The 109,917-nt window shown below is 67.9% G+C and carries 109 protein-coding genes (2 of these 109 only partly in view); 43 read left to right on the forward strand and 66 right to left on the reverse strand.

All coding sequences use genetic code 11. The features are described 5' to 3' along the window. The 6 genes from pcaF to ACSQ9I_RS16785 form a co-directional block, all read left to right on the forward strand. Positions 1–807, forward strand: partial view of a 3-oxoadipyl-CoA thiolase gene (pcaF, locus tag ACSQ9I_RS16760; protein ID WP_436315764.1) — the 3' portion only. It extends 399 nt beyond the left edge of the window; the window shows 807 of its 1,206 coding nt (coding positions 400–1,206); the start codon falls outside the window, past its left edge; its stop codon occupies positions 805–807. Between the two features lie 62 nt (positions 808–869). After that, entirely contained in the window at positions 870–2,000 is a 1,131-nt protein-coding gene (locus ACSQ9I_RS16765; RefSeq protein WP_436313819.1) for a Re/Si-specific NAD(P)(+) transhydrogenase subunit alpha, read from the forward strand. 19 nt (positions 2,001–2,019) lie between these two features. Further along, a complete protein-coding gene (locus ACSQ9I_RS16770; RefSeq protein WP_436290139.1) occupies positions 2,020–2,349 on the forward strand; it encodes an NAD(P) transhydrogenase subunit alpha in 330 nt (109 codons plus the stop codon). Continuing rightward, positions 2,346–3,833 (forward strand): NAD(P)(+) transhydrogenase (Re/Si-specific) subunit beta, encoded by a 1,488-nt coding sequence (locus ACSQ9I_RS16775; RefSeq protein ID WP_436313820.1) that lies wholly within the window; start codon positions 2,346–2,348, stop codon positions 3,831–3,833. Before ACSQ9I_RS16770 ends, ACSQ9I_RS16775 begins: the two co-directional genes overlap by 4 nt. 59 nt (positions 3,834–3,892) lie before the next feature. Beyond that, positions 3,893–4,447 (forward strand): carboxymuconolactone decarboxylase family protein, encoded by a 555-nt coding sequence (locus tag ACSQ9I_RS16780; RefSeq protein ID WP_436313821.1) that lies wholly within the window; start codon positions 3,893–3,895, stop codon positions 4,445–4,447. A gap of 410 nt (positions 4,448–4,857) precedes the next feature. Further along, a complete protein-coding gene (locus ACSQ9I_RS16785) occupies positions 4,858–6,132 on the forward strand; it encodes a porin (RefSeq protein ID WP_436315765.1) in 1,275 nt (424 codons plus the stop codon). Positions 6,133–6,364: 232 nt separating this feature from the next. Here the strand turns inward: ACSQ9I_RS16785 and ACSQ9I_RS16790 are convergent, their stop codons facing one another. Beyond that, the gene (locus ACSQ9I_RS16790; RefSeq protein WP_436313822.1) at positions 6,365–7,342 is read right to left on the reverse strand and encodes a Bug family tripartite tricarboxylate transporter substrate binding protein; all 978 of its coding nucleotides are present in this window, start codon (positions 7,340–7,342) and stop codon (positions 6,365–6,367) included. A gap of 342 nt (positions 7,343–7,684) precedes the next feature. Between ACSQ9I_RS16790 and ACSQ9I_RS16795 the strand changes: the two genes are divergently transcribed. From ACSQ9I_RS16795 to ACSQ9I_RS16820, 6 genes are all read left to right on the forward strand, one after another. Then, positions 7,685–8,668 carry a Bug family tripartite tricarboxylate transporter substrate binding protein gene (locus ACSQ9I_RS16795; RefSeq protein WP_436313823.1) on the forward strand — a complete coding sequence of 328 codons (984 nt, stop codon included), beginning with the start codon at positions 7,685–7,687 and terminating at the stop codon, positions 8,666–8,668. A 66-nt stretch (positions 8,669–8,734) separates the two neighbouring features. Continuing rightward, positions 8,735–9,064, forward strand: a complete 330-nt coding sequence (locus ACSQ9I_RS16800) for a carboxymuconolactone decarboxylase family protein (protein ID WP_436290133.1) — start codon at positions 8,735–8,737, stop codon at positions 9,062–9,064. Positions 9,065–9,153: 89 nt separating this feature from the next. Further along, positions 9,154–10,182, forward strand: coding sequence for a Bug family tripartite tricarboxylate transporter substrate binding protein (locus ACSQ9I_RS16805; protein ID WP_436313824.1), 1,029 nt, complete (start codon positions 9,154–9,156; stop codon positions 10,180–10,182). Between the two features lie 30 nt (positions 10,183–10,212). Beyond that, positions 10,213–11,184 carry a Bug family tripartite tricarboxylate transporter substrate binding protein gene (locus tag ACSQ9I_RS16810; RefSeq protein ID WP_436313825.1) on the forward strand — a complete coding sequence of 324 codons (972 nt, stop codon included), beginning with the start codon at positions 10,213–10,215 and terminating at the stop codon, positions 11,182–11,184. Between the two features lie 6 nt (positions 11,185–11,190). Beyond that, positions 11,191–11,955 (forward strand): SDR family NAD(P)-dependent oxidoreductase, encoded by a 765-nt coding sequence (locus tag ACSQ9I_RS16815; RefSeq protein ID WP_436290130.1) that lies wholly within the window; start codon positions 11,191–11,193, stop codon positions 11,953–11,955. A gap of 86 nt (positions 11,956–12,041) precedes the next feature. Then, complete coding sequence (locus ACSQ9I_RS16820; RefSeq protein ID WP_436313826.1) at positions 12,042–13,166, forward strand: alpha/beta hydrolase; 1,125 nt, start codon at positions 12,042–12,044, stop codon at positions 13,164–13,166. A gap of 43 nt (positions 13,167–13,209) precedes the next feature. On the opposite strand, the gene ACSQ9I_RS16825 is transcribed toward ACSQ9I_RS16820, so the two are convergent. Continuing rightward, the gene (locus tag ACSQ9I_RS16825; RefSeq protein ID WP_436313827.1) at positions 13,210–14,643 is read right to left on the reverse strand and encodes an aldehyde dehydrogenase family protein; all 1,434 of its coding nucleotides are present in this window, start codon (positions 14,641–14,643) and stop codon (positions 13,210–13,212) included. 144 nt (positions 14,644–14,787) lie between these two features. On the opposite strand from ACSQ9I_RS16825, the gene ACSQ9I_RS16830 reads away from it, so the two are divergent. Together ACSQ9I_RS16830 and ACSQ9I_RS16835 are read left to right on the forward strand one after the other, a co-directional pair. Beyond that, positions 14,788–16,737, forward strand: coding sequence for an NAD(P)-dependent oxidoreductase (locus ACSQ9I_RS16830; protein ID WP_436313828.1), 1,950 nt, complete (start codon positions 14,788–14,790; stop codon positions 16,735–16,737). 23 nt (positions 16,738–16,760) lie between these two features. After that, the gene (locus ACSQ9I_RS16835) at positions 16,761–17,786 is read left to right on the forward strand and encodes an amidohydrolase family protein (RefSeq protein WP_436313829.1); all 1,026 of its coding nucleotides are present in this window, start codon (positions 16,761–16,763) and stop codon (positions 17,784–17,786) included. 24 nt (positions 17,787–17,810) lie between these two features. On the opposite strand, the gene ACSQ9I_RS16840 is transcribed toward ACSQ9I_RS16835, so the two are convergent. Both ACSQ9I_RS16840 and ACSQ9I_RS16845 read right to left on the reverse strand, forming a co-directional pair. Beyond that, positions 17,811–18,203, reverse strand: coding sequence for a DUF1330 domain-containing protein (locus ACSQ9I_RS16840; protein ID WP_436290124.1), 393 nt, complete (start codon positions 18,201–18,203; stop codon positions 17,811–17,813). Between the two features lie 29 nt (positions 18,204–18,232). After that, on the reverse strand, positions 18,233–18,940 hold the full coding sequence (locus ACSQ9I_RS16845; protein ID WP_436313830.1) for a putative quinol monooxygenase: 708 nt from the start codon (positions 18,938–18,940) through the stop codon (positions 18,233–18,235). Between the two features lie 148 nt (positions 18,941–19,088). On the opposite strand from ACSQ9I_RS16845, the gene ACSQ9I_RS16850 reads away from it, so the two are divergent. Then, the gene (locus tag ACSQ9I_RS16850) at positions 19,089–20,045 is read left to right on the forward strand and encodes an AraC family transcriptional regulator N-terminal domain-containing protein (RefSeq protein WP_436313831.1); all 957 of its coding nucleotides are present in this window, start codon (positions 19,089–19,091) and stop codon (positions 20,043–20,045) included. Positions 20,046–20,096: 51 nt separating this feature from the next. Here the strand turns inward: ACSQ9I_RS16850 and ACSQ9I_RS16855 are convergent, their stop codons facing one another. Next, positions 20,097–20,834: an SDR family oxidoreductase gene (locus ACSQ9I_RS16855; RefSeq protein ID WP_436313832.1), complete on the reverse strand. Its 738-nt coding sequence runs from the start codon at positions 20,832–20,834 to the stop codon at positions 20,097–20,099. Positions 20,835–21,005: 171 nt separating this feature from the next. On the opposite strand from ACSQ9I_RS16855, the gene ACSQ9I_RS16860 reads away from it, so the two are divergent. Further along, entirely contained in the window at positions 21,006–21,434 is a 429-nt protein-coding gene (locus tag ACSQ9I_RS16860) for a MarR family winged helix-turn-helix transcriptional regulator (protein WP_436315766.1), read from the forward strand. Positions 21,435–21,465: 31 nt separating this feature from the next. On the opposite strand, the gene paoC is transcribed toward ACSQ9I_RS16860, so the two are convergent. From paoC to ACSQ9I_RS16885, 5 genes are all read right to left on the reverse strand, one after another. After that, positions 21,466–23,676 carry an aldehyde oxidoreductase molybdenum-binding subunit PaoC gene (paoC, locus tag ACSQ9I_RS16865; RefSeq protein ID WP_436313833.1) on the reverse strand — a complete coding sequence of 737 codons (2,211 nt, stop codon included), beginning with the start codon at positions 23,674–23,676 and terminating at the stop codon, positions 21,466–21,468. Positions 23,677–23,681: 5 nt separating this feature from the next. Next, entirely contained in the window at positions 23,682–24,632 is a 951-nt protein-coding gene (locus ACSQ9I_RS16870; protein ID WP_436313834.1) for an FAD binding domain-containing protein, read from the reverse strand. Beyond that, positions 24,629–25,267 carry an aldehyde dehydrogenase iron-sulfur subunit PaoA gene (paoA, locus tag ACSQ9I_RS16875; protein ID WP_436313835.1) on the reverse strand — a complete coding sequence of 213 codons (639 nt, stop codon included), beginning with the start codon at positions 25,265–25,267 and terminating at the stop codon, positions 24,629–24,631. Before paoA ends, ACSQ9I_RS16870 begins: the two co-directional genes overlap by 4 nt. 160 nt (positions 25,268–25,427) lie before the next feature. After that, positions 25,428–26,090, reverse strand: a complete 663-nt coding sequence (locus tag ACSQ9I_RS16880; RefSeq protein ID WP_436313836.1) for a carboxymuconolactone decarboxylase family protein — start codon at positions 26,088–26,090, stop codon at positions 25,428–25,430. Between the two features lie 88 nt (positions 26,091–26,178). Next, entirely contained in the window at positions 26,179–26,631 is a 453-nt protein-coding gene (locus tag ACSQ9I_RS16885) for a (R)-mandelonitrile lyase (RefSeq protein ID WP_436315767.1), read from the reverse strand. A 315-nt stretch (positions 26,632–26,946) separates the two neighbouring features. Here ACSQ9I_RS16885 and ACSQ9I_RS16890 point away from each other — a divergent pair, with 315 nt between their 5' ends. Together ACSQ9I_RS16890 and ACSQ9I_RS16895 are read left to right on the forward strand one after the other, a co-directional pair. Beyond that, entirely contained in the window at positions 26,947–27,996 is a 1,050-nt protein-coding gene (locus ACSQ9I_RS16890) for a PQQ-dependent sugar dehydrogenase (protein ID WP_436313837.1), read from the forward strand. Positions 27,997–28,003: 7 nt separating this feature from the next. Beyond that, complete coding sequence (locus tag ACSQ9I_RS16895; RefSeq protein WP_436313838.1) at positions 28,004–28,906, forward strand: LysR family transcriptional regulator; 903 nt, start codon at positions 28,004–28,006, stop codon at positions 28,904–28,906. A gap of 54 nt (positions 28,907–28,960) precedes the next feature. Here the strand turns inward: ACSQ9I_RS16895 and ACSQ9I_RS16900 are convergent, their stop codons facing one another. Beyond that, positions 28,961–29,854 (reverse strand): LysR family transcriptional regulator, encoded by an 894-nt coding sequence (locus tag ACSQ9I_RS16900; protein WP_436313839.1) that lies wholly within the window; start codon positions 29,852–29,854, stop codon positions 28,961–28,963. Between the two features lie 50 nt (positions 29,855–29,904). On the opposite strand from ACSQ9I_RS16900, the gene ACSQ9I_RS16905 reads away from it, so the two are divergent. Beyond that, positions 29,905–30,756 (forward strand): amidohydrolase family protein, encoded by an 852-nt coding sequence (locus ACSQ9I_RS16905; RefSeq protein WP_436315768.1) that lies wholly within the window; start codon positions 29,905–29,907, stop codon positions 30,754–30,756. A gap of 552 nt (positions 30,757–31,308) precedes the next feature. Then, the gene (locus ACSQ9I_RS16910) at positions 31,309–32,394 is read left to right on the forward strand and encodes an IS630 family transposase (RefSeq protein WP_436313840.1); all 1,086 of its coding nucleotides are present in this window, start codon (positions 31,309–31,311) and stop codon (positions 32,392–32,394) included. A gap of 465 nt (positions 32,395–32,859) precedes the next feature. Here ACSQ9I_RS16910 and ACSQ9I_RS16915 read toward each other — a convergent pair whose 3' ends face one another. The 6 genes from ACSQ9I_RS16915 to ACSQ9I_RS16940 all read right to left on the reverse strand — a co-directional run bounded on the left by ACSQ9I_RS16915 (position 32,860) and on the right by ACSQ9I_RS16940 (position 37,051). Next, complete coding sequence (locus ACSQ9I_RS16915) at positions 32,860–33,180, reverse strand: hypothetical protein (protein ID WP_436313841.1); 321 nt, start codon at positions 33,178–33,180, stop codon at positions 32,860–32,862. Between the two features lie 165 nt (positions 33,181–33,345). Then, positions 33,346–33,594: a hypothetical protein gene (locus tag ACSQ9I_RS16920; RefSeq protein WP_436313842.1), complete on the reverse strand. Its 249-nt coding sequence runs from the start codon at positions 33,592–33,594 to the stop codon at positions 33,346–33,348. Between the two features lie 356 nt (positions 33,595–33,950). Next, positions 33,951–34,940, reverse strand: a complete 990-nt coding sequence (locus tag ACSQ9I_RS16925) for a Bug family tripartite tricarboxylate transporter substrate binding protein (RefSeq protein ID WP_436313843.1) — start codon at positions 34,938–34,940, stop codon at positions 33,951–33,953. A gap of 58 nt (positions 34,941–34,998) precedes the next feature. Next, positions 34,999–35,169 (reverse strand): rubredoxin, encoded by a 171-nt coding sequence (locus ACSQ9I_RS16930; protein ID WP_244503761.1) that lies wholly within the window; start codon positions 35,167–35,169, stop codon positions 34,999–35,001. Next, complete coding sequence (locus ACSQ9I_RS16935) at positions 35,166–36,383, reverse strand: cytochrome P450 (RefSeq protein WP_436295460.1); 1,218 nt, start codon at positions 36,381–36,383, stop codon at positions 35,166–35,168. Before ACSQ9I_RS16935 ends, ACSQ9I_RS16930 begins: the two co-directional genes overlap by 4 nt. Beyond that, positions 36,380–37,051: a TetR/AcrR family transcriptional regulator gene (locus tag ACSQ9I_RS16940; RefSeq protein ID WP_436295461.1), complete on the reverse strand. Its 672-nt coding sequence runs from the start codon at positions 37,049–37,051 to the stop codon at positions 36,380–36,382. Before ACSQ9I_RS16940 ends, ACSQ9I_RS16935 begins: the two co-directional genes overlap by 4 nt. A gap of 157 nt (positions 37,052–37,208) precedes the next feature. On the opposite strand from ACSQ9I_RS16940, the gene ACSQ9I_RS16945 reads away from it, so the two are divergent. From ACSQ9I_RS16945 to ACSQ9I_RS16960, 4 genes are read left to right on the forward strand one after another with little or no spacing between them, the layout of a single operon-like run. Continuing rightward, complete coding sequence (locus tag ACSQ9I_RS16945; RefSeq protein WP_436295462.1) at positions 37,209–38,378, forward strand: acyl-CoA dehydrogenase family protein; 1,170 nt, start codon at positions 37,209–37,211, stop codon at positions 38,376–38,378. After that, a complete protein-coding gene (locus tag ACSQ9I_RS16950) occupies positions 38,375–39,520 on the forward strand; it encodes a CaiB/BaiF CoA transferase family protein (RefSeq protein ID WP_436313844.1) in 1,146 nt (381 codons plus the stop codon). Before ACSQ9I_RS16945 ends, ACSQ9I_RS16950 begins: the two co-directional genes overlap by 4 nt. Before the next feature lie 22 nt (positions 39,521–39,542). Then, entirely contained in the window at positions 39,543–40,745 is a 1,203-nt protein-coding gene (locus ACSQ9I_RS16955; protein ID WP_436295464.1) for an acyl-CoA dehydrogenase family protein, read from the forward strand. Between the two features lie 6 nt (positions 40,746–40,751). Beyond that, on the forward strand, positions 40,752–41,894 hold the full coding sequence (locus ACSQ9I_RS16960) for an acyl-CoA dehydrogenase family protein (RefSeq protein ID WP_093103478.1): 1,143 nt from the start codon (positions 40,752–40,754) through the stop codon (positions 41,892–41,894). Here ACSQ9I_RS16960 and ACSQ9I_RS16965 read toward each other — a convergent pair. The 8 genes from ACSQ9I_RS16965 to ACSQ9I_RS17000 form a co-directional block, all read right to left on the reverse strand. Continuing rightward, positions 41,891–42,712: an IclR family transcriptional regulator gene (locus tag ACSQ9I_RS16965; RefSeq protein WP_436295465.1), complete on the reverse strand. Its 822-nt coding sequence runs from the start codon at positions 42,710–42,712 to the stop codon at positions 41,891–41,893. The two genes, ACSQ9I_RS16960 and ACSQ9I_RS16965, sit on opposite strands and share 4 nt — an antisense overlap. A gap of 89 nt (positions 42,713–42,801) precedes the next feature. Then, positions 42,802–43,728 (reverse strand): electron transfer flavoprotein subunit alpha/FixB family protein, encoded by a 927-nt coding sequence (locus ACSQ9I_RS16970; protein WP_436313845.1) that lies wholly within the window; start codon positions 43,726–43,728, stop codon positions 42,802–42,804. Between the two features lies 1 nt (position 43,729). Beyond that, positions 43,730–44,479, reverse strand: coding sequence for an electron transfer flavoprotein subunit beta/FixA family protein (locus ACSQ9I_RS16975; RefSeq protein ID WP_436295467.1), 750 nt, complete (start codon positions 44,477–44,479; stop codon positions 43,730–43,732). A gap of 13 nt (positions 44,480–44,492) precedes the next feature. Further along, the gene (locus ACSQ9I_RS16980; RefSeq protein WP_436295468.1) at positions 44,493–45,395 is read right to left on the reverse strand and encodes an SDR family NAD(P)-dependent oxidoreductase; all 903 of its coding nucleotides are present in this window, start codon (positions 45,393–45,395) and stop codon (positions 44,493–44,495) included. A gap of 24 nt (positions 45,396–45,419) precedes the next feature. After that, positions 45,420–46,214: an enoyl-CoA hydratase/isomerase family protein gene (locus ACSQ9I_RS16985; protein WP_436295469.1), complete on the reverse strand. Its 795-nt coding sequence runs from the start codon at positions 46,212–46,214 to the stop codon at positions 45,420–45,422. After that, complete coding sequence (locus ACSQ9I_RS16990) at positions 46,211–47,344, reverse strand: acyl-CoA dehydrogenase family protein (protein ID WP_436295470.1); 1,134 nt, start codon at positions 47,342–47,344, stop codon at positions 46,211–46,213. The genes ACSQ9I_RS16985 and ACSQ9I_RS16990 overlap by 4 nt, the downstream gene beginning before the upstream one ends. Before the next feature lie 25 nt (positions 47,345–47,369). Continuing rightward, positions 47,370–48,575, reverse strand: a complete 1,206-nt coding sequence (locus tag ACSQ9I_RS16995; protein WP_436304261.1) for an acyl-CoA dehydrogenase family protein — start codon at positions 48,573–48,575, stop codon at positions 47,370–47,372. Between the two features lie 45 nt (positions 48,576–48,620). Next, complete coding sequence (locus ACSQ9I_RS17000; RefSeq protein ID WP_436313846.1) at positions 48,621–50,522, reverse strand: feruloyl-CoA synthase; 1,902 nt, start codon at positions 50,520–50,522, stop codon at positions 48,621–48,623. A gap of 99 nt (positions 50,523–50,621) precedes the next feature. Here ACSQ9I_RS17000 and ACSQ9I_RS17005 point away from each other — a divergent pair, with 99 nt between their 5' ends. Beyond that, entirely contained in the window at positions 50,622–51,425 is an 804-nt protein-coding gene (locus ACSQ9I_RS17005; RefSeq protein ID WP_436313847.1) for an enoyl-CoA hydratase/isomerase family protein, read from the forward strand. Next, positions 51,422–51,850 carry a PaaI family thioesterase gene (locus tag ACSQ9I_RS17010; protein ID WP_436313848.1) on the forward strand — a complete coding sequence of 143 codons (429 nt, stop codon included), beginning with the start codon at positions 51,422–51,424 and terminating at the stop codon, positions 51,848–51,850. The genes ACSQ9I_RS17005 and ACSQ9I_RS17010 overlap by 4 nt, the downstream gene beginning before the upstream one ends. A 45-nt stretch (positions 51,851–51,895) precedes the next feature. On the opposite strand, the gene ACSQ9I_RS17015 is transcribed toward ACSQ9I_RS17010, so the two are convergent. Further along, positions 51,896–52,336, reverse strand: coding sequence for a carboxymuconolactone decarboxylase family protein (locus ACSQ9I_RS17015; protein ID WP_436313849.1), 441 nt, complete (start codon positions 52,334–52,336; stop codon positions 51,896–51,898). A 125-nt stretch (positions 52,337–52,461) separates the two neighbouring features. On the opposite strand from ACSQ9I_RS17015, the gene ACSQ9I_RS17020 reads away from it, so the two are divergent. Genes ACSQ9I_RS17020 through ACSQ9I_RS17030 form a run of 3 tightly spaced genes read left to right on the forward strand, consistent with a single transcriptional unit; the run spans position 52,462 to position 55,213 of the window. Next, positions 52,462–53,442 (forward strand): phytanoyl-CoA dioxygenase family protein, encoded by a 981-nt coding sequence (locus tag ACSQ9I_RS17020; RefSeq protein WP_436313850.1) that lies wholly within the window; start codon positions 52,462–52,464, stop codon positions 53,440–53,442. Positions 53,443–53,456: 14 nt separating this feature from the next. Then, positions 53,457–54,311 (forward strand): SDR family NAD(P)-dependent oxidoreductase, encoded by an 855-nt coding sequence (locus tag ACSQ9I_RS17025; protein WP_436313851.1) that lies wholly within the window; start codon positions 53,457–53,459, stop codon positions 54,309–54,311. Next, positions 54,308–55,213 carry a crotonase/enoyl-CoA hydratase family protein gene (locus ACSQ9I_RS17030; RefSeq protein ID WP_436313852.1) on the forward strand — a complete coding sequence of 302 codons (906 nt, stop codon included), beginning with the start codon at positions 54,308–54,310 and terminating at the stop codon, positions 55,211–55,213. The genes ACSQ9I_RS17025 and ACSQ9I_RS17030 overlap by 4 nt, the downstream gene beginning before the upstream one ends. On the opposite strand, the gene ACSQ9I_RS17035 is transcribed toward ACSQ9I_RS17030, so the two are convergent. From ACSQ9I_RS17035 to ACSQ9I_RS17070, 8 genes are read right to left on the reverse strand one after another with little or no spacing between them, the layout of a single operon-like run. Continuing rightward, on the reverse strand, positions 55,210–55,914 hold the full coding sequence (locus ACSQ9I_RS17035; RefSeq protein WP_436313853.1) for an SDR family NAD(P)-dependent oxidoreductase: 705 nt from the start codon (positions 55,912–55,914) through the stop codon (positions 55,210–55,212). The genes ACSQ9I_RS17030 and ACSQ9I_RS17035 overlap by 4 nt on opposite strands. A gap of 10 nt (positions 55,915–55,924) precedes the next feature. Continuing rightward, positions 55,925–56,794 carry a MaoC/PaaZ C-terminal domain-containing protein gene (locus ACSQ9I_RS17040; RefSeq protein ID WP_436309109.1) on the reverse strand — a complete coding sequence of 290 codons (870 nt, stop codon included), beginning with the start codon at positions 56,792–56,794 and terminating at the stop codon, positions 55,925–55,927. A gap of 15 nt (positions 56,795–56,809) precedes the next feature. Beyond that, positions 56,810–57,964, reverse strand: a complete 1,155-nt coding sequence (locus ACSQ9I_RS17045) for a thiolase (RefSeq protein ID WP_436304269.1) — start codon at positions 57,962–57,964, stop codon at positions 56,810–56,812. 3 nt (positions 57,965–57,967) lie between these two features. Continuing rightward, on the reverse strand, positions 57,968–58,330 hold the full coding sequence (locus ACSQ9I_RS17050; protein ID WP_436295483.1) for a Zn-ribbon domain-containing OB-fold protein: 363 nt from the start codon (positions 58,328–58,330) through the stop codon (positions 57,968–57,970). A gap of 15 nt (positions 58,331–58,345) precedes the next feature. Next, on the reverse strand, positions 58,346–59,137 hold the full coding sequence (locus ACSQ9I_RS17055) for an SDR family NAD(P)-dependent oxidoreductase (RefSeq protein ID WP_436295484.1): 792 nt from the start codon (positions 59,135–59,137) through the stop codon (positions 58,346–58,348). A 17-nt stretch (positions 59,138–59,154) separates the two neighbouring features. Further along, positions 59,155–59,952: an enoyl-CoA hydratase/isomerase family protein gene (locus ACSQ9I_RS17060; protein WP_436313854.1), complete on the reverse strand. Its 798-nt coding sequence runs from the start codon at positions 59,950–59,952 to the stop codon at positions 59,155–59,157. Continuing rightward, positions 59,949–61,493, reverse strand: coding sequence for an AMP-binding protein (locus tag ACSQ9I_RS17065; protein WP_436313855.1), 1,545 nt, complete (start codon positions 61,491–61,493; stop codon positions 59,949–59,951). Before ACSQ9I_RS17065 ends, ACSQ9I_RS17060 begins: the two co-directional genes overlap by 4 nt. Before the next feature lie 8 nt (positions 61,494–61,501). Next, a complete protein-coding gene (locus ACSQ9I_RS17070) occupies positions 61,502–62,317 on the reverse strand; it encodes an enoyl-CoA hydratase/isomerase family protein (RefSeq protein WP_436313856.1) in 816 nt (271 codons plus the stop codon). A 142-nt stretch (positions 62,318–62,459) separates the two neighbouring features. On the opposite strand from ACSQ9I_RS17070, the gene ACSQ9I_RS17075 reads away from it, so the two are divergent. From ACSQ9I_RS17075 to ACSQ9I_RS17115, 9 genes are read left to right on the forward strand one after another with little or no spacing between them, the layout of a single operon-like run. Then, the gene (locus tag ACSQ9I_RS17075) at positions 62,460–62,930 is read left to right on the forward strand and encodes a MaoC family dehydratase (protein WP_093103506.1); all 471 of its coding nucleotides are present in this window, start codon (positions 62,460–62,462) and stop codon (positions 62,928–62,930) included. After that, positions 62,927–64,195, forward strand: coding sequence for a CaiB/BaiF CoA transferase family protein (locus ACSQ9I_RS17080; RefSeq protein WP_436295488.1), 1,269 nt, complete (start codon positions 62,927–62,929; stop codon positions 64,193–64,195). The genes ACSQ9I_RS17075 and ACSQ9I_RS17080 overlap by 4 nt, the downstream gene beginning before the upstream one ends. A 4-nt stretch (positions 64,196–64,199) precedes the next feature. Continuing rightward, a complete protein-coding gene (locus ACSQ9I_RS17085; RefSeq protein WP_436309110.1) occupies positions 64,200–65,024 on the forward strand; it encodes an enoyl-CoA hydratase in 825 nt (274 codons plus the stop codon). Beyond that, complete coding sequence (locus ACSQ9I_RS17090; RefSeq protein ID WP_436313857.1) at positions 65,021–66,217, forward strand: acyl-CoA dehydrogenase family protein; 1,197 nt, start codon at positions 65,021–65,023, stop codon at positions 66,215–66,217. Before ACSQ9I_RS17085 ends, ACSQ9I_RS17090 begins: the two co-directional genes overlap by 4 nt. Before the next feature lie 16 nt (positions 66,218–66,233). Next, positions 66,234–67,343, forward strand: a complete 1,110-nt coding sequence (locus ACSQ9I_RS17095) for an acyl-CoA dehydrogenase family protein (protein ID WP_436313859.1) — start codon at positions 66,234–66,236, stop codon at positions 67,341–67,343. Further along, complete coding sequence (locus ACSQ9I_RS17100; protein ID WP_436295492.1) at positions 67,340–68,146, forward strand: crotonase/enoyl-CoA hydratase family protein; 807 nt, start codon at positions 67,340–67,342, stop codon at positions 68,144–68,146. Before ACSQ9I_RS17095 ends, ACSQ9I_RS17100 begins: the two co-directional genes overlap by 4 nt. 5 nt (positions 68,147–68,151) lie before the next feature. Then, positions 68,152–68,994, forward strand: coding sequence for an SDR family oxidoreductase (locus tag ACSQ9I_RS17105; protein ID WP_436313860.1), 843 nt, complete (start codon positions 68,152–68,154; stop codon positions 68,992–68,994). Positions 68,995–69,026: 32 nt separating this feature from the next. Next, the gene (locus ACSQ9I_RS17110; protein WP_093103513.1) at positions 69,027–69,821 is read left to right on the forward strand and encodes an SDR family NAD(P)-dependent oxidoreductase; all 795 of its coding nucleotides are present in this window, start codon (positions 69,027–69,029) and stop codon (positions 69,819–69,821) included. Then, the gene (locus ACSQ9I_RS17115) at positions 69,821–71,407 is read left to right on the forward strand and encodes an AMP-binding protein (RefSeq protein ID WP_436313861.1); all 1,587 of its coding nucleotides are present in this window, start codon (positions 69,821–69,823) and stop codon (positions 71,405–71,407) included. Before ACSQ9I_RS17110 ends, ACSQ9I_RS17115 begins: the two co-directional genes overlap by 1 nt. Positions 71,408–71,426: 19 nt before the next feature. Here the strand turns inward: ACSQ9I_RS17115 and ACSQ9I_RS17120 are convergent, their stop codons facing one another. From ACSQ9I_RS17120 to ACSQ9I_RS17165, 10 genes are all read right to left on the reverse strand, one after another. Further along, positions 71,427–72,905, reverse strand: coding sequence for an MFS transporter (locus tag ACSQ9I_RS17120; protein ID WP_436304279.1), 1,479 nt, complete (start codon positions 72,903–72,905; stop codon positions 71,427–71,429). Further along, positions 72,902–75,337, reverse strand: a complete 2,436-nt coding sequence (locus tag ACSQ9I_RS17125; RefSeq protein ID WP_436313862.1) for an efflux RND transporter permease subunit — start codon at positions 75,335–75,337, stop codon at positions 72,902–72,904. The genes ACSQ9I_RS17120 and ACSQ9I_RS17125 overlap by 4 nt, the downstream gene beginning before the upstream one ends. A 19-nt stretch (positions 75,338–75,356) precedes the next feature. Next, positions 75,357–76,454 carry a YCF48-related protein gene (locus ACSQ9I_RS17130; protein WP_436309113.1) on the reverse strand — a complete coding sequence of 366 codons (1,098 nt, stop codon included), beginning with the start codon at positions 76,452–76,454 and terminating at the stop codon, positions 75,357–75,359. Between the two features lie 45 nt (positions 76,455–76,499). Further along, positions 76,500–77,861, reverse strand: a complete 1,362-nt coding sequence (locus tag ACSQ9I_RS17135) for a DUF1329 domain-containing protein (RefSeq protein ID WP_436313863.1) — start codon at positions 77,859–77,861, stop codon at positions 76,500–76,502. Between the two features lie 20 nt (positions 77,862–77,881). Beyond that, positions 77,882–79,588, reverse strand: coding sequence for a DUF1302 domain-containing protein (locus ACSQ9I_RS17140; protein WP_436295500.1), 1,707 nt, complete (start codon positions 79,586–79,588; stop codon positions 77,882–77,884). Positions 79,589–79,727: 139 nt separating this feature from the next. Beyond that, positions 79,728–81,203 (reverse strand): MFS transporter, encoded by a 1,476-nt coding sequence (locus tag ACSQ9I_RS17145; RefSeq protein WP_436295501.1) that lies wholly within the window; start codon positions 81,201–81,203, stop codon positions 79,728–79,730. 81 nt (positions 81,204–81,284) lie between these two features. Beyond that, a complete protein-coding gene (locus ACSQ9I_RS17150; protein WP_436295502.1) occupies positions 81,285–82,028 on the reverse strand; it encodes a MarR family transcriptional regulator in 744 nt (247 codons plus the stop codon). Positions 82,029–82,085: 57 nt separating this feature from the next. Then, positions 82,086–83,486: an acyl-CoA reductase gene (locus ACSQ9I_RS17155; RefSeq protein WP_436313864.1), complete on the reverse strand. Its 1,401-nt coding sequence runs from the start codon at positions 83,484–83,486 to the stop codon at positions 82,086–82,088. Continuing rightward, on the reverse strand, positions 83,483–84,838 hold the full coding sequence (locus ACSQ9I_RS17160) for a hypothetical protein (protein ID WP_436313865.1): 1,356 nt from the start codon (positions 84,836–84,838) through the stop codon (positions 83,483–83,485). The genes ACSQ9I_RS17155 and ACSQ9I_RS17160 overlap by 4 nt, the downstream gene beginning before the upstream one ends. Positions 84,839–84,848: 10 nt before the next feature. Next, a complete protein-coding gene (locus tag ACSQ9I_RS17165; protein ID WP_436296288.1) occupies positions 84,849–85,688 on the reverse strand; it encodes an oxidoreductase in 840 nt (279 codons plus the stop codon). Between ACSQ9I_RS17165 and ACSQ9I_RS17170 the strand changes: the two genes are divergently transcribed. Next, entirely contained in the window at positions 85,672–85,869 is a 198-nt protein-coding gene (locus ACSQ9I_RS17170; RefSeq protein WP_436296290.1) for a hypothetical protein, read from the forward strand. The two genes, ACSQ9I_RS17165 and ACSQ9I_RS17170, sit on opposite strands and share 17 nt — an antisense overlap. A gap of 24 nt (positions 85,870–85,893) precedes the next feature. On the opposite strand, the gene ACSQ9I_RS17175 is transcribed toward ACSQ9I_RS17170, so the two are convergent. The 11 genes from ACSQ9I_RS17175 to ACSQ9I_RS17225 all read right to left on the reverse strand — a co-directional run bounded on the left by ACSQ9I_RS17175 (position 85,894) and on the right by ACSQ9I_RS17225 (position 95,404). Next, the gene (locus tag ACSQ9I_RS17175) at positions 85,894–86,715 is read right to left on the reverse strand and encodes an enoyl-CoA hydratase/isomerase family protein (protein ID WP_436313866.1); all 822 of its coding nucleotides are present in this window, start codon (positions 86,713–86,715) and stop codon (positions 85,894–85,896) included. A 35-nt stretch (positions 86,716–86,750) separates the two neighbouring features. Further along, complete coding sequence (locus ACSQ9I_RS17180) at positions 86,751–87,545, reverse strand: enoyl-CoA hydratase/isomerase family protein (protein WP_436313867.1); 795 nt, start codon at positions 87,543–87,545, stop codon at positions 86,751–86,753. Between the two features lie 4 nt (positions 87,546–87,549). Next, a complete protein-coding gene (locus tag ACSQ9I_RS17185; RefSeq protein WP_436295652.1) occupies positions 87,550–88,380 on the reverse strand; it encodes an enoyl-CoA hydratase in 831 nt (276 codons plus the stop codon). Further along, entirely contained in the window at positions 88,380–89,561 is a 1,182-nt protein-coding gene (locus ACSQ9I_RS17190) for an NADH:flavin oxidoreductase (protein WP_436313868.1), read from the reverse strand. The genes ACSQ9I_RS17185 and ACSQ9I_RS17190 overlap by 1 nt, the downstream gene beginning before the upstream one ends. A 9-nt stretch (positions 89,562–89,570) precedes the next feature. Next, the gene (locus ACSQ9I_RS17195) at positions 89,571–90,548 is read right to left on the reverse strand and encodes an NAD(P)H-dependent flavin oxidoreductase (RefSeq protein ID WP_436313869.1); all 978 of its coding nucleotides are present in this window, start codon (positions 90,546–90,548) and stop codon (positions 89,571–89,573) included. A gap of 3 nt (positions 90,549–90,551) precedes the next feature. After that, positions 90,552–91,772, reverse strand: coding sequence for an amidohydrolase family protein (locus ACSQ9I_RS17200; RefSeq protein ID WP_093103536.1), 1,221 nt, complete (start codon positions 91,770–91,772; stop codon positions 90,552–90,554). Positions 91,773–91,834: 62 nt separating this feature from the next. Continuing rightward, positions 91,835–92,155, reverse strand: a complete 321-nt coding sequence (locus ACSQ9I_RS17205) for a 2Fe-2S iron-sulfur cluster-binding protein (RefSeq protein ID WP_436295649.1) — start codon at positions 92,153–92,155, stop codon at positions 91,835–91,837. 13 nt (positions 92,156–92,168) lie between these two features. Further along, positions 92,169–93,431, reverse strand: a complete 1,263-nt coding sequence (locus ACSQ9I_RS17210; protein ID WP_436309118.1) for an NAD(P)/FAD-dependent oxidoreductase — start codon at positions 93,429–93,431, stop codon at positions 92,169–92,171. After that, positions 93,428–94,666, reverse strand: a complete 1,239-nt coding sequence (locus ACSQ9I_RS17215; protein WP_436295647.1) for a CaiB/BaiF CoA transferase family protein — start codon at positions 94,664–94,666, stop codon at positions 93,428–93,430. Before ACSQ9I_RS17215 ends, ACSQ9I_RS17210 begins: the two co-directional genes overlap by 4 nt. A gap of 16 nt (positions 94,667–94,682) precedes the next feature. After that, entirely contained in the window at positions 94,683–94,910 is a 228-nt protein-coding gene (locus ACSQ9I_RS17220) for a hypothetical protein (RefSeq protein ID WP_093103542.1), read from the reverse strand. A gap of 248 nt (positions 94,911–95,158) precedes the next feature. Then, positions 95,159–95,404: a hypothetical protein gene (locus tag ACSQ9I_RS17225; RefSeq protein ID WP_436313870.1), complete on the reverse strand. Its 246-nt coding sequence runs from the start codon at positions 95,402–95,404 to the stop codon at positions 95,159–95,161. Positions 95,405–95,619: 215 nt separating this feature from the next. Between ACSQ9I_RS17225 and ACSQ9I_RS17230 the strand changes: the two genes are divergently transcribed. Genes ACSQ9I_RS17230 through ACSQ9I_RS17240 form a run of 3 tightly spaced genes read left to right on the forward strand, consistent with a single transcriptional unit; the run spans position 95,620 to position 98,373 of the window. Next, positions 95,620–96,195 (forward strand): hypothetical protein, encoded by a 576-nt coding sequence (locus ACSQ9I_RS17230; protein WP_436313871.1) that lies wholly within the window; start codon positions 95,620–95,622, stop codon positions 96,193–96,195. Further along, positions 96,146–96,772 (forward strand): cytochrome P450, encoded by a 627-nt coding sequence (locus ACSQ9I_RS17235; RefSeq protein WP_436313872.1) that lies wholly within the window; start codon positions 96,146–96,148, stop codon positions 96,770–96,772. Before ACSQ9I_RS17230 ends, ACSQ9I_RS17235 begins: the two co-directional genes overlap by 50 nt. 8 nt (positions 96,773–96,780) lie before the next feature. After that, complete coding sequence (locus ACSQ9I_RS17240) at positions 96,781–98,373, forward strand: GMC family oxidoreductase (protein WP_436313873.1); 1,593 nt, start codon at positions 96,781–96,783, stop codon at positions 98,371–98,373. A gap of 21 nt (positions 98,374–98,394) precedes the next feature. Here the strand turns inward: ACSQ9I_RS17240 and ACSQ9I_RS17245 are convergent, their stop codons facing one another. From ACSQ9I_RS17245 to ACSQ9I_RS17295, 11 genes are all read right to left on the reverse strand, one after another. Further along, complete coding sequence (locus tag ACSQ9I_RS17245) at positions 98,395–99,123, reverse strand: 2-oxo acid dehydrogenase subunit E2 (protein ID WP_093103549.1); 729 nt, start codon at positions 99,121–99,123, stop codon at positions 98,395–98,397. Continuing rightward, positions 99,120–99,350, reverse strand: coding sequence for a biotin/lipoyl-containing protein (locus tag ACSQ9I_RS17250; RefSeq protein ID WP_093103551.1), 231 nt, complete (start codon positions 99,348–99,350; stop codon positions 99,120–99,122). The genes ACSQ9I_RS17245 and ACSQ9I_RS17250 overlap by 4 nt, the downstream gene beginning before the upstream one ends. 34 nt (positions 99,351–99,384) lie before the next feature. Then, entirely contained in the window at positions 99,385–100,395 is a 1,011-nt protein-coding gene (locus ACSQ9I_RS17255) for an alpha-ketoacid dehydrogenase subunit beta (protein ID WP_436295642.1), read from the reverse strand. Beyond that, on the reverse strand, positions 100,392–101,375 hold the full coding sequence (locus tag ACSQ9I_RS17260; RefSeq protein WP_093103554.1) for a thiamine pyrophosphate-dependent dehydrogenase E1 component subunit alpha: 984 nt from the start codon (positions 101,373–101,375) through the stop codon (positions 100,392–100,394). The genes ACSQ9I_RS17255 and ACSQ9I_RS17260 overlap by 4 nt, the downstream gene beginning before the upstream one ends. A 19-nt stretch (positions 101,376–101,394) precedes the next feature. Beyond that, positions 101,395–103,110 (reverse strand): FAD-binding protein, encoded by a 1,716-nt coding sequence (locus ACSQ9I_RS17265; RefSeq protein WP_436313874.1) that lies wholly within the window; start codon positions 103,108–103,110, stop codon positions 101,395–101,397. A 7-nt stretch (positions 103,111–103,117) separates the two neighbouring features. Further along, on the reverse strand, positions 103,118–104,473 hold the full coding sequence (locus ACSQ9I_RS17270) for an aromatic ring-hydroxylating oxygenase subunit alpha (RefSeq protein ID WP_436304298.1): 1,356 nt from the start codon (positions 104,471–104,473) through the stop codon (positions 103,118–103,120). Between the two features lie 135 nt (positions 104,474–104,608). Continuing rightward, on the reverse strand, positions 104,609–105,811 hold the full coding sequence (locus ACSQ9I_RS17275; RefSeq protein ID WP_436295639.1) for an acetyl-CoA C-acetyltransferase: 1,203 nt from the start codon (positions 105,809–105,811) through the stop codon (positions 104,609–104,611). 25 nt (positions 105,812–105,836) lie between these two features. Then, on the reverse strand, positions 105,837–106,415 hold the full coding sequence (locus ACSQ9I_RS17280; RefSeq protein ID WP_436313875.1) for a nuclear transport factor 2 family protein: 579 nt from the start codon (positions 106,413–106,415) through the stop codon (positions 105,837–105,839). Further along, entirely contained in the window at positions 106,412–107,224 is an 813-nt protein-coding gene (locus ACSQ9I_RS17285; RefSeq protein ID WP_436313876.1) for an SDR family NAD(P)-dependent oxidoreductase, read from the reverse strand. The genes ACSQ9I_RS17280 and ACSQ9I_RS17285 overlap by 4 nt, the downstream gene beginning before the upstream one ends. A gap of 8 nt (positions 107,225–107,232) precedes the next feature. Continuing rightward, a complete protein-coding gene (locus tag ACSQ9I_RS17290) occupies positions 107,233–108,039 on the reverse strand; it encodes an SDR family NAD(P)-dependent oxidoreductase (RefSeq protein ID WP_436313877.1) in 807 nt (268 codons plus the stop codon). A 56-nt stretch (positions 108,040–108,095) separates the two neighbouring features. Then, positions 108,096–108,818, reverse strand: coding sequence for an SDR family oxidoreductase (locus ACSQ9I_RS17295; protein WP_436313878.1), 723 nt, complete (start codon positions 108,816–108,818; stop codon positions 108,096–108,098). Positions 108,819–109,025: 207 nt separating this feature from the next. On the opposite strand from ACSQ9I_RS17295, the gene ACSQ9I_RS17300 reads away from it, so the two are divergent. Further along, a protein-coding gene (locus ACSQ9I_RS17300; protein WP_436295634.1) for a serine hydrolase domain-containing protein crosses the window boundary here: on the forward strand, positions 109,026–109,917 show its 5' portion. The gene runs 263 nt beyond the window's last position; 892 of the gene's 1,155 nt are visible here — the first part of the coding sequence; its start codon is at positions 109,026–109,028; its stop codon lies off the right edge, out of view.

The following is a 109,917-nucleotide window of genomic DNA, read 5'->3' on the forward strand; positions in this document are numbered from 1 at the left end:
GCCTTCAGCCGCGCCAATGCGGTCTACGACACCACCATCGGCTGGCGCTTCGTCAACAAGCTCATGAAGGCGCAGTACGGCGTCGACTCGATGCCCGAGACGGCCGAGAACGTGGCGACCGACTACAAGATCGAGCGCGAAGCGCAGGACCGCATGGCGCTGGCCTCGCAGCAGCGCGCGGTGGCGGCGCAGAAGTCGGGCTTCTTCGATGCCGAGATCGTGCCGGTCAGCGTGCCGCAGAAGAAGGGCGACGCGATCGTGGTCGACAAGGACGAGCATCCGCGCGACACCAGCCTGGAGGCGCTGGCCAAGCTCAAGGGCGTGGTGCGGCCCGACGGCACGGTGACCGCCGGCAATGCCAGCGGCGTGAACGACGGCGCGGCGGCCCTGCTGCTGGCTGACGAGGCGCATACGGCCAAGTACGGCCTCACGCCGCGCGCCCGCGTGGTCGGCATGGCCACGGCCGGCGTGCCGCCGCGCGTGATGGGCATCGGGCCGGCGCCGGCCACCGAGAAGGTGCTGAAGCTCACCGGTCTCACGCTCGACCAGATCGACGTCATCGAGCTCAACGAGGCCTTCGCCGCGCAGGGCCTGGCGGTGCTGCGCCTGCTGGGCCTGAAGGACGACGACGCGCGCGTCAACATCAACGGCGGCGCGATCGCGCTCGGCCATCCGCTGGGCGCCAGCGGTGCGCGGCTTGCCACCACCGCGGTGAACCAGCTGCACAAGCAGGGCGGCCGCTACGCACTGTGCACGATGTGCATCGGCGTGGGACAGGGCATCGCTGTCATCCTGGAACGTGTGTAGTCGCGCAGAGCGCGCGCAACTCCCGACAACAACCACAACGCTCCTCGAGGGGGCTGAACATCATGCAAATTGGCGTACCCGCCGAAACGATCGCGGGTGAAACCCGAGTGGCCGTCACCGCGGAGACGGCCAAGAAGCTTGTTGCACAGGGTCACACCGTGCGCATCCAGAGCGGCGCCGGCGTTGCAGCCAGCCTCACCGATGCGGCCTTCCAGGCTGCCGGCGCCGAGATCACCGATCGCAACGGCGCCTTCGGCACCGACATCGTGCTTAAGGTGCGCGCGCCCGATGATGCCGAGGCGGCGCTCATGAAGCCCGCCACCGTCGTCGTGGGCATGCTCAACCCCTTCGATGCCGCTGGCCTGCAAAGGCTTGCGACGGCGGGCCTCACCGGCTTCGCACTCGAAGCCGCCCCGCGCACCACCCGGGCCCAGAGCATGGACGTGCTCTCCAGCCAGGCCAACATCGCCGGCTACAAGGCCATCATGATCGCGGCCGACAAGTACCAGCGCTTCTTTCCGATGCTGATGACGGCCGCCGGCACCGTGAAGGCGGCGCGCGTCGTGATCCTCGGCGTCGGCGTGGCCGGCCTGCAGGCCATCGCCACCGCCAAGCGTTTGGGTGCCGTCATCGAGGCGAGCGACGTGCGCCCCTCGGTGAAGGAGCAAGTCGAATCGCTGGGCGCCAAGTTCATCGACGTCTCCTACGACACCGAGGAAGAGAAGGAAGCGGCGCAGGGTGTGGGCGGCTACGCCAAGCCCATGCCCCAGAGCTGGCTCGATCGGCAGAAGGTCGAAGTCGCCAAGCGCGTGGCCGCGGCCGACGTCGTGATCAGTACCGCGCTGATCCCGGGACGCGCGGCGCCGACGCTGATCACCGAAGACATGGTCAAGTCGATGAAGCCGGGCTCGGTCATCGTCGACATCGCTGCCGGCAAGGGCCCCGACGGCGTGGGCGGCAACTGCCCGCTGTCCGAGGCCGACAAGACGGTGGTCAAGCACGGCGTAACCATCGTCGGCGAGACCAACCTCGCGGCGTTGGTCGCGGCCGACGCCTCCTCCCTCTACGCGCGCAACGTGCTCGACTTCCTCAAGCTCATCCTGAACAAGGAAGGCGCGCTCCACATCGACCTCGAAGACGACATCGTGGCCGCCTGCCTGATGAGCAAAGACGGCCAAGTGACCCGGAAGTGAGAGAGAAGGAAAAAAGACCATGGATCCCGTTTCGCACACCGTCATCAATCTGATCATCTTCGTGCTGGCCATCTACGTTGGCTACCACGTGGTCTGGACCGTCACGCCCGCGCTGCACACGCCGCTGATGGCCGTCACCAATGCCATCTCTGCGATCGTCATCGTCGGCGCCATGCTGGCGGCGGCGCTCACCGAAAGCGGCCTGGGCAAGACCATGGGCGTGCTGGCCGTGGCGCTGGCCGCGGTCAACGTCTTCGGCGGCTTCCTCGTCACCCGGAGAATGCTCGAGATGTTCAAGAAGAAAGAGAAGAAGCAAGCGCCCGCGGCCGACAAGGGGAATGCAGCATGAGCATGAACGTCGTCACGCTGCTGTACCTGATCGCCTCGGTCTGCTTCATCCAGTCCTTGAAGGGCCTGAGCCACCCCACCACCTCCATCCGCGGCAACATCTTCGGCATGGCCGGCATGGCCATCGCCATCCTGACCACCGCCGCGCTCATCGTGCAGCTCTCCGGCGGCAAGGCGCTCGGCATGGCCTGGGTGCTCCTGGGCCTGGTGGTCGGCGGCGGCTACGGCGCCTGGCGCGCCAAGACCGTCGAGATGACCCAGATGCCTGAGCTGGTGGCCTTCTTCCACAGCATGATCGGTATGGCAGCGGTCTTCATCGCGGTGGCCGCGGTGGTCGAGCCCTGGGCCTTCGGCATCACGCCGCCGCCGGTGCCGGCGGTGGTCGGCAGCAGCACGCCCGCGGGCACGGTGCTCATCGACGGCTTCGCGCGCTTCGCCATCCCGGCGGGCAACCGGCTGGAGCTCTTCCTCGGCGCGGCCATCGGCGCCATCACGTTCAGCGGCTCCGTCATCGCCTTCGGCAAACTCTCGGGCAAGTACAAGTTCCGCCTGTTCCAGGGTGCGCCCGTGCAATTCAAGGGCCAGCACATGCTGAACCTGGCGCTCGGCTTGCTGACCATCGGCCTCGGCCTGGTGTACATGGCCACCGAGAGCTGGACCGCCTTCTTCCTGATGCTGCTCCTGTCCTTCGTGATGGGCGTGCTGATCATCATCCCGATCGGCGGCGCCGACATGCCGGTGGTGGTCTCGATGCTCAACAGCTACTCGGGCTGGGCCGCGGCCGGCATCGGCTTCAGCTTGAACAACGCGATGCTGATCGTCGCCGGCTCGCTGGTGGGCTCCTCGGGTGCGATCCTGAGCTACATCATGTGCAAGGCGATGAACCGCTCGTTCTTCAACGTGATCCTGGGCGGCTTCGGCGGCGAGGCGGCGGCCGCGATAGGCGGCGCCAAGGAGCAGCGCCCGGTCAAGAGCGGCAGCGCCGACGACGCGGCCTACATGCTCTCGAATGCCGAGACCGTGATCATCGTGCCGGGCTACGGCCTGGCGGTGGCCCGGGCCCAGCATGCGGTCAACGAACTGGCCGAGAAGCTCACCCACAAGGGCGTGACGGTGAAGTACGCGATCCACCCGGTGGCCGGCCGCATGCCCGGCCACATGAACGTGCTCCTGGCCGAGGCCGAAGTGCCCTACGACCAGGTGTTCGAGATGGAAGACATCAACGGCGAGTTCGCGCAGGCCGACGTGGCGATCATCCTGGGGGCCAACGACGTGGTGAACCCTGCTGCGCTCACCAAGGGCACGCCGATCTACGGCATGCCGATCCTGGAGGCCTACAAGGCCAAGACGGTGATCGTGAACAAGCGCTCGATGGCCGCGGGTTATGCCGGTCTGGACAACGAGCTGTTCTACATGGATAAGACCATGATGGTCTTCGGCGATGCCAAGAAGGTGGTCGAGGACATGGGCAAGGCGATCGAGTAGGGCGATCAGTCCGCTCATCCTGCTGCGCCACGGCACCTACCTTCCTGCGGAGGTTTCCCATGCCCTTTCTCCCCTCGCTCCCCGCCGACGCTGGCCCGCCGAACGTCTTCATGCAATACCCGGAGATCTACGGTCCCTGGTCCACCATGAGCCAGGCCATGATGAACGGCCCTTCACCCCTGAGCCAGGGCGAGCGCGAACTGGTGCTCGCCTATGCGGCAGCGGTGGCGGGCTGCGACTTCGTGGGCGTGGCGCACGCTGAAGTGGCCTACGCATGGGGCATCCAGAACGGATTGGTGGAGCAGTTGGTCGCCGACTTTGACGCGGCGCCGGTGGAGCCTCGCTTGAGGACGCTTCTCGGCTTCGTGCGCAAGCTGGCCGTGACACCCGCTCAGGTCTCCCAAGCCGATGCCGATGAAGTGTTCCAGGCGGGCTGGGATGAACATGCGCTGCACGACGCCATCGCCGTCACCGCGCGTGCCGCCTTCATGCAACGGCTGGTGCAAGGCTGCGGCTTCGTGCCGCTGTCACGCGAGCTCGCCGCCAAGCACGCGAAAAAGCGCGTGGAACGCGGCTATGTCAACCTCTATCCAGCATTCCGGGATCAGAAGTAGGCGATCGAGCGCGCACCAGCACCGCCACCTGCGGCTCCCTGGCACTTGCGAAGCGTGATCGCACCGTTCAGTGTGTCCATCAGCGGCACCTGTACGCAAGCGGGACACACGCGCCTTCATTGAAGACACGACAACGGAATTGCGAGGGCATTCACAGGCGAATTGCGCGCCGGACGGCTGGCATCGCCCTTGCTCCTTCTGCCGCTGTCGCTTCATTCAGTAGAAGCAGGACGGCCAACAGCCGGAGCGAGGGAAAAACGCACATGCGCTGCCGAGACAAGCGCCGCATGCGCAACAGCGACAGCTTCCCATAAGGAGGTTGACCCAGGGGTCCGATGGAGCAACGAATGCCCGTCGCGGTGAGCTCATTCCGTCGGAGCCCGATGTTTAACCTTTGGAGAAAACTTGCAATGAAGAAAACTCTCGTGGCCCTGGCCACCCTGGCCGTGGCCGGCGCTGCCTCGGCCCAGTCGTCCGTCGTGATGTTCGGCGTGGTCGATACTTCCATCAGCGGATTTTCGAACCGTGCCGAAGACCTCAATGGCCCCACGCTTCTGAATCCGACCTACCTGAACCGTGGCAGCGTCAAGACAAGCCGCACGGAACTGCGCAACTCGGCGTACAACTCCAGCCGTTTTGGCTTTCGAGGCACTGAAGACCTTGGTGGCGGGCTGGCAGCGAGCTTTTGGCTCGAAGCGCCGATCACGAACGACGATGGCCAGCAAGGCCTTTCGACCTTCGCGCGTCGTTCAACCGTCAGTCTTTCGGGCGGTTTCGGTGAGCTTCGCCTGGGTCGCGACTACACCCCTTCGTTCTGGAACGAAACCGTGTTCGATCCATTCGGGACCAATGGCGCCGGTACCAACCTGATCCACACCGTGATCAACGGCTCTTTTGCAGCATTCGGCCCGACCATCACGCCCGTTCCCGGAATCACGAACGTCACAGGAAACAGCTCAGTTCGCAACAGCAACAGCATTGGGTATTTTCTGCCTCGCAATCTTGGCGGCTTCTATGGCCAGGCGATGTACGCGCTGCACGAGAACACAAAGTACGACCCTGGCACCGCTACACCGCCCGGTATTTCCGCAGCCGGCCTCTTGAATCCAGGCACCGTGGCCACGACGCGCGCCGGCCGCTACTTCGGCGGCCGCTTCGGCTACCAGAATGGACCGTTGGATGTCGCGGTTGCCTACGGCAACACCACGACTGGCGACAGCTTCTACGCGGGGACCACCAGCTACTTGAAGGTCGCAACCCTGGGCGCCTCGTACGACTTCGGGCCCGTCAAGCTTTTCGGCGAAGTCGCCCGCGCCAAGCGCGAGACCGAATACGACATTACGCCGCTTCCCGGGGGAACGCCCGATGTCGACCTGGACGGCTACCTGGTCGGCGCCACAGTTCCCGTGGGGCCTGGCTTGATCCGCGTGGCCTACTCGCACGTCAAGTACGACTTCAATCTGCCGCTGTCGTTCGCTGGCGATCCGAAGGCCAACAAGTTTGCCCTCGGCTACGTGCACAACCTGTCGAAGCGCACGGCCCTGTATGCCACGGTTGCACGCGTGCGCAACAAGAACGGTGCAAGCCTGACCGCGGGTGGCCCGGCCTTCTTCAACACGCCGGCCGGCGTCTTCACTCCGAAGACCTCGACGGGATACGACTTGGGTATCCGTCACGCGTTCTGATCTGGAGCTGGCGTCGCCGGCTTGGGTGCAGACACAAGCCTTCTGACGTGAATGGAATCGCGGACGCGGTCCGCCTGCGAGGCAGGCGGCTCGATGTCCGCGAAAGTACAAGCGTGTCAGGCATTCGCGAGCAACGATCGAACAGCCAGGTTCGAAAGTCAGGTCGCCCCCTTGGAGAACTTTTCCAAGGCCGCCGACACATTGCGCGGGCACATGCCCTGCACGGACAAGCTCAGTCCGCCTTGATCCCGGCAGCCTTGATCACCCGCCCCCATTTTTCCCGTTCCACACGTTGCAGGACCGCCAGGCGCTCGGGCGGCCCGCCGACCGGCATGGCGCCCAGTTCCTTGAGGCGCTTCGCGACCGAGGGGCGCTTGAGCGCAGCGTCCACCTCTGCCGAGAGGCGAGCGACGATCTCCGGTGACGTGGCCGCAGGCGCGTACAAGGCCGCCCACGACGAAGCCTCGAAGTCTTTGAGGTTCAGGGCCTCGGCGACGGTCGGCACTTCGGGGTACTCCGGCAGCCGCTCGCGCGTCGTGGTCGCAAGCATGCGCACCTTGCCGGACTTCAGGTGCGGCAGCGTGCTTACCAGGGTGTTGAACATCAGGTGCACCTGCCCCGCCACCACGTCCGCCGTCGCAGGAGCCTCCCCCTTGTAGGGAATATGTGTCATCACGGTGCCGGTGCGATGCTTGAAGTACTCCGCCACCAGGTGCGAGGAGCCCCCATTGCCAGCCGAGGCGAAGTTGACCTGTCCCGGGTGCGCCTTCACATGCGCGACCAGTTCCTGCACGCTTCGCAGGGGGAGCAACTGCGTGTTTGCCATGATGACGATGGGCACCGTCATCAGCAGCGAGACGGGCGTGAAGTCGCGGTTCGGGTCGTATGGCATCCGGTCGTGCAGCAGCGGGTTGATAGCAATGGCTCCGGTGCTCGCCATCAGCAAGGTGTATCCATCCGCAGGCGCCTTGGCCACCTCCGCGCCACCGATGAATCCGTGCGCCCCGGCCTTGTTTTCGATGATGACCGCTGTCTGCAGCGATTCGCCCAGCGCCTGACCGATCACCCGGGCAGCTACGTCAGTCTGCCCGCCAGCCGGAAACGGAACGACGATGCGGATGGTCTTGGCAGGCCAGTTGGTCTGCGCCGTGGCCAGGCCGCCGATAAGCGCGAAGACGCAGGCGAGGATCGTGCGTTGCACAGCGTTCATGGGATGTCGATACCTCTTGACTGGTTGCTCATTGCACCTCCGCATGCTCAGGGCTGTCTCATTCGAAGTTCATCACTTGCATCGAATGCGACATCCGTTGCAAGTGCGATGCCAGAGAGGCTCCTGTGCAGTCCCCTCGGTGCACGCAAGCCCACCTCTTCTCCCGCGCGCGCTGCCCGCGATGTGCGCCCACCGACCACTCTGTCCTTGGCAAAAGCAGGCGATGTGCATGGCCCGTACACCAGGGTGTGCCTACGTGCTTCCATGGCCTCGACGGCGCGGGCACAGGCTTTGCAGAGGCTCCATATCGCGAAGCACCCATCCAGAAGAGCGGAGACCTTGATGATCGAATTGAAGCGCATTGCGCGTACCTTGGCGGCTGTCGTCGCAGCCACCTGCCTTGTGGGCAGCGTCACAGCGCAGACGGCCACCTATCCGTCGCGCCCCATCAAGCTGATCGTTCCCTTCGCTGCGGGCGGCTCCAGCGACATCCTTGGACGCGTATTTGCAGAAAAGGTCGGGGCGGAATTGGGTCAGTCCATGGTCGTCGACAACCGAGCCGGAGGGAACACCGTAATAGGCACTCAGGCCGCGGCCAGCGCGCGGGCGGACGGATACACCATCCTGCAGGTGACTCCCAACGCCGTCATCGTGGGCAGTCTGCAGCGAAGCGTCCCGTACGACCTGGGGCGCGATTTCGCACCCGTTATTGGTGTCGGATCAGTGCCGTTGCTTTTGGCAGTGCCGGCCAGCTCAACCATCCGGTCCATTCCCGATCTCGTGACGTTCGCAAAGGCCATGTCCGGTGGGCTCAGCTATGCGTCGGGCGGGATGGGGTCGCTCGGGCACCTCGCCCCCGTGCGTCTGCTGCGTGACCTGAAGATCCAAGGCACCCACGTCCCCTACCGAGGTGTAGCGCCGGCCATTCAGGATGTGGCCGCCAACCGGGTTCATCTGATGTTCGTGTCCAGCCTCGAGGGGATGCAGATGGTGAAGACTGGCGGCATTCGGGTCCTTGCCGTGACATCGGAGCAGCGGCTGCCGGGCCTTCCCGACGTACCGACGATGGCGGAACTTGGTTTCGCGGACTTCTACCCGGCCGTGTGGTACGGATTCATGGTGCCCGCCAAGACGCCGGCGGATGTTCGGGACCGCCTGCATCAGGCGTTCACCAAGGGCGCAGCCGATCCTGGCGTCCGCGAGCAACTCGTCAAGCTTGGGCTAACCGTGAAGCTCCGCAACGGACCTGAGTTCGCTCAGTTCATCCGCGAAGAAGACGCGCGGTGGAGCCGCGTCGTCAAGGAGAACGGCATCACCATGGAATGAGGCAAGCGCCCGCCCGTTTGTTTACACAGCACAGCCGACCAGATCCCTACCCTTTCGAGACATCAAATGACATTGAAACCCACCACCGCCGATGCCGCCCTCGTGTATGAACATGTGCCGCAGCTCGCACGCATCCGCCAACAGGTCCTTCTGGGCGACGTTTGGAAGCAGCCGGAGCTGGCGTACCGCGACCGCATTCTGGTCACCCTGGGCGTGCTGGCCGCTGGCGGCAAGGTCGACGAGATGAAGGTATGGATGGGACGCGGCCTCGAGAACGGCATCACGCTCGACGAACTGCGCGGCCTGATCGTGCAAGTGACCTTCTACGCCGGTTGGCCCGCCGGGCTCGCGGCCGGCAAGGCAGCGCTCGACCTGTTCGAGGCCGCGGCCAAGTAAGCGCTGCGGAAGTTTCCACCGGTCCTACCTACGTGCAGACCAGACCGACACCTTTTCGTAGACCAAACCTTTGCATCCGGAGACAGACAATGAAGATCCAATGCCATGCGATAGTTCCTCGGCTCTTTCGACTCACGGGGGCGATTGTCCGCACCCTTGCCATGGCTTGCGCTGCCGCCCTTGTGGCAGGTGGTGCGCATGCTCAACAGTTCCCGTCACGACCGATCAAGATTCTGATCGGCTATGGCGCCGGCGGCGGGACCGACAGTCTCGCTCGCCTCTACGCGGCCAAGCTTCAGGAAGTCCTCAACACGCCCGTTGTCATCGACAACAAACCAGGTGCCTCCGAACTTCTTGCGGCGCAGCCCGTGATGAATGCCGCGCCGGATGGATACACGTTGTGGATCGGGACCGGCGGAGCGCTTGCGCAGAATCCTGGCGTTCGTCGGGATCTGCCCTACGACGTGCTCAAGAACTTCACGCCGATTGCGCTGCTTGCCGAAGCGGAAGCCGTGCTGATCCTGAAGCCTGGCGTCCCGGTGAGCTCGTTGCCTGAGCTGGTCGACTATGGAAAGGCCAACCCTGGAAAGCTCAATTACGGCTCCGGCGGCATCGGCTCAGGCAACCACCTCCAGATGGAATATCTGATCAGTGTGACGGGCGCGTCCTTTACCCATATTCCCTATAAGAGTGAAGCGGAGATCACGCGCGACGCCATGGCCGGCAATGTGGACTTGTCGATGATCACGGCGCAGTTCGCCGTCCCGCTCGTCACTGAGGGGAAGGTCAAGGCCATCGCGGTCACCGGAGCGCAGCGACTCAAGTCGCTGCCGAACGTTCCCAGCGTTGCCGAAGCAGGCGGCTCGGCACTCAAGTCGATGGGTTCCTACACGTTCTTCGGGTTGATGGGACCGGCACGCATGCCCGCACCGGTCGTGCAGCGACTCAACGAGGCTTTCAACAAGGTCTCGGCCATGCCGGAAGTCGATCAGCGGATGCGCGAGGTGATGTTCCTGCGACCCAAGGTCGCCCCGCCCGAGGAGTATCGACAGTACCTCGAGCGCGAACTCGCCAAATGGCGTGAACTGAGCAAGACCGTGAAGATCGGTACGTCTTGAAACAGCAGCGGCATACCTGGAGTACTAAGCATGAATGATTGGCTTCGAGCCGCGGCTGCAGCTGCATTCGCCATGGTCGCGACGGCACCTGCCCTTGCAGCAGACCCGTTCCCGACCCGTCCTGTCCGCATCGTCGTCGCAACCGCGGCGGGCGGTTGGGGCGACAACACCACGCGCCTCGTGGCACAGAGAATGTCCGAGAAGCTTGGACAGCCGGTCGTCATCGACAACCGCCCAGGCGCCGACAGTCTGGTGGGCATCCGACACGTCAAGTCCGCACCCGCGGATGGCTACACCCTGCTTTCGACCGGCGCCACCATCATGCTTCAGCCGGTGGTAAAGAAGGATCCCGGCTATGACTTGCTGAAGGACTTCACCGGCGTAGGGTCCATGGCACGCTCTCCGGCGATCATGGTGGTTGCGACGGACCGCCGCGAGAAGTCGCTGACGGAATTCGTGACGCAAGCGAAATCCCAACCGGGCAAGCTGAGCTACGGTTCCGCCGGCGTCGGCTCCGCGACCCACATCCCGGTGGAGATGTTCGTCCGGCAGGCGGGAGTACAACTGCTGCATGTGCCGTACAAGGGCAACGGAGCGGCAATGCCGGACTTGATTGCCGGGCGCGTCAGCATGCTGTTCGACGCCTACAGCAGCAGTGTCGGCAACCTCAAGGGCGGTCGGCTGAAAGCTCTTGGCGTGACATCGGGGACTCGCCTGCGGGCGCTGCCGGACGTAGCGACATTCGCCGAGCAGGGCTTGCCGGGCTTCAGCTACTACTACTGGCTCGGCCTCTTCGCTCCCGCCGGCACGCCGCCGGATGTGGTGAATCGCCTTTCGACCGCATTGCGCGACGCGCTCGCGACCGTCGAGTTGAACGAGCGGATGCAGTCGGAAGCGACTGAGCCGATGGTGATGCCGCCGACGGAATTCAATGCCTACATACGGACTGAAGCCACCCGGCTGCACAAATTCGCCACCGATCTGGGCTGGACCAAGGAGTAGTCGAAGATGAGCCGCTTTGATGAAAAGACCATTGTGGTGACTGGTGCCGGCAGCGGCATCGGCGCAGCCTGCGTTCGCCGCCTTCTTGCGGAAGGCGCTTCGGTCGTTGCGGCCGACGTGCGCATGGAGGACGTGGAACAGCTCGCCGCCGAGTTCAACGATGGCGGCCGCATTCTTGCCGCGCGCGTCGACGTGACCGACCGTGACCAGGTCGCCGGGCTGATCGCCAGCGCGGCCGCGCGTTTCGGACAGCTCTACGGCCTCGTCAACAGTGCCGGAATCCGAAGCGTGGGCAACGTACTCGATCTCGAGCCGGACGCCTGGCGCCGGGTGCTGTCGATCAACCTGGATGGCACGTTCAATGTCTGCCAGGCCTTCGCGCGCGCGCTGCGCGACGCAAAGTCGCCAGGCGCAATAGTCAACATCACGTCCGGCGCCGGGATCGTGGGAATCCCCAATCGCCTCGGGTACTCGGCGTCGAAGTTCGGCGTCTCGGGCATCACGAAGTCGATGTCCTTGGAGCTGGCCTCGCTGGGCATTCGCGTAAATGCCGTAGCACCGGGGATGATTCGCACCGCGATGACCTCGTCCATGTTCGAGGATCCGGAGAACGTCAGAAAAATTCGTGCCGCCCACCCGCTCGGCCGTGCGGGCGAACCGGAAGACATCGCCGCAGCGATTTGCTTTCTGCTCTCCGCCGACGCGGCCTTCATCACAGGGGTGGTCCTCCCTGTCGACGGAGGCAACACGGTGGGCATCCCGTCGTTCTAGTGCGGTGCGCCATGCGCGTCGCTCCAAAGATCGAACTGGAGGCAAGAACCGCGAAGGAGACAAGCCCAATGAGGCTCCAGAGAAGCATGCTGCTGTTCGCCGCGGCCACGGCAATCTTGGCCGGCCAGGGTTGCGCAATCGACGTGGTGCGCAGTCCGCAGGTGCCGGTGGCGGCGGTAACCGATCAGAAGGCCGCCCAACAGATTCCCGCCCGCCTGATGCCGGTGCCCGGCACGGTGAGTCCGCAACTGCGCACGATGATCGCAGGCGGGCCTTCGCCGATCTGGAACGCGCATCCGAAGAGCACCGAAGAATGGCGGACCTGGGTGCAGCAGCGCGCCGAAGGGGCTGTCCGTGGCCTGCCGGCTCTGCGGCAGAAGCTCGAAGTGACGGTCGAGCCAAGCGTCATCGCTGGTGTCAAGGTGTTCACCGTCGCGCCGCGGGTGACCTCGCCGGAAAATCTCCGCCGCGTGCTGGTCCATGTTCACGGAGGCGGCTATGTGCTGAACCCGGGCGAGGCCGGCACCAGCGAGGCCATCTTGATGGCGGGTTTCGGCCACTTCAAGGTGGTTTCCATCGACTACCGCATGCCGCCAGACCATCCCTACCCGGCTGCGCTGGACGATGCAATGGCGGTGTACAGAGAGGTCGTGAAATCGACCGACCCGAGCCGCGTGGCGATCTTCGGCACCTCCACAGGTGGCGGCCTGGCGCTGGCGATGGTGCTGCGCGCGAAGCGCGAGGGATTGCCACTGCCCGCCGCCGTGGCCCCCGGAACGCCTTGGTCCGATATGACAAAGACCGGCGATAGCTACTTCACCAACGAGATGGTCGACAACGTGCTGGTCAGCCACGACGGTTGGCTCGGCGACGCTGCCGCGCTGTACGCCAACGGTCATGATCTCAAGGACCCCCTGCTGTCGCCTGTGTACGGCGATCTCGCGGGCTTTCCACCGACCCTCCTGACGACGGGGACGCGCGACCTCTTCCTCAGCAACACGGTGCGCGTCACCGCAAGCTGCGCGATGCCGGGGTCGTGGCAGACCTCGTGGTGTTCGAGGGCATGTCCCATGCGCAGTACATGTTCAACGCCGACGCGCAGGAGACCCGGCAACATTTCGCCGATCTGCGGACCTTCTTCGACCGCCATCTCGCACGGTGACACCGCACGCGCCAGCCGGCCTCACCAAGCCGCGGGACCCGTAGCATGACGTCGTGCGGCGCGAAGAGCCCCCACCTTCGGGGCAAGCACGATCAGGCGCCTGCTGGTTCGTCGAAGCCGATCATCGATTTGACTTCCAGGTACTCCTCCAGACCGAATACGCCCATCTCGCGCCCGTTGCCGGACTGCTTGTACCCGCCCATCGGAGCCACGTAGTTGCTGGGCGCGCCGTTAAAGAAGATGCGGCCGGCGCGCAGCTGCGCTCCCATGTCATAGGCCTTGCGGCGGTCGGACGAGAAGACGTACCCGCCAAGGCCGTACGGTGTGCCGTTGGCGATCTCGATGGCTTGGGCCTCGGTGGCATAGGGAATCACCGCGAGGACGGGGCCGAAGATTTCCTCCCTGGCAACTGTCATGCTCGGGTTCACATTTGAGAAGATGGTCGGTTTGATGAAGAAGCCGGCATCCAGTCCTTCGGGTCGCCCCGGTCCGCCGCAAACCAAATCGGCGCCCTCGGCGACGCCGATCTGAATATAGGTCTGGATGCGTTCGAACTGGGCCTTGTTGACCACCGGCCCCAGCGTCGTGGCTGGATCTTGGGGGTCACCGACGCGTATCTTGCCGGCCTCCTCCACCAGGAGCGCATTCAATTCTTCAAGCTGCTGCTCGTGCACCAGGATACGTGTCGGCGAATGGCAGGACTGCCCGCTGTTGGAAAACCCCCGTGCGATATTCCATCGTGCGGCGGCCGCGAGGTCGGCGTCGGGAAGGATGATGTTGGCGGACTTGCCACCCAGCTCCTGGCACACACGCTTCACGGTGGCTGCTGCTGCTTCCGCGACGAGAACGCCAGCTCGTGTAGATCCAGTGAAGGACACCAGGTCGATGTCGGCGTGCCGGCTGATCGCGTTGCCCACCGTCGGGCCATCGCCATTGATGAGATTGAAGACCCCAGGTGGCACCCCGGCCGCATGCATGACTTCTGCGAGACCCAAGGCGCTCAGTGGCGTGAATTCGCTGGGCTTCCACACCACGGTGCACCCCGCCGCCAGTGCGGCGGCGAGCTTCGTGCAGATCAGCTGGACCGGCCAGTTCCATGCAGTGATCAGACCGCAGACACCGATCGGCTCGCGCCGGACGAGGTTGGTACCGAGACGAGTCTCGAACTCGTACTCGCGAAGGGTGACGATGGCTTGGCGGAAGGCTTCGATCCCCGTGCGCGTGTGCGCCTTCATGCCGCGGGGAGCGCCCATCTCGAGGGAGACGGCGGCCATGATGTCGTCCTCGCGCGCCTCGAATTCCATGACCACGCGCTCCAGCAACGCGATGCGCTCGGCCTTGGTCGTGTTGCTGAACGATGCGAACGCCTTGCGCGCTGCACCGACTGCACGATCGACATCGTCAGAGCTTCCGAGGCTCACGGTCGCATGGGGAGCCTCGGTCGCGGGATTGACAAGCGTGAAGCGAGCGGCGCCTGGTGCCTCCACCCATTGCCCGTCCAAGTAGAACATTCCGTAGTGATTCATGCATTACCTCTGATGTCTGTGTGTGAGCCGATGCCAACTGGTGTGCCGGCTGCAACACTCATGCCACGCGCGCCCGGTGCCGATCAGACCCGAAGCGCCGCTACGGAGGACATCAATGTCCTTGTGCAGGACACACATGTCCGCGTGGACGAGGTGCAGCTAGGTACTGACGCCGGTACGCAATTTGCGTTTGCTCCATCGCAAGGCCCGCGGAAGACCCGGACCTGCTTCAATCATCGAAATGGAAATGCAATGACAGCCGTGCATGTGGGATACATCGGACTTGGCGCCATGGGGGGCGCGCTCGCGCGCAGGTTGATCGGTACCTGTCGATTGCATGTGTGGGACCTCAACCCTCAGACTGCGAGCAGGTTCGAAGCCGCCGGAGCTGTGGTGGCGCCGACCGCCGCAGAAGTCGCGAGGCAGTGCAAGATCGTCCTGCTGTGCCTGCCCCGGAGTTCGGACGTCCATCACCTGATGTTTGGCCCCGAGGGAATGGCAGAAGCACTTGCGCCGGGATCCATCGTGATCGATCAGACGAGTGGCGTGCCCGAGGAGACGCGCGCCATTGCACGCGAGTTGGCTTTGCGGGGTGTTGTCATGCTGGACGCTCCGGTGGCCGGCGGCGTTGCCGCTGCAGAAGAAGGCAGGATCACGATGATGGTGTCGGGTCCCGACTCGGCCTTCCAGCAGGTCGCGCACGTCCTGAACGCCATCAGCCCGACAGTCGTGCGCTGCGGCGAGCGCCTGGGCGATGGACAGGCCATCAAGATGCTCAACAATGCGATGAACGCCGCATGCCGCCTCGCAACGCTCGAGGTCGTCGCCATGGGAAGGAAGCAAGGCCTCTCGCTGGCCGCGATGACGGAGGCCATCAACCAGAGCACAGGACGCAGCCGGATCTCCCAGGTCGCGCTCCCGGCACTTCTCGCAGGCAAGCCTTCGAGCGATTTCGCGCTTCCACTCATGGTCAAGGACGTCGACCAAGCCATCCACCTGTCGATGAAAGCTGGAGCGCCAATCCCGATCGCCGGCGTCGCCCGGGCTCTGCTCCAGATCGGCGTCAACACCGTGGGGCCGAAGGCCCGCCTCGAAGACATGATCGGCCTCATCGAATCGATGGCAGCGACGCGGCTGAGAGATGACGTCGATCAAGTCGAGGTGCCTGACACCGCCGACGCGTCGGCCCAGCACCCCGTCATCGGCTATGTGGGCCTCGGTGCCATGGGCGGCGCCATTGCGCGGCGGCTCCTCGACAGCTCGTGCGAGGTTCACATCCACGACGTTCGCGCGGACGCTGTGCGGGACCTTGAAGCGGCTGGCGCCGTCGTCGCTCCCGACCTGCCTTCGCTGGCACGCGCCTGCGACGTGATCATGATCTGCGTGCCCACCTCCGCCGTCGTGCGGGAGGTGCTATTCGGCCGTGGTGGCCTCGGCGAAGGATTGTCAAAGGGCAAGATCGTGGTTGACCAGACCACCGGCGATCCGGCAGCCACCCGGGCCATGGCCGCTGAACTGGAGGCCCTGGGGGTCGCGATGATCGACGCACCCGTCTCGGGAGGACCGAAGGGCGCCGCGGAAGGAAAGATCGTCACCTTCTGCGGTGGACAGCAACAGGCCTTCGCCCGGGTGCGTGCGATCCTGCAGCGCACCGGCCCGACGGTCGTGTACTTCGGCCCCAGTGGAAGCGGCAACGTGGCAAAGCTGATCAAGAACACCCTGGGGGCGTGCAACCGCCTGATCGCCTACGAAACCGTTGCGCTCGGCGTCAAGATCGGCCTGAAGCTCGGCGACATGGAACGGGTCATCAACAAGAGCTCGGGATGGACGCAGGCCTTCGAACGCATCATGCCCGCCCTCGCCTCCGGCGGCCAGACGGCCCAGCTGCGGCTGGAGCTGATGGTGAAGGATCTGGACCTCGCCTGCCGACTCGGCATGGAGGCCGGCGCTCCGATGCTCATCGCGCACACCGTACGCAGCACGGTCGAGGCCGGCGCCAACGAGCTTGGAGGCGATGCCAACCTCGACGAACTCTCGCGGCTGTACGAAGCGAGAGCCGGCATCCGATTCGCAGATGCCGCGACCAAGAACTGAGCCGCCCGTACCGAGCCACTGTCATGACAAACCTGCACCCCTACCCTCAGCTTCACGCCGGTCGCGATGAGCCGATCCTGGACCCCGAGCTTGCGATCATCGACTCCGCGCATCATCTGTTCGACCGTCCTGCGCTACGCTATATGTTCGAGGACTACCTGGCGGACGTCCGCGCGGGCCATCGAATCGTGGCGTCCATCTTTGTCGAAACGCTCGCTTTCAGCCGACCCGACGGACCGGAGCTGCTCCGGCCGCTGGGCGAGGTTGAGTTTGCGAACGGCATCGGCGCAATGAGTGCCAGTGGTGCATACGGCGACTGCCGCATCTGTGCAGGAATCATCGGCCAAGCCGACCTCCGGTTTGGCGAGCAGGTCGGCGAACTCCTCGACCAGGCGCTCGCACGCGCACCCGAGCGCTTTCGCGGCGTGCGGCAGATCACCATCGAGGATGAGAGCGACGCGCCGTTCCGCTATGTCACGAACAGGCCGGCGCGCGGGATCATGAAGCATCCGAAGTTCCACGCGGGGTTCCGCGAAGTGGTCGCCCGCGGGCTGACCTTCGACGCCGCCGTGTTCCACCATCAGCTCGATGAAGTGGCGCAGCTCGCCGATGCATTCCCCGATGGCAGCATCGTGCTCAATCATATCGGCCAGGCCATGGCCATGGACCTGGATGCCCGAGGACGCGCGGACGTGTTCGAGAAGCTGTGCGCCTCCCTGCGAGAGCTTGGTCGCCGGCCAAACATCACCTGCAAGATCGGCGGGCTCGGGTTGCCGTTCTGGGGCTTCGGCTTCGAGAAGCGGGCCGATCCGGTCGGGTATCTCGAGCTCGCCGCCGCATGGAAGCCCTACGTCGAGGCCGCGATTGAAGCCTTTGGCCCCGAGCGATGCATGATGGAGAGCAACTATCCGCCCGATGGCCGTGCAGCCGGATTCGTCCCCTTGTGGAATGCGCTCAAGCACATAGTCCGCGACGCGTCCGCGGACGAGAAGTCAGCGCTTTTCCGTCGCACCGCAGCACGGGTGTATCGCCTGTCTGTGCAGGATTGAAGCTCCGACCGTCCGAGCGCGCCTCTAGTTGGCAAAGCCTTCCATGATGAAGACCCGTGACTTCGCCGATCTGTGCCGGATCGGCATCAGTTCCCGGTACCTGGGCGAGTCGTACCAGGCCTGAGCCTGTTCCATGCTCGGAAACGCGATCATGATGAGACGCTTGGTGGGCTCGCCTTCCAGCGAGGCGACCTTGCCGCCGCGCACGACGTAGCGTCCGCCGAACGGCGCGAAGGTCGATTCGACTGCTGCGCCGTAGGGCTTGATGCCTTCCGGATCGGTGAGCTCGAATTCGGAGATGTAGTAGGCAGGTGGCTTGGTTCCGGGAACCGGCTGAGCGTGCAGGGCCTTTGCAGGCAAGCCGCCGATGAAGGCGGCGGTCGACAGCACGAACAGCAGAGATCGTTTCGACTTCATGAAAGTTTTCCTTGGCGTGACAGCGCGCCTCACCGTGCCTTCGCGCTCGCGGCGATGGGTTCGGCCTCGAAAAGCCTGCGCGCCGTGATCATCGATTTGGTGAGGTCCACATATTTCTTGAAATGCGGCGATTCGATGTGCTGGCGGTAGGCGTTCTCGTCCGCATAGATCTCGAAGAACCGAAGATGCGACAGGTTGTCCTTCAAGGCTACCGAATAGATGGCCAGCACGCCGGGTTCGACGCGGATCGACGCTTCGATCTCCTCCGTTACGGCCGCCCTGTAAGCTTCGAGCTGTGCCGGGTCGATCTCCAGTTCGGCGATACGCACAAGTGCTGTGGCGGGCAACTGCGGCTTCGAACCGAGCAGGATGGGCACGGTGTCGTACAGCTTGCGGGCCGTCATCATCTTTTCCGTGGTGGCGCGAAACCGCTGGAAATGCGGTGTCTGCAGATGGGCTCGATATGCGCCTGCATCCTTGTACACCTCGAACACACGGATGCGCGTCCGGTTGCCTTTTTCAGCCGCCGCATGGAAGGCCAGCACACCCGGTTCCAATCGGCGGGTCGCCTCCGCATTCTCACTAGCCGCTGCCTTGAATCTTTCCAGCTGCGCCGGATCGATTTCCAGATCCGCCCAGCGCACGACGGGGGCCTGCGCTTCCTGAGCGACGGCGGATAGACAAAGGCACAGCGTTGCCGCCGATGCGACCAACATCAAGAGTTGCCTGGTGTTCATGGGCTTTCACGCCTCCGAAATCGATGCGCCCATTGTCGACGCCGCCACTCGTTTCGCACTAGACCAATTGCCTCGTGTTCTTGCCTATTCGTCCTGAAGACGCGACGGTCGGGCACTACGGCCGGGTTCCTTCGCTACCATGCGTCGAATGAACAAGCGGAAGCAAACAAGTCGCTCCGAAGAGGCCGAACGGTTCGAGGCCGTGCGGTCGTCGCTGGCTGGGCGCATCGCCCGGTGGACCGCCGGCGTCGAGCAGTTCGCCACTGGCAGCTCAGGCCTTACCCTCTACCGGCATGACGCGCCGACGGAGGCCATGAGCTGCATGCTCGAGCCGGCCATTGCACTCACCATTCAAGGCGCCAAACGTGCGCTGCTCGGCGACGATGTGTTTGCATACAACAGGCACAGGTTCCTGATTACGTCGCTCGACCTTCCGGTCGTATTGCGAACAGTCGAAGCCAGTCGCGAGGCCCCTTACCTGAGTCTGGTGCTGAGGTTGGACGAGCGTGCAATCGCAGAACTGATGTTGCAAACCGAGCTGCCTCGACAAACGCGCGAGCGACCCCTTGGCCGGGGCATCAGCCTGGGAAAGACCACGACGGCGTTGCTCGAAGTGTTCGACCGCCTGGTAAAGCTGCTCGACGAACCCGCGGCCGTCCCCGTTCTGGCACCGCTCATCCGAAAGGAAATCTTCTATCGGCTTCTGGTCAGCGATCAAGGCGCGCTGCTGCGCCAACTCGCCTCGGCCGGCAGTCAGAGCCGTAGGGTCGCACGGGCCATCGACTGGCTGAAATCAAACTTCGCAGTGCCGCTGCACATCGAGGAACTCGCTGCACTCTCGCAGATGAGCACCTCCCGCCTTCACCACCACTTCCGCCAACTCACCTCGATGAGCCCGCTGCAATTCCAGAAGTTGCTGCGCCTGAACGAAGCGCGCCGGCTCATGCTCACAGAGCAGCTGGACGCATCCGCCGCTGCCTTCCAGGTCGGCTACCTCAGTCCGTCGCAGTTCAGTCGCGAATACAGCCGGCAGTTTGGTGCGCCGCCGCGCCGCGACATGGAGCGCTTGTTGGATCTGTACCGTTCAGACGCCGAGGTTCACTGAGCCAAGTTCATAGGAGCCGAATCGCACCGACACGGAAGTGGCTGGATGAGCTCAACCCCCATTCATACGCTGGAACAGCGACTCGCCGCGCTGGCGGGTGTTGATCGACAGGCCGACCATCACTTCATCGCGATCTTCGTCGAGGAGCGCCAACGCTTCACTCGCAAAAGCGTCCGGGCTCATCATCCCGGCGTTCTTTGTACCGTCGCTGCGAGTGTCACCACCCAGGCCCGTGTCGACGATTGGAGGCACCATTTCCACGACCTTGACCGCGGTGTGGCGAAGTTGATGCCGCAAACTGAGAGTAAACGAGTGCAGCGCAGCCTTGGTTGCGCAGTACACAGGAACGTCGGCCATTGGCGCGAAGGCCAATCCCGACGTGACGTTGACGATGACAGCCCGCTGTTGTCGACGCAGCAGCGGCAGCAGCTCACCGATAAGCTGCACCGGCGCAGTGAAGTTGATCGCGACCTCCTGTTCCAGGTCGTCCAACGCATGATCCCCGGTGAAGCTGCGGCGAGATTGGACCCCGGCATTGTTGAAAACGACGCTGAGGTCCGGGTGTTCGGCAGCAATCCAGTCGACCAGCTCCCTTCGACTCCCGGCGTTCGTGACATCGCAGATTCGCGTGATCAGCGCCGGCTCGATCACTTGAGCGCGAGTCAGCGCCTCAGCCCCTCGGCCACAGACGATGACGCGATTGCCGTATTGAAGAAGTCGTCGCGCAAGCGCTAATCCGATGCCGCTGGAGCCTCCGGTAATGAGGATAGTGCTATTGCTCAATGTCATGCGCTGGTCCTTTGAAACGGGCACGCTTGGCCCCTCGCCGTTGATGGCTGCTTGCTGTCATTCTGGTAGGATCAAATGATGCCAATATGACATCATGTTGTCAACAAAGCTTTATAGAGACATATGACAAGAACAAGGCGAAGCCCTTCCGGTGAAGCGATGGGCAGCTTGATGCTCGAACTGTTCAGACTCAACAGCCGTCTGCTGACAGCCGGCGATCGGCTTGTCGCGCCGCTCGGACTGACAAGCGCCCGCTGGCAGATTCTCGGCACCATCTTCAAGGGCGAGCACCCGCAGCCCGTGGCGTGGCTCGCTCGCAATCTGGGCGCCAATCGGCAAAACGTGCAGCGGATCGTCAACGACCTCGAGAAGGAAGGACTTGTCGCATTCGAGACCAACCCTCACCACCGGCGAGCGCAACTTGTGGTTCTGACTGACGGGGGAAGACAGGCCTATGCTGCCGCCATGGCTTTGCAAGCTCCTTGGATCAACAGCCTCTCGGACGGGATTGCGCTGGATGACATCAAGACGATGCAAAAGATCATGGCGTCATTGCGGCAGAAGCTGGAGCAAGACATGGAGGATGACGAGCAAAGCTGACCGTCGCGACCATGTCACGGCGACGAGCCACTCAGGCTTGGCCCGGCAACCGGTCCAGGAACTTGTCCAGCGTGATCGGATAGTCGCGCACTCGTACCCCGGTCGCGTTGTAGACCGCGTTGGCGATGGCTGCTGCCACGCCGCACAGGCCCAGTTCGCCGACACCCTTGGCTTTCATGGGGGACATCGTGTTGTCCACCTCGTCGAGAAAGATCACCTCCTGCTGCGGAATATCCGCGTGGACGGGCACCTCGTAGCCCGCAAGGTCGTGGTTGATGAAGCAGCCCGCACGCGCGTCCACCACCAGTTCTTCCATCAACGCCGCACCCGCGCCCATCACCATCGCACCGATTACCTGGCTGCGGGCCGTTTTGGGGTTCAATATGCGGCCCGCGGCACACACGGCAAGCATGCGCCGAAGGCGGATCTCGCCGGTGAACGCGTTAACGCCCAGTTCCACGAAGTGCGCGCCGAAGGTCTGATGCGCGTATTGCTTGGACAGGTCCCCGTAAGTCATCTCGTCCTGCGCCGCGAGTTCGCCCTGCGCGGCAGCCTCCTTCAGCGGCACACGGCGTTCGCCGGACTGCACGTGCCCGTCCGTGAAATCGATGTCGGTGGCAACGAAGCCGAGTTTCTGCGCCACGGTCTCGCGCAGCTTCACGCACGCGGCGTACACACCGGAAGTCGCCGACGCAGCGCCCCACTGGCCGCCGGACCCAGGCGACTCCGGAAGGCGGCTGTCGCCAAGCCGCACGACGACCTGATCGAGGGCGACGCCCATCATCTCGGCCGCGGTCTGCGCGATGATGGTGTAGCTACCCGTACCGAGGTCCGTCATGTCGGTTTCCACGGTGATGACGCCATGGCGGTCCAGCCGCACCCGTGCAGCGGATTTGGCGATCGGCGCACCACGGATCGCGGCCGCGGTGCCCATGCCGAGCAGCCAGTGCCCGTCGCGCACCATGCCTGGCCTGGGCTGGCGCCGACTCCAACCGAAGCGCTCGGCGCCGATGCGCAGGCATTCCACCAGTTGCCGCTTGGAGAACGGCCGTTGGGGCTCCTCGGGCGCAAACTGCGTATCGTTGAGAACGCGGAACTCGACAGGGTCGATGCCCAGTTTCTCGGCCATCTCGTCCATTGCGATCTCCAGCGTCATCATGCCGGGAGCCTCGCCAGGCGCGCGCATGGCATTGCCCTCTGCGAGGTCGAGCACGGCGAGGCGCAGGCGGGTCATGCGGTTGGCGCCTGCATAGAGCCAGCGTGTCGAGGCCGTAGCGGCCTCCGTGCGGCCGCCACGCAGGTTGCCGGACCAGCTCTCGTGCCCGATCGCGGTGATCTTGCCGTCACGCGCGGCGCCGATGCGAATGCGCTGAATCGTGGCCGGCCGGTGTGTCGTGCTGTTGAACATCAGCGGTCGCGTCAATGCGACCTTTACCGGGCGTCCCACGGCGCGCGCGGCCAGGGCCGCGGCCACGGTATCGGCCAGCACGGTGCCCTTGCCGCCAAAACCACCCCCTATGTAGGGCGCGAGCAATCGGATGTTCTCCTTGGAGATTCCCAGGATCAAGCCCAGATCGCGCGCGCCCCAGTTGAGCTGCTGGATCGGACACCAAACGGTCAGCTGGTCGCCTCGCCACACGGCGATGCTGGCGTGCGGCTCCATCATCGCGTGTGACTGGCCGGGCGTGGTGTAGGTTTGGTCCAGCGTGACAGGTGCGGCAGCGAAGGCGCCCTCGAAGTCGCCGATGGCGCTTTGGGGCGGTGGCCCGAATGCAGCAGGCCCGGGAGTGACGGCGAGGTCCTTGGCCGCAGCCAGCTCGAAGGCGCCTTGCTCGCGTACGTAGCGTACGTCCAGCAGCGATGCGGCGGCACGCGCCTGCTCGAAGGTTTCGGCGACTACCACGGCGACGGCCTGCCCGTAGTGGTCGACAGCCGGGCCAGCCAGCGCACGGTCGACGTAGAACGCCCCGACGCCGAGCTTTCCCGCGTTGCGGGCGGTCACGATGGCGAGAACCCCTGGCGCTGCCCGGGCGCGCGACTCGTCGATGCTGGAGATCCGACCCTTCCCGATGGCCGCGCCCAGCACGAAGCCGTACGCAGGCTTGCCGCCGATGTCGCGATGCTCGTAGGCGTAGGTCGCGGTGCCGGTGGTCTTGAGCGAACCGTCGATACGGTTCACGGGTTGGCCCACCACCTTGAGGCGGTCGATCGGATTGCTGCCCGCAGGCGTGTCGAAATGCATGGGTCTTATCCTCTTGGCTGCGCCAGCACGGCGGCGATCGTGCGCGTGGCCAGCGGCAGTTTGAATGCGTTTTCCTCGGTCGGCCTGGCGCCGGCCAGCAACTGTTCGGCCACTGCCCGTGCACCGCGTGGCAATGCGGCATCGGCCGCTTCGGCGCGCCAGGGCCTGGGCGCTACGCCACCCAATGCCACGCGGCCCCTTCCATCCGGTTGAACGATCGCCGCCACTGCCACCAGCGCGAACGCATAGGAGGCGCGGTCGCGCACCTTGTGATAGATCTGCGTGCCGCCGACCGGCTTGGGCAACGTCACCGCCGTGATCAGCTCGGCAGGCTCCAACACGGTTTCCACATGCGGCGTGTTCTCCGGCAGGCGATGCAAGTCGGCTATCGGGATGGTGCGGGTCCGCCCATCGGGCCGCACCGTGTTCACCTCTGCATCGAGCAATCGCATCGCGACCGCCATGTCGCTCGGATGTGTGGCGATACACGCCTCGCTGACCCCGAGGAGGCCCAAGGATCGGCTGGAACCGCCGATGGCCGAACACCCGCTGCCCGGCATGCGCTTGTTGCAGGGCTGGTTGGTGTCATAGAAATACGGACAACGGGTACGCTGCAGCAGATTGCCGGCCGTCGTGGCCCGGTTGCGAAGCTGCCCGGAGGCGCCGGCCAGCAAGGCACGCGACAGCACGCCATAGTCCTTGCGTACGCGCGAGTCGGCGGCCAGGTCGGTGTTGCGAACCAAGGCGCCGATGCGCAGACCACCCTCGGGCGTAGGCTCGATCTTGTCTAGTGCGAGGCCGTTGACATCGATGAGGTGCGCGGGCGTCTCGACCTGCAGCTTCATCAGGTCCAGCAGATTGGTGCCGCCCGCGATGAATCGGCTCTCCGGATGCCGGGCGGCCAGTGTGGCTGCCTCGACCGCGGTGCTCGCGCGCTGGTAGCTGAAGAGCTTCATGCGGCTCCTCCGACTTCTGTGATGGCGTCAAGGATGTTGGCGTAGGCGCCACAGCGGCAGATGTTTCCGCTCATGCGCTCGCGCAACTCTTGCGCGCTCAGCAACGGTGCCGATGTCAGGTCGGCTGTCGCGTGACTGGGGATGCCCTGCTTGATCTCGTCCAGGACGGCAACCGCCGAACAGATCTGCCCCGGCGTACAGTAGCCGCACTGGTAGCCGTCATGCTTCACGAACGCCGCCTGCATGGGGTGCAGTCGTCGCGGCGTTCCAAGCCCCTCCACCGTCGTAACGCTCGAGCCTTGGTGCATAACGGCCAGCGTCAGGCAGGAATTTAGCCGACGGCCGTCCACGATGACCGTGCATGCGCCGCACTGACCGTGGTCGCAACCCTTCTTCGTGCCGCTTAGCGCAAGGTGCTCGCGCAGCATGTCGAGCAATGTGGTGCGCGGATCCAACTGAAGGTCGCGGAGTTCGCCGTTCACGCGCAATTGCACGCTGTGCAGAGCGGTGGACTGCATGTCGAGGGCGGGCTCCGGCGTGGTGGGCTGGGCTGCTATTTGCGTCGACACTGTGGCCCCGACGCCTACGAGGAGGAGGTCGCGGCGATTGATCGGGATTTCGTGGGGTGCGGCCATGTTGGCTCCTGTCATTTGGGAATCTCGATGCGCACCGAACTCCGCTTTCGGAGCGCAGTCCGGGGACAAGCGCATCGATATGGATGGACGGCGTGATCCTTGGCCGGAATGCCGAGAAGCCCATTCGTCAAGCGTCATCGACGCCCGATTTTTTGCTTCTTCAACCTGCCGGCTTGGTTGCCAGGTGACGCGCCAGCGCCTCGCGCGCGCGTCGCGCGCTGTCGGCATCCACGCGATCGGCCAGCAGCTGGCCGAGCTGCTGCATCTGCTGCGCTGACAGGCCCACGTTCATGCTGATGCGGATGTGCGCCTGCAGCTGCGACTCGACCCCCGTCAGCGCGGCCAGCATGCTGACCGTGGCCACCTCGCGGCTTTGCCAGTCGAGGTTGTCGCGCTCGAAGATGTCGCCGAAAAGATGGGCTCGGAGGTATTCGTTCGCCACGGGCGCAAAGTCGAACAGCGGCCCCTGAACCGGCGCACCCGACAGCTTGGTCTGATTGGCAGTACCTGCGGCCAGCAGCGCATCACCCTTTGGAATGGGGCGACTGGGCGCGCGGCCCGGGGCGTCCTGCACACCGCGCTGCTTGCGTGCCTCGACCACCTTCATCAGCTCGGTCAGAGCATTGAGGCTGCGCGGGAAGCCGGCGTAGGCGTAGAGCTGCACCAGCACCTCTTTGGCGTCGCTGACGGTCAGGCCGGCATCCAGCCCCTGGTTCAAAGCCGCGTTCAGTTTGGCAATGTCGCCAGCGGCCGCGAAGGCCGCGATGGGAACGATGGCCTGGTGTGTGGCCGACAAGGTTTCGGACTGGGGTGTGCTGGTCATGCTGGCTGGCTCCTGCTGGTTCTGAGATGCATGGCTGACGGACACCGCTAGCCCCAGGGCCAGGACCATGGCAGCCACCGTGCGGCGCTTAGCGTGCGTTGTATTGCTCATCGCTGACTTTCTCCATCCATTCGACGTTCTTGCCGTTCACTGTGCCGGTCACCGCGAGGTGAATCATCGCGGTGGTCGGCGCCGCGCCGTGCCAGTGCTTGACACCCGGAGGGCACCAGACCGTGTCGCCCGCGCGGATTTCCTGCGCGGGCTTGCCCCATTCCTGCGTCAGCCCCACACCCGACATCACCACCAGTCGTTGGCCGGCGGGATGGGTATGCCAGGCCGAGCGCGCGCCAGGCTCGAAGGTCACCATGCCGCCCGAGGCGTTGATCTGCGCATTGGCAGGCCACACCGGGTCCACTCGAACGCGGCCCGTGAAATAGTCAGCCGGGCCGACCGCCGAGGGCTGGCTCCCCGCGCGCGTGACCTGCTGGGCGGCAGCGGGCTGCGATTCGACGGCGCAGGCCTGGAGCGATACGGCGCACATTGCGGCGCAGCACAAGGATGTTTTCATGCAGAAGACCTTTCAGCTTGATGGGTGCAGCACGAGGTCGTCTACATTCGCTCGATCATCGTGACGCTGCGTTTCATTGCCGTTGACTGAGACCAAGCGTAAGCGGACATACCCGCAATGACTAGCCACCCTGAACTGCATGCACTTATCGAACTGGCACATGAATCGCGAGCGGTATTCCTACGGCACATCATCCCGGGCAGCGAACCGGATTGATGAATGCAGACGATAGGCTCATGCGGCGCAGCAGCCTGGTAGGGACGCCAGGGCACGCCTAGACTTGAGGTCATGAAAACCGGCTTCCTGCTCGGACTGCGCAACCTGACTGCACTGCTGCTCGCGTTGCCAGGCCTGCCTTGCGCGGCTGCGGGTACTGGCACCTGGGTTCAGCGAGTCATCGTGGGTGACCTCGTCTATCCCTGGAACATCGTGCGCTCCGGCGACGCGCTGCTGATCACCGAGGTGGCTGGGTCCGTCGTGACGGTGCGCGACGGCAAAAGCACCAGGCGCACCGTGCAAACCTCCTCGCCCATCGTGCACGAGGGCGGCAGCGGACTGCTGGGCATGGCGCTGGCGCCGGACTTCGAGCGCAGCGGCACGGCCTACCTGTATCACAGCTACCGCAGCGGCACGGGTCTGGCCAACAAGCTCGTACAGGTGCAACACGAGAACGATACCTTTCGCGAGACGCGCGTGCTGCTGCAGGGCATCCCGGGACACACGCTGTACAACGGGGGGCGCATCGCCATCGGCCCCGATGGCCACCTCTATGTCGCCACAGGCTGGGCCCACGAGGAGGCCTATGCGCAAGACCTGCGCAGCCTGGGCGGCAAAATCCTGCGCCTTCGGCTGGACGGCGGCGTTCCGGCCGACAACCCGTTCGCCGGTTCCTACGTTTGGTCGTACGGCCACCGCAATCCGCAGGGCCTGGCATGGAGCGCGGACGGCCGACTGTTCGTCGCGGAACACGGACCCTCGGGCCACGACGAGATCAATGTCATCGTGCCGGGCGGCAACTATGGCTGGCCGCGCGCATTGGGCGACCAGCGCTCCTCCGGCGTGACGCCGCCGTTGGTGCACTCGGGTACCCAAACCTGGGCACCAGCGGGCATCGCGTTCTTCAAAGGGCAACTGATGGTCGCGGCGCTGCAGAGTCGGGGCATGCACCAACTGGTCGTGGCCGACAAGACGATGCCACTGGTCTTCTCTTCGAACGACCGGCTCAGGGACTTGCTGCCCGTCGGCGATGCACTGTATGCCATCACCACCAACACCTCGCCACGGGCCAGCCGCTCGGCCGGACCGGACCGCCTGCTGCTACTAACACCCAAGCCCTGAGGAACGCATGCCGCGCGACGACTTCAACGATCTGCTCGCGTTCCTCTCGGTGGCGCGCGAACGCAGCTTCACACGCGCGGCCTCCAAGCTCGGCGTTTCGCAATCGTCGCTGAGCCACAAGATCCGCGGGCTGGAAAGCCGCATGGGCGTCCGCCTGCTGACCCGCACCACCCGCAGCGTGGTGCCGACCGAGGCGGGCGAGCGGCTGATGGCGACGGTGGCGCCGCAGTTCGATGCGATCGAGACCGAACTGGAGGCGTTGGGCGAGTTCCGGGACAAACCGGCCGGCACCGTGCGCATCACCGCGGTCGACACGGTAGCGGACCTGTTCATCTGGCCGCGGCTCGCACCGCTGCTGCAGCAGTACCCCGACATCAAGCTCGAGATCGACACCAGCTACCGCATGGTCGACATCGTCGAAGAGCGTTACGACATTGGCGTTCGCACCGGCGAAGCCATCGCCAGGGACATGGTGTCGGTGCGCATCACACCGGACTTCCGGCGCATGATCGTCGGTGCGCCGGCCTACTTCGAAAGCCACCCGGTGCCGCAAACGCCGCAGGACCTGCTGCAGCACAACTGCATCACGCTGCGGCTGGCGACGCGTGGCGGCCTCTTTGCCTGGCCGCTGGTGCGCCAGGGACAGGCGGAACGCGTGCAGGTGCAGGGGCAGCTCACGCTCAATGGCAGCTACCAGATTCTGCAGGCCGCACTGGATGGCTGCGGACTCGCTCTCACACCGGAGTACCTGGCGCGGCCGCACGTGCAGGCAGGTCGCCTGCGCTGCGTGATGGAGGAATGGTTTCCGACCTCGCCAGGCTTCTTCATGTACTACCCAAGCCGCCGCCAGAAGACGCAAGCAGTGGCCATGGTCATCGACGCCCTGCGCTTGCGCGACGCGCCCAGTTGAGCGGCGGCACGCGCCACGGGACCATTTCTTGGCAAAACGGGCGGGTAGGAGGCCTCAGGCGCGGTAGCGCAGCGCTTCGACCACCAGCGCCAGCGTCCGCGTCGACTGGCGCCGGCTCGGGTAATAGGCATGCAGTCCCGGGAAGACCGGACACCAGTCCTGCAACACGACCTGCAAACGGCCCGCCTGCAGGTGGGGCCAGGCCAAGTCTTGCGGCACGAAGGCAAGGCCGCAGCCGCTCAGCGCCGCGTTCAGCATCTGGTAGGCGCTGTTGAAGGTCGCCTGCCCGCCCACGCGCACCTGCAACTCGCGCGTGCCGCTCTTGAGCTCCCAGGCGTACAGGCCGCCACCGGAAGCCAGGCGCAGCGTGATGCAGTTGTGCGCGAGCAATTCCTGCGGCGTGGCCGGCACGCCGCGCTCCGCCAGGTAGCCGGGCGCGCCAACGATCAGCATCTGCTGGTCGGGCGCGAGGCGCACGGCGATCATGTCCTTGGCCACCTGGTCGCCCCAGCGCACGCCGATGTCGAAACGCTCGGCCACGATGTCGACCATGCGGTAGTCCGCGCTGATCTCGATCTTGAGGTCGGGGTACTCGGCAACCAGCGGCCTCAGCCGGGGCCAGAGCACGGTGTTCACGACATGGTCAATTGCCGTGATGTGAATGGTGCCGGACGTCTTGGCGCCTAGTTCGCTGACCGCGGCGACTTCGGATTCAATTTCTTGCAGCCGTGGCGCCACCGTCTGCAGCAGCCGCTCGCCCGCCTCGGTGGGCGCCACGCTGCGTGTCGTGCGCGTCAGCAGGCGCACGCCCAGGCGGGTCTCCAGGGCACGAATGGTGTGGCTCAGTGAAGACTGGGACACGCCGAGCTTGGAGGCCGCACGTGTGAAGCTGCGCTCACGCGCCACCGCCATGAAGGCCAGCAGGTCACTGATCGAATCACGTGTCATCTAATCCTAGGTTCGGTGACGCGGCATTCTGCCACCGCCCAACATTCCAACTGCCGAGCGATAGCGAGAGCCAGGCGGCAACCGGGCAATGGTGGGACTGCCACTTCCATGTGTTCGACAACGCCCGCTATCCTCTTGCGCCGGGCGGTGCCTACATTCCCAAGGACGCACCGCTCGATGCGATTCGAAAGGTGTGCGAGTCAAGAGGTATCCAGCGCGCAGTCCTGGTTCATCCCAGCGTTTACGGAGCGGACCACTCAAGTTTCGAGGATGCGCTGGCCGCGAATGGTGACTGGCTCCGGGGCGTTGCCGTCGTTTACCCCGACGCGGCCGTCACCTCGGATGCGCAGATTGCCCGGTGGCACAAGCTTGGCGCTTGCGGCACTCGCATCAACCGGCTGTTTCCGGGTGCACCAGACGACATCGAAAGCGTCATCGACCGGGTAAAGCCCTTCGGATGGCATATCCAGGTGTTCGTTGACTTGGTAGAGGATCTTGGCTTGATCAAGCAAATTGCTGCCAGCGGCATGCAAGTCGTGATCGACCATTTCGGCCACCACCCGTTTGACGAGCTGCTGCGCAGCTCTGCCTTCGCGGACCTGCTGTCGCTTATGCGTGAGGGGCAGGCCTGGGTCAAGCTGTCGGGCCCATACAGGCTGCAGCGGACTGAGGGGCCGTGGCGCTCGCTGCGCCCGGCGGTCGATGCGTTGGTCGCCGCCAACTCCCGGCGGCTGGTGTGGGGAAGTGACTGGCCTCATCCTCCGAACTCAAAGCATCCATTTCCTCCGCCTGAACCGTCTGAGATCCGTCTGACCATCGCGCACTGGCTGGACGGGCCTGAACTGCTGAGACGTGTCATGCACGAAAATCCGAGTGCGCTATACGACCGCAGTCGGCTGTGAGCACGGAAGGAGCGATAGCGATACCGACCACGCCGCATCGGCGATTGGGCGGAGCGTGGGAATGTCCGGTCCTGGCCGGCGATTTCGGAGGCACTGTTGAAGGTCCGGGCATGGCCCGATAGTAGCCATCCGGGCGACGACACCGAACGGTTGTAGCCGGTCTTTAGCGAGCCTCCAGGCCTGCTGAGTTCAATGTCGACAGCCTGACCCGGTCTCTGTCGCAGCGCACGGGCGAAGAGCCGCGACCAGTGTTGAGCAGACGGTATGGGCGGGACGCGAGGCCGCGATCTGAGAATGCTGCTTCCTTGCTGGACGCAGACGGTTTCGAAGCTCGCGTCGACCCAGCCCAGCCGTCGCACGCCCTGCGAGTTGCCGAATGCAAGAGGTGACAAGAAATGCCGGAAAGTCGCAAACCGGTGACAAGCGATGCCGGAATATTCGGCTCATCCCGTGCGATTCGCCTGCAAACTAGTGTAGTGTTGCGCGCTTGTGGGAACTTAATTCAAGGGCAGTTCTCCGATGCTCTACTACGAAGCAGAGTGGAGAACGCAAGTGCGAGTGGCCCCCGAGATTGTGCTGACCGATGAGGAGCGAGCCGAGTTGACGCGGCTGGCTCGTTCCAAGCTCACCAGCGTGAGGCTGGCGCTGCGCGCGCGCATCGTGTTGCTGGCTTCGCAGGGGCTGCAGAACAAGGAGATTGCCGCGCAGGTGGGTGTGGGCCGGGTGCAGGTGTCGCGCTGGCGTGAGCGCTATCTCGAGTCGAGGCTTGCGGGCATCGAGCGCGATCTGCCACGCGGGGTGCCGCCGGTGAAGGTGGACGTTGCTCGCCTGGTGGCGTTGACGACCCAGAGCACGCCCGAGGCGGCCACGCACTGGAGCACGCGCAAGATGGGCGCCGAGTTGGGCGTGAGCGCCAGCACCGTCATGCGGCATTGGCACGCCCACGGCTTGAAGCCGCACATCGTGCGCGGCTTCAAGGTCTCGCGCGACCCCAAGTTCGTCCAGAAGCTCGAAGACATCGTGGGTCTATACATGTCGCCACCCGAGCATGCGCTGGTGCTGTGCTGCGACGAGAAGAGCCAGGTGCAGGCGCTGGACCGCACGCAACCGGGGCTGCCGATGAAGAAGGGGCGCGCGGCCACCATGACGCACGATTACAAGCGCAACGGCACCACCACCTTGTTTGCCGCGCTCAACGTGCTGGACGGCCAGGTCATCGGCCAGTGCCAGCAGCACCACACCCACATCGAGTGGCTGAAGTTCCTGCGCCAGATCGATCGCGAGACGCCCAAGGACAAGACGCTGCACCTGATCGCCGACAACTACGCCACGCACAAGCATCCGGCCGTGCAGGAGTGGCTGGCCAAGCACCCGCGCTTCAACATGCACTTCACGCCCACCTCGGCGTCGTGGCTGAACATGGTCGAGCGCTTCTTTCGCGACATCACCACCGAGCGGCTGCGCCGAGGCGTGTTCACCAGCGTGCCCGAACTCGTCGCTGCCATCGATGAGTACGTCGTACATCACAACACCAACCCCAAGCCTTTCATCTGGACCAAGAGCGCTCGCGACATCCTGCAGAAGGTCATCCGTGCCAATCGCCGCTTAAGTTCCAAACAGAATGGAACACTACACTAGCGACAAGTGATGCCGGAATCGGCGCCATTCTTTGGCCAAATCCACAAATCATGTGGATTCCGGAATAACTTGGCCGGAATGACAAGATATGCCGGAAAAAGCGGCGACACGATATGCCGGAAAAATGGCAGGCAGTTGATCGAGCCCCGGCCTATTAATCCGTCGGTCCCTGGTTTGAGCCCGGGTCGAGGAGGCACTACAAGCCGCATAGGCACAAAGGGTTCCGCTACTAAATCGGTAGCAACACCCTTTTTCATTCCAGCCCGTGTCCACCTTTGGCCATTTCCAGCTTTGTCTGCAGGTGCCGACGGGTCGCGGTGCAAGCGTGCCCCGGCCACCTCCACACGCTGTTAGCCCCTTTCGGCTGTACTTGAACCGTTCGGCGGGACCTGCCTAAAGGCCACCCCGGCACGCGACGGCGACGCGGCCGGCGAAGGCCAGCGCGATGCCGAGGCAGCGCGCGGCCTAGCCCGTCAGCCAGGCAGCGAGGCCGGGGCCGTACCGGATTGCGACAGGGGGCGCGCCGAAGGCCGTCTGCGGCCCGGGGCCGCCCCGGCCCGCATCCTTGAGCAGGGCCAAGAATTCGCGATTGATGCGCATCGAGGCGTTGAAGACCGCCATGACATCGTCGATATCGATTGTGTCGAGCATTCGCACCTGATCCGCTGTGTCCTCGTCATAGTGCCCGGTCGCCTTGTTGCGTACGCCGGACCAGCCGCGCAGGGTCGTGAGCTGCGTGCGGCATTCCTTGCGAACGGCGCGGTACGCGGCCTGCGACACGGTCATGCCGCGCTGCGCGGCCAGGACGATCGCGCTGCGACAGCTTGCCGACCGCCTGCTCGTATTCGTACATCCGGTGCACGAGGCCCTTCATCGCGACGCGCTATAGCCGCTCTGCGCGGTAGTAGGCCGGCTTGAAGCCGCGCCTGTTGGGCTGAATCGGCGTTGGCACTACTTCGTCCACATTGCCTGCACGACAGGCACCGCGACTGTCAGGACCGCCGCGACGATCCCAGCGATGCCGGCGGCGCGCGCCCACCACAGCATCTTCGCGTTGTCCGCCTTGCTCGCCTGCGCATCCTGGCGGATTGCCTCAAGTGCCGCGACGGTGCGGTTCTCGGCCTCCTCGGTCGCGTTCAGCCGGCGCGTGTTCTCGCGCATCGTGTCGACGATGTGATCCGACGACGAGACGCGCAACACCCTCGGCTCATTGATGGTGCGCCTTGCCGTCGCCGTGCGAATCTGTTCCGTCCAACTCTGCGCTCGATGTCGTCAACGGTCGTGCGCGGCGACGAATCTCGGTCTCGTATTCATGTGCGTAGCCCCCTGCGTGTAGCGCACCCTGGAGGGCCTGCTCGCGCCAAGCGAGAGCGCGCTCACGCAGATCAGCGTCGGAAAGGTCGCCGGGTTCAGTCATTGGTTGATTCTGACGTGGCACGCGGTCTCGCTGGCGTGAACGGTTGCGCGCAGCAATCAACAGTTAGTTCACAAGAGTGCCCACCAGCATCGACAAGGTTCTGGCGAACGCGCCGGTCGGATTGAGGTGCGACCCAGATTCATTCCTTCAGGACGATCCGGCCGTCTTCGATGAGGCGCCCCATCTTCTCGTACTCGGCGGCCAGGAATGCGGCATACGCCTTCGACGTGCCGCCGACGCGCTCCACCGCCAGCGCCAGCATCTTCTCGCGGACTCGGTGGTCGGCCAGCACCTCATTGGTGGCCCGGTTCAGCTTGTCGATGACCGGCAGCGGCGTACCCGCCGGCACGTTCAGCCCCACGAAGGTGTACGCCTCGTAGTCCGGGTAGCCCTGCTCGGCCACCGTCGGCACATCCGCAAGCGAGGGCGAGCGCCGCTTGCCGGTCACGGCGACCGGCTTGATCCTGCCGGCCCGGATCAGCGGCTCGGCCACCGCGATCGAGCCGAACGCCAGATCGACGTGACCCGCCATGAGGTCGGTGAACGCCGGGTTCTCGCCCTTGTAGGGCACGTGATTGAAGCGGATACCCGCCAGCTTCTGGAAGTATTCGCCCGCCAGGTGCTGCGGACCGCCCTGCCCCGTGGTCCCGTAGCTGATCTGGCCCGGCTTGCTCCGCGCCAGCTGTACCAGCTCGGGCACCGTGTTCGCCGCGAGCGTGGTGCGCGCCACCAGCACGTTGGGAACGTTGTGAACATGGATCACGGGCATGAGGTCCTTGCGCGGATCGAAGCCTTGCTTCATCAGGTGCGGCTGTATCACCTGCGGGCCGGTGGTGCAGAAGCAGACGGTGTAGCCGTCGGGCGCTGACTTCGCGACATGGTCGGTCCCTATCGAGCCGGCTGCCCCGGCCTTGTTCTCGACGATCACGACCTGGTCCAGCACCCTGCCGAGTTCCTGCCCCACGAGCCGGCCGAGCACGTCCGTCGCTCCGCCTGCGGGAAAGGGCACCACCAGGTGTATCGGCCTGGCGCGGGGGTAGTCCTGCGCGCGCGACGAAACGGAGAACCCGAGCGCCAAAGCGACCATGAGCAGGGAGCCCAAAGCACGAAACAGCGTTGCAGAGACCATGGCCATCACCTGATATTCATGATTCTGGTGCCGGTACTTCGTGGGGTCACTGGGGTCTTCACTCCTCGACCGGCGCGAAATCGCTCTTCGTCGCGCCGCAATCCGGGCAGCACCAGTCATCCGGCACGTCGGCCCACGCGGTGCCGGGCGCGATGTCGTGGTCGGGATCGCCGAGAGCCTCGTCGTAGACATGCGCGCAGAAGAAGCACTGCCATTTCTTCGTGTTCACCGCGCGCGCACCTCCCAGATCAGCGGCAGCTCGAAAAGCGTGGCGTTGACGCCGGCGCGCACGCCGCATTCCCTGCCCGGCTCGATCTGGAAGTCGGGAATGCGCTTCAGCCATTCCTCGAGGAAGATCTTTATCTCGGTACGTGCCAGCAGCGAGCCCGGGCAACGATGCGCGCCGTTGCCGAAGGTCGAATGGATCGGCGTGCGGCGCTGGAAGTTCACCGCCATCGGATCGTCGAACTGGCGATCGTCCACGCCGTGCAGCGTCGTCGGCATCACGACCATGTCGCCGGCCTTCATCTCGACGCCCTTGTACTGCATGTCCTCGCGCACCATGCGGCCTTGATTGACGACCGGGAAGCGGCGCAGCAGTTCCTCCACCGCCGCCGGGATGCGATCCGGGTGTTCGATGAGCTCCCTGCGGTGCGCCGGGCTGGTGGCCAGGAAGCGCGCCGCGAAGCCCATCGCCGAGGCCACGGTGTCCAGGCCGCCGATCAACACCAGCGCCACCATGGGGATCACCTCCTCGTCGGTGATCGGCCGCCCGTCGACCTGCGCCTTGGTCAGCTGGCTGATCGCGTCCGGGCCGGGGTTCGCCCGCCGCTCCTTCACCTTCTGCGCGGCATAGCCGAAGATGTTCATGTAGCTCTGCTCGCGCTCGGCTTCACTGCTCGGGCGCACCTGCTGATCGGCCCAGGCCAGCAGTTTTTCGCGGTCTTCGACCGGCAGGTCGACCATGCGCATGAATATGCCGATGGGCAGGTGCTGGGCGAACTCGCCGACGAACTCGCAGCGACCGCGCGGATAGAAGCCCTCGATCAGCTCGATCGCCTGCTCGCGCGCGCGCCCCGCGAGGGCCGACACCGCCTTCGGCGACAGCAGCGGGGACAGCAGCGTGCGGTACTTCGTGTGCTCCGGCGGATCGAGAAAGATCGGAGGCATCCTGTGCGTGTTGCGCTCGGCGGGCACCACGAGCTTCTGCGAGGTGAAGCGCTCCGCATCCTTGAAGATCTCGTAGATATCCTCCCCGCGCGTCGCAACCCAGTGCCCGCCATTCTTCGGCGTCCAGAAGATGTCGGGGATGCCGGGATCGTGCAGGCGCTTCAGCGCGGCGTGATAGTCGCCATCGGCGACCTCGACGTTGTACAGGTCGAACTCGTGCACCAGCGCGGCGGGCACGTGCGGCGGGATTCGGTCGGCAACGGAATGACTCATGTCGGGGACCTCTTGGGCGAAGTGCGGGCCCTGCGGCTCGTGGGGCGGGATGCGCGTGCCGGGCCGGCGATCGCCAGCAGCCCGCGCAGGTAGAGCAGGAACATGTCGCCGGCGTAGGCGGGGTTGCCGCGCTGCGCGCCGTGGCCGCTCTGCAGCGCCAACGAAGCGCCGAAGGACAGGGCCGCCGCGGCGAGCGCTTCGGGCGCAGCCGGCGGCTCCTTGCCGGCCTTCTCGAACATGGCCGCGAAGACGCGTGCGACGTGCCGGTGGTGGGCGGTGATGAAGGCGTGATAGTGGACGGCGAAGTCCGGATTGCGCTCGGCATGCAAGGTCAGCTCGATCCACAGCAAACCACCGTCGCCGTCCCGTCGGGAACGTCGGAAGCGCGCCAGGAACCCTTGCAGCACGGCCTCCGCGTCCTGCGCCTCGGCGACCACCCTGCCCCACTCGGTGGCTTCGCGTTCGAGCCATTCGCTCATCAGCTCGAGCAGCATGTCTTCCTTGGTGGTGTAGTTCGAATAGAAGGCACCCCGGCTCAGGCCCGCGGCCTGACTGATGCCATCTACAGACGCCGCACCGACGCCCTGGTCGGCGAACGCCCTGGTGGCGGATCTGCGCAGGCGGGCCTTAGTGACCTCGCGCTTCTCTTCACGGCTCAACGCTTGCATGAATGTCTCCTTCAAATACAGTTATGTATTCTAATTTTCGCTCGATGTTCTGATATTGGTACACACCCTAGGCAAGGTGTTTCATTCGTCACGCTTCTTGACGTCTCTCTGTCGGACGTTCAGAATTACGCACTATGTTCATATATTAGACCGACCAGTGTCCTCCACAAGCTACGACCTGAGCGACGACCAGAAGGCCATCCAGGACCTGATCCGGCGCTTGGCGCGCGACAAGGTGGCGCCGCGCGCCGACGAGATCGATCGCACGGCCGAGTACCCGCACGACATGTTCGAGCTGCTCAAGGGGCTGGGCCTGTTCGCGCTGCCCTTCCCCGCCGAATACGGCGGCACCGGCAGCACGCTGTCGGCCTGCGTCGCGGTCGAGGAATTCGGCCGCGTGTGCTACAACACCGGCTACCTGCTCGTCGTGCAGTGGACGCCGTTCGGCGCGATCCTTGCCGGCGGCACCGAGGCGCAAAAGCAGCGCCTGCTGCCGGGCCTGGCAAGCGGCGAGCTGCGCGGCGCGCTGTCGCTGACCGAGCCACAGAGCGGTTCCGACGTCTCCGGCATCAAGACCACCGCGCGCCGCACGGCCGACGGCTATGTGTTAAACGGTGCGAAGATCTGGTGCACCAACGCCAACATCGCCGACTTCATCCTGGTCGCCGCGAAGACGCAGGACGAAGCCGGGCAGCCGCTCGGCATCAACCTGTTCATCGTCGATCGCGGCACGCCCGGTCTGACGGTGGGCCGCAAGGAAGACAAGATGGGCGCCCGCGGCGTGCCGTCGTGCCCGCTCTTCTTCGACCAGGCGCGGATTCCGGCGGAGAGCCGCCTCGGCCCCGAGGGCGGCGAAGGCTTCAAGGTCGCGATGGAGGCGCTCAACACCAGCCGCCCGATCGTCGCGGCGCGTGCCGTCGGCATCGCGCAAGGCGCGATCGACCATGCCGTCCGATACATCCAGGAGCGGCGCGCCTTCGGCCAGGCGATCAGCGACTTCCAGGGCGTGCGCTGGATGCTCGCCGACATGGTGATGCAGACCGAAGCGGCGCGCCAGCTGGTCTACCGCACCGCGGCCATGGTCGACGCCGGCGTGACGGGCCGGGCGCTGGCGCCGATGGCGGCGATGGCCAAGTGCGTGGCCTCCGACGTCGCGATGAAGGTGGCCACCGATGCGGTGCAGCTCTTCGGCGCCGCCGGCGTGTCGGCCGAGTATCCGATCAACCGCTACTTCCGCGATGCGAAGGTGGTGCAGATCATCGAGGGCACGAACCAGATCCAGCGCAACATCATCGCCAACAGCCTCCTCGGGAAGGCCGGCCGATGACGGGACCGCTGGCCGGCCTGAAGCTCGTCGAGCTGGCTGGCATCGGCCCGGGCCCGATGTGCGCAATGCTGCTTGCCGACCTCGGCGCCACCGTGATCCGCGTCGACCGCAAGCAGCCTGTGAAGCTGGGGCTCGAGCGGCCGCTCAAGTTCAACACGCTGCTGCGCAACCGCGGGTCGATCGCGCTCGACCTGAAGCAAGCGGCCGCGGTGGAGGCCGTGCTCGGGCTGGTCGAGCAGGCTGATGCGCTGATCGAAGGCTTCCGCCCCGGCGTCACCGAGCGCCTCGGCCTGGGGCCCGAGGTCTGCCTCGCGCGCAATCCGCGCCTGGCCTACGGGCGCCTGACCGGCTGGGGTCAGAGCGGGCCGCTGGCGCAGGTGGCGGGGCACGACATCAACTACCTCGCCATCACCGGCATCCTGGAGGCGATTGGCCGCGAAGGCCAGCCGCCGTCGATCCCGCTGAACCTGCTCGGCGACTATGCGGGCGGATCGCTGTACATGGCCGTCGGCCTGCTCGCCGCGATCCTGGACGCGCGCCGCACCGGCCAGGGCCAGGTCGTCGACGCAGCGGTCGTCGACGGCGCCGTGCACCTGGCGACGACCTTCCACGGCATGGTCGCCGGCGGCATCTGGCGCGAAGGCCGCGGCGGCAACCCGACCGACGGCGGCTCGCATTTCTATGACTGCTACGAGTGCGCCGACGGCCGCTGGATCGCTGTCGGGCCGATTGAGGAGAAGTTCTTCGCCGAGCTGCTCGCCCGGCTGGAGATCGACGCCTCGAAGCTCGGCCCGCAGATGTCGCGCGAGCACTGGAAGCCCGCCAAAGAGCTGCTCGCCGCCACGTTCAAGAAGCGCACGCGCGACGACTGGGCGGCGCGCCTCGAGCAGACCGACGCCTGCGTGTCGCCGGTGCTGAGCTTCGCCGAGGCAGCGCGGCATCCGCACCTGAAGGCGCGCGGCAGCCTGGTCGAGATCGACGGCATCGTGCAGTCCGCGTCTGCGCCGCGCTTCTCGCGCAGCACGCCCGCCATTCCGACGCCGCCGCAGCCGGTCACGCCGGGGAACACCGACCGGGCCTTGTCGCGCTGGTTCTCCCAGGACAAGATCGCGGCACTGCGACGCGACGGCGTCATTGATTAGGGTCTGTTGACCTGGACACCCCATGGACCTCCGCTACACCGACGAAGAACTCGCCTTCCGCGACGAGGTGCGCGCCTTCTTCGCGACGGCGCTGCCGCCCGAGATCCGCCGCAAGTGCGAGCTCGGCCAGCGCATCGGCAAGGACGAGATGAAGCGCTGGGTGCGCATCCTGCACGACCGTGGCTGGGCCACGCCGTCGTGGGCGCCCGAATGGGGCGGCACCGGCTGGGACGCGGTCAGGCAGTACATCTTCAAGGAAGAGCTCGCGATGGCACCGGCGCCCGAGCCGATCTCCTTCAACATGAACATGATCGGGCCGACGCTGATTGCCTTCGGCAGCGAGGAACAGAAGCGCCGCTTCCTGCCCCGCATCGCGCGCATGGACTATTGGTTCTGCCAGGGCTTCTCGGAGCCGGGTGCGGGCTCGGACCTGGCGGCACTGCGCACCAGCGCGGTCCGCGACGGCGACCACTACCTCGTCAACGGCCAGAAGCTGTGGACCTCGACCGCGCACCATGCCGACTGGTGCTTCCTGCTTGTGCGCACCGACCCGGCAGCGAAGAAGCAGCAGGGCATCACCTACCTGCTGATGGACATGCGTTCGCCGGGCGTCTCGGTGCGGCCGATCGTGACGATCGACGGACACCACGAGACCAACGAGATGTTCCTCGACAACGTGCGGATCCCGGTGGCGAACCGCGTCGGCGAAGAGAACAAGGGCTGGGACTACGCCAAGTACCTGCTCGGTCACGAGCGCAGCGGCATTGCCCGCGTGGGCGTCTCGAAGTTCCGGGTGCGCCGCGCCAGGCAGCTGGCCGCGCAGGTGCTGCAGGGCGGCCGGCCGCTGATCGAGGACGAGCGCTTCCAGGAGCGCGTCGCCGAGATCGAGGTCGAGCTGAAGGCGCTCGAGATCACGCAGATGCGGCTGATCGCCGAAACGGCCAAGCGCCCCAACGGCAAGCCCGACCCCAAGTCCTCGATCCTGAAGATGAAGGGCTCGCAGCTGCAACAGGCGGCGGCCGAGCTGCTGCTGGAGGTTGCGGGACTGCATGCGCTGGAGTTCGACCCCGGCTTCGTCGCCGGCCGGCCTGACGCGGCCGAGGAGGCCGACGACTGGGCGCTCACGATCGCCGCCAACCACTACTGGGCGCGGCACGTGTCGATCGTCGGCGGCTCGAACGAGATCCAGCGCAACATCCTCGCCAAGACCGTGCTCGGGCTCTGACCAACCATGGATTTCGACCTCACCGATGAGCAGCGCATGCTGCAGGACAGCCTGCAGCGGCTTTTGGCCGAACGCTGCGGCTTCGAACAGCGCCTCGCCTGCCGCGACGAGCCCGCCGGCTACAGCCGCGAGTTGTGGTCACGCTATGCCGAGATGGGCCTGCTCGGCCTGCCCTTCGCCGAAGGCGACGGCGGCCTCGGCGGCGGCCCCGTCGAGACCCTGATCGTGATGCAGGCCCTCGGCCGTGCGCTCGCGCTCGAGCCCTACCTCCCGACAGTGGTGCTGTGTGGCGCCTTGCTGCGCCAGGCCGGCTCGGCCGCGCAGCGGGATGCGCAGGTGGGCGCGATCGTCGCCGGCGAGCGCACGCTGGCCTTCGCCTCTGCCGAAGCCCAGTCGCGCTACGACCTGGCCGACGTGGCGACGCGGGCCGAGCGCGAGGGCGACGGCTGGCGGCTCTGCGGCACGAAACGGTTCGTGCTGGCCGGCGACAGCGCCGACCTGCTGATCGTCTCGGCCCGCACAAACGGCGACTCGCGCGAGTGCGACGGCGTGTCGCTGTTTCTCGTCGACCCGGGCGCCGCCGGCGTCACGCGCCGCGGCTACCGCACGCAGGACCACCAGCGCGCCGCCGACATCTGCTTCGATGCAGCGCACGTGGGTGCCGACGCCTTGCTCGGCCCCGAGGGCGCCGCACTGCCGCTGATCGAGCACGCGATCGATACCGCCACGGCCGCGCTGTGCGCCGAAGCGGTCGGCGCGATGGAGCGGGTGCACGAGATCACCGTCGAGTACCTGAAGGTGCGCAAGCAGTTCGGCGTCGCCATCGGCAGCTTCCAGGCGCTGCAGCACCGTGCGGTAGACATGCTGGTCGCCGTCGAGCAGGCGCGCAGCATGGCCTTCTATGCAGCGATGATGTGCGGCGAGCCCGACCCCGCAGCGCGCGGCCGCGCGATCTCCGCCGCCAAGGTGCAGATCAACAAGAGCGCGCGCTTCGTCGGGCAGGAGGCGATCCAGCTGCACGGCGGCATCGGCATGACCGAGGAATGCCAGGCCGGACACTACTTCCGGCGGCTGTCGGTGATCGAGATGCTGTTCGGCGACACCGCACACCATCTGCGGCGGGTGGCGGCCGCAGGCGCAATGAGCTAGGCCGCTCGCGCCTCGATGCCGCCGACCACGCCAGACGCCTTCGCCGCGACTTCCTTGACCGCGGCCTTCAGCTGATCGAGCTCGTTGCGGAAGCGATCCGACGGTCCGGCGATGTTCAGCGAGGCGACACAGTTGCCGTCACCGTCGAACACCGGCGCGGCCACGGCGGCCAGCCCGACCATGTAATTGTCCACCGAGGTCGACACGCCTTCGGCGCGGATCCGGTCGAGCTCGCGCGAAAGCGATGCGCGCGTGAGCGGAATCGCCGTCCTGACCTTGAACTGCACCGACGACAGGTAGGCATCGCGCCAACGCTTCTCGGTATAGGCGAGCAGCAGCCGCCCGGCGGAGCTGGCATAGAGCGGCCGCGTGGTCCCCACCGGAATTTGGTAGCGCACCGGGTGCGGGCTGTCGATGATCTCGACATAGGTCAGCACCTCTGCATCGCGGTTCAGCACACCCAGCAGCACGGATTCGCCGGTGCGCTGGCAGAGCTCCTCCATGAACGGCCGGATCATCTTCGGGAAATTCCAGGCCGACATCACGCTCGCGGCCAGCCGGAAGATCGAAGGCCCCAGCCGGTACTGACCGGCGCTGTGGATCAGGTAGCCCTCCGCGACCAGCGGGCGCAGCAGGTTCAGCAGGCTGCTTTTCGGGGACTCCAGCGTGACGTTGAGCTCGGCCAGCGACATGCCGTCGGGCGTCATCGACAACACGTCGAACAGGCCGAGCAGTCGCGTGAGCGAGCGTGGGCCGGTGACATCGCGATCCGCGGGGAGGCTTGTGTTGTTGTCTTCGACGATTTTCTTGGTGGCCATTGAATCCCCGTGCAGGCTGGACGGGCCGCTCAGTTCGGTCGGGCCCGTCAGGCTGGCAATGCTACCCGAGCTCGGTTCCATCGCAGCCTCTACAGCGCCCCGGTCAGCTCGGGGACGGCCTGGAACAGGTCGGCCACGAGGCCGTAATCCGCCACGCCGAAGATCGGCGCCTCCGGATCCTTGTTGATCGCGACGATGACCCTGCTGTCCTTCATGCCCGCCAGATGCTGGATCGCCCCCGAGATGCCGACCGCGACATACAGCTGCGGCGCGACGATCTTGCCGGTCTGGCCCACCTGGCAGTCGTTCGGCGCATAGCCGGCGTCGACGGCGGCGCGCGACGCGCCCACCGCGGCCCCGAGCTTGTCGGCCAGCCGGTCGAGCAGATGGAAGTTCTCGCTGCTTCCCATGCCGCGGCCGCCGGAGACGACCATGCGCGCCGCGGTCAGCTCGGGCCGCTCGGAGACCGTCAGCGCCTGGCCGACGAAGCGCGACGTTTCGCTGGCCGGCCCGGCCGGCACCGGCACGAGCGTCGCCGCACCGCCGCTGCCTGCCGCGTCAAAGGCTGCGCCGCGCACGGTGAGGACCTTGATCGCATCCAGCGCCTTCACGGTGGCCATTGCATTGCCTGCATAGATCGGGCGCACGAAGGTGTCCGGCGCGATCACTTCGGTGATGTCGGAGACTTGCGCCACATCGAGCAAGGCGGCCACGCGCGGCATCACGTTCTTGCCGGCCGAGGTGGCGCCGGCGAGCACATGGCTGTAGTCGCGCGCCAGCGCCGCGACCAGCTCCGCGAGGCTTTCAGCGAGCGGATGCGCATAGGCGGCGGCATCGGCCACCAGCACTTTCGAGACGCCGGCGATCGCCGCGGCCTCCCGGGCCGCACCGTCGCAATGGTGGCCGGCGACGAGCAGGTGCACCTCGCCGCCGATCTGCGTCGCGGCCGTCACGGCCGCCCGGGTGGCGCCCTTGACCGCGCCGTGCTCATGTTCCGCGAGGATCAGGATCGCCATCTCAGAGTACCTTTGCTTCGGACTTCAGCCTGGCGATCAGCGTCGCCACATCGCCCACCTTGACGCCGCCGGCCCGCTGCCTCGGCTCGCTGACCTTCAGCACCTGCGTGCGCGGCGCGAGGTCGACGCCGAGCGTCGATGCGGCGATCGTCTCGAGCGGCTTCTTCTTCGCCTTCATGATGTTCGGCAGGGTCGCGTAGCGCGGTGAATTCAGGCGCAGGTCGACCGTGACGACCGCCGGCAGTTTCAGCGCCAGCGTCTCGAGCCCGCCGTCGACCTCGCGCGTGACTTCGACGCCGTCGCCGCCGACGACCACCTTCGATGCGAAGGTCGCCTGCGGCCGGCGCAGCAGCGCGGCGAGCATCTGGCCGGTCTGCCCGGCGTCGTCGTCGATCGCCTGCTTGCCGAGGAAGACCAGCTGCGGCTGCTCCTTGTCGACCAGCGCCTTCAGCAGCTTGGCGACGTGCAGCGGCTCGAGCGCGTCCGAGGTCTCGACCAGGATGCCGCGATCGGCGCCCAGCGCCATCGCGGTGCGCAAGCTTTCCTGGCAGGCCGGCACGCCGATGCTCGCGACAACGACCTCGGTGACGACCCCCGCCTCCTTCAGGCGGACGGCCTCCTCCACCGCGATCTCGTCGAAGGGGTTCATCGACATCTTGACCCCGGCCAGATCGACGCCGGTGCCATCGGACTTGACGCGTGCCTTGACGTTGTAGTCGATCACGCGCTTGACTGCGACCAATGCCTTCATGCCCGGATCCTCCTCACACCGGATCCCACGGCGTCAGCTTCATCGACGGCACGTTGTCGAAGAAGCTGGCCTCGAAGGCCGGCATCGCCTCGTCGGCGATCATCTCGGGCGTCCAGCCGCCGCCGCGGTGCATCGAGCGGATCATGCGGATCTGGCTGAAGAAATAGATCTCGTTGGCGCGCACACCGAAGATCTGCCCCGAGACCTTCTCGGCGCGGTCGCTGGCGAGGTACACCGCGAGGGGAGCGATCTTGGCGCTCTCCATCTTCTTCAGCTTTTCCACGCGCGCCTTCTCCTCCGGCGTGTCGGCCGGGATGCCGGCCGTCATCGCCGTCCACGCCCACGGCGCGATGCAGTTGGACCGGACCTTGAACCGCGCCATGTCGAGCGCGATCGACTTCGACAGGCCCACGATGCCCATCTTTGCGGCCGAGTAGTTGCCCTGGCCGAGGTTGCCGATCAGCCCCGAGGTCGAGGTCATGTGCACGTAGCTGCCGCTCTCCTGGCTCTTGAAATGCGGCGCCGCCGCGCGCGTCATGTAGAAGGAGCCGTTCAGGTGCACGTCGATGACGGCCTGCCACTCCTCCTTGCTCATGTTGAAGATGAAGCGGTCGCGCACGATGCCGGCGTTGTTGACGATGCAGTCGATGCGGCCGAAGCTGTCGAGCGCAGCCTGAACGATCTTGTGAGCCGAATCCCACTCGGCCACGCTCTCCACCGCCGCCACCGCCTGCCCGCCCGATTCCCTGATCTCGGCGACCACCGATTCGGCCAGCGCCTGGCCGCTTTGCTTGTCGCGCGCGAGGTCGTTGACCACCACCTTCGCGCCGTGCGCGGCGAACGCCTTCGCGAAGTCGCGCCCGATACCGGCACCGGCGCCGGTCACGACCACGACCTTGTCTTGAACCATGCCCATCCGCTTGCTCCTTGAGTTCGATGTCTAGTCGCCGCTGAAATCGGGCGTGCGCTTGCCGCGGAAGGCAGCGACGGCTTCGGCGTGGTCGCGCGTCTGGTTCGACAGCAGCTCGTAGGCCATGCCGGCGTCCATCACCGAAGCGGCGATCTGCTTGAGCCCGACGTTGATCGTGGCCTTGGTCCACTGGATCGCGCGCCGCGCGCCGCCGGCCAGGCGCTGGGCCCAGGCGTCTACGGCCGCATCCAGCTCCTCGGCCGGCACGGCGAAGTTGACGAGCCCGATCGCGGCCGCCTCCTCGCCGGTGATGGCATCACCGGTCAGCAGGTATTGCTTGGCTCGCGCATAGCCGACGAGCTGCGGCCAGATGACCGCGCCGCCGTCGCCGGCGACGAAGCCGACCTTCACGTGCGGATCGGCGATCTTCGCGTGATTGGCGGCGAAGATGGTGTCGCAGAACAGCGCCAGCGTCGCGCCCAGGCCCATCGCGGCGCCATTCACCTTCGCGATCACCGGCTGCGGCACGTCGAGCAGCCCCATCACGAGGCGCTTGGCCATCGTCGCATCCGGCACCATCAGCGACGGGCGGTCGACCAGGCGCTGCATCTGCTCGACGTCGCCGCCGGCGCTGAAGGCCTTGCCGGCGCCGGTCAGCACGACGACGTGCGTCGCATCGTCGCGAGGCAGTTCGCCGAACAGGCGCTCGAGCTCGTCGTGCATCGCGGTGTCGAACGCGTTCAGCGCCTCCGGGCGGTTGAAGGCCACATGAAGCACGCGCCCGTCGCGGCGCAGAGCGAGGCTGCGGTAATGGTCGAGGTTCACGATGCCGTCTCCAGTTGCGCCTCGACGAAACGCCCGAGGTGCCAGTCGCCGTCGCCGTACAGCGTCGTCAGCGCCAACAACCGCTTGTAGTAGTGGCCGATCGGGTACTCGTCGGTGAGCCCGATGCCGCCGTGCAGCTGGATGCCCTGCCCGCCGACGAAGCGGGCGGACGATGCCAGCAGCACCTTCGCGGCCGAGACCGCTTGCCGCCGCGCCGCCGGCGCGCCATCGAGGCTGGCGATGCCGCGGTACAGGATCGATCGCGTCTCCTGGACCTCGACGAACATCTCCGACATCCGGTGCTGCAGCGCCTGGAAGCGGCCGATCGGCTGGCCGAACTGCTGGCGCGTCTTCAGGTACTCGCTGCTCGTCTCGAGCACCGCCTCCATGCAGCCCAGCGCCTCGGCCACCTGCGCGAGCGCGGCGCGGTCGAGCGCCTCCTCGAGCGTCGCGAGGCCGCCACCGGGTGCCGTGAGGCGCGCGTCGGCGGCAACGAAGACCGAGCGCAGCTCCAGGTCGGCGGCCAGCGTGCCGTCGATCAGCGGATAGCCGTGCAGCGTGGCCGCGCTCCGGTCGACCAAGAACAGCGCGAGCCCTTCGTCGGCGACTCGCGCCGACACGATGAAGCGGTCCGCGCCCGGCGCTCCCACGACCATCAGCTTGGTCCCCTCGATCACGAAACCTTCGCCCTCGGCGCGCGCCGTGGTCGACGCCGCGTCCAGCTCGTAGCGGCTGGCCGGCTCGCTGTGCGCGAGCGCGATCTGCAGCGCACCGCCGGCGATGGCTTCGAGCAGCTCGCCGCGCCGATGCGCCGCGAACACCGGCGCATCGGCGGTCTCGACCAGTCGGGCCGCCAGCACCGCGCAGCCGATGAAGGGCTCGAGCGCCAGCGCGCGGCCGAGCTCCTCGGCCACCAGGGCCGTCTCGACGAAGCTGCAGCCCAGGCCGCCGAAGGCCTCCGGGATGCCGAGGCCGAGCCAGCCCATCTCGGCGTACTGCGCCCAGTGCGGCGTCGATGCGCTGCCGGCCGCCTGCAGCCGGCGCCGCGCCTCGAAGCCGTACTGCTCGCGCACGTAGCGGTTCGCGGCATCGCGCAGCATCTGCTGCTCTTCGCTCAGGTTGAAGTCCATTTACCCGTTCCTGCCTGCGTCCTGCCTACAGCCCGAAGGCGAGCTTGGCGATGATGTTCTTCTGGATCTCCTGCGATCCGCCGTAGATCGTCGACGCGCGCGTGATCAGCGCCTGCGCGGTGCGGCCGGGCACCTGCGGCGGCCAGCGCAGCGCCTCGTCGCTATCGATCGCTTCGCCTTCGCCGTGACCCCACTGGCGCAGCGCATGCAGGCCCAGCGCTTCCACCTGCAGTTCGGTCACGCGCTGCTGCAGTGCCGAGCCGCGCAGCTTCAGCGCCGACACCACCGCGTCGAGGTTGTGGCGGTTCTTCTCCTGCGACAGCACGCGCAGCACCGAGTATTCGAGCGCGAGCAGCTCGACCTCGACGCGCGCGAGCTTGCGCGCGAACTCGGGGCGCTCTATCAGACGCTGGCCATTCACGCGCTGCACCGTGGCGATCTCGCGCGCCTTCTCGAGCTCGCGCTTGTTGAAGTAGAGGAAGGCGCTCGCGGTGCGCTCCTTGCCGAGCAGGTACTTGGCATAGGTCCAGCCCATGCCCGCCTCGCCGACCAGGTTCTCGCAGGGAACCCGCACGTTGTCGAGGAACACCTCGTTGAGCCCGAGGCCGCCTTCGATCGAGACGATCGGCCGCACCGTCAGGCCCGGCGTGTCCATCCTGATCAGCAGGAACGAGATGCCGCGCTGCGGCTTCACGTCGGGGTCGGTGCGCACCAGGAAGAAGCCCCACTCGGCCATGGAGGCATCGCTGGTCCAGATCTTCTGGCCGTTGACGACGTAGTCGTCGCCGACCCGCTCGGCCCGCGTCTTCAGGCTCGCGAGGTCCGAGCCGGCGTTGGGCTCGGAAAAGCCCTGGGTCCAGAACTCGTCGCCGGCCAGCATCGGCGGCAGGAAGCGCCGCTTCTGCGCCTGCGACGCAAACGCGAGCATCACCGGCGCGACCATGTGCAGCCCCTGCCAGCTGTAGTCGAGCCCATCGGCGTCGTACAGCTCCTGCATGAACAGGTGCTTGCGCAGCGGACTCCAGTCGGTGCCGCCCCATTCGACCGGCCAGTGCGGCGCGCCCCAGCCGCGGCCGTGCATCAGCTTCTGGAACGCCCGCACGTCGTCGCGCGCCGGCGGATGCGCGCCGATGTAGAAGCGGCGCGCCATCGGCCGCGGCAGGTTGTCGCGAAAGAACGCGCGAACCTCCAGCCTGAAGGCCTCGTCCTCGGGAGAAAACTCGAAGCGCATGGACGGTATCGTTCCTTGTTGGTCAAATATACGAACGTTGTTCTCTTAGTTTAACGCCATGCAACGGACTGTCAATGCTTCGTCGCCTGCGCAGAGCACGCGCGCGGGCGGCGGATCCATGAACAGCTCGGCCACCGCGGCGGCGCGGCGGCGCAGCACCACGACCGGACTGAGCGAGGCCTTGGCGGTCATCTCGCCGCTGTCGAGCGTGGCCGGCTCGGTCTCGACGACGATGCGCAGCACGCGGTTCGAGCTGCCGGTGGCGCCGCCCGCCAGCGCATCCAGCCGCTGCTGGAAGGCCGCTCGAACGAGCGGGCTCGCGACGACCTCGCCCGCGGGCGCATCGGCCGCGAGAGCCGCGTCGAGCGCACGGCACGCCGCCAGATCGGGAAACACCAGCGCGCCGACCTGGTCCTCGCCGCTGCCGGCGATGACCAGGTCCTGCACGAGCGGCGAGAGCCCTGCCAGCGCGGTGGAGCGCAGCGGCCCCGCATGGACCCAGGTGCCGCTGGAGAGCTTGAAGTTCTCGGCGATCCGGCCATCGAAGCGCAGCCCGCGCTCGGGATGCGTGGGGTCGACGAAGCTCGCCGCGTCGCCGAGGCAGAAGTAGCCTTCGTCGTCGAAGGCAGCAGCGCTGCGCTCGGCATCGTTCCAGTAGCCGGGCGTCACGCAGTCGCCGCGCACGCGCAGCTCGAGCTTGTCGTTCACCGGTGCGAGCTTCAGCTCGACGCCGGCCACCGGCAGGCCGACGATCGCCTCGCGGCGCGGATCCCAGCCCGTCGTCAGCGGCACCGGCCCGCATTCGGTGGAGCCGATGCCCGAGACGATCAGCACCCTCTCGCCGCAGTGCTTCACCGCCACTGCGTCGAGACCGGCCCAGATGTGCGCGGGCAGCACGGCACCGCCGTAGTACAGCAGCTGCAGCCGCTCGTAGAAGCGCGCGCGCAGCTGCGCGTCGTCACGCAGGTGCGGCAGCAAGGCGGCCAGGCCCCCCGGCGTGTTGTAGTAGATCGTCGGCGATACCTCGCGCAACGCGTCGACGCTGGGCTGCACCGCCTCGGCCATCGGCTTGCCGGGGTCCAGGTAGTAAGACCCACCGCAGTACAGTGCGATGCCGAGGTTGTTGGTGCCGCCGAAGGTGTGGTGCCACGGCAGCCAGTCGACCAGCACCGGCGGCTCGTCGAGCAGGAAGGGCATCGCCTGCACGACCTGCTGGCGGTTGCTGCAGAGCATGCGCTGCGTCAGCATCACGCCCTTCGGCTCGCCGGTGGTGCCGGAGGTGAACATCAGCTTGGCCACCTGGTCGGGCCGGATCGCGTCGTAGGCTGCGTCGACCGCGTCCCCCGGCGCGGCGCCCTGCAGCGTGGAGAACGGCGTGGCGCCGCCGCCGGCCTCGCTGGCGACGAACTCCGCCTCGGGGAAGGCCGCGCGCGCGGCACGCCCGTAGGCCTCCACGCTGGAGGCATAGACCAGCCCGGGGCGCACGCGCTCGCTCAGGGATTTCAGCTTCGCGTGGTCCTGCGACAGCAGCGAGTACGCCGGCGTCACCGGCACGTACGGAATGCCGACGTGCGTGCAGGCCAACGCCAGCAGCTGGTTGTCGAAGTCGTTCTCCGACAGGATCATCACCGGCCGCTCGGCGCAGAGGCCGCGGTCCAGCAGCGACTGGCCGACCGCCCTCACCTTGCGCAGCGTGTCGGCGAAGGACAGGGTCTCCCAGGCGCCGGTCTTCGGACCGTTCGGCGGGCGGCGCGCGAGGAACACATGCTCCGGCCGTTCGAGGGCCCACTGGACCAGCCGGTCAGTGTAGCGCCGCGGGTAGCGCTGCAGGGGCTCGGCGAGGCGCATTCGAATGTTGCCGTCCGCGTCGTGCGCCACCTCGCAGGCGCTCGGGCCGAGCCGCACCGGACGGATCGGTGCGTCGAACCAGGGATCGCGCTGGTGCATGGAATGCGTCTCCTGAAGCATGGCCGTCGATGCGACGGCATAGTCACTTTTTTGAACATCGTACTACAATACGAACACCCGAGACAAGCCAAGCGCGCCATGACCGACCTCCTCTACGAACGCTCCGACGACGGCATCGCCACGCTGACGCTGAACCGGCCCGATGCGCTGAACGCCTTCAGCTTCCCGATGTACGAGGCACTGATCGCGCAACTCGAGGCACTTCGGCACGACGCCGGCACGCGCGTGCTGATCGTCACCGGCGCCGGTCGCGCGTTCTGCGCCGGCCATGACCTGCGCTCGCCCGGACCGGCGCCGTGGGTCGACCCGGCGCTCGGCAAGCCCTATGTGGCGAAGCACTCGATCACGCGCATCGCGCAGATCCCACTCTTGATGCGCCAGTTGCCGCAGCCGGTGATCGCCGCGGTGAACGGCGCCGCGGCGGGCATCGGCTTCGCGTTCGCGCTGGCGGCCGACCTGTGCCTCGCCGCGCAATCGGCCAAGTTCGTCAACTCGATCCACAACGCCGGCACCGGACACGAGCTCGGCATGAGCTGGATGCTGCCGCGTGCGGTCGGCACCCAGCGCGCCGCAGAGATCCTGCTGACGGCGCGCCCGGTGCTGGCCGACGAGGCGGCGCGCATCGGCCTGGCGCTGCGCGTGGTGCCGGACGACCGACTGCTGGCCGAAGCGCGCGAGCTCGCCGCGGCGATCTGTGCCAACGTGCCGCTCGGCGTCTGGCTCACCAAGCAATCGTTGTGGCTGAACCAGGGCGTCGCGAGCCTGGAGGCAGCGTGCGAGATCGAATCGCGCGCGGTGTTCCAGGCCCAGGCCACCGAAGACGCTGCGGAGAAGCGCCAGGCCTACTTCGAGAAGCGCGCACCGCGCTTCGGCAATCGATGAGCCATTTTTCGACGGACATCCCGGCCGGCTTCGAGCCCATGCCGGCCTTCGGCCCGTTCCATGAGCTGGTCGGGCCGTTGTACGTGGCACGCCGCGATGCCATCCACATCGTCGGCCTGCGCGTCGAGGACAAGCACCGCAACCGCGGCGCGATGATGCACGGCGGCATGATCTGCATGCTGGCCGACACCGCGATCGTCTGGGCCGCCAAGCATGCGCGCGAGCCGAGACCGAAGATGCTGACCACCAACCTTTCGGTCAATCTGATCGGCAACGCGGCACCCGGCGCCTGGGTGGAAGCCCAGGTCGATGTCGTGCGCGCCGGGCGACGCGTCGTGTTCGCCAACTGCTATATCTGGAGCCAGGGGCAGCGCATCGCGCAGGCCAGCGCGCAGTGCCAGGTCATCGGAGAGGAAACGGCATGAGACCGATAGCCCCGCGCCGCAAGATCGCGCTGCTCTGAGCGCCCCCTAAAGCATCCCGCGATCCTTCGCCGTCTTCACGTCGTCGCCGACCAGCCCGCGCTCGCGCAGCACGGCCACCGTCGCCTCCAGCGCTTCGGCCACGCACGGAAAGCCGCAGTACGGAATCGCCTGGATCAGCGCCTCCTGCAGCTCGGTCACCGTCAGGCCGTTGTTCAGCGCCGCGCGCACGTGGTTCTTCAGCTCGTTGGGCTTGCCCATGCCGACGAGGATGCCGATCGTGACGAGGCTGCGCTCCTTGCGCTGCAGGCCCGGGCGCGACCAGACGGCGCCGAACGCCGACTCGAGCGCGATCGTCGCGGCGTCCGCCGCGAAGCCTCCGGAGTTCGCCGCCGAAAGCATCCCGTCGAGGAAGGCCTCTCCGAGCATCTCGCGCACGAGGTTCACGCCCCGCCGGTAGTTGGGGCTTTGGTCGTCTTCGCTGCTCATCGAATGGGTCTCCGGGTGGTTGGGTATGCGCTTGCGGCGAGGATTCGGGTAAACCCGCTTGGTGGGACGCCCGGGTCATCGCCTACAGTGAACTCCGTTCTATTTTACGAACATTGTTCCACAATATGCAAGCTACGGAATCTCTGGCGAGAGGGCCCCTCACCTCGCCCGACGCACGCGAGCTGGAGACCTCGAACCACCTGCTGGGCGACCGTGCCGCACTCGATGCCGCCTGGGAGCGCAAGGGCTACTGGTTCTTCCGCAATGTGCTGGACCACGGCGCGGTCGCGCGCCTGCGCGCCGTCTACATGCAACTGCTCGGCGAGTACGGCGTGGCCGACCCGGCGGACCCCCAGGCCCGCTACACCGGCGCGAGCCTCGAGGGCTTCCCCTTCCGGATGGATCCGCTGTCGAAACGCAAGGCCTGGCAGCCCTTCGTGCGCGAGCCGGCGATCCACGCCTTCTTCCGGCGCCTGCTGGAGGACGAGCCCTTCTGGATCCCAACCGTCGAATACCGTGCCGCGCCGCCGGCCGCCGACCGCGCGCGTTCGCGCCTCGACTTCGTGCACCAGGACGGCTTCTACAACAAGGGCATTCCGTTCCGGATCTGCTGGATCCCGCTCGCCGAGATCGATGAGGACGTCGGCGGCCTGATCCTCGGCGAAGGCCTGCACCGCGGACCGATCCTGCACGACACCAAGCAGCCGCCGCTCTATCCGATTCCCGAAGGCGCAGTGCCGGCCGACCGCTGGCGCCGCGCCACCTACCGGCCGGGCGACGTGCTGCTGATGGACCTGAACACGCCGCACACCGGCCTCGCGAACCATTCCGACCGCTTTCGCCTGTCGATGGACATCCGCGTGATGGGCGCGAACGAGAACCCGCCGATGGTCGGCCGCCTCATCGCTATCGAGCCGCAGATGGTCGGCCTCGAAGGCGACGACGGGCGCGGCGGGCGTTTCATCGTCGACCAGGCGACCTATTGCCGCGGCCTCGACGGCAAGCAGGTCCCGTTGGCCGACGTCGGCAAGCACTTTCACGTCGGCGACGAAGTGATCCTCGCGGCCCGGGACGGGCGCGCGACGATCATGCGCCCGATCCACTAGGGCCTGTTGACGCCATGCCACGACCTTCCCGCCACTTGCAGCGACTGGCCGGCAAGGTCGCGATCGTCACCGGCGCCGGCTCGCAGGGCGATGGCGTCGGGACGGGCAAGGCGATGGCCTATGTGTTTGCGCGCGAAGGCGCGCGCGTCGCGCTGGTGGACCTGGACGCAGAGCGCGCCGAGATCACGCGCCGCATGATCGCCGGCGACGGTGGCGACGCCTTCGTCTGCGCCGCCAACGTCACCGAGGTGGACGGCTGCCGCCGCGTCGTCGCGGCGACGCTCGAACGCTACGGCTGCCTCGACGTGCTGGTGAACAACGTCGGCCACGGTGCCGGTGGCGGCCGCCTCGAGGCGCTGCCCGACGGGCTGTGGCAGCGCGTGCTCGACGTCAATCTGAAGAGCGCGGTGCTGATGACGCAGCAGGCGATCACGCATCTGGTCGCCTCGCGCGGCAACGTCGTCAACATCGCGTCCACCGCCGGCCTGCGTGCCCACGGCGGCGCGGCTTATGGGCCGTCGAAGGCTGCCGTCGTGGCGTTCTCGCGCGAGCTCGCGGTGATGTACGGCCGCGACGGCGTGCGCGCGAACACGATCGCGCCGGGCCATCTGTTCACCCCGCTGGTCGAGCAGTTCATCGACGCCGCCGGCCGCGAGCGCCGCCGCCGCATCGCACCGCTGGGCATCGAAGGCGACGCGTGGGATGTCGCTGCCGCCGCGCTGTTCCTCGCCAGCGACGAGGCGCGCTTCATCACCGGTGTCTGCCTGCCGGTGGACGGCGGCGTCGGCGAAGTGGCGGCGCTCGCCGCCCTGGAAATGATCGCGGCCGAGGACGATGCGAAGGCGGCCCTGACAGGAGACAAGTCATGAACAAGTGGCTGAAGAGCAGCGACACCATTCTTTTCAGCGTCGACGCGCGGGTGGCGCGCATCACGCTGAACCGGCCGGACAAGCGCAACGCGCTGTCCGACACCATGCTCAGCGAGCTCGAGCAGGCGCTGCTCGAAGCCGACGACCGGCGCGACGTGAACGTGGTGGTGATCGACGGCGCTGGGCGCGACTTCTGCGCCGGCTATGACCTGGCCGGCGCCTACGCCGGCGTCGCACCCGAGAACATGCCCTACGACCCGGCGCTGTACCGCAGCCAGCGCAGCGGCTTCGACGACGACTGCTGGGCGCTCGAACGCACGCTCGAGCAGCGCATGCGCATCTTCGACCTGCACAAGCCGGTGATCGCGAAGATCCACGGCAACTGCCTGGCCGGCGGCACCGACCTCGCCTTCCTGTGCGACCTGGTGCTGGCGGCCGAGGACGCGCGCATCGGCTTTCCGGCGACACGCGCGAACGGCACGCCGCCGACGCAGTTCTGGCTCGCGCATGCCGGTCCGCAATGGGCCAAGCGGCTGATGTTCACCGGCGACTGCATCACCGGGGTCGATGCGGCGCGGCTCGGCCTGGTGATGGAAGCCGTGCCGGCCGACCGGCTCGAGACCGAGGTCGCGGAACTCGCGCGCCGCATCGCGCTGACCGACGTCGACCTGCTCGCCGCGCACAAGCGGGTGGTCAACCTCGGCATGGAGCTGATGCATGTGCGCACGTTGCAGCGACTCACCGCCGAGCTCGACGCACGCGCGCATCTGGCCAGCGGGCCGCGGCGCACGCAGTTCAAGGCCGACATGGCATCGGGCGGGCTGAAGCAGGCGCTGAAGAACCGCGACGAGCCGTATGGAGACAGCGTCGTCCGCCTGAAGGCCCGCGGCCCAGACTCCTAGAGCCGTCCCGTCACCGGCAGCCCGACCCCGGTTACCGCGCGCCCCGCATCCGACAGCAGGAACCCCACCACCTCGGCGATCGCCTGCGGCGTCACCCAGCGCGAGGTGTCGGCATCGGGCATGTCCTTGCGGTTGGCCGGCGTGTCGATGATGCCCGGCAGGATCGCGTTGACGGTCATGCCGCGGTCCTTGGTTTCATCGGACAGCGCCTCGGTGAGGCGCAGCACGCCGGCCTTGGAGGCCGCATAGGCGCCCATTCCCGCAGCCGCCTTGCCCGCGGCCCCGGCGCCGATGTTGACGACCCGGCCCGCTCGTTCCAGCAGGTGCGGCAACGCCGCCTTGCAGGCGTGGAGCGCCGTCTTCAGGTTGATCGTGTGCATGCGGTCCCAGGTGGCCGGGTCGCCGTCTGCGATCGTCTCCCAGCTGAAGCCGCCGGCGATGTTGACCAGTGCATCGACACCACCGAAGCGCTCGGCCACGCGCGCAACCGCCGCCCGCGCCGCGTCGAAGCGCGACAGGTCTGTGCCGGGCAGCAGGAGGTGCGACGCTTCGAACGCCTGCGCGAATTCGGCCGGCGCGACCGGCGACGCATCGAGCAGCGCCAGCCGCGTCCCCTGCCCCGCCAGCGTGCGCACCACCGCCTGGCCCAGCGCGCCGAACGCGCCGGTCACGATCACCACCTTGTCCTGCATCGTCAGCATCCCAACGGTTTCAAGCGAGCTCGACGACGCCGTTGTTCAGCACCACGGTCTTGCGCGCATCGACGCTGGCGCGCAAGCGCAGCAAGGTCGCGCCGTCGCGCCAGATTTCGTAGCGCACGGCCTCGCCCGGCCAGACCGGCGAGGTGAAGCGCAGCGCCAGGCGCTTGAGCCGCGCCGCATCGTGGTCGAGCACCTGCTCGATCACCGCGCGCGCGGCCATGCCGTAGGTGCACAACCCGTGCAGGATCGGGCGGTCGAAGCCGGCCTTCGCCGCCACGTCGGGATCGGCATGCAGCGGGTTCACGTCGCCGCTCAGGCGGTAGATCAGCGCCGACTCGGGCCGCGTGGCGTAGCTCAGCTCGAAATCGGCGGCGCGCTCCGGCACCGCAGGCAGCGGCTCGGGGCCGGGATCGCTCCTGCCGCCGTCGGCACTGAAGCCGCCGTCGCCGCGCAGGAAGGTCACGTTGCGGCTCTCGGCCACCGTGTCGCCGCTGGCCTCGTCGACCAGCGTGCGCAGCACCACCGCGACCGCCCCCTTGCCGACGCCCTTGTCGGTCAGCGAGACGACGCGGTTGCGCGCGATCACGCAGCCCTTGGCCGGCAGCGGGCGCAGCAGCCGCACGTCCTGCTCGCCGTGCACCAGCTTGACGGCATCGGCGCCTGTCTTGGGGTCGCGCCACCAGATGCCGGGCGAGCCCATGACCGCGGCCATGGTCGGGACCGCCTGCAGCTCCTTCTCGTAGACGAAGCGCAGTGCGCCGCGATCCATCGGATCGTGGCCGTAGCCCAGGCCCAGCGCGTACAGCATCGTGTCGCGCTCGCTGTAGCGGTGCACGATGTCGGGAAAGGTCCAGTTCTTGCAAATTTCGTAGTCGAGCATTTCCGATTCCGATGCCTAGAGCGTGTCTTCGCTGCCGAGGAGCACGAGCGCCTGGTGCGACAGCTCGCCGCCGTTGCCCTGCGCGATCGCGAGCTTCGCGCCCGGCACCTGCCGCTCGCCGGCATCGCCCGCGAGCTGGCGCGCCGCCTCGACGATCGTGAACAGGCCATACATGCCCGGGTGCACGCAGGACAGGCCGCCGCCGTTGGTGTTGACCGCCAGTTCCCCGCCCGGCGCGATGCGGCCGCCTTCGACATAACGGCCGCCTTCGCCCTTCTCGCAGAAGCCGAGATCCTCGAGGAACAGGATCGGGTTGATCGTGAACGCGTCGTACAGCTCGACGACATCGATGTCCTTCGGGCCGACGCCGGCCTGGGCATAGGCGCGCGGGCCGGCCTCGGCGAGCCCGGTGACGGTCAGGTCCGGCATGCTCGCGATCTCGCGGTGCGTGGTGGATTGCGCGCCGCCGAGCAGATACACCGGCCGTCGGCACAGGTCCCGCGCACGGTCCGCGCGCGTCATCACCACCGCGGCCGCGCCGTCGGTCACGAGGCAGCAGTCGCGCACGCCGAAGGGGTCGGCGACCAGGCGCGCCTTCAGGTAGTCGTCCATCGTCAGCGGCTCGCGCACGAAAGCCTCGGGGTTCAACGCAGCCCATTGGCGCGCGGCCACGGCGACGGCGCCGAGCTGCTCCTTGGTCGTTCCGTATTGGTGCATGTGGCGTGCCGCGGCGAGCGCATACGAGGAGATCGGGCGCAGCGGCTTGTACGGCGACTCCCACGGCGAGGGCCGTGACGATTGCAGGAGCTTGCCCGTGCTGCTGCGCTGGTTGCTGCCGTAGGCGATCAGCGCCACGTCGCACAACCCGGCGTCGAGCGCCAGCGCTGCGAGCATCGCATGCACCTGGAACGACGAGCCGCCGGTGCGGTTGTTGTCGAGGAATCGCGGATGAATGCCGAGCGTCTCGGCGAACGTGAGGCCGGAGAGCGAGTCGTCCATGACGACGACGAACAGGCCATCGACGTCCGACGGCTTCAATCCGGCCTGCGCCAGCGCCAGCACGCTCGCCTGGTGCGCCAGCTCCATCGCGCTGTAGCCCGGCGAAGCGCCGCAGCCGAAGGTGGCGGCGCCGACGATCGCGGTCCGGCCGCGGGGAAAGCGTTCCTGCATCGCTCAGGCCCCCACCGGTTCGAAGACGACCAGCGGATGGTCTTCTTCAATGATGATCCTGGCGCGCACCGCCATGCCGATCTTCACCGCCTCGGGCGCGATGCCGTCGACGCGGCTCATCATGCGCGGGCCCTCGGCGAGATCGATCAGCGCGAGGTTGGCGTTCGGTGCCGGCGGCTTGCCGCGGATCACCGTCGTCGAGTAGACGGTGGCGCGGCCCGAGGCCTCGACCCACTCGAGGTCGGTCGCGCCGGTGCCCGGCTCGGCCATGCGCGGGTAGTACACATAGCCGCCGGTGCTGCGGCTCTTCTGGATCATGAAGCGCCCGGAAGCCAGGTGCTCGAAGAATTCCTTCTCGGGGTTCATCGGGGTCCTCGCTTGTCAGCCATGCATGGTCAGGCCGCCGCTGACGGAGACCACCTGGCCGGTCATGAAGTCGGTGGCCGGCGTTGAGAGATAGACGATGGTGTGCGCGATCTCGATCGGCTGCGCCAGCCGCTTCAGCGGAATCGCCTTGATCAGCGCGTCGCGCAGCTTGCCCTCGGGAATCGTGCCGTTGAACAGCGGCGTGTCGGTCGGCCCCGGGGCGACGCAGTTGCAGGTGATGCCCGAGCGCGCCGTCTCGCGCGCCAGCGACTTGGTGAACGCGATCACCGCGCCCTTGGTGCCGGCATAGAAGGTCTCGCCCATGCTGCCGACGCGGCCGGCGTCGCTCGCCACCATCACGATCTTGCCTTGGCGCCGCTCGATCATGTGCGGCAGGAAGCGGTGGATCATGCGCACCGGGCCGATGTAGTTGACCTGCGCGAGCAGGTCCCACACCTCGGGCGTGTTCTCGAGGAAGGGCATCACGCGGTCGAGGCCGGCGACGTTGGCGATGATGTCCGGCGCGCCGCCGATCTGCGCCACGGCGGCGTCGACGAAGGCGTCGATGGTCGCTCCATCGCCCAGGTCCAGCTCGATGAACTCGCCGCGACCGCCGCCGGCGCGGATCTGCGCAATGGTCGCCTCGCCATCGGCCACGTTCCTGTCGCCGGCGTAGACGGTGGCGCCGGCACTGGCGAATTGCAGCGCGGCGGCGCGTCCGATGCCGGAGGCGCAGCCGGTGATGACGACGCTCTTGCCGGCCAGGTCGGTAACGGCACGCCACGAGGTGTCGGGGGTCTCGGTCATGAATCGGTCTCCAGGGTTCAAGGCAATGGGGTTGGGGTAGTGGGCCTGGCGCTGCGCTGCAGGAAGGCCGTGATGCGTTCGCGCGCTTCCGGCGTCTCGAGCAATGCTCCGCCGAGCTCGCGTTCGAGCGCGTAGCCGGTGGTGGCCGACGCGCCGGCCGCCGCGATCAACTGTTTGGCGACGCGCAATGCCGGCGGCGGCAGCGCGGCGACGCGCCGCGACAGCTGCAGCGCCTCGTCGGCGATCTCGGCCCTCGGCACCGCCCACTGCACCAGGCCGAGCGCCTTAGCGGTCGTGCCGTCCAGTACCTCGGCGCCGAGGATCAACCGGCTCGCGACACCGGCGCCCACGAGCCGCGTCATCCGCTGCGTGCCGCCGAGGCCGGGGATCAGGCCGAGGCCGACTTCGGGCAGCCCGAGCTTGGCTTCGTGCGCGGCGATGCGCAGGTCGCAGCAGAGCGCCAGCTCGAGTCCGCCGCCGAGCGCGGCACCGCCGATCTCCGCCAGCGTGACCTGCGGCAGGCTCGCGACCCGGCCGAACACCGCCTGCAGCCGCTCGATGTAGAGCGCCAGCCGCGGCCCCGCCCGGCCTTCACCGGCCCAGCCATCGATCTGCGCCAGATCGGCGCCGGCCGCGAACACCTTCTGGCTGCTGCGCAGATGCAGCACCGTCCAGTCGTCGCGCGTGCCCAGCTGGTCGAGCAGCGCGTCGAAGGCATCGCCCCATTCCTCGCTCAGCGCATTCACCGGCGCACGGCACAGCGTGACGGTCGCGATGCGATCGGCGACTTCGGTCTCGAACATGATGGCGCTCATTGCGAATTCCTGGCGAGCTCGCGCAGCGCCACCTTGTTCACCTTGCCGCTCGGCACCCGGGGCAGCTCGCCGATCGCCTCGACACGCTTCGGGCACTTGTAGCTCGCGATCAGGCGCTTGCAATGGGCGATCACCTCGGCTTCCGGCGCGCTCGCGCCACTCGCGCAGACCACGTAGGCCTTCACCGCCTCGCCCCACTTCGGATCGGGCACGCCGATCACCGCGCACTCGACGATGCCCGGATAGGCCTGCACCGCTTCCTCGACCTCGCGGCTGTAGATGTTCTCGCCGCCCGAGATGATCATGTCCTTCTTGCGGTCGACCAGGAACAGGTAGCCGTCCTGGTCCAGATAGCCCACATCGCCGGTGCGATACCAGCCGTCGCGCAGCGCCTCGAGCGTCGCGGCGGTGTTGTTCCAGTAGCCGTCCATGCGCTCGTCGGTGAAGGTCCAGACTTCGCCCGCGGTACCGGCCGGACAGTCCCCACCGTCATCGCCGACGATGCGGATCCGCGTGCCCTGCCCCGGGTGGCCGACCGACGCGATGCGCTTCACGTCGCGCGCGTCGCCGTATGGCTTCAGCTCATGGCGGTACATGCCGCAGCCGGCGGTTTCGGTCGCGCCGTACTGCACCGAGAACACCGGGCCGATGCGCTCGAACGCGCGCCGCAGCAACGGCACCGGCACCGGCGCCGCGGCGGCCACGACGTTGTGCAGGCTCGACAGGTCCGCATCGCCGATCGCCGGCGAATCGAGGATCGCCTGCAGCATCGCCGCAACCACGAAGGTGAAGGTGATGCGCTCCTGCTGGATCGTGCGGATCACGCTCGCCGCATCGAAGCCGCGATGCAGCACCAGCGTGCCGGCGCACCACCGGACCTGCAGCGCGTAACCGATCACGCCGACGTGGAATGCCGGCGTCGTCAGCAGCATGCGCGAGTCGGAGTCCAGCTCGCTCATGCGCGCGCCGGCGTCGGCCGTGCGCACCCAGCGCCACTGGGCACGCAGCGCGCCCTTCGGCCGGCCGGTGGTGCCGCTCGTATAGACCAGCGGCCCGTAATCCAGCGGCTGCGAGCGGAACGGCGGCCCGTCGGGAGCGCCCTGCGCGATCACGGCCTCGTAGTCTCGCGCCCAATCCGGCGCACGCCCGCCGATGCACACGTAGGCTTCGATCGTCGCGAGGCGCGGGCGCAGCGCGCCGACCAGCTCGGCGTACTGCGCCTCGAACACCAGCACGCGCGGCGTCGCATCGCCGAGCAGCCATTCGATCTCGGCCGCGGCGAGGCGGAAGTTCACCGTCGCGACGATGTAGCCGGCCCAGTCGCCGGCGGCCAGCAGCTCGATGTACTCGGAGTTGTTCATCGACAAGACCGCGACCCGGTCCTGCCGCCCGAGGCCCAGCCGGTGCAGGCCGTCGGCCAGGCGCTTCGCGCGCTCGAGCAACTGGCGATGGGTCAGCCGCCGGCCCTCGCACACCAGCGCCTCGCGCTCCGGATGGAAGCGGGCGTTGCGTTCCAGCAGCTCGCCGATGGTCTGGAGCATCAGGCCTCCTACACCGGCGTGTCCGGACTGAACTTCGGCGAGCGCTTGCCGAGGAAGGCATCGATGCCCTCCATGCCCTCGGGCCCGGCGAAGCCGATGAACTCGAGCGCCAGCGACGCGTCGAAGATCGGCGCCGCCTGGCGCAGCCAGTGGTTCAGCGTCTGCTTGGTCCAGCGCACCGCGGCCGGCGCGCTCTCGGCGAGGCGCGAGGCGACTTCGACCGCCTTGGCTTCCACCTCCTCGTCGGCCAGCGCCATCGAGATCAGGTTCATCCGCTCGGCTTCCTCGCCGGTGAAGGTCTCCGCCGTCATCAGGTAGTACTTCGCCTTGGCCATGCCGCACAGGAGCGGCCAGATGATCGCCGCGTGGTCGCCGGCCGCGACACCGATCTTCAGGTGGCCGTCGGAGAACTTCGCGTCGCGCGACGCGATCGACACGTCCGCAAGAATCAAGAGCGCCAGGCCGGCGCCGACCGCCCAGCCGCGCGCCGCGCCGACGATCGGCTTGCGGCAGTTGATCATCCCCAGCACCAGGTCGCGCGACTCCTTCATCGCCTGCATGCGCAGCGCGTAGTCCTCGCACACCCTGCGTTCATGGTGCAGGTCGCCTCCGGCGGAGAAGGTCTTGCCGCTGCCGGTGACGATCACCGCCGAGACGCTGTCGTCCGCATCGACGTCGGCCCAGATCTGCGAGGCCTCGCGATGCATCGCGGCATCCATCGCGCCCATCTTCAGCGGCGAATCCAGCGTCACGCGCAGCACGCGCGGATGCGGTCGGTCGAACTTCAGGCGCGTGTAGCGCGCATAGCGGCTGTCGGTCTCCAATCGGGTCTCCTTCGATTCGGATTCAGTGGCACGGGCGGGTTTTCGAGGGGGTCATCGGGTTGACGGCATCTCGATCCGGCATTTATATTATCGAACATCGTTCAACAATGGAAGCGCAAATTTCTTGCGCTCAAAGGCACACATGGAAACAGTCGGACTCGGTTTCTGCTTCGAGGACCTGCCGTTGGGGCGTCAGTTCAAGACCGTGGGGCGCACGGTCACCGAGGCCGACATCGTGGGCTTCATCGACAAGATCGGGATGACCGAGGTGCTGTTCACCAATCTCGAGTTCCTGCACGGCGTCGCCGGCTTCGCGGGGCGCCTGGCGCCCGGCTCGATGGTGTTCTGCTTCGCCGAGGGGCTGCTCGCGCAGGCCACGATGCAGGGCACCGGCCTCGCCTTCCTCGGCATGCAGCTCGATGTGAAGGGGCCGACCTTCGCCGGCGACACGATCCACGTCGAATGCGAGGTGATCGAAGCGCGCCGCTCCGAGAGCCGGCCCGGGCGCGGCCTCGTCCGCACGCGCAACCGCGTCGTGAAGGCAGACGGCACGGTCGTGATGGAGTACACGCCCCTGCGCATGCTCAAGGCGCGCGCCGAGGTGCGCACATGAAACCGCCGGTGCTGCAGGGCTACATGCAGCCCGAGGTGCAGCCGGATCCGGCGCCGGCCGGCGAGCCCCTGCACGCCAAGCTGGCCACCAGCGCCGGCCCTCTCACCGGCGTGCGCGTGATCGACCTGACGGTCAACGTGCTCGGCCCGGTCGCGACGATGATCCTCGGCGACATGGGCGCCGACGTCATCAAGGTCGAGACGCCCGAAGGCGACCCGAACCGCCAGAACGGCCCATCGCGCAACCCCAACATGGCGGCGATGCACCTGAACATGAACCGCAACAAGCGCAGCGTGACGCTGAACCTGAAGCGGCCCGAGGCACGCGATGCCCTGTTGCGCATGGTCGAGAGCGCGGATGTGTTCATCCACAGCATGCGTCCCGCGGCGGCCAAGCGCCTGGGCGTCGCGTACGAGGACATTGCCGCGCGCAACCCGCGCATCGTCTACGGCTACGGCTGCGGCTACATGCCCGGCGGCCCGCGCGAGAACGACCCGGCCTTCGACGACGTGGTGCAGGGCGAGGCCGGCATCGCCGACCTGATGCTGCGCTCGGTTGGCCAGGCGCGCTACCTGCCCACCGTGATCGTCGACAAGTTCTGCGGCTACATGCTGGCCTCCGGCGTCGCGATGGCGCTGTACGCACGCGAGCGCACAGGCCTCGGCCAGATGGTGCGCGTGCCGATGCTCGAGACCATCGTCGCCTTCAATCTGCAGGAACACCTGTACGGCGGCGCTTTCGACCCGCCGATGGGCGGCGGCGTCGGCTACGTGCGCCTGCTCTCCGAGCATCGCCGCCCCTACGAGACGAGCGACGGCCACATCTGCGTGCTGGCCGTCAACGACGAGCAATGGAAGCGGCTGCTGCCGACGCTAGGCCGCCCCGAGCTGCTGACCGATCCCGTCTTCGCGACGCACGAAGGTCGCATGAAGAACATCGACCGCGTCTACGGCATGGTCTCGGAGCAGATGAAGACGAGATCCACCGCGCAGTGGCACGAGCTGCTCGACGCGATCGACGTGCCGAACGGGCCGGTCGCGCGCTTCGAGGACATGCTGTCGGACGCCTACCTGAACGAGGTCGGCTTCTTCCATCGCTACCGGCATCCGACCGAGGGGCCGATGGTGACGACCGCCGTGCCGACGCAGTTCTCCGGCACGCCCGGCGGCATCCACCTGCCGCCGCCGCAGCTCGGCGAGCACAACGACGAAGTGCTCGGCTGGTTTGGCTACAGTGCCGAAGATATAGCCAACATCACGCGCTGAAGCCATGGCCTACGAACAGATCCTGTACGAGGTGCGCGACGCGATCGCCACCATCACGCTCAACCGCCCCGAGGCCCTGAACGCCTGGACCGACGTGATGGCCGAGGAGGTCTGGCACGCGACGCACGCGGCCGAGGGCGACGACGCGGTGCGCGTGATCGTGCTGACCGGCGCCGGCCGCGCCTTCTGCGCCGGCGGCGACGTTACCGGCTTCAAGTCGGCCGGCGACGACAGCGCCTTCCCGCGCTCGCTGCTGAACAAGCTGCCGCGTGCCTACGACTTCAGCCGCCGCCCGGACTATCAGAGCCGCGCCGCCTACTTCCCCGCGCTCGCCAAGCCGGTCATCGCGATGCTCAACGGCGCCACCGCCGGCCTCGGCCTGGTGCATGCGCTCTACGCCGACATGCGCTTCGCGGCCGACGATGCGGTGCTGACCACCGCCTTCGCACGCCTCGGCCTGGCGTCCGAATACGGCATGGCCTGGGCCCTGCGCAACGCGGTCGGCCATGCCAATGCGCTCGACCTGCTCCTGTCGGCGCGCAAGGTGCGCGGCGAGGAAGCGCTGCGGCTCGGTCTCGTGAACAGGATCCATCCGCGCGAGGCCCTCGCCGAGGCAACCTATGCCTATGCGAAGGAGCTGGCCGAATCGTGCTCGCCGCTGTCGCTGCGGATGATCAAGCGCCAGCTCTGGGAGCTGCCGTTCCAGACGCTGCACGAGGCGCTGATCGCCGACAGCGCCGACATGATGCAGACCAACCTCAGCGAGGACTTCCAGGAAGGCAAGCTCGCATTCAAGGAAAAGCGCAAGCCGCGCTTCAAGGGACGATGAACCTCCACGAATCGCCCGAAGACGCAGCCTTCCGTGCCGAGGTGCGGGACTTCGTCGCCGCGCACCTGCCCGGGGACATCCGGCAGAAGGTGCTGGGCTTCCTGCGCGTGCCGCGCGAGGACTACGTGCGCTGGCAGCGCATCCTCGCCGGCCGCGTCTGGGGCGCGCCCGGCTGGCCGGTCGAGCACGGCGGCTGCGGCTGGAACGCCGTGCAGCGCAACATCTTCGACGAGGAATGCTTCACCGCCGGCGCACCGCGCCAGATGCCGTTCGGTCTCGCGATGATCGGGCCGGTGCTGATGAAGTTCGGCAGCGACGCGCAGAAGGCGCGCTTCCTGCCGCGCATCGTGTCGATGGACGACTGGTGGTGCCAGGGCTATTCGGAGCCGAGCGCCGGCTCCGACCTCGCCTCGCTGAAGACGCGCGCCGAACGCGACGGCGAGCACTACGTCGTGAACGGCCAGAAGACCTGGACCTCGTTCGCGCAATGGGCCAATTGGATGTTCGCGCTGGTGCGCACCTCGGCCGACGCGAAGCCGCAGCGCGGCATCTCGCTGCTGCTGATCCCGATGGATACGCCCGGCATCACGGTGCGCCCGATTCGCACGCTGGACGGCGGACACGACGTGAACGAAGTCTTCCTGGATGGCGTGCGCGTGCCGGTCGAGAACCGGGTCGGTGCCGAGAACGAGGGCTGGTCGATCGCGAAGTACCTGCTCGGCCATGAGCGCACCGCCATCGCGGGCCTCGGCATGTGCAAGCGGCTGCTGCGCCGGCTGAAGGAGCTGGCGCGCACGCAGGCCAGGCACGACCGGCCGCTGATCGAGGACCCGCGCTTTCGCGACAAGATCGCCAGGATCGAGATCGAGGTGCTGGCGCACGAATGGGCGCTGGCGCGGCTCATCTCGCTCGAGCGCGCCGGCCTCGGCCTCGGCGCAGAGCCGTCGATGCTGAAGGTGCGCGGCTCGGAGATCCAGGGCGAGCTCGGCGCGCTGCTGATGGAATGCGCGGGCCCTTACGCGCTGCCGCTGGTCGAGGCCGCGCTCGAATTCGGCTACGACGGGCCGACGCCGGCCGGCGCCGAGCTCAATGCCCTCGCCGGCCAGTACCTCGACCTGCGCAAGGTCGCGATCTACGGCGGCACCAACGAGATCCAGCGCGGGCTGATCGGCAAATCCCTCATCCCGCAGTAGCCCACTTAGCCCCACCATGGACTTCACGCTGAACGAAGAGCAGCAGATGCTCGCCGACACGATGGCGCGCTTCGTGCAGAAGGAATACGGCTTCGAGGCGCGCCGCAAGCGCCTGGCCGAGGGCCCGAGCGATGCGCTGGCGCGGCAGATGGCCGAGCTCGGCCTGTTCGCGCTGAACGTGCCCGAGGCCCACGGCGGCATTGGCGCCGGCGCGGTCGAGACCCTGATCGTGATGGAAGGCCTCGGCCGCGGCCTCGTGATCGAGCCCTATGTCGCCAGCGCGGTGATCGCGCCGCGCCTTCTCGCCGCCTTCGGCAGCGAGGCGCAGAAGGATCGTTTCCTCGGGCCGATCGCCGAAGGCCGGCTGCGCTTCGCGCTCGCCGCGCTCGAGCCGCAGGCACGCTGGGACCTGGACAAGGTGCACACGCGCGCGGTGCGCCGCGACGGCGGGTGGCAGCTCGACGGCGCGAAGGCCGTGGTGCCGCACGGCGACAGCGCCGACTGGCTGATCGTCACTGCCGACACCGGCCAGGGCCTGGCGCTGATGCTGGTCGACGCCAGGGCATCCGGCATCGCGATCGACGGCTACACGACCATCGACGCCCAGCGCGCCGCGGAGATCCGCCTCCAGGGCGCCGCAGTCGACGACGCCTGCGTGATCGGCGAGCCCGGCCAGGGCCTGGAACTGGCCGACTGGGCGACCGACCAGGGCCTGGCGGCACTCGCCGCCGAGGCGGTCGGCGCGATGGCGAAGCTCACCGAGTTGAGCTGCGAACACCTCTCGACGCGCAGGCAGTTCGGCGTGCCGATCGGCAGCTTCCAGGCGCTGCAGCATCGCGCCGCGGACATGCGCATCGCCGTGGAGCAGGCGCGCGCGTTGGCGCTGATGGCCGCGGCACACGTCGAGTCGCCGGAGCGCGCGTTGCGCCGCCGTGCTGCCTCGGCGGCGAAGGCGATGGCCGGACGCTCCGGGCGCTACGTCGGCCAGCAGGCCACCCAGCTTCATGGCGGCATGGGCATGACCGACGAGCTGGCCTCAGGCCACTATTTCAAACGACTGACCGCGATCGACATGACCTGGGGCAACTCGGAACACCACGTCGAACGCTACGGAGAACTGCTGTGACCGAAGCTGCCACCGAACGCCACCCCGAGGGCCGGATCGTCGTCGAGCGGCGCGGGCCGATCCTGCTGATGGGCGTGGACCGCGTCGAGAAGCGCAACGGCTTCACGCCGCGCATGTTCCGCGAGCTCGGCGAGGCCTACACGCTGCTGGAGAACGCGCCGGACCTGTTCGTCGGCCTGCTGTATGCGAAGGGAGACCACTTCAGCGGCGGCGTCGACCTGCCGCTGATGGCCGAGTACCGCAAGGCCGGCTCGCCCTACGTGCCGCTGAACCTGGTCGACCCGGGCCAGCTGCGCGAGCCCTATCGCACGAAGCCGGTGGTCGCGGCGATGCAGGGCATCTGCTTCACCATCGCGATCGAGTTGATGCTCGCCGCCGATGTCGTGTTCGCCGCCGACAACTGCCGCTTCTCGCAACTCGAGGTCAAGCGCGGCATCATGCCCGGCTACGGCGGCTCCTTCCGCTTCATCGAACGCGCCGGCTGGGGCAACGCGATGAAGTGGCTCTTGACCGGCGACGAGTTCGACAGCGCCGAGGCGCTGCGGCTCGGCCTGGTGCAGGAAGTCGTGCCCGCCGGCGAGCAGTTCGAGCGCGCCCTCGCCTATGCGCAGCGCGTGGCCGAACAGGCGCCGCTCGCGGTGCAGTCCACGATCGAGAACGCGCGCCTGGCGCTTGGGCAGGGCTGGATGCACGCGGCGACGCACGCCACCGCGAAGAACACCTTCCTGTACGGCACCGAGGACGCCGCCGAGGGCCGCAAGTCCTTCGCCGAGAAGCGCACGGCAAAGTTCGTCGGCAGGTGAGCGCCATGTTTCGCAACGACCTGCTCGCGGGCAAGAAGATCCTCGTCACCGGCGGCGGCACCGGGCTCGGCAAGAGCATCGGGCGCCGCTATCTCGAACTCGGCGCGCACCTGGTGATCTGCGGCCGTCGGCTCCAGGTGCTCGACGCCACCGCCGAGGAGTTCCGCGCCGAGCTGCCCGGTGCGCGCGTCGACACGCTCACTTGCGACGTGCGCGATGCCGAGCAGGTCGAGGCGATGATGGAGCACATCTGGCAGAGCGGTGCGCTCGACGTGCTGGTCAACAACGCCGCGGCCAACTTCATTGCGCGCAGCGAGCGGCTCTCGGCGCGCGCCGTCGACGCGGTGCTGGGCATCGTGCTGCATGGCAGCTTCTACTGCACGCTCGCCGCCGGCCGGCGCTGGATCGAGGCCGGCCAGCCGGGCAACGTGATCAGCACCGTCTCGGCGCCGGTGATCACCGGCCAGGCCTTCACCGCGCCATCGGCGGCGGCCAAGGCCGGCGTGCTCGCGATGACGCGCAGCCTCGCGGTCGAATGGGGCCCCAAGGGCATCCGCCTGAACTGCGTGGCGCCGGGACTGTTCCCGACCCCTGGTGCCTGGGAGCAGCTCTTTCCGCCGGGCAGCCAGGTTGAAGCGCAGGAGCGCGGCGTGCCGCTGCGGCGTCTCGGCGAGCATCGCGAGCTGTGCGACCTGTATGCCTACCTCGCGGCCGACGGTTCGGGCTACATGACCGGCGACCTGATCGTCATGGACGGCGGGCGCTGGATGCAGGGCGCCGGCGGCCCGACCTTCCGCGCGATGCAGGACTGGAACGACGCGCAATGGGAAGCGATGCGCAAGAAATGACCTCCCTGTCCGGTTCAAGAAAGGAAGAAAACATGTCTGACTCCACCCTCGCCGCAGGCCCGATGAGCCTCGCCGGCAAGACTGCCGTCGTCACCGGGGCCGGCAGCGGCATCGGCCAGGCGATCGCCGAGCTGTTCGCCCGCGCCGGCGCCAAGGTCGTCGTCGCCGACATCCAGGCCGACGGCGCCGAAACCACCGCAGCGGGCATCCGCGCGGCCGGCGGCCAGGCCATCGCGGCGACGGCCGACGTGTCGCAGGACACGCAGGTCGCCGCGATGCTCGACCGCGCGATCGCCGAGTTCGGCAGCCTCGACGTGCTCGTCAACAACGCGGGGATCTTTCCGAAGAAGCCCTTCCTCGAGGTCGACGCCGCGTTCTGGGACAAGCTGCACGCGGTGAACCTGCGCGGCACCTTCCTGTGCCTGCGCGAGGCGATCAGGCGCATGCAGGCGCAGGGGAACGGCGGCGCGATCGTCAACATCTCGTCGGTGTCGTCGATGCAGGCGGTCGTTTATCACAACGCCACCTACAACGCGTCGAAGGCCGGCGTGAACAGCCTCACCAAGACCACCGCGCTGGAGTTCGCCGCCGACGGCATCCGCGTCAACGCCGTGCTGCCCGGCGGCACGCTGACGCCCGGCGCCAAGGCCGCCAGCAGCGATGGCGTCGACATCAAAGGGCCGATCATGGGGCCGGGCCGCATCCCGCTCGGCAAGATGGGCGACCCGGAAGATATCGCGATGGCGGCGCTGTTCTTCGCCAGTCCGGCATCGCGGCTGGTCACCGGCCAATTGCTCGCGGTGGACGGCGGCTTCCAGGTGAGCTAGTGCCTCCTGAAGCGCAGCTGCCGCAGGTGCCGCTCAGCCGCCTGCTGGCACGGGCCGTGATGGCGCGGCCGCTGACGCGCCTGCACTTCTACACCGAGGCGGGTCACATCGCGATGACGACCTCCGGCCTGCTGCAGGCCGGCCGCCGGCTCGCCCGCGGATTGCGCGCGATCGGGCTGAAGGCCGGCGACGCGATCGCGGTGCAGATGCCGACCCGGCACGAGACCGCGGTGCTGTACCTCGCCGCATTCGAGATCGGTGCGGTGCTGGTGCCGATCGTGCACATCTATGGGCCGGCCGAGGTCGGCTTCATCTTGCGCCAGTCGCGCGCACGCCTGCTTGCGGTGCCGGAGCGATGGCGCGGCATCGATTTCCTGGAACGCGTGGAGGCGCTCGGCGCGCTGCCCGACCTGGAACAGGTGCTGGTGCTCGGCGAGCGGGCGCCGAGCGGCGGCATCACCTGGCAGGCGCTGCAGCAGGCCGCCGACGCCGATGCCTCGACAGCTGCCGCCGAGTGCGTCGCGCCGCAGGACACCTGCCTGCTCCTGTACACCTCCGGTACCACTGCCGCGCCCAAGGGCGTGAAGCACACGCACCAGACGGTCGGCGCCGAGTGGCAGATCCCGTTCATCGACGACGCCCCCGCCACCGCCGCGCAGCCCGGCGGCAACGGGCCCTACTTCACCCCCTTTCCGGCTGGCCACATCGCCGGCTTCAATTTCCTGCTGCGGCCCTTCGTCACCGCCACCGAGATGGTGTTCGTCGATCGCTGGGACGCGGCCGTCGCGGCCGAGCTGATCGAGCGCCACCGCGTGCGGCTGTCCGGCGGCACGCCGTTTCACCTGCAGGGCCTGCTCGATGCGGCGCGGCGCGCCGGCCGCGACCTGTCGTCGCTCGTCGCCTACGGGCTCGGCGGCACCGGCGTGACGCCCGACCATGTCGAGGCGGCCGAGCGCGCCGGCATCGCCGCGAGCCGCTCGTACGGCCTCACCGAGCACTCCACCGTCAGCATCGGCTGGCGCGAGATGCCGCTCGCGCAGCGCGCCGGCACCGACGGCCGCCTGCAGCCCGGCAGCGAAGTGCGCATCGTCGACGACCTGGAGCGCGAGCTTGCGCAAGGCCAGGAGGGCGAGATCCTGACACGCGGACCCGAGCTCTTCGTCGGCTACACCGACGCGTCGCTCGACGCGCATGCCCGCACCGCCGACGGCTGGTTCCGCACCGGCGACATCGGCCGGCTGGACACCGCGAACTGCCTGACGATCACCGACCGCAAGAAGGACATCGTGATCCGCGGCGGCGAGAACATCTCGTCGCAGGAGGTCGAGCGCGTGCTGGCCACGCACCCTTCGGTGCGCGACGCCGCCGTGGTGGCGCAGCCCGACGCGCGCTACGGCGAGAAGGTGTGCGCCTTCGTCGTGCTCGCCGATGGCGCCTCGCTGGACCTGGACGCGGTACGGCGCCATTTCGCGGCCGCCCGCGTCGCGCGCCAGAAGACGCCCGAGGGCTTGCACGTCGTCGGCGAGCTGCCGCGGACCGCGTCGGGGAAGGTACGCAAGGACGAGTTGCGGGAGCGGCTGCGCTGAGCCGGGGCAAGGCCCCCGATCAGGCGCCGCGCCGTGCCGACACGCCGATGCCGGCAGCGCCCTGCGCGGCCGCATGCGCCGGCCGCGCCGGCCGCGGCGGCAGCGCCCAGGCGACCAGCGCGCACAGGAGGCACGCACCCGTGATCGCCGTCATCGTCCAGAGGTAGGCGTCGGCGCTCGGATAGGCCGCATGCGGCTGCGTCTCGCCGCGCACCACCGCCAGCGCGAGCAGCACGCTGGCGGCCTGCGTGCCGATCGCGGTGCCGAGCGTGCGCACCACCTGCGACAAGCCGACGAACTCGCTGGTGCGCTCGGCGGGCACCACCTCCACCAGCAGGTTCGGCACCGCCGACATCAGCATCGCCCCGCCGAGCGAGGCCAGCATCACCCACCCCACGAGCATCCAGGCGGTGGAGTGCAGCGCGGTCAGCCCGATCCAGCCGGCCAGGATCATCAGGCTGCCGAGCCGCGCAGCGCTGCGGGCGCCGTTCCGCGCCGCGAGGTGGCCGCCCCACGGCGCGCCGAACAGGCCCATGAAGTTCGACGGCAGCTTCAGCAGGCCGGCCATCGTCGCGCTCAGGCCCAGGCCGATGCCGGTCCACGGCGGCTGCTGCGCGAGGCCCATCAGCACCAGCATCGTCTGCGAAGTGCCGAGCCCGAACAGGAACATCAGGCCGATCGGCAGGCCGACCTCGCGCGTCGCGATGCGGCGCACGTCGATCATCGGCTGCGGGTGCCGCCACTCGTGGCGCCACCACGCGGCCAGCAGCAGCACGCCGCCGGCCAGCGCGGCCAGCGTCGCGACGTCGCCGAGCCCGTGCGCCCTCAGCCGCGACACGGCCCACAGCAGCGCGGCCACCGCAGGGGCGTAGAGCATGCCGCCGATCCAGTCGATCCGCGCGCCGCCAGCGGCGGCCGCCGACGCCGGCACCCAGCGCGCGACCAGCACCATCGCCACGATGCCGTGCACCGCGCCGAACCAGAACATGGTGCGCCAGCCGGCGTGGTCGACCAGCAGCCCGCCGAGCAGCAGCCCGGCGCCGGCGCTGAAGGTCGCCATCGCGGTGAGCCAGCCGACCGCCACCGGCACGCGCTCGGCCTGCAGGCGCTCGCGCACGATGCCGATGGCCAGCGGCAGCAAGGCCGCCGACATTCCCTGCAGCGCGCGGCCGCAGATCAATCCCGGCAGCCCGCTCGACAGGGCGCTGACCAGCGATCCGCACGCCGAGCACGCCAGCATCGCGAGCACCAGGCGCTTGCGCCCGAACAGGTCGCCCAGCCGCGACGACAGGCCCGCCGAGACCGATCCGACCAGCAGGTAGGCAGTGATGAGCCAGCCCACGCCGGCCGGATCGCCGAAGTCGCGCATCAGCGTCGGCAGGGCCGCGTAGATCATGCTGACCTCGAACGAGCTGATGATCTCCGCGAACACCAGCGCAACGACGATCGAATGGCCGCGGCCGGCGCCGCCGACGGGCAGCGCCCCCGATGAGCTCACGCGTGCGCCGCGGTGGCCGCGGGCAAGACGGTCGTGCCCCGCTGCTTCACATCGCGCAGCAGGAAGTGCGACAGCGCCGGAATCAGCACCAGCGCGCCGATCATGTTCCACAGGAACATGAAGGTCAGCAGGATGCCCATGTCGGCCTGGAACTTGATCGGCGACCAGGCCCAGGTCACGACGCCGGCGGCCATCGTCACGCCGATCAGCGCGACGACCTTGCCGGTGAATTCGAGCGAGTGCTTGTAGGCCTCGCGCAGGCTGCCGCCGCGACGCTGCACCGCGAGCTGCACCGACAGCAGGTACAGCGCATAGTCGACGCCGACGCCCACGCCGAGCGCGATGACCGGCAGCGTCGCGACCTTCACGCCGATGCCCATCAACACCATGATCGCCTCGCACAGGATCGACGTGATCATGAGCGGCACCAGCGCCACCACCACCGCGCGCCACGAGCGGAAGGTGATGAAGCACAGCAGGGTCACCGCGATGTAGAGCACCACGTGCATGATGTAGAACGACTGGCGCACGACGATGTTGGTCACCGCCTCGATGCCGGCCGGGCCGGCCGCTGGCAGGAACTCCGCGCCGGGCCGGCTGTGCGTCGCTGCGAAGCCCTCCACCGCCTTCAGCACGCGGTCGAGCGTGTCGGCGCGGTGGTCGCTCAGGTAGGCCGTGACGGCGAACAGCGAGCAGTTCGGGTTCATCGCGTCGGGGTTGTCCTGGATCACGCGGTTGGCCGCCGGGCCGAGGATGCGCGGGTCTCGCGCCAGCGTGTTCCACTTGAAATAGCCCTCGCTCGACGCGGCGACCCCGCGCTTGGTCTGCTCGGCGAAGGAGGTCACCGCCTTCACGCCCTGCACATGCTCGAGCTCCCAGCCGAGGCGTTCGGCCTCGACCAGGCCCTCGTAGCGGTCGCACGCACTCTTCGGCGTCTTCACGATGACCGCGAACTGGTCGCTCGACAGGCCGTAGTGGCGCGCGATGTAGGCGTTGTCGAGGTTGTAGCGCGAATCGCGGCGCAGCTCCGGCGCGCCTTCGTCGAGGTCGCCGATCTTCAGCCCCGTGCGCAGGCTCAGCGCGCCGGCCCCCAGCAGCGCCGCCGCCACGATCGCGACGAGCGCGAAGCGCCGCTCCGTCAGCCGCTCCAGCGCGGTCCACACGCGGCCCATCGCGGAGCGCCCGGTCTGCTCGGCCGCGTCGGCATTCAACGAGCGCTGCGCGGCCTTGGGGCTGACGCCGGTGTATGACAGCAGCACCGGAATCAGCACCAGCTTCGTGAAGATCAGCCCGGTGACGCCGATGCTGGTCATCACCGCCAGGTCGCGGATCACCGGGATGTCGATGATGATCAGCACCATGAAGCCGACCACGTTGGTCAGCAGCGCCGTCAGGCCGGCCAGGAACAGGCGGCGGAAGGTGTACCGCGCGGCGACGTACTTGTGCGTGCCGCGCCCCACGTCCTGCATGATGCCGTTCATCTTCTGCGCGCCGTGCGACAGGCCGATCGCGAACAGCAGGAAGGGCACCAGGATCGAATACGGATCGAGCTCGTAGCCGAGGATCTGCAGCAGGCCCATCAGCCACATCACGCCGACCACCGCGGTGACGACCAGCACCACGGTGCTGCGCAGGCATCGGGTGTAGGCGAACACGAACAGCGCCGCGATCGCGACCGAGATCGCGAAGTAGGAGATCACCGTCGCGAGGCCCTCGATCAGGTCGCCGACGAGCTTGCCGAAGCCGACGATGTAGACGCGGAACTTGCCCGTGCCCTTGGCGCGCACCTGCTCCTCAAGGGCGCGCGACAGCTTCAGGTAGTTGATCGGCTCGCCGCTGTCGGCATAGCGGTCCAGCAGCGGCACGACGATCATCGACGAACGCTGGTCGTCGCTGATGATGCGGCCGGCTGCGCCCGAGCGTGCGATGTTGGCCTTCAGCGCCTCTATCTTGGCCGGCGAGCCGTCGAAGCGCTCGGGCATCACCGGGCCGCCGCGCATGCCCTCCTCCGTCACCTCGCCCCATCGCAGCACCGGCGTCCACAGGGACTTGAGCCACGGCCGGTCGACGCCCGGCATGATGTAGAGCGCATCGTTGATCGACGCGAGGAACTTCAGGTACTCGGGGTCGTAGATGTCGCCCTGCGTGTTCTCGACCACCACCCGAAGCTGGTTGCCCAGCCCGCGCAGCTCGGTCTTGTTGTCGAGGTAGTTCTGGATGTACGGATGCGAGCGCGGGATCATCCGCTCGAAGTTGGCGTTGATCGTCAGCTGCGTGGAGCGCCAGCCGAGAAAGATCGACACCAGCGCGAAGACGACGAGGATCACGCGGCGATGGTTGAAGATGAGCCGTTCGAGCGCATTGCCGGAGCGCGGGTCGAAGCGGGAGGGGTCCGGGATGACCTGGAAGGTCTCGTTGCTGCCGATGTTCATCGCTTTAGGGTCTGTTGAATCACCTCGCCGCCGGCGCCATCGCCAGCCGCTGAACGCCCAACGGTCCGGCGACGAGCAGCCAGTCCGCTTCCATCGAGACCACGTCGAAAGCCGCGCCCAGGCCGGGCATCGGCGCCATCGGCGCAAAGCTGTCGCCGAGCGCGGCGCCGATCAGCAGCTCGCCCGCCTGCGTCGCCAGCACCAGGCGGCCGTCGGGCAGGAGCACGCCACTGTTGAGGGCCGCGTGGGTGCCGGTGGCCAGCGGCTTCCAGCTCGCGCCTGCGTCGGTCGAGCGCCAGGCGGTGCCGCGCAGGCCGAGCGCGACGATCGCGTCCTTCGAGGCCGCCATGCCGAACCAGGTGCCGGGATATGGCGTCTGGATGCGCACGAAGCGTCCGGCCGCCGCGTCCAGGCGCATGACCAAGCCGAGCTCGCCGACGATCACCACCTGGTCGCCGGCCTGGCGGATGGCATGCAGCGAGTAGCCGTCGCGGTTGTCGGTCCGGTCGAGCCACGGCTCCCAGGTCGCGCCACCGTCGGCCGTGTGCAGGATCAGGTTGAACTGGCCGACCACCCAGCCTTCGCGCTCGTCGCGAAAGTGCACCGCGAGGAAGGGCCGGGTCGGCCCCTCCTCGGCCATGCGCTTCGCGTCGTCGCGCGCCCGTGCGAGCGCCGGATCGCCGGCCGCGCCATTCTTCTCGTAGTACGAGACCATCAGCGCTCCGAGGCTGCGGCCGTCGAGCACGCGGCGCCAGTTCAGCCCGCCGTCGGTGCTGCGCAGCACCACGCCGTCGTGGCCCACCGCCCAGCCCTGCGTCGAGGACGGAAACTGCACCGCGAGCAGGTCGGTGCTGACCGGCGCCGGACGCTGCTCCCAGGTCCTGCCGCGGTCCGCGGAGCGCAGGATGTGGCCGCGCGGGCCGACCGCGACGACATGCTCGGCATCGACCACCGCCAGCGCATAGGCCGGCGCGCGAAGCGAACGCGGCGTCATGCGCGCCGGCGCATCGAGCGGATCGACGAAAGCAGCGGGTGCGGGCGGCCCGGCCGCCGCGGCGACCACGATCGACGCCCAAAGGCAGGCCGCGATCGTCGCGAGAGCTCTCAGCTGCGGCATGGCACGAGCGGAGGACAAGGCACCCTGGGCCACTCTCGCGTGCACTCAGCGCTGGGTCCGGCGTGCCAGGCCTTCGGGGCTGTAGAACGCGTCGGCATCGACCGTGTCGATGTCCACGAACAGGCCCTTGTAGCCCCCGAGGATCGAGGAGTTGTACCAGGCCCCGGTGCCGAAGTCGAAGTAGAAGGTGCCGCCCTGCACCATTGCCTGCTTGTCGTAGGCCCAGACCGTCGGATTCAGGATGCCGCGCGAGAGCTTGCCGGTGGCATCCCAGGCGTCGACCACCACCGCGCCGGGGATGTCCTCGTCGAGATAGAAGCGGCGCTTGGCGGCCACGTGGCGCGCACCGGGCTTGAGCGTGGCGTCGATCACGGTGACGCGGTGCAGCTCCCAGCGCATCGCGTCCGGGTTCGGGTGCCCCTTCATCAGGACGTCGTCGGGCTTGGAGGCCAGGTACTTGTAGGCGTTGTACGGGATCAGCATCTCCTTGGTGCCGGCCAGCTTCCAATCGAAGCGATCGAGCCGGCCCGAGAACGCGTAGATCTCGTCGTACAGCATGGCCCCGGCGGCCGTGGCGACCGGAAAGTCGTAGCTCGCGTCCGGCGACAGCCGCACGCGGCGCTGGCCCGGCGTGTAGGCCCAGGTCTTGTCGGGCTGCGCCACCGGATTGATGAACTTGCGCTGCAGGTTGCCTTCACCGGTGATCCGCGCCGGTGCGGTGTAGATGTTGTTGTTCATGAGGTACTGGCCGCCCTTGGCGTAGAACTCCTCGGCGCTCAGCTTCGGGTTGAAGTAGTCGTTCTGGTTGCGGTTGTTCACCTCGGCCGTCATGACCTTGTTGCCGCCGCCATCCACGTACCAGGCCTGGCCGTAGGTCCACGAAGACGCGCCCTTGTTCGTCAGTATCAGGTTCCACATCCCCTCCTGCCCGGTCTTGGGAGCCGGGAAGGGCATGCCGCCGAAGCAGCCGGTCACCGCTTCGCCGTCCTCGATCGCCTTGCAGCGGCCGGCGGCGTTCTTGCGGGTGTTCTCCACGTACCAAGCCGAGTAGTTGGCCGGCCGGCGTGTCGGGTAGACATCGATGCGGAAGCTCGGGTAGCGCTTCAGCAGTTCCTTCGTCGCCTCGGAGAGCTTGTCGGCGTGCTGCGCCATGTTGGCCGCGGTCACGGTGTAGAGCGGCTTGTCGGCGGCATAGGGGTCGACCCAGAAGCCCGAGTCCTTCTTGAAGCCCGGCGGACTGGTGCTGGCCGGAAGGCCGCCGTCCCAGGCTGGAATGCTGCTGTCCTTGCTGGCCGCCTTCAAGGCGCCCCAGGGCAGGCGATCGCCGTCCTCGGCGTTGGCTGCGGGAACGAAGCTCCCGCCGATGCCGAGGCACAGCGCGGCGGTTGCAATGTGTCGAATGTTCATCTCGATTCCTTCCAAAGTGCTCAGAACGCGGTCTGGTAGGTGAAGCTCACGTAGTTGCGATCGCGGAAGTTCGCCAGGCCGGAGGCGAAGAACGGCGCTGCGCCCGGGCCGGTGGCAAGGTTGCCGGTCTTGCCCCCGCGTGCGGTGTAGGCCAGGTCGAACTGGTGCTTGTACTTGCCGGCCAGGTACTCGATCCGGATGCCCGGACGGATCAGCCACGACCCCTTGGGCGTGACGCCGGCGCCGACTGCGGCGGCATTGCCCGACAGGCCGTAGGTCACGAACAAGGGCGCCGAGATGTCGACGCTCGGGAAGACCTGCTGCCACGTCGGCGTGAACGACAAGGCGATGCTGGCGGCGTTGCGCGTCGAGCAGCCGCGCAGCACCAGGTTGTTGGTGCAGGCGGGGTTGCCGCCCTCGCCGTTGTAGAGATTCGCGCCGCTGGTGATCTTCTGCAGGTGCATGGCATCGAACTGCAGCGCGATCGAACCCGAGTCGAAGAGCGCGTTCTTGTTGATGGTGGAAACGCCGCTCATCAGGAAGTGGACCGTGTTGCCGCGCGGGCCTTCCATTCCGGGGTCGTTGATGAGGCCGGGGAAGGTGCCGAACGCGAAACCGCTGCGCACGTTCAACGGCATCTTGCGTCGGTAGTTCAGCTCGATACCGGTGCCCCAACCGCCGAGCAAGGTGTTGTAGGTCAGGCCGATCAGCTCGATGTCCTTCGCGTAGACGGCACGGCCGATGCGCGAGCCGTTGGGACCGACCGCGATCTGGCTCAGCCAGCTCGGTGTCTTGTCGTCGAAGCGGCGCAGCCAGAGGCCGAAAGCGTCGCCCTCGAGCTTCTCCGGCGACCACTTCAGGCCCAGCGCCACATCGCCCTTGTCGCCCTGGAACGACTCGCCGCGCCGCACGGCCGGGTTGGAAATGAACGGCGGGCCTTCGAGCGCGGTGTCGTTGACCTGCCAGAAAGTGCCGCCTTCGGAAATGCGCGAGGAGCGGAATTCAGCCGTGTACTGGCCCATCAGCGAGAACTGGTTGTTGAGCTGCCAGGTGGCGCCGACCTGGCCGATCGGCAATGCCGTTTCCTTGGCCGAGGCACCCGGGCTCAGGTCCGACTTGCGGCCGTCGTTGGGCGCCATCGAGTAGGACACGCTGCCGCCGTTGCCGAACAGGAATTCGCCGGGCAGCCAGGCGAAGCGGCCGGCCTTCAGGTTCAGCGAGGTGCCGCCGATGTCGAGGTTGCCCCAGGCGAAGGCATCCATGAACTCGGCGGACGGGCCCTTGTAATAGCGGTCGATGTAGGGCGTGAACTCGTTCCGCGCATAGTTCGGAACGGTCGCGAAGCGCGGGTCGCTGCGGCTCCTGTCGGGGAAATTGTTGTCGTACCAGCCTGCCGCGCTGAGGCGCAAGCCCATGTTCTTCTTATAGTTCAGGTCGAACTCGGTGTAGACATCGAAGCGCGACAGTGCCGTGTCGTTCTTGCCGAACAGCCAGTTGCCCTCGTCCACCGCCGGCGAGTTGACGAGCCGGAGATCACGTTCGCCGGTACGCATCGCCGCGTTGTATCGCAGCGTGGTGTCGAGCGTCAGCTCCAGGTCGGGCGAGCCGGTGTCGATCTGGAAGGCGGCCGCAGGCGCGGCCATGGCCACTGCCGCGCTGATGCAGGCCGCCTTCAAGGCGCGTTCGCCGCGCGGAGTGCGGCGGCGAGTCCCTCGGTCTTTGTTCATCGAGTCTCCAGTTTTGTACGAATGGGGAACCGGCCGGGCCGGCGTGTCGCGCCGCCTTGCGTTGGTCGTTGCGTCATGCCAATACTCGAACAGTGTTCATATCGTTGCACAGGACCACTGACACGTCAACCAACGACTATCAGTAGTTACCCGGTGATCCCGATCGGCCCGGCACCTGCAACGGCAGCGGCAACGGCGCCCCCGCGCGGTGTCGGCGCGGCAAGGCCATGGCGAGCAGCACGCCGGCGCCGGCGCAGGCGATGACGAAGGCGAAGGTGAGCAGATAGGCGCCCGGGCTTGGATGCGTACCGGAGCCCCGGGTCGCATCGGTCACCGTCGAGCTGGCCAGCAGCAAGGTCGCGAGCTGCGTGCCGATCGCGGTGCCCACGGTGCGCACGACGTGCGACATGCCGTTGATCTCGCTGGTGCGATCGGGTGGCGCGACCTCGACGATCAGGTTCGGGATCGCCGCATAGAGGATCGAGCCGCCGAGGGTGATCAGGAACGCGACCGCGACCAGCAGCCACACGGCGTCGTGATGCAGCAGCACGGCCACCCAGCCGGCGCAGATGACGGCGCTGCCGATCAGCGCCGCGCGCCGCGCGCCATGCCGGGCCGCGACATGCCCGCTCCAGGGCGCTCCGAACAGTCCCGCAACGCTGGCGGGCACCTTGATCAACGCGGCCAGCGTGGCCGTGAGGCCGAGGCCGATGCCGGTCCACGCCGGCTGCTGCGCGAGCAGCAGGATCACGAGCATCAGTTGCGCCGTGCCGAGGCCGAACAGCGCCATCAGTCCCATCGCCAGCCCGGTCTGGCGTTCGGCGAAGCGGCGCACGTCGATCATGGGCTGCGGGTGGCGCCATTCGTGGCGCACCCAGACCGCGATCGCCAGCAGGCCGGCCGCGATCAGCCCGAGCGTGACCGGATCGGCCGGCCCGCTGCCCTTCATGCGCGTGACGGCCCACAGCAGCAGCGCGACGCCGGGCGCGAAGAGCACGCCGCCGAGCAGGTCGAGGCGCCCCACCACGGCACGCCGCACCGAGGGCGGCAGCAGCCACGCGACCGCCACGATCGACAGCGCCGTCTGGGCGACCGAGAACCAGAAGATCCAGCGCCAGCCGGCATGATCGACCAGCCAGCCCCCGAGCAGGATGCCCGCGCCGGCCGTGAAGCTCGCCATCGCCGCGACCCAGCCGATGCCCACCGGCACGCGCTCCTTCGGCAGGTGCTCGCGGACCAGCCCGATGGTGAGCGGCAGCAGCGCAGCCGACATGCCCTGCACCGCGCGCCCGGCGATCAGCCACGGCAGGCTGGTGGCGAAGGCACCGATCAACGAGCCGGCCATCGCGAACACCAGCGTGAGGATCAGCAGCCTGCGCCGGCCGTACAGATCGCCCAGACGCGAGCTCAAGCCGGCCGAGACCGCGCCGACGAGCAGGAAGGCCGTGATCAGCCAGCCGACGCCGACCGGATCGCCGAACTCGCGCATCAGCGTGGCCAGGGCGCCGTACATCATGCCGACCTCGAAGGAGCTGTTCACCTCGGCGAACACCAGCACGGCGAGGATCAGCAGCCAGCGGCGGTTCTCGGCTGGCTTTGGGGGATCGAGCTTCACGAATGTCTCCTCGCGCCCCGTCTCCGGGGCCCTTGTCACCTGCTTCCGGCAACCGTCGCAGAAAGCGATGGATCGGAAGGTCTAAGCCGGCCCGTCGAAGGGGCCCTCGACGCCGCCCTCCAACTGCTGCAGCAGGCGCCTCAGGCTGTTCGACAGCCCCCGGCGCTCGTCTTCCGGCAACGCCCGCACCGCCTTGAAGACCGGTGCCGGGTGCGTCATCAAGCGGTCCAGCGTCTGGTCACCGCGCGCCGTCATGCGGACCATCTGCCCGCGCCGGTCGAGCGGGTTGTCGACCCGTTCCACCAGTCCGCGCGCGACCAGCCGGTCGAGCCGCTTCTTCAGGCCCGGCAGCGAGATCCACAGCCGCTCCTTCAGCCCGGTGGGCGTGCTCTCGAAGGGCGGCCCCGTGCGTCGCAGCGCGCCCAGCACCATCACCTCGCCGGAATTCAGTCCTTGCGCAGCGGCCAGCGACGCGATGCTGCGCTCGATGTGATGCCCGAGGCGCGTCAGCCGCGCCAGGACCGCGAACACCTGGGGATCGACCTGCGGCCAGGCACGGCGCCAGCTCTCCAGGTTGGGCTGCACGACGTCGTCGTCCTCCGCCGCCGGCGCCACGGGCGCCAACGCCGGCGCCAGGCCCAGCGGCGCCGCGATGCGCGCGAGCACCGAAAGCTGCAGGTCGTCGGCCCGTTCGGCGCGCACGATCTGCGGCTGATGCACACCCGCGCGCCGCGCCAGCTCGCGTTGCGACCAGCCCGCCGCGGTGCGCTTCTGCTTCAGCAACTCGGCCCATGAGGATCTGCTCCAGGTGTTTGGTTCGGTCATCGGTATGCCTGCTCGTTGATATCTTTCACGATATCAGCGAAGGCCCCGCGCGACCGCTCAGCCTTCGTCGTTGACCCAGCGCACGAAGCGGTTCAGCGGCAGGAAGCCGTCGTGCGAGATGCCCGCCTCGAAGGCCACCGCCTTGCCGAGCTCGACGATGCGCTGCACGCCGGCCGCAGCGAGCGCATCGCGCAACTCGGCCTTGCGCTCGGGCGGGTAGACGCCGACGGTCTGCGTCGCGACGTTGGCGCAGCCCACCGCCGAGGTGAGGCTCGTCACCGGCACGACGTTGACGACGCGGCCGTCCGGATGAAAGTCGACCTGCTCTTCCGAGCGGATCACGAGCCCGCGGCCCTCGTAGCCGCCCCAGACGCGGTAATGCGGCTCCATGCCGCGCAGGCCGTCGATCTCGTCGCGCAGCTCGGCCGACAGCGGGCTGCCGAGCGCCGAGCAGGTCTCGCGCTGCACGCCCAGCCGCGCCTGCAGCAGCGCGCAATAGCGATCGACCTCCTGGACCGACCCTTCGACGAACTGCACCCGGCTCGACGCGCAGGCCTGCTGGTTCATGATCGTCGCGTCGGTCGCGGCGCGCTCGGCCACCTCGGCCAGCACGGCGTCGGAAGCGAAGGCCTCGCGGCCGATCAGCGAGATCGAGGTCTTCGGATCGAAGGCCACCAGCTCGAAGCCCGGGCCGATGTATTGCTTGACGCTGCGGATCGTGCTCTCGCCGCCCCAGGCCACCACCTTGTCGAAGAATTGCGGCCGGAACAGCAGGCTCTCGACCTGGGCGTCGCCGCCGCGCCAGTAGGCGGCCGAGAACGAGCGCACCAGCGGGTGGCCGGGTGCGACCGCCGCCATCGTGCGCAGGATCGCGGTGGCCGTGAAGAGATCGTTGGAAGGCAGCTTGATCAGGTGCACGCCCTTCGTCAGCGCGCCCCGCACCACCGACATCGCGGCCACGCCCGGCGCGTTGCCGGCGATCACGTGGATCAGCCGCGGCGGGAACGCGCGCATCCGGTGGGTGCGCCCGCTCGGCGCGCCGGCGATGACGCGCCAGCCGTCCAGCACGTCGATGCCGCCGAGTTCCTGCTCGACCTGGAACAGCATGCTGCGGCGGTCGAACACGCGGCCGAGCCCGGCATAGGAGCGCTGCAGCACGTCGCGCGGCAGCGGGCTCGTCCGCATGCTGAACTCGAGCGCCTCGGCGAGCAGCCCGTCGGGGTCGTGCTTCAGCCGCTCGCCGGTCGCCACGAGCAGGTCGATGATCTCGGCCAGCGGCGTGTCGAAGGCGGGGCCGGGTTCGCGGCGCGTCCACACCAGCGCGTTCAGGTCCAGCGCCGGGGTTGCGAAGCGCGCCTGCTGGCTGCCGTACGCGTGGGCCGCGCCGGTGACGACACTGCCCTTTACGACATGGCAGACCGGGACCGCGGCACTCGCCATGGTGGTGGTCGTGTTCATGCAGCGATCGCTCCCCGGACATACGCGTCGATGGTGCCGGCGCAGCCGATGTGGTCGTCCTCGCCCGGCTGCGCGAAGCGCGAAATGTTGTCGAACAGCGTCGGCCCGCGGCGGCCGCAAGGGCAGCGCGGCTTCAGGTCGGCGCTCACCTTGTCGCCGGTGATGAGCCCGCCCCAGCGCCCTTCGTAGAGCAGATCGAGGAATGCGAAGCGGCCCTCGACCACGCCATCCTCGCCGTCCTGCGCCGTCAACAGGCGCTCGCCATCGCGATCGACGATCAGCCAGATCAGCGCCGGCGCGCGGTGGTAGCGCCCGGCCTCGCAGCGCGGCATCACCTGCGCGAGCTCGGTCATGCCGTAGTTGCCCGGGCGCACGACCTGGCCGAAGAAGCGGTCGACCTGCTCCTTGTAATCCGGCGGCAAGGGCACGCCCTTGATGCCGCCGCCGGCGTTGACCACGGTGTCGGGATGGAACGCGCCGTCGCCGATGCCGCGTTCGCGTGCCCGGGCGATGAGCGCCATGTACTGCGCCCACATGCCCGAGATCAGCATCGGCTCCGCGCGGCGGTCGAGGATCGTGTCGAGCAGCTTCAGCAAGCCCTCGCGCCCTTCGGCGCCCTTGCGGGCGGCCTCCTGCTCGAAGGCGGCGATCTCGTCGGGCGTCGCGCTGCCGTCGGCCATCTTCTTGCGCATGGCCGCCATCCGGCTGACATCGGCGATCCGCAGCGGCTGGTCAGTCAGCGCGAAGGTCTGCCCCGGCTTGCCGAAGTTCTCGAAGTTGAACTGGGCGGCCTCGGTCGCGCTGCTCGTGCCCCTGGACGGGCCGAGCCAGAATACCGTGCGATCCGCATTCGCGCGCACGTAAGGCCAGCCGACCGAGTACTTGAAGTGGCGCCTCTTCAGGTCGTTGTCGCCCACCGTGTGATTCAGGAACGAGCACTTGCCAGACGAACCGCTGGTCGCAAGCACCCGGTGGCCGGCCTCCCACAGGCGCGCGAGCCAGTCGTCGACGTCCTTCACGTCGTCGACGTCCACGCCGGTGGTGTCGGCCACCGACAGCGTGTTCAGCCACTGCAGCATGCGGCCCCACTGCCCCTTCTCGACGAAGGACGGCGGGTAGGACTTGTAGACGGTGTGCGCGAACAGCAGAGGAACCAGGTCCTCCAGCTTGCCGATGCGCTCGATGCCGGCGTCCTCGGCGCGGCGCGCGAGCAGCGAGATCTGCGCCTTGCGCTCCTCGAACAGCTCCTGCGCCGCCCGAAGCTGCAGTGCCTCGACGTCGGAAGTCGGCAGGTCGTAGGCGAGGTTCGGGTCGAGGATCATGTCGACCAGTTGCCGGCGGATCGGTGTCATGCTGCCCTCCTCACCGGCCTGGCTCGATGGCCGTGGCGACCGACACGCTCTCCCACTCGGCGAGCTGCTTCATCCTCGCTTCGTAGGCCCCGCGCAGCATGCCGACCGCGTCGGCACCGAGCACCAGCCGCAGCGGCGGCTGCTGCGCCTCCATCGCCTGGATGATCGCGGCCGCCGCCTTGGCCGGGTCGCCCGGCTCGTGGCCGTGGTAGTGGCCGATGTGGTCGCGCGCCTTGTGCGCAGGCGTGCCGGCGTAGGCGTCGATCCGGAGCGCCGCCTGGCGCTGCGAGCCGCCGGCGAACTGCGTGCGGAAGCCGCCCGGCTCGACGATCGTCACGCGAATGCCGAAGGGCGCCAGCTCGGTCGCCAACGCCTCGGTCGCGCCTTCCAGCGCGAACTTGGAGGCGGCATACAGGCCGCAGGCAGGAAAGCCGATCACGCCGGCAACCGACGCGACATTGAAGATGTGCCCGGCGCGCCGCTCGCGCAGGTGCGGCAGCAGCGCACGCACGACCGCAAGCGGGCCGAACAGGTTGGTGTCCATCACCTGGCGCCCTTCGGCATCGGACACTTCCTCGATCGCGCCGAACAGGCCGTAGCCGGCGTTGTTGACCAGCACGTCGATCGTGCCGGCGAGCTTCAGGGCTTTCTGCACGGCCGGTTCAACCGCCTCGATCCGCGTCACATCGAGCAGCAGCGCATGGGCGCGGCCGGGCGCGAGTTGCTCGAAGCGATCGGCCTGCGCAGGCTGGCGCACAGTGCCCACGACGGTGTCGCCGCGCGCAAGCGCGGCCTGGGCGAGCTCGAGGCCGAAGCCGCTCGAGACGCCGGTAATGAGCCAATTTGCCATCTCAGGATCTCCTTCGATCGTTGCTGGCGAAGCGTTCAACTATGTTTACATCGTTCTGTTTTTTATTATCTTGGCGAATCTTCTATGGCGCCGCTTCCAGCCGCAACCGGGTTTACCCGAGCTTGATGACATGGGGGCGCGCTCCGTGACAGGCCCGGATCCGCAGGCCCATGCCGCTTGATATGTTTATCAATATCAATCGAGCTCAGGCGCTGCCCGCGCCAGCGCGGGCGGAGAGCTCGTCGTGGATCTGTTTCGCAGCCGCGAGCCCGCCGTCGAAGTCCGCGGCGCGCACAGCGCATTCGACGACGTCGATGCAGCGCAAAGCGGCTTGGCTTGGCACGGCTGCATCGGCCAGTCTGGCGCGACACGCGGCGATCGCCTCGGCCGCGCCGGTGCGCTCGAGCGGCCGGTGGCGCAGCAGCGCCGACGCCGGCGGCCGGCCCGGCTCCAGCGCCGCGGCGAACGCGCGGGCGGCAGCCAGCGGGTCGGCATCGCACAAGCGAGCGAACAAGGGCGTCTCGGCGTAGCGATCGGCGCGCACCGGCTCGGCCGCGAGGATCAGCGCGAGCGCGCGCCTCACGCCGACTGCACGCGGCAGGCGCTGCGACCCGCTCGGCGGCACGACGCCGTGCTTCAGCTCGGGCAGCGCAATGCGCGCGTCGCGCTGTGCGATGCGGTAGTGGCAAGCGAGCGCGAGCTCGAAGCCGCCGCCGACCGCGAAGCCGTGGATCGCCGCGATCACCGGCTTCGTGCACGCCTCGATGCGCGGGAACAGGTGGGCCGACAGGGCCGGCCACCGTCGCTGCAGCGGCGAGTGCAGCTCGGCATAGTCGCCGCCGGCAGAGAAGCCGCGGCCGGCGCCGCCAATCACGATCGCCCGCACCGAAGCATCGGCATCCGCCGCCTCCAGCGCCTGCCACAGCGCGAGCCGCATCGGGTGCGAGAGGCTGTTCACCGGCGCATGCTCGAGCACGAGCTGCAGCACGCCGCCGTCACGCAAATGCTCGGAGCGCACCCGGGTCATGGTCGCGGTCTTCAGTAAGTGACGAGATGTTCCAACTACCGGCCTTCGAAGCGCGGCGCGCGTTTCTCCAGGAACGCACGCACCGCCTCGGCATGGTCGGCACTGGCCATGGCCGCGGCCTGGAACTCCACCTCGCTGCGGATCGCCGCATCGAGACTGTCCACGCCTTGCGCCAGCGCGTTCTTCAGCAGCGCGTTCGCCACCGGCGGCAGCGCCGCGTATTCGTGCGCCACCGCAAGCGCTTGCGGCAGCGCCCCGCCGGACTCGGCGAGCTCGTTGGCCAGGCCGATCCGGTGCGCCTCGGCGCCGTCGAACACCCGCGCGAGGCCGAGGATCTCGCGGGCCTTCGCACGACCGACCCGGTGCTGCAGGCTCCACAGCGCGCCCATGTCCGGCATCAGGCCCACCTTGACGAACGCGGCACCGAACTTCGCGTCTCGCGCAGCGACCACATGGTCGGCGAGCGAGGCGATCGACAGGCCCGCGCCCATCGCCGAGCCCTCGACTGCCGCAACCACCGGCTTCGGCCCGAGTGCGATGAGCCGGATCAGCGCGCTCACCAGCTGCCAGCGCTCGCGGTTCTCGAGCAGCGTGCGCGCTTCCATCTCGCTGATGTCGCCGCCGGCGCAGAAGTGTCCGCCAGCGCCGGTGAGCACGATCGCGCGCACCTCGGCATCGGCCATCGCCGTCCCGAGCCGTTCGCGAAGCTGGGTGCGCATCTGCAGGCAGTAGGCATTGCGGCGCGCCGGGAAGTTCAGCGTCAGCACCGCGACCGCACCCTCGCGCGCGAGCGGCACCATGTCGTCGGGGCGATCGACGGCTTTGCTCATCGCATCACCGCCCTTCGAAGCGCGGCTCGCGCTTCTGCTGGAAGGCCGCGAGCGCCTCCTTGCAGTCCTCGCTCAGGCGGCAGCGGATCATGTTGCGCGCCTCGAGGTCGAGCACCTGCTGCAGCGTCTGGTGCGCGGCGGCGTGGACGTTCTCCTTGATCGCCCGCCAGGCGAGCGCCGGCCCGTTCGCCAGCCGCAGTGCGAACGCGTCGGTCGCGGCATCGAGCTCGGCGTCGGGCAGGACGCGGTTGACCATGCCCAGCGCCAGCGCCTCGGCGGCGCCGACACGGTCGCAGAGCATGTAGATCTCCTTTGCCTTCGAGGGGCCGACGAGTTGCGTGAGGAAGTAGCTGCCGCCGTAGTCGCCCGGCGTGCCGATCTTCGCGAAGCTCGAGACGAAGAAGGCATTGTCGGCGGCGATGCGGAAATCGCACGCGAGGGCGAGCGAGAAGCCGAGCCCGGCCGCCGGCCCACGCAGCTTCGCGATCGTCGGCTTGCCCATGTCGTGCAGCAGGAACGAGGCTTCGGCGAGGCGCCGCAGGCGGTCGACCCGCGCCTCGTGCGCCTGCCAGAGCCCGGTCTGGCCGAACTCCTGCGCGATCGCGTCGTCCGGGTCCGGCGCGCCCATCGAGCGCACGTCGGCACCGGTGCAAAAGGCCGCGCGGGCGCCGGTCAGCACGACGACCTTCACGCGCGGATGGCGCGCTGCATCGACCAGCCGGCGCACCAGCAGGTTCTGCCCAGCGGTGTCGATCGCGTTCCTGACCTCGGGGCGGTCGATCGTCAGGGTCAGCACGCCGGTGTCGGCGAGCGCCCAGGTGATGGCCTCACTCATCAGTACAACTCCTTCATCCGCTGCTCGTCGAAGGCCGGCAACGCGTGCCCGTGACGCAGCTTCTCGGTCCATCTCGGTTCGTTCAAGAGCGCGCGGCCGACCGCGACCAGATCGAACTCGGCGCGCTCGAATCGCTTCATCAGCAGCGCGACATTGTCGGACCCGCCGGCACGGCCGTCGCGCTTCGAATCGTAGAAGCCGCGGTCCAGCCCGATGCCGCCGATCGCCATCGCGAGCTTGCCGGTGAGCTTCCTGGCCCAGCCCGACAGGTTCAGCGGCGAGCCCTCGAACTCGGCGCGGTCGAAATAGCGCACGCTGCCGTCGAACACGTCGACGCCGGCATCGGCAATCGGGCCGAGCACCTCCTCGAGCTCCTGCGGCGTCGAAGCGAGGCGGGCCTTGAAATCCTGCTGCTTCCACTGCGAGAAGCGGAAGAAGATCGGCAACGACTCGCCCACCTCGCGCCGGATCGCGCGCACCACTTCGGCGGCGAAGCGCGCGCGGGCGCGCCGCTCGCCGCCCCAGGCGTCGCTGCGGCGGTTGGTCTCGTCCCACAGAAAGGTGTCGATCAGGTAGCCGTGCGCACCGTGGATCGCGATGCCGTCGAAACCGGCCTCGCGCGCGTGACGGGCGCTGCGCGCGTAGGCATCGATCACGTCCTGGATCTCGCGCTCGGTCATTGGCCGTGTCGGCGCCTGCACGCGTTCGGCGTATGCCGGGTCGATCGAGGTCATGCGGCCCGCCGGGCCCCAGAGACCCGATGGACGCAGCGACGCGGCGCCCGGATGCGGGCCGGTCCCGGGTTCGCGCATCACGCCCTGGTGCCAGAGCTGCGGCACGATCCGGCCGCCGGCGGCATGCACCGCATCGACGACGCGCTTCCAGCCGGCGAGCGCCGCCTCGCCATGGAGATGCGGCAGGTTGCTTTCGCCGAGGCCCGCATCCCCGAGCGCCGCGGGATGATCGATGCCCACGCCCTCGGTGATCAGCAAGCCGGTGCCGCCCTCGGCACGGCGGCGGTAGTAGGCAGCGACGTCGTCGCCCGGCACGCCGCCGGGCGAGAAGTTGCGCGTCATCGGCGCCATCACGATGCGGTTGGCGAGCTGGAGGCCGCGGATCGCGATCGATTCGAACAAGGGCGCGACATCGATGGGCGCGGATGGATCGGATGGATCGTTCATGGCCTCGGCCTAGGCGGCGCCCAGCAGCGCCGGCAGACGCTGCTCGATCGCGGCGCGCGCCTCCACCAGCATGCGCTCGACCAGCTCGGCGCAGCTGGGCAGATCGTCGATCAGGCCGACGCACTGGCCGATCGGCAGCGCCGCATCGTCCGCGGCGCCGCTTTCCATCGCCTGCATCCAGCGCGGCGCGCCGATCAGCGGCAGGAGGTCCCCGTGCGTCGTCGCCGGCTGCGTCTCGAGGGCGAGCGCTTCGGCGGTCGTGCGGTTCTTCAGCACGCGGATGCTGTCACCGAAGCGGCGGCCGACCAGCGTGGTGTCGGTTTCAGACGCGGCGAGCATGCGCGCCTTGACCTGCGGGTGCAGGGGCGACTCGCGCGTCAACAGGAAGCGCGTGCCCATGCAGACGCCCTCGGCGCCCAGCGCCAGGGCCGCGACCAGGCCGCGCCCGTCGGCAATGCCGCCGGCGGCCAGCACCGGGATCTTCAGCGCCCGCGCCGCGGCTGGGATCAGCACCAGGCCCGGCACGTCGTCAGCGCCCGGGTGGCCGGCGCATTCGAAGCCGTCGATGATCACCGCATCGACGCCGAGCGACTCGGCCTTCAGCGCATGGCGCACGCTGGTGGCCTTGTGCATCACCTTGACGCCGGCATCCTTCAGCGCATCGAGATGCCGGGCCGGGCTGCCGCCGGCCGTCTCGACGACTGGAATGCGCTCTTCGCAGACCACCCGCACGTAGCCCTCGACGTCGACGCCGCTGGCGCCCGGCAGCAGCGTCAGGTTGACGCCGAAGGGCCGATCGGTCATCGAACGGGTGCGCTCGATCTCGCGGCGCAGCGCCTCGGCATCCGGCTGCGTGTGCGCCGACAGGATGCCGAAGGCGCCGGCGTTCGAGACCGCGGAGACCAGCTCGGCGCGCGAGGCCCAGCGCATGCCGCTCTGCACGATGGGAAGCCGGCTGCCGAGCAGCGCACTCACCTTGGTCTTCATGCTTCACACCACCGGCGCGAGGAAGCGCCGTCCGTTGTCATGCATCACGCCCTGCGTCTGCTCGGCACCGAGCTGCTTGCAGGCCTCGTCAGCGAAGTCGCGCGGCGCCGGCACGCCTTCGGCATGCGGGTAGTCCGAGCCCATGATCATCCACTCGTGCGAGCCGACCTGGTCGACGATCGTCTTCAGGTCGTCCTCCGGATAGGCCACCACGCTGACATGGCGCTGGAAGATCCGGCTCGGCCGCTCCTTCAGCTGCCCGCCCGGCCAGTAGCCGTTCTTCGCCATGCCGCGGCACTTGTCCATCTTGATCAGCATGGTCGGCACCCACTCGGCGCCGTTCTCGGCCGACAGTACGCGCAGGTTGGGGAAGCGCGCGAAGAAGTTCCAGAAGATCAGCGACGAGATCGTCTCCACCACCGGCCGCTCGCTGTAGCCGTGCATCCAGACGAAGGCGGTCTGGCGCTGGCGCGACTGCTGCACCGGCTCGCCCCACACCGCCATGTGGTCCTTCATGTAGATCGCCTCCGACACGTGATAGACCACGCGGCAGTGCGCTTCGTTGAGGATGGACCAGAAGCGGTCGAAGTCCGGATGCGCCGGCGGCTTGCCGCCGAAGGGCCCCATCGGCATCAGGAACAGGCGCGTGCCGTTCCTGATGGCCCATTCGGCCTCGGCGCAGGCCGCATCCAGGTCGTCGAGCGAGACCAGCGGCGCGGAGTAGATGCGGTCCTTGTAGTTGAAGCCCCAGTCGTCGAGCATCCAGCGGTTGTAGGCATGCATCACCGCCGCCGCGGCCTTCGGCTCATCGAGGTAGCTGATCGACGCGACCATGTTGCCGCAGTAGAGGAAGCAGCCTTCGACGCCGAACTCGTCCATCTTCGCGAGGCGGGCGTCGCGGGCATACATGTCTTCGGTCATCGGCACGCGCATGTCGACGTTCTCCTTGCCCTCCTTCTGCGCGCGCAGCCACTCGTGCAGCTTGCCCGGCGGCGGCACGCGGCCGTCCTCGGAGTAATAGCCGGCACTGATCTCGACCTTGCGCTGGCCCACGTACATCGCGTATTCGCCGTCGGCGCCGACCTTCCACTCGTAGCTCCAATCCTTCCTGAACTGTTCGGGCAGGTAGCGGCTGAAGGAATCGGGGGTTTCGTAGAGATGGGTGTCGCCGTCGAAGATCGGGCCCTTGAAAAGCGGTGCAGCAGAAGTGGTGGTGGTCGTCATCAGGTTCTCCGGGGATGGGATGCCACTCCGCGCGGTCGCGGCACGGCTCGAATTGGGGTGCTTCAGACTTGCGATGCGGGCAGGCGGATCACGAGGCCCTCGATCGCGGGCGTGACGCGCAACTGGCACGACAGGCGGCTCGTCTCGCGCTGCTCGAGCACGCACTCGAGCATGTCGCGCTCAGTGGATTCCGGCGGCGGCAGCCTGGACATCCAGGTTTCGTCGACGTAGCAGTGACAGGTAGCGCAGCTGCAAGAGCCGCCGCAGTCGGCGAGGATGCCGGGCACTAGGGCGTCGATGGCGCCCTGCATGACCGACTGGCCGACTTCGGCGTCGACCTGGTGCTCGGCACCGGTGTGCTCGATGATCGTGAAACGGGGCACGGTGGTTTTCTCCTTATTGGGGCAAGGCTTCCGCAAGCAGGCTCTTCAGCGGCGCGCCGTCGTCGACCAGCCGCTCGGGCGGGATGGCCATGCGTTCGCCGACGATGCGCCTGGCCAGCATGAACTCGGCCGGGCGATTCACGGTGTCGACCGCGATCACGCGTTCGCCCTTCAGGTAGAAGGCCGAGAACGAGCGCTGCTCGACCGAGCCGCGCAACAGGAACTGGTCATGGCCCTGCGACAGGCCGACCATCTTCAGCTTCAGGTCGTACTGGTCGGACCAGAACCACGGCGCGCTCTCGAACGGCCGCTCATGCCCGAGCAGCGCCGCCGCCGCGGAGCGCGCCTGTTCGAGCGCATTCGGCACCGACTCGAGCCGCACGCAGCGGCCATACAGCGCGCTGTCGAAGCGCGTGCAATCGCCGGCCGCGACGACCTGCGGGTCGCTGGTGCGTGCGCAGGCGTCGATGCGGATGCCGTCGTCGACCGCAAGGCCAGCGGCGGCGGCGAGCTCGGTATTGGGCACCAGGCCGATGCCGACGATCACCAGGTCGCAGGCCAGGCGCTCGCCGTCGGCGCAATGCACGCCGGTGACCCTGCGGCGCGCCGCATCGAGCGCGAAGCCGTCGACCTGCACGCCGACGCGCAGGTCGACGCCGGCTTCGCGGTGCACCTGCTCGTAGAAGGACGACACGCGCGGCGCGGTCACCCGCGCGAGCACGCGGTCGGCCGCCTCCAGCACGGTGACCTTCAGCCCGGCCTTCACCGCCACCGCGGCCACCTCGAGGCCGATGTAGCCGCCGCCGACGATCGCGACGCGCGCACCGGGCTCGAAGTGCCGGCGGATGCGATCGACGTCGGCGAGCGTGCGCAGGTAGTGGAAGTTGTCGGCGCCAATGGCCGCGCCCGCGATCGCCGGCGGCAGCGGACGGGGGCGCCCACCGGTGGCCAGCGCGAGCCGCGCATAGCCGATCGAGGAGCCGTCCTCGAACGCGACGCGCCGGTCCGCTCGGTCCACGGTCTGCACGCGCCGGCCCTGCACCAGCTCGACGCCGGCCTTCTCGAGCGTGGCGCGCGCCTTCAGGTGCAACGAGTCGAGCGTCGCGGTGCCGGCCAGGTAGGCCTTCGACAGCGGCGGCCGGTGGTAGGGCAGCGCGGTCTCGTCGCCGACCAGCTGGATGCGGCCCTGCCATCCGGCCTCGCGCGCCTGCACCGCGAGCTCGGTGCCGGCATGTCCGGCACCGATGACGACCAGCGCATCGCGCTCGCCGCTCACACGATTCCCTTCGACTTCAAGCGTTCGATCTCCTCGGCGGCCAGGCCGAGCAGGCCGCGGTAGATCTCGTCGTTGTGCTGGCCCAGCGTCGGCGGCGCGGTGTAGTCGGTGATCGGCGTGTCCGAGAACTTGATCGGATTGGTGCAGATCCTGACACTGCCGGCCAGTGGATGCGGTACCTCCGCGGCCAGGCCGCGGTGCTGCGCCTGCGGATCGTCGAACACCTGCTTGAGATCGCGGATCGGCCCGGCCGGTACGCCGGCCGCTTCCATCGCGGCGAGCAGGTCGGCCTGGCGCCAGCGGCGCGTGATCGCATCGAAGGTGGCGGCGAGCGGCTTGCGGTTGCCCACGCGCAGCGGGTTGGTCGCGAAGCGCGGGTCGTCGGCGAGCTCGGGGTGATCGAGCGCGCTGCAGAAGCGACGGTATTGCTCGTCATTGCCGCACACCACCATCACGCCGCCATCGGCGCACGGGAAGACCTGCGACGGCAAGCCGCCGCTGCCCTGCGTGCCGCGCCGCACCGGCACCTCGCCGGTCGCCAGGTACTGCGCCGCGTAGTGCGACAGCGAAGCCACCAGCGAGTCGAAGAGCGCGACATCGACGTGCTGGCCGCGGCCGCCGCTGGCCTCGCGGTTCGCATCGCGCTCGTAAAGGGCCGTGATCACGCCGATCGCGGCGAACTGCCCGGCCACGAAGTCGGCGATCGAAGGGCCGGTCTTGACCGGCGCACCGCCCTCCTCGTCCGGATAGCCGGTCACGCTCATGAGGCCCCCCATGGCCTGGAAGATCGAGTCGTAGCCGGGGCGCGGCGCATAGGGCCCGGTCTGGCCGAAGCCGGTCACCGAGCAATAGACGAGGCGCGGATTGAGCTCGCGCAGGCTTGCCTGGTCCAGGCCGTAGCGCTTCAGGTCGCCGACCTTGAAGTTCTCGACCAGCACGTCCGACATCGCGGCCAGCCGGCGCGCCAGCCCCTGGCCCTCGGGCTGGGCGAGGTCGAGCGTGATCGACTTCTTGTTGCGGTTGCTGCCCAGGATGATCGGCGTCTCGTGCGTGTCGCGGCCGTCGCGGTCCTTCAGGAACGGCGGGCCCATCCTGCGCGCATCGTCGCCCGCGCCGGGGCGCTCGACCTTGATCACCTCGGCACCGAGATCGCCGAGCATCTGCGCGGCCAGCGGGCCGGCGATGACGCGCGACAGATCGAGAACGCGAATGTGCGAGAAGGGCTTTCTGGACATGGCAGTGAAGTGAGGATCAGGTCCCCTGGAGTGTCGGTCGCGGCACCTGCGCCAGCAAGGCGGCGCTGCTGCGCGCGAGCAGCTCCAGACCGCTTTCGGCGCCCTTCTGTGCGCACTCGCGTGCGTAGGCCGCGTCGCGCCAGAAGCGCGGCACATCCACCCACCAGCCGCGCCCGGCCATCAGCCACTTGAATGCGACGAGTTCGGTCAACGTGCCGTTCGAATCGATTTGCAGGCTGTTCATAAGACTCACCTCGCTGTTCGTATAGTCGAATGATAGTCTACTTTAAGAACATTGCAAACCCTTTGCAGCATGCCTTCGCATGCCGGTGCAGCCCGACGCCACGGGCGGCCGCAGGGCAATTCCATCAGGGGCAGACGCGCCTGTACAAGCCATCGCACGATGGCATCGCAGGGCATCCGAAGCGAATTCCGGCTCAGGCTCGCCGCGCGGTGCGCGCCGGCCCGGGCGCGGTCGGCGAGGCGCCGACCTCAGCGGCGCGACGCCGCGAAGACCTGGCCGATCGAGCCTCCCAGGTGGCCGTAGGCACGAACCATCTCCCGGTAGCACTCCTGGGCCGTCGCAGCCGGCAGGTTGCTGCCGCCCGCCCGGCAGACCTCGGCCTTCGAGGGGCCCGCGGCGCGCGCTTCATCGGACGCGTCCGACTTCAGATAGCCGAGCGAGCCGAACACACCCACTGCCGAGCCGATTGCCAACACTTTCAGACCACTGAGCATTTCAGTCTCCTCAGGCGACCCCTGCGCCGGCGACCCCATCAACACCGTGCGACTATCCGCATGACAGTCGTTCTATTTTGTGAATACTATTCTGAAGTTAATCCGTCATGATCCGGGAAAACCCGAGAGCAGTTGCTCGCGTACGTAGAAAACCAAGTCGTATAGTTGAACATCGTTCTGTAATATCAATGCCGCAGATATCGACAAGGATCACCATGGGCGCCATCCCCCGCATCCAGGACTTCGACGACCCGGCCTACGACCCCTTCGTCTCCGATGACGCCGCGTTCGGCGAGCACGACGATCCCTACCCGCAGCTTGCCCGGTGGCGCGAACAAGGGCCGGTGCATGCCTTCGACTACCGGAGCGCGCTGGGCCTGCATCCGGACGTGACGATGGCGGTTCTGCCGGCGTACCTGGTGCTCGGCTACGACGCGGTCGAGAGCGTCTTCCTGGATCCGCAGACCTACTCGAACGGCATCTACGCGCGCAACCTGGGCATCTCGTTCGGCCAGAGCGTGAGCACGATGGATGCGCCGGACCATCCGCGCTATCGCAAGATCTTCCAGAAGGCGTTCCTGCCGAACACCGTATCGAAGTGGGGCGAGACGCTGGTCGATCCCGTCGTGGCGTCGCTGATGGAGAAGTTCAGCGGCCGCGGCCGAGCCGATCTGGTGCAGGAGTTCACCCACCACTACCCGTTCCAGATCATCTACAGGCAGCTGGACCTGCCGCCGGGGCGTGTATTTCAAGGCCCTGTTGCAGGAGCGGCGCGCGGACCCGGGCGATGACCTCGTGAGCCTGCTGTCACATGCCGAAGTCGACGGCGAGCGCCTGCCCGAAGAGATCCTGATCTCCTTCCTGCGGCAGCTCGTCAATGCAGGCGGCGACACCACCTACCGAGGCACGAGCATCCTGCTGACCGGCCTGCTGACCCATCCGGACCAGCTCGAGGCGGTGCGCAAGGACCGCTCGCTGATTCCGCAGGCGATCGAGGAAGCCTTGCGCTGGGACGGCCCTGTGCTGATCGCGACACGCACACCCTCGGTCGACACCGAACTCTGCGGGGTGAAGCTGCCGGCAGGCGCCTGCCTTTCAGTGGCTTCGGGCTCGGCGAACCGCGATCCCTCGCGCTTCGAGAACCCGGACCGCTTCGACATCTTCCGCAAGAAACAGCGCCATTTCGCGTTTGCGTTCGGGCCCCATGTGTGCATCGGCCAGCACCTCGCGCGCGTCGAGATGGCGCGGGCGCTGAATGCGATCCTCGACCATCTGCCGAACCTGCGCCTCGATCCCGACATGCCGCCACCGCGGATCCAGGGCACGATGATGCGCGTGCCCAAGCACATCCACGTGCGCTTCGACTGAGCGCTGCAGTGACCGACGCGACCTACCTCATCGTCGGCGCCGGCTCGGCCGGCTGCGTGCTGGCCAACCGCCTCAGCGAGAACCCCGGCCACCGGGTGCTGCTGATCGAGGCCGGGCCCGAGGACCACAGCCCCCCGATCGCCATGCCCAAGGGCTTCGGCAAGCTGCTAGCGGACCCGAAGCATGCCGACTACATCCCTGTGGCGCCCCACGCCGGCAACGGCAGCCGGCAGGAGGTCTGGGCGCGCGGGAAGATGCTCGGCGGCTCGAGCGCGATCAACGGCATGGTCTACATGCGCGGCCATCCTGCGGACTACGACGAGTGGGCCTCGCAGGGCGCCGCCGGCTGGGGCTGGGCCGAAATCGCGAAGAGCTTCAAGGCGATCGAAGACCACGCACTCGGCGCCGACGACCTGCGCGGCGCCGGCGGGCCGCTGAAGGTGACGCCGCACGGCGAGCGCACCGAGCTGGCAGAAGCAACGATCGCCGCCTGTGCGCGCCTGGGCCTCGAGCGCCGCGACGACCTCAATCGTCTCGATCACGAAGGCATCGCCTACCTGAGCTACACGATCCGCGATGGGGTGCGGCAGAGCGCCGCCGCCGCCTTCCTGACCCCGGTGCGATCGCGCCCCAACCTGACAGTGCTCACCGACACGCGGGTCCGCCGCGTGCTGTTCGAAGGCCGGCGGGCCGTCGGCGTCGAGGCAGTGGTCGATGGCCGCGCACGGCGTTTCGACGCGACGCGCGAGGTCATCCTCTGCGCCGGTGCGCTCCAATCGCCGCGCCTGCTGCAGCTCTCCGGCGTCGGTGACGGCGAGCATCTTCGCTCCCTGGGAATCCGGGCGGTGGCGCACAACCTGGCCGTCGGGCTCCACCTGCGCGAGCACCTGCTGTACATGGCGCAGTGGCGGCTCGCCGACTGGCGCCATTCCCAGAACCGCGAGTTCAGCGGCTGGCGCCTCGGGCTCCATGCGACCAGGTACCTGTCGACGCGCAGCGGCGTGATGGCGACGGGCTCGTATCCGGTCGGCGGCTTCTACCGATCGTTGCCCGGGGCCGCGCGGCCCGACGCGCAGCTGATGATGTGCCCCTTCTCGCTCGATTTCGCGGCGGGCGGCATGGCGATGGAAGACTTCCCCGGCATGCAGCTCTTCAGCTACGGGCTGCGCCCGCGCAGCCAGGGTCATCTGCGCATCGTCTCGCCCGACCCGGACGTGCCGCCCAAGGTCGACCCCAACTACCTCGCCGAGGAGGAAGACCGCCGCATCGCGATCGCCTCGATGCGCTTCATGCGCCGCGTCGCGGAACAACCGAGCCTGGCGGCATGGATCACAGCGGAAGGCCCGGCGGTGCAGAGCGACGAACAGATCCTGGACGCCTTCCGCAGCGGCGGCCAGAGCGGCTACCACGCCTGCGGCACCTGCCGCATGGGCGGCGACGAGCGCAGCGTCGTCGATCCGCTGCTCAAGGTGCGCGGCGTCGAGGCGCTGCGCGTGATGGACCTGTCGATCGCGCCGACCATGCCCGCCGGCAACACCAACGGTCCGGTGATGGCGATGGCATGGCGCGCGGCCGATCTGATTCTGGAGGATGCGCGATGACGAGCGGCTTGCAGGACTTCCTCAGGCGAGCAGCTGCTTCGGCTCGGCGAGTACCTCGTCCAGATGCCGCAGGAAGCGCGCCGCGTCGGCGCCGTTGATCACGCGGTGGTCGTAGCTCAGCGAGAGCGGGACCTTCAGCCGCCATTCGATCGCGTCGTCCGATCCGCGACGAGGTTTCCATTCGGCCTTGGCGATGCCGAGGATCGCGAGCTCGGGCGCGTTGACGATCGGGGTGAAGCCGGTGCCGCCGATGCCGCCGAGCGAGCTGATCGAGATGCAGCCGCCCTCCATGTCGCTCATCGGCAGCCCGCGGCCCCGGGCCTTGGCGGACAGGGCCGAGATGTCGGCCGCAATGTCGGCGAGCGGCTTGCGGTCGCAGTCGCGCACCACGCCGACCACGAGCCCGCGCGGCGTGTCGATCGCGATGCCGATGTGGAAGTACTTCTTCAGCACGAGGTTCCTGCCGCTCGCGTCCAGCGACCCATTGAACTGCGGGAAGGCCTTCAGGCCCGACACCAGCGCCTTCGCGAAGAAGGCCAGCGCGCTCGGCCGGGGCGCCAGCGTCGCACGCAGCGCTTCGACCGCGGTGATGTCCGCGTCGTCCTGGTGCGTGACGTGCGGAATGCTCAGCCAGTTGCGAGCCAGGAACCCGGCGGTCAGGCCCTGGATGCGCGAAAGCGGCCTGAGCTCGACCTCGCCGAAGGCTGCGAAGTCGACCACCGGCCACGCCGGAAGGTCGGCGCCGATCATGCGATCTCGGCCAGCAGCGCGCCGACCTCGTAGACCTCGCCGACGCGGGCCACGATCTTCAGCGTGCCGGTCGCGGGCGACTCGACCTCCTGCACGGACTTGTCGCTTTCCAGCGCGTACAGCGGCTGGCCTTCGGTGACGGCGGCGCCGTCGGCGACCATCCATTCGGCGAGCGTCGCCTCGTTCATGGAAAAGCCGATCTTGGGGAGCAGAACCTGGGTGGCCACGGGGATGTCCTCGGTCGTTTGGGATGGTCGCGCTTCAGTCCAGCGTCTTGCGGATCGCCGCCTCGATCGTCGCCGGCTGCGGCACGTGGGCTGCCTCCAGCGTCTTGGAGAACGGCACCGGCGAGTGGTTCGCGCCGACGCGCTGCACCGGCGCCTTCAGCGCGCTGAACAGGTGCTCGTGCAGCAGCGCGGCGATCTCGGCGCCCACGCCGAAGCGGCGCACCGCTTCATGCACGACCACCGCGCGCCGCGTCTTCGCGACCGAGCTCAGCAAGGTGGCCTCGTCCAGCGGCGAGATCGTGCGCAGGTCGATCAGCTCGACCTCCACGCCTTCCTTCGCCAGCTTGTCCGCGACCGCGGCGCAGTCCTGCACCATGCGGCTGTAGCTGATCACCGTCACGTCGCGGCCTTCGCGCAGCACCTTCGCCTTTCCGAGCGGAATGCGCTGGCCGAGCTGCGGCGGCGCGCCGGGCGTCCAGTAGCTCGGCATGTTCTCGATGAAGAGGCAAGGGTCTTCGTCGAAGATGCACGACAGCATCAAGCCGTAGGCATCGGCCGGCGACGACGGCGCCACCACCTTCATGCCGGCGGTGTGCGCGAACCAGGCCTCGAGGTAGTCGGCATGCTGGCCGCCGGTGCCGAAGCCGGCGCCGGTCATCGTGCGAATCGTGATCGGCACATGCGTCTGCCCGCCCGACATGTAGCGCAGCTTGGCCGCGTGGTTGACGATCATGTCCATCGCCACCGCGGTGAAGTTCATCAGCATGATCTCCGCCACCGGCCGCATGCCGACGATCGACGCGCCGATCGCCGCACCGATGATCGCCTGCTCGGAAATCGGCGTGGAGCGCACGCGCGAGGTGCCGTACTTGGTCGAGAGCCCCTTGGTCACGCCGACGATCCCGCCCTCTTGGCCGTCGGCAATGTCCTCGCCGAGCAGGATGACGTTCGGGTCCAGGCCCATTGCTTCGTCGAGCGCCAGGTTGACGGCCTGGATCGTGTTCATCGGCTTGACCTTGTCGAGCACGGTGCTTGTCGTATTCATTGCGCAACCTCCTCGGCCAGCACATCCCGCTGCAGTTCGGACAAGTCCGGCACCGGGCTCTCCAGCGCGAAAGCCACGGCCTCGTCGATCTCGCGATCGATCGCCGACTCGAGCGCCGCCAGCTCGGATTCGGCCACGCCTCCTTCGATCAGCCAGCTGCGGAAGCGCGGAACCGGATCCCTCGCCATCGCAGCCTCCTTCTCGCCCGGCGCCATGTAGGCGTCCGCGTCGCCGAAGACGTGGCCCTGGAAGCGGAAGGTCTTGGCTTCGATCAGCGTCGGGCCCTCGCCGGCGCGCGCGCGGCTGACGGCCTCGCGCGCCGCCGCATACACCGCCAGCGGGTCGTTGCCGTCGATCGTGACGCCGGGCATCTGGTAGCCCGCGGCGCGGTCGGAGACCTGCTTCGCGGAGGTGGCCAGCTCGTAGCGCGTGTGCTCGCCATAGCCGTTGTTCTGGCAGACGAAGATCACCGGCAGCTTCCAGACCGCCGCCATGTTCAAGGCCTCGTGGAAGGCGCCGATGTTCGAGGCGCCATCGCCGAAATACGCGACGGACACGTGCTTCTGCCCTCGGATCTGCGCCGCCAGCGCCAGTCCGTTGGCGATCGGCATGCTGCTGCCGACGATCCCGGTCGTCACCATCACGCCGGACTCCGGGTGCGTGATGTGCATCGGGCCGCCCTTGCCCTTGCAGGTGCCGGTCGCCTTGCCGGCGATCTCCGCCCACAGCAGCTTCGACGGCACGCCCTTGGCGAGCATGTCGTGGATGCCGCGGTAGATGGTGCAGATCGTGTCCTCGTTCGTGAGGTTCACCGACACCGCGGCGGGAATCGCTTCCTGCCCGCGTGGCGAGTAGTACGGCGCGACGATCTTGCCGGCCTTGATGACCGCGCGGAAGCGATCGTCGCTGCGCTGGATCAGGGCCATGCGGCGGTAGATGTCGACCAGGATGGCCTGGTCGATGCGCGTGTCTGGTGTCATGGATTCGTCCTGGTCGATGTCATTGCAGGGGTGCGCCCAGTGCGTGGTGCGCGGCGATGTAGCCGAAGGTGAAGGAGGCGCCGATGCTCGCGCCCGCGCCGGGATAGCAACGCCCAACCACCGAGGCGGTGCAGTTGCCGGTGGCATAGAGCCCGTGGATGACCGAGCCGTCCTCCCGCAGCACCCGCGCATGCTCGTCGGTGACCACGCCGCCGGCCGTGCCGACGTCACCCGGGTACATGCGCACCGCGTAGAACGGCGGCTTCTCGATCGCGCCGAGGTTGGGATTCGGCGTCACGGTCGGGTCGCCATGGCAACGATCGAAGGCGCGCGAGCCGCGGCCGAAATCGCTGTCGACGCCGCTGCGGCAGAAGCCGTTGAAGCGCTCGAGGGTCCGCGCCAGCCCTGCCCCGTCGATGCCGGTCTTCTTCACCAGCTCGTCGATCGACTCGGCCTTCACCATGTAGCCGCTCTTCAACCACTCCTCGGGCACCTGGCCGGGCTGCGCGGTGCCCCAGGGGTAGTAGGCGCGCTGGCGGCTGTCCATGATGACCCAGCTCGGCACGGCCTTTCCGGTCTCGCGCTGGCGCTGGTACATGCGCTGGCCGATCTCCATGTAGGCGCCGGCCTCGTCGCAGAAGCGCTCGCCGAGCTTGTCGACCATCATCGAGTACGGCAGCGACAGGTCCAGGTGGTGCATGAAGGGCAGCGGCGTGCCGTCGGCCGCATAGCCGCCGGGCTTCGGCGGCTGGCCGTCCGGCGCGAGCGAGGTCACGACCCACCAGGCTTCGTCCATGCAGTCCACCGCCGCGCCGAGCGCCATCGCCCATTCGATCGCCTCGCCGGTGTCGCCGGGGTTGGCATTGGTCCAGGTGGCCGAATTCGGCTGGGGCTGGAAGCGCTGGCGCATCGCCGCGCTGCGCGAGAAGCCGCCGACGTTCATCAGCACGCCATCGCGCGCCTGCACGCGCACCAGCCTGCCGTCGCGCTGCACCGCAACGCCGACGACGCGATCGCCGTCGAGCACGAATTGCGCAAGGGCCGAATCGGTCCAGATCGGCAGCTGCTCGCGCAGCGCGATCTGCAGCATCCGGCCCTGGATCGCCGCGCCCGCGCCGGCGAGCCGCCGGCCGGTCAGCTTGGCCTTCAGCATGCGTCCGACCATCGACAGCGCGGTCTTCTTGCCGCCCCAGGTGCGCTTGGCCAGCATCAGCGACGGGAACTGATCGGTCGGCAGCGGCAGGCTGAAGCCCTTGTAGCGCGACAGCTTCGACTCCCATTCGCCCAGCTCGCGCGTGTCGAAAAGCTCGGCCAGGAGCGAGCGGCCGCGCGGCTCGCCGCCGGGCAGCTCGTCGTAGTAGTCGGACCAGCCGTCGGCGTAGACGAACCTCATGCCCTGGCCTTCGAGGAATTCGACCATCTTCGGGCCGTTGCGCAGAAAGGCATCGCGCCGCGCGGGGCTGGTGCCCGGGCCTTGGTAGGTGACGGCCGCATCGAGGTACTGCCGCGCGCGCTCGGCACTGTCGGCCACGCCGGCGCGTTTCATCACCGGATTGTTCGGCACCCACCAGACGCCGCCGGAAAAACCGGTCGAGCCGCCGATCAGCGGCTGCTTCTCGACGATCAAGGCGCGCTTGCCGAGCTGCTTGGCCGCCAGCGCGGCGCACATCGAGCCGCCGCCGCTGCCGACGATGACGAAGTCGAAGGCCTCGTCCCAGGTTCCGTTGGTCGACATCGTGTCCTCAGGCCCTGCTCGTCTCGTCGAACAGGATCTCGCGCAGCGCGCGGTGGAAGTTCGAGATCGCGGACTCCTGCAGCGGGTTCGTGCGCGCGCCTCGGAAGGCCTGGGACTTCATGCCCTTCTGCACTTCGGTCATGTTGGCGAAGTCCTGCGACAGGATCAGGCCGAAGCGCTCGACGGTGTCGGTCTTCCAGTCGTCCGCGCCCCAATAGAACTCGCGCTCGAGCTTCGGCTCGGCGCCCGGCGCGTAGCGCGCGATCGAGCAGATGTCGTAGAAGCAGGAGTCGGGGTTGTCGCCGTCCGGCCGGGCGCGGTAGAAGAGCATGCCGTCGGGCGACATCAGGAAGATCATGTTCGGGAACACGTGCCAGTCGGTCCCGGCCTTGTAGATCTGCTCGCCCGTGATGTTCGGCCAGCCTGCCCCTTCGGCGATCGCGGCCTCGGCCTGGAACTGGCCCACCTTCATCAGCAGCTCGAGGTGCGGCGTGTCGGGCGAGCACTCGGTGAGGATGCGCCTGGCGGCATCGAGGTCGCGCTGGGTGGTGATCGCCTTGAGCTGGTCCTCCAGGTCGGCGAAGAACTTGACGATGCCGGGGCGCACGTCGTCCGGGACCGGCCGTCCGGTGCGCGGCGACGGCGCGCCCGGCAGCCGCGCCGGCGCCGGGTAGCCGAACATGCCGTGCCTGCCGAAGGTGAAGCTGCGCGTCACGTCGTCGCCCTGGCAATCGAGCAGCTGCGGGTGCGTGCCGAAGACGTGGTAGCCCTCGCTGAAGGCTTCCAGCGCGACCTTCCAGTTGCAGGGCAGGCGCACCGACTTGTACCAGCGGTAGCGCATCTTCTCGAACTCGTAGCAGTCGGTGTATTCCGGCACCGGCGCCAGGTGCCGGGCGAGCGGCTCGCAGGCCGGATCGAAATTGACGAAGACGAAGCCGGCCCAGGTGTCGACCTTGATTTCCGGCAGCGAGAAGTCCTCGTCGCTCATGTCGGGACAGCCCTGCCAGTCGTCGCGATCGACGATGCGGATGACCTTGCCGTCCAGGCTCCATTGCCACCCGTGGAAGCGGCACTGCAGCCTGGCGGCCGACCCGCAGCCTTCGGTCAGGCGCCGCCCGCGGTGCTGGCACACGTTGTAGAAGGCGCGGATCGTGTCCGGCGTCTGGCGCACGACGATGACCGACTCGTCGTTGATGTCGTAGGTGACGTAGTCGCCCGGAAAGGGGATCTCCTCGAGGCGGCAGGCGAGCTGCCACACCTTGGGCCACAGCAGGCGCTTCTCGAGCTGCACGATCTCGCGCGAGATGTAGTGCTCGGCCGGAACGTAGTCCACGCGCACCTTGGGCTTCACGGCGGTATCCACTGTGTGTCTCTCCTGGTTCTGGCTGCACCGGACGCGAGCTGCCTCGCGGGCATCAGGTATCAATAATAGAATGACGTTCTGAAATATAAACGCGTCGAGTTGGCGCTGTCAATGCGGTACGACCCGTGAGGTTCACTACGACCCGGCCCGCTCGAAGAGCGCGGCCAGCCCCTGCCCGCCGCCGACGCACATCGTCTCCAGCGCATAGCGGCCCTGGCGCCGTTTCAGCTCGTGCAGCATCGTCGCGAGGATGCGCACGCCGGTCGCGCCGATCGGGTGTCCGAGCGAGATGCCGCCGCCATTGACGTTGAGCCGGTCGGCATCGTTCCATTCCCAGCCCTTCAGCACCGCCAGCACCTGTGCCGCAAAGGCCTCGTTCAGCTCGACGAGATCGAGCCGGTCGAACGACAGGCCGGTGCGCGCCAGCAGCTTCTTCACCGCGGGCACGGGGCCGATGCCCATGCGCGACGGCTCGCAGCCGGCGGCGGCCCACCCGCGCACCCAGGCCATCGGCTCGAGCTTCAGTTCGGCCAGCTTGTCCTCGGCGACGACCAGGCAGGCGGCGGCCGCATCGTTCTGCTGGCTCGCGTTGCCGGCGGTCACGGTGCCGCCCTTCAGCACGGGCTTCAGCTTCGCCAGCGTCTCCATCGTGGTCTCGGCACGGATGCCTTCGTCGCGCGCGAAGTGCAACGCCTCGCCCTTCTTCGCCGGCACGGCGACGCTCACCACCTCGTGCGCGAAGCGGCCTTCGCGCCAGGCCGCGGCGGCGCGCTGATGGCTGCGCATCGCGAAGGCATCGGCGGCCTCGCGCGAGATGCCGTAGTCACCCGCCAGGTTCTCGGCGGTCTCGGGCATGCCGGAGATGTAGCCGAAGCGGTGTTCGGGCTGCGAGCGCTCGCGACCGCGCTGCAGGCGGTCGTGCATCGTGACCGAGCCGGCGCGCGCGCCCCAGCGCAGGTCGGTGCTGTAGTACTCGATATTGCTCATGCTCTCGACGCCGGCGGCCACGACGACATCGGCCGCGCCGGTCTGCACCTGCATCGCCGCATCGATCACGGCCTGCAGCCCGGAGCCGCAGCGCCGGTCCAGGGTCATGCCCGGCACCGCGACCGGCAAGCCGGCATCGAGCGCGGCATAGCGGCCGAGGCAAGGCGCCTCGCTGTTGGCGTAGGACTGGGCCATCACGACCTCGTCGATGCGCTCCGGGTCGATGCCGCTGCGGGCGACCAGCGCCTTCAGGACGGCGCTGGCGAGCTGGTCGGCGGGCAGCGGCTTCAGGCTGCCGCCGAAGGCGCCGACGGCGGTGCGCAAAGGGGAGACGATGGCAGCCCTGCGCATGCGTCAGTTCCTCGTGAATGCGAGATCAGGGTGCATGGGTCACCGCGCGTCGGGCAACGTCCCCCTGCGCCTCCCAGTAGGCCGCCCAGCTCGGCCAGGCATGCGGCAGGCTCGGCGCGAACTTCGGGCCTTCGTACTTGCCGGGCCAATTCTGGAAGCCCGCGCCCTCGCCGCGGTTGGGGCGCTGCTGCCAGTCGGTCGAGTACCAGTGCTTCTCGTCGCGGCGCTCGAAGCACCAGAGGCCTTCGCTGCGGACATAGCGGTCGAAATAGCAGATGGACATCTCGATCCAGTGGTCCTTGTCTTCGTGTCCGGCACGGCAGTAGACCGTGCCGCTCGCGTGATCGGCGTCGATCAGCTCGATCGTCTGGCCGCACACCAGGTGGACCGAGCGGTAGAAGCCCGTGAGCACATGCCGGCTCGCGTAGTAGCGCTTCAAGGCCTCGCGTCCGATGCCCCAGCGGCCGCAGTCCACATCGGCGGCGAAGAGCGCGGCCAGGGCATCGACATTGCGTGAGTCGACCGCGACGGCGTAGCGCGCGGGCAGTTGCCCGATCGCCAGCTCAGCCTCGACGCGGGCCAGACGCTGCGCCAGATCGCTCACGATGCTGCCTCGCGCTCTGCGAAGTCCGCAACGTAAGGCTGGTGCGCCAGCGAACCGCCGTCGACGCAGATCACCTGGCCGGTGATGAAGCCGGCCTCGTCGGAGGCGAGGAAGACCACGGCGGCCGCGATGTCCTCGGGCCGCCCGAGCCGCGGCGTCAGATGGTGGCGCAGCATGATCTCTCCGACGCCAGAGGCGGCATAGCTGTCCCTGGTCGACGGCGTGACGATCAGCCCCGGCGAGATCGCGTTGCAGCGGATGCCTTCCTTGCCGTGCTGCGTCGCGACGCTCTGCGTCAGCGAGTTGATTGCGGCCTTGGACGCGCTGTAGGCGCTGTGCGAGAGCGCGCCGGCGAGCGCCGCATTCGAGCTGGTGTTGACGATCGAGCCGCCGCCGCGCCGGCGCAGGTGCGGGATGGCCGCCCGGCAAGCGAGCATCGTGCCGCGCAGGTTGACGCGCAGGATCGCGTCCCAGACCTCGGTCTCGACGGTGGCAACCGGCCGGTCGCGCGTCGACGAGAGCCGTGTGTCGGCCGCGTTGTTGTGCAGGATGTCGAGGCCGCCGAGCCGGGAGACGGTGGCTTCGACCATCGCGAGCACCGAGGCCTCGTCGCCGAGATCGACCTGCAGTGCGATCGCCCGGCCGCCCTCCGCCTCGATCGCTGCGACCTGGCGCTCGGCGGCGGCCAGGTCGATGTCGCCGACCGCGACCGCGGCGCCTTCACGCGCCAGCGCCATCGCGCAGGCCGCGCCGATGCCGCCGCCCGCGCCGGTCACCAGCGCCACTTTTCCTTGCACGCGTCCCGTCATGGCTGTCCTCACAATGCGGTGTACAGGCCGCCGTCGACGGGCAGGTTCTGCCCGCTGACGTAGCCCATCAGGTCGCTGCAGAGCGCCACGACGGCGCGGCCGATGTCCTCGCGCGGCGCGCCCATGCGGCCGAGCGGGAACATGCGGAGGTAGGCGTCGCGGACCGCGGGGTTCTGGGCGAAGAACACCTGGGTCGGCTCGGTGGCAGCGGCGGGCTCGATCGCATTCACGGTGATGCCGTAGGGCCCCCACTCGCGCGCCAGCGACTTGACGAAGCCGCGGTCGCCGCCCTTCAACGCCGAATACACCGGATTCATCGCCGCGCCATGCAGCCCGAAGGCCGAGCCGAGCACGATGAAGCGGCCGCTCCCGCTGGCCCGCAGGTGCGGCACCGCGGCCTGGGCGCAATGCAGGTTGCCGTCCCAGGCGACGCGGGCCTGTCGCAGCCAGTCTTCTTCCGTGACCTCTTCGAGCGCGATCGGATGCGCCGAGTCTGCGCCGGCGTTCGCGTTCTGCACCAGGATGTCGAGCCGCCCCCAACGGGCGACGGTTGCTTCGACCGCACGGTTCACCGCCGCGGCGTCGCCGACATCTGCCTCCAGCGCGAAAGCAATGCCGCCCTCGGCGGCAATCAGCGCGACGGTGTCGTCGCAGGTCGCCCCCCGGCGCCCGGTCACGGCCACCCGCGCGCCCGCGGCGGCGAGCGCCAGCGCGATGCCGCGGCCGATGCCGGCGCCGGCGCCGGTCACGAAGGCGACGCGGCCCTGCAGCAGGCCCGCGCCGGTTGTCGTCGTCGTTGCGCTTGCATTGCTCATTGGAGTACCTTCGCCTTCGGCTGCGGTGCGAGCGCCTTCGGGCGGCCGGGCGGCGCTCATGGCACCATCCAGTCGCCGCCGTCGAGGTTGAAGCTCGCGCCCGTCACGCCGCGCGCCCCATCGCTGCCGAGCCATGCGATCACGTCGGCCACCTCGGCTTCCGCCTCGGGCACGCGGCCGAGCGCTGGCGGCGGCGGACCGAGCTCCGGCGTCGGCGGCAGCGCGGCGTCTGCCAGCGAGGGCGCGTAGCGCTGCGCCCCGACGCCGACCCAGTTGAGGCGCATGCCGTGCCGGCCCCATTGCCGCGCCGCCGACTTGACCAGCGTGCGCTGCGCTTCGGCCAGCGTGATCAGCGCGACGAGGCCGGCCGCACCGACCAGCGCCGTCGAAGGGCCGACGACGACCGTCGCCCCGCCCGCCTCGCGCTGCTGGCGATGGACCGCCTGCAGGAAGTACAGGCTCGTGAGCATGCTGCGATGCACGGCGGAGTGCCATTGCTCGGCAGAAAGCGCCTCGAGCGGGCGCGACGCCAGCGCCGCAGGCGTGGCGCCCGCATGCACGACGAGGTCTGCGCCGCCGGCCTCGCGCGTGGCATCCCCGATGGCCGCCTCCGCGTCGGCGCGCGAGCCGGGCGCGACGTCGATCTCGACCACGCGCGCCCCATGCCGCCGCAGCCCGCGCGCCAGCGCAGCACCGAGGGCCAGCCCCGGCATGGCCACGATCGCGCACCGGCCCGCCAGCAGTGCCGCATCGGCGTCTTGCGCTACTCCTTGAACCATGCCTTGCTCCTTTGTCGACCCGGGCCCAGGGCTCTCGAGCTCGTGAAAAAGCGACGTCATTTATTTGAACGTCGTTCTACAATATAAACCAATTGGCGAGGCCTCAACAAGAGCTTCGAGGCTTCTTTTTCGATCGAAGGCCCCGCTGCGCGCCCAGGTCGCCGCTGCCACATCGACCCGTGCAGCCCACCTCGAAAGGAGACCCGCTTGACCCCGCCCATGCTCGACGCCAACCCTCCGGTGCAACGCGCCATCGATGACGCGATCGCCAGCGGCCGCGAGATCGGCATTCAGGTGGCCGCCTACCATCGCGGCCGCCTGGTGGTGGATGCGTGGGGCGGCCTGGCCGATCCGGCAAACGGCCGCCCCGTCGACGGCGAGACGCTTTTCAACGTCTACTCGGTCACCAAGGCCGTCGCCGCGACGGCAGTGCACATGCTGGTCGATCGCGGCCGGCTCGACTACGACGCACCCGTGGCGACATGGTGGCCGGAGTACGCCGCCCACGGCAAAGGCAGAACCACGCTGCGCGACGTGCTGACGCATCGCGCCGGCATTCCGCAGATGCCGGAGGGGATGACCCCGGAGCGCTTGTGCGACTGGCCCTGGATGACCCGCGCGATTGCCGAGCTCACGCCGCTGGCGGAGCCCGGCGCGAAGACCATGTACCTGTCAATGACCTTCGGATGGATCCTCGGTGAACTGGTGCGCCGCGCCGACCCGGACCATCGCTCGCTCGGCCGCTTCGTGCGCGAGGAGATCGCTGCGCCGCTCGGCGCGCCGGACCTCTGGATCGGTATCCCCGATGCTGTCGAGCCGCGGATCGCGCGGCAGTTCGACGCGATGCGGCCGCTCCCGGCCGAGCACTTGCCGCCGCTCTATCTCGCCTCGATGCCGCCCGCGGTCGCGCTGGGACCGGCGGTGTTCGAGCGACCCGAGGTGCGCCGCGCCGAGGTGGCCGGGGTGGGCGGCATCTTCACCGCACGCAGCGAAGTGCGTTTCTGGGCCATGTTGGCTGGCGGCGGCGAGCTCGACGGGGTGCGGCTGCTCTCGGAAGGCCTGGTGGCCACGCTGAACACGCCGCGTGCGCACAGCGACG

The organism is Variovorax sp. LjRoot84, from assembly GCF_964254305.1.
Taxonomy (GTDB): Bacteria; Pseudomonadota; Gammaproteobacteria; order Burkholderiales; family Burkholderiaceae_C; genus Variovorax.

What these genes read in the sequence shown, in the direction of transcription:
- ACSQ9I_RS17230 (WP_436313871.1), top strand. Translation starts at nt 95,620, where the DNA reads ATGGGCGCCATCCCCCGCATCCAGGACTTCGACGACCCGGCCTACGAC.
- ACSQ9I_RS17005 (WP_436313847.1), top strand. Translation starts at nt 50,622, where the DNA reads ATGACCGACCTCCTCTACGAACGCTCCGACGACGGCATCGCCACGCTG.
- ACSQ9I_RS16870 (WP_436313834.1), bottom strand. Translation starts at nt 24,632, where the DNA reads ATGAAGCTCTTCAGCTACCAGCGCGCGAGCACCGCGGTCGAGGCAGCC.
- ACSQ9I_RS17170 (WP_436296290.1), top strand. Translation starts at nt 85,672, where the DNA reads ATGAGCCAATTTGCCATCTCAGGATCTCCTTCGATCGTTGCTGGCGAA.
- ACSQ9I_RS17105 (WP_436313860.1), top strand. Translation starts at nt 68,152, where the DNA reads ATGTTTCGCAACGACCTGCTCGCGGGCAAGAAGATCCTCGTCACCGGC.
- ACSQ9I_RS16965 (WP_436295465.1), bottom strand. Translation starts at nt 42,712, where the DNA reads ATGGCCACCAAGAAAATCGTCGAAGACAACAACACAAGCCTCCCCGCG.
- ACSQ9I_RS17165 (WP_436296288.1), bottom strand. Translation starts at nt 85,688, where the DNA reads ATGGCAAATTGGCTCATTACCGGCGTCTCGAGCGGCTTCGGCCTCGAG.
- ACSQ9I_RS17075 (WP_093103506.1), top strand. Translation starts at nt 62,460, where the DNA reads ATGGAAACAGTCGGACTCGGTTTCTGCTTCGAGGACCTGCCGTTGGGG.
- ACSQ9I_RS16820 (WP_436313826.1), top strand. Translation starts at nt 12,042, where the DNA reads ATGCTGCTGTTCGCCGCGGCCACGGCAATCTTGGCCGGCCAGGGTTGC.
- ACSQ9I_RS16765 (WP_436313819.1), top strand. Translation starts at nt 870, where the DNA reads ATGCAAATTGGCGTACCCGCCGAAACGATCGCGGGTGAAACCCGAGTG.
- ACSQ9I_RS17245 (WP_093103549.1), bottom strand. Translation starts at nt 99,123, where the DNA reads ATGATCGGCGCCGACCTTCCGGCGTGGCCGGTGGTCGACTTCGCAGCC.
- ACSQ9I_RS17295 (WP_436313878.1), bottom strand. Translation starts at nt 108,818, where the DNA reads ATGGTTCAAGGAGTAGCGCAAGACGCCGATGCGGCACTGCTGGCGGGC.
- ACSQ9I_RS17255 (WP_436295642.1), bottom strand. Translation starts at nt 100,395, where the DNA reads ATGAATACGACAAGCACCGTGCTCGACAAGGTCAAGCCGATGAACACG.
- ACSQ9I_RS17265 (WP_436313874.1), bottom strand. Translation starts at nt 103,110, where the DNA reads ATGTCGACCAACGGAACCTGGGACGAGGCCTTCGACTTCGTCATCGTC.
- ACSQ9I_RS16900 (WP_436313839.1), bottom strand. Translation starts at nt 29,854, where the DNA reads ATGACACGTGATTCGATCAGTGACCTGCTGGCCTTCATGGCGGTGGCG.
- ACSQ9I_RS16845 (WP_436313830.1), bottom strand. Translation starts at nt 18,940, where the DNA reads ATGAACACCAGGCAACTCTTGATGTTGGTCGCATCGGCGGCAACGCTG.
- ACSQ9I_RS16825 (WP_436313827.1), bottom strand. Translation starts at nt 14,643, where the DNA reads ATGAATCACTACGGAATGTTCTACTTGGACGGGCAATGGGTGGAGGCA.
- ACSQ9I_RS17215 (WP_436295647.1), bottom strand. Translation starts at nt 94,666, where the DNA reads ATGTCCAGAAAGCCCTTCTCGCACATTCGCGTTCTCGATCTGTCGCGC.
- ACSQ9I_RS16840 (WP_436290124.1), bottom strand. Translation starts at nt 18,203, where the DNA reads ATGAAGTCGAAACGATCTCTGCTGTTCGTGCTGTCGACCGCCGCCTTC.
- ACSQ9I_RS17175 (WP_436313866.1), bottom strand. Translation starts at nt 86,715, where the DNA reads ATGACCCGGGTGCGCTCCGAGCATTTGCGTGACGGCGGCGTGCTGCAG.
- ACSQ9I_RS16980 (WP_436295468.1), bottom strand. Translation starts at nt 45,395, where the DNA reads ATGGGCATGGTTCAAGACAAGGTCGTGGTCGTGACCGGCGCCGGTGCC.
- ACSQ9I_RS17050 (WP_436295483.1), bottom strand. Translation starts at nt 58,330, where the DNA reads ATGAACCCCGAGAAGGAATTCTTCGAGCACCTGGCTTCCGGGCGCTTC.
- ACSQ9I_RS16800 (WP_436290133.1), top strand. Translation starts at nt 8,735, where the DNA reads ATGACATTGAAACCCACCACCGCCGATGCCGCCCTCGTGTATGAACAT.
- ACSQ9I_RS16960 (WP_093103478.1), top strand. Translation starts at nt 40,752, where the DNA reads ATGGATTTCGACCTCACCGATGAGCAGCGCATGCTGCAGGACAGCCTG.
- ACSQ9I_RS16815 (WP_436290130.1), top strand. Translation starts at nt 11,191, where the DNA reads ATGAGCCGCTTTGATGAAAAGACCATTGTGGTGACTGGTGCCGGCAGC.
- ACSQ9I_RS17220 (WP_093103542.1), bottom strand. Translation starts at nt 94,910, where the DNA reads ATGAACAGCCTGCAAATCGATTCGAACGGCACGTTGACCGAACTCGTC.
- ACSQ9I_RS17285 (WP_436313876.1), bottom strand. Translation starts at nt 107,224, where the DNA reads ATGACGGGACGCGTGCAAGGAAAAGTGGCGCTGGTGACCGGCGCGGGC.
- ACSQ9I_RS17060 (WP_436313854.1), bottom strand. Translation starts at nt 59,952, where the DNA reads ATGAGCGCCATCATGTTCGAGACCGAAGTCGCCGATCGCATCGCGACC.
- ACSQ9I_RS17020 (WP_436313850.1), top strand. Translation starts at nt 52,462, where the DNA reads ATGCAAGCTACGGAATCTCTGGCGAGAGGGCCCCTCACCTCGCCCGAC.
- ACSQ9I_RS17225 (WP_436313870.1), bottom strand. Translation starts at nt 95,404, where the DNA reads ATGCTCAGTGGTCTGAAAGTGTTGGCAATCGGCTCGGCAGTGGGTGTG.
- ACSQ9I_RS16915 (WP_436313841.1), bottom strand. Translation starts at nt 33,180, where the DNA reads ATGACCGTGTCGCAGGCCGCGTACCGCGCCGTTCGCAAGGAATGCCGC.
- ACSQ9I_RS16780 (WP_436313821.1), top strand. Translation starts at nt 3,893, where the DNA reads ATGCCCTTTCTCCCCTCGCTCCCCGCCGACGCTGGCCCGCCGAACGTC.
- ACSQ9I_RS16835 (WP_436313829.1), top strand. Translation starts at nt 16,761, where the DNA reads ATGACAAACCTGCACCCCTACCCTCAGCTTCACGCCGGTCGCGATGAG.
- ACSQ9I_RS16795 (WP_436313823.1), top strand. Translation starts at nt 7,685, where the DNA reads ATGATCGAATTGAAGCGCATTGCGCGTACCTTGGCGGCTGTCGTCGCA.
- ACSQ9I_RS17180 (WP_436313867.1), bottom strand. Translation starts at nt 87,545, where the DNA reads ATGAGCAAAGCCGTCGATCGCCCCGACGACATGGTGCCGCTCGCGCGC.
- ACSQ9I_RS17275 (WP_436295639.1), bottom strand. Translation starts at nt 105,811, where the DNA reads ATGCGCAGGGCTGCCATCGTCTCCCCTTTGCGCACCGCCGTCGGCGCC.
- ACSQ9I_RS17010 (WP_436313848.1), top strand. Translation starts at nt 51,422, where the DNA reads ATGAGCCATTTTTCGACGGACATCCCGGCCGGCTTCGAGCCCATGCCG.
- ACSQ9I_RS17185 (WP_436295652.1), bottom strand. Translation starts at nt 88,380, where the DNA reads ATGAGTGAGGCCATCACCTGGGCGCTCGCCGACACCGGCGTGCTGACC.
- paoA (WP_436313835.1), bottom strand. Translation starts at nt 25,267, where the DNA reads ATGGCCGCACCCCACGAAATCCCGATCAATCGCCGCGACCTCCTCCTC.
- ACSQ9I_RS16950 (WP_436313844.1), top strand. Translation starts at nt 38,375, where the DNA reads ATGACGGGACCGCTGGCCGGCCTGAAGCTCGTCGAGCTGGCTGGCATC.
- ACSQ9I_RS17290 (WP_436313877.1), bottom strand. Translation starts at nt 108,039, where the DNA reads ATGAGCAATGCAAGCGCAACGACGACGACAACCGGCGCGGGCCTGCTG.
- ACSQ9I_RS16880 (WP_436313836.1), bottom strand. Translation starts at nt 26,090, where the DNA reads ATGACCAGCACACCCCAGTCCGAAACCTTGTCGGCCACACACCAGGCC.
- ACSQ9I_RS17015 (WP_436313849.1), bottom strand. Translation starts at nt 52,336, where the DNA reads ATGAGCAGCGAAGACGACCAAAGCCCCAACTACCGGCGGGGCGTGAAC.
- ACSQ9I_RS17090 (WP_436313857.1), top strand. Translation starts at nt 65,021, where the DNA reads ATGAACCTCCACGAATCGCCCGAAGACGCAGCCTTCCGTGCCGAGGTG.
- ACSQ9I_RS16790 (WP_436313822.1), bottom strand. Translation starts at nt 7,342, where the DNA reads ATGAACGCTGTGCAACGCACGATCCTCGCCTGCGTCTTCGCGCTTATC.
- ACSQ9I_RS17135 (WP_436313863.1), bottom strand. Translation starts at nt 77,861, where the DNA reads ATGAACATTCGACACATTGCAACCGCCGCGCTGTGCCTCGGCATCGGC.
- ACSQ9I_RS16860 (WP_436315766.1), top strand. Translation starts at nt 21,006, where the DNA reads ATGCTCGAACTGTTCAGACTCAACAGCCGTCTGCTGACAGCCGGCGAT.
- ACSQ9I_RS16990 (WP_436295470.1), bottom strand. Translation starts at nt 47,344, where the DNA reads ATGGACTTCAACCTGAGCGAAGAGCAGCAGATGCTGCGCGATGCCGCG.
- ACSQ9I_RS17155 (WP_436313864.1), bottom strand. Translation starts at nt 83,486, where the DNA reads ATGAACACGACCACCACCATGGCGAGTGCCGCGGTCCCGGTCTGCCAT.
- ACSQ9I_RS16890 (WP_436313837.1), top strand. Translation starts at nt 26,947, where the DNA reads ATGAAAACCGGCTTCCTGCTCGGACTGCGCAACCTGACTGCACTGCTG.
- ACSQ9I_RS17095 (WP_436313859.1), top strand. Translation starts at nt 66,234, where the DNA reads ATGGACTTCACGCTGAACGAAGAGCAGCAGATGCTCGCCGACACGATG.
- ACSQ9I_RS17160 (WP_436313865.1), bottom strand. Translation starts at nt 84,838, where the DNA reads ATGACACCGATCCGCCGGCAACTGGTCGACATGATCCTCGACCCGAAC.
- ACSQ9I_RS17125 (WP_436313862.1), bottom strand. Translation starts at nt 75,337, where the DNA reads ATGAACATCGGCAGCAACGAGACCTTCCAGGTCATCCCGGACCCCTCC.
- ACSQ9I_RS16855 (WP_436313832.1), bottom strand. Translation starts at nt 20,834, where the DNA reads ATGACATTGAGCAATAGCACTATCCTCATTACCGGAGGCTCCAGCGGC.
- ACSQ9I_RS17110 (WP_093103513.1), top strand. Translation starts at nt 69,027, where the DNA reads ATGTCTGACTCCACCCTCGCCGCAGGCCCGATGAGCCTCGCCGGCAAG.
- ACSQ9I_RS17260 (WP_093103554.1), bottom strand. Translation starts at nt 101,375, where the DNA reads ATGACACCAGACACGCGCATCGACCAGGCCATCCTGGTCGACATCTAC.
- ACSQ9I_RS17065 (WP_436313855.1), bottom strand. Translation starts at nt 61,493, where the DNA reads ATGCTCCAGACCATCGGCGAGCTGCTGGAACGCAACGCCCGCTTCCAT.
- ACSQ9I_RS17040 (WP_436309109.1), bottom strand. Translation starts at nt 56,794, where the DNA reads ATGCTCGACTACGAAATTTGCAAGAACTGGACCTTTCCCGACATCGTG.
- ACSQ9I_RS16955 (WP_436295464.1), top strand. Translation starts at nt 39,543, where the DNA reads ATGGACCTCCGCTACACCGACGAAGAACTCGCCTTCCGCGACGAGGTG.
- ACSQ9I_RS17130 (WP_436309113.1), bottom strand. Translation starts at nt 76,454, where the DNA reads ATGCCGCAGCTGAGAGCTCTCGCGACGATCGCGGCCTGCCTTTGGGCG.
- ACSQ9I_RS17055 (WP_436295484.1), bottom strand. Translation starts at nt 59,137, where the DNA reads ATGACCGAGACCCCCGACACCTCGTGGCGTGCCGTTACCGACCTGGCC.
- ACSQ9I_RS17025 (WP_436313851.1), top strand. Translation starts at nt 53,457, where the DNA reads ATGCCACGACCTTCCCGCCACTTGCAGCGACTGGCCGGCAAGGTCGCG.
- ACSQ9I_RS16895 (WP_436313838.1), top strand. Translation starts at nt 28,004, where the DNA reads ATGCCGCGCGACGACTTCAACGATCTGCTCGCGTTCCTCTCGGTGGCG.
- ACSQ9I_RS16885 (WP_436315767.1), bottom strand. Translation starts at nt 26,631, where the DNA reads ATGTGCGCCGTATCGCTCCAGGCCTGCGCCGTCGAATCGCAGCCCGCT.
- ACSQ9I_RS17150 (WP_436295502.1), bottom strand. Translation starts at nt 82,028, where the DNA reads ATGACCGAACCAAACACCTGGAGCAGATCCTCATGGGCCGAGTTGCTG.
- ACSQ9I_RS17190 (WP_436313868.1), bottom strand. Translation starts at nt 89,561, where the DNA reads ATGAACGATCCATCCGATCCATCCGCGCCCATCGATGTCGCGCCCTTG.
- ACSQ9I_RS16935 (WP_436295460.1), bottom strand. Translation starts at nt 36,383, where the DNA reads ATGAGTCATTCCGTTGCCGACCGAATCCCGCCGCACGTGCCCGCCGCG.
- ACSQ9I_RS17000 (WP_436313846.1), bottom strand. Translation starts at nt 50,522, where the DNA reads ATGCACCAGCGCGATCCCTGGTTCGACGCACCGATCCGTCCGGTGCGG.
- ACSQ9I_RS17085 (WP_436309110.1), top strand. Translation starts at nt 64,200, where the DNA reads ATGGCCTACGAACAGATCCTGTACGAGGTGCGCGACGCGATCGCCACC.
- ACSQ9I_RS17140 (WP_436295500.1), bottom strand. Translation starts at nt 79,588, where the DNA reads ATGAACAAAGACCGAGGGACTCGCCGCCGCACTCCGCGCGGCGAACGC.
- ACSQ9I_RS17200 (WP_093103536.1), bottom strand. Translation starts at nt 91,772, where the DNA reads ATGACGACCACCACCACTTCTGCTGCACCGCTTTTCAAGGGCCCGATC.
- ACSQ9I_RS17080 (WP_436295488.1), top strand. Translation starts at nt 62,927, where the DNA reads ATGAAACCGCCGGTGCTGCAGGGCTACATGCAGCCCGAGGTGCAGCCG.
- ACSQ9I_RS16850 (WP_436313831.1), top strand. Translation starts at nt 19,089, where the DNA reads ATGAACAAGCGGAAGCAAACAAGTCGCTCCGAAGAGGCCGAACGGTTC.
- ACSQ9I_RS17045 (WP_436304269.1), bottom strand. Translation starts at nt 57,964, where the DNA reads ATGCAGGAACGCTTTCCCCGCGGCCGGACCGCGATCGTCGGCGCCGCC.
- ACSQ9I_RS16770 (WP_436290139.1), top strand. Translation starts at nt 2,020, where the DNA reads ATGGATCCCGTTTCGCACACCGTCATCAATCTGATCATCTTCGTGCTG.
- ACSQ9I_RS17035 (WP_436313853.1), bottom strand. Translation starts at nt 55,914, where the DNA reads ATGCTGACGATGCAGGACAAGGTGGTGATCGTGACCGGCGCGTTCGGC.
- ACSQ9I_RS16940 (WP_436295461.1), bottom strand. Translation starts at nt 37,051, where the DNA reads ATGCAAGCGTTGAGCCGTGAAGAGAAGCGCGAGGTCACTAAGGCCCGC.
- ACSQ9I_RS16805 (WP_436313824.1), top strand. Translation starts at nt 9,154, where the DNA reads ATGAAGATCCAATGCCATGCGATAGTTCCTCGGCTCTTTCGACTCACG.
- ACSQ9I_RS16970 (WP_436313845.1), bottom strand. Translation starts at nt 43,728, where the DNA reads ATGGCGATCCTGATCCTCGCGGAACATGAGCACGGCGCGGTCAAGGGC.
- ACSQ9I_RS16975 (WP_436295467.1), bottom strand. Translation starts at nt 44,479, where the DNA reads ATGAAGGCATTGGTCGCAGTCAAGCGCGTGATCGACTACAACGTCAAG.
- ACSQ9I_RS16810 (WP_436313825.1), top strand. Translation starts at nt 10,213, where the DNA reads ATGAATGATTGGCTTCGAGCCGCGGCTGCAGCTGCATTCGCCATGGTC.
- ACSQ9I_RS16775 (WP_436313820.1), top strand. Translation starts at nt 2,346, where the DNA reads ATGAGCATGAACGTCGTCACGCTGCTGTACCTGATCGCCTCGGTCTGC.
- ACSQ9I_RS16785 (WP_436315765.1), top strand. Translation starts at nt 4,858, where the DNA reads ATGAAGAAAACTCTCGTGGCCCTGGCCACCCTGGCCGTGGCCGGCGCT.
- paoC (WP_436313833.1), bottom strand. Translation starts at nt 23,676, where the DNA reads ATGCATTTCGACACGCCTGCGGGCAGCAATCCGATCGACCGCCTCAAG.
- ACSQ9I_RS16995 (WP_436304261.1), bottom strand. Translation starts at nt 48,575, where the DNA reads ATGCGCTTCGAGTTTTCTCCCGAGGACGAGGCCTTCAGGCTGGAGGTT.
- ACSQ9I_RS16925 (WP_436313843.1), bottom strand. Translation starts at nt 34,940, where the DNA reads ATGGTCTCTGCAACGCTGTTTCGTGCTTTGGGCTCCCTGCTCATGGTC.
- ACSQ9I_RS17030 (WP_436313852.1), top strand. Translation starts at nt 54,308, where the DNA reads ATGAACAAGTGGCTGAAGAGCAGCGACACCATTCTTTTCAGCGTCGAC.
- ACSQ9I_RS17195 (WP_436313869.1), bottom strand. Translation starts at nt 90,548, where the DNA reads ATGAAGACCAAGGTGAGTGCGCTGCTCGGCAGCCGGCTTCCCATCGTG.